The organism is Mesorhizobium sp. M0621, from assembly GCF_040320745.1.
Lineage (GTDB): Bacteria > Pseudomonadota > Alphaproteobacteria > Rhizobiales > Rhizobiaceae > Mesorhizobium.
The window spans coordinates 1-115343 of sequence record NZ_JAMYQF010000007.1 but is presented as its reverse complement, the minus strand read 5'-3'; the positions used below and the strand labels follow the sequence as shown (position 1 = coordinate 115343).

Here is a 115343-nt window from a genome sequence, read left to right as displayed (position 1 = left end):
CGCCGTAACGATGCGGCGGTGATACTGGGCGGTGTCGACCTCGCCGGCCTCCGAGAAGGCGTAGATGGCGACACGAATGCAGGGGCCCGATTGCAGCCAAAGGCTCTCGATCATCGGGATCAGCACGGCCGATCCACAGGAGCGGTAGATCTCGAAGTGAAAGCTCTGGTTGAGCGTCACCTCGCGATCGACGTCCTTCTTGTGTTTCAGCGCCCGCATCTCGTCCCACTCGCCGAGAATGGTTTCGATGGTCGCGATCTGGCGCGGCCCCATGCGGGCGGCGGCCAGCGCGATCGCCTCGCCCTCGATCAGGATGCGGGCTCGCAAGAGATCGTCGAGGCGTTCCAGAGTGATCGGCGGCACGCGCACCGAACGGTTGGGCAGCGCCTCCAGCGCCTTTTCCGTGATCAGCCGGCCGAGCGCCTCGCGCACCGGCATGGTCGAGGTGACCAGCGCATCGGCCAGGCCACGGATGGTCAGCACCTGACTTGGTTCGAACAGACCGCCGATCAAGGCGCGGCGCAATTCGGAATAGACACGATCCTGCACCGTTTCGCGGCCGACCGGCGCAAGCTGGGCCGCGATCGCCTCGTTGTTCTTTTCGATGGCAGCCTTCTGCATGGAATTCCGTTCTTGGCCGGTTTTCGGCTTGCGGATGAAATTAAACCCGAATAGCGTGATCAAAGCAAGTGTGATCACAAATCATAATCAGGAGACGGCAACGATCGTCTTCGGCCAGAGGGTTTGATGAGCGAGGCAACCAAACGGCAAGGGGAAACCCGCGCGCCGGTTCTGACGGCAAGGAATGTCGTCAGGCGGTTCGGCGGCCTTGTCGCCGTCAACGATGTCTCGTTCGACGTCAGAGCTGGAGAAATCCTCGGCCTGATCGGCCCCAACGGCGCCGGCAAGACAACGATGTTCGATCTGCTCGCCGGCAGCATATTGCCGACCAGCGGCGAGATCCTTCTCAATGGCACGCCTGTCTCGGGCGAAGCCGCACATCTGCGCATCGGCCGTGGTCTTGGCCGCACCTTCCAGATCCCGCGCCCGCTGCCCAACCTGACGCTGATCGAAAACATCATGCTGGCGGCACAGGGCCAGGCCGGCGAAAGGCTGCTCGCCAATTTCGTGACGCCATGGCGCGTCGCCGCGCAGGAAAGAGCCGCCAGGACAAAGGCGCTCGAACTGCTGGAACTGGTCACCCTCACCCATCTTGCGCATGAGCCGGCGCGCGTGCTTTCCGGCGGCCAGCGCAAGCTGCTCGAACTCGCCCGCGTCATGATGGCAGACCCTGCGATCATCCTGCTCGACGAGCCGGCGGCCGGCGTCAACGCAACGCTGCTCGAAGTCATCATCGACCGCATCCGCGACATCAATGCGCGCGGCATCACCTTCCTGCTGATCGAGCACAACATCGACATGGTGACGCGGCTCTGCCATCGCGTCCTCGTCATGGCGAGCGGCCAATTGCTCAGCGAAGGCACGGCCGAACAGGTCGCACGCGACCCGCGCGTCATCGAGGCCTATCTCGGAGGCACCGCATGAGCGAGACCGTCCTCGATGTCCGCGACCTCGAAGCCGGTTACGAGCCCGGCGTGCCGATCGTGCGTGGCGCCTCGATCACCGTCGGCAAGGGCGAGATTGTCGTCGTGCTCGGTCCCAACGGCGCCGGCAAGTCGAGCTTCATCAAGGCCATTGCCGGTCTCGTCCCGATCTCCGGCGGCACGGTGTTTCTGGACGGCAAGGACATCACTGCCGCCCCCGCCCACACCATGGTGCGGCTTGGCCTGGCCTTCGTGCCGCAGACCGAAAACATCTTCCCGCTGATGTCGGTCGAGGACAATCTGAAAGTCGCCTGCGGCATCCTCGAACGGCGCGAAATCCCCGGCCGCATCGAGGAGATGTATGCGGCGTTTCCCGATCTCATCCTCCAGCGTCGCACCGCCGCCGGCAACGTGTCGGGCGGACAACGGCAGATGCTGGCCGTCGCACGGGCGCTGATCGTCCACCCCAAGGTGCTGGTGCTCGACGAACCATCGGCCGGTCTGTCGCCGAAATTCGTCTCGATGGTGTTCGAGATGCTGGCCGGCATCCGCAAATCCGGCGTCACCATCCTGCTGGTCGAACAGAATGCCAAGGCAGCGCTCGCCATCGGCGACCGCGCCTATGTGCTGGTCGAAGGCAAGGACCGGCACGAGGGCGTCGCCGCCGAACTGTGGAACGATCCGGTCGTCGCCGAACTCTATCTTGGCCAGCGCCCCCGTAAGCCCGACATAGGAGGTGGGGCATGAGCCTGCAATTCATCGTCGACGGGCTGCTGACAGGTTCGATGATCGGCCTTGGCGCCATCGGCGTGACGCTCACCTATTCGATCCTGCGCTTCTCGAACTTCGCCCATGGCGACTTCATGGCCTGGGGCACCTATGCGACGCTGGCCGTCGTCAGCGCCATCGGCGCGATGGTCGGCAAGGTGGCACCCATTGCTCCCCTCTCCTTCGGCTGGCCGCTGATTGTCGCACTGGTCGTCGGCATGGCCTTCACCGCCCTGTTGGCGCTGCTGCTCGACAGAGTGCTGTTCGCGCGGCTGCGCTCACAAGGCCAGGCGATCATCGTGGTGATGGCGAGCTTCGGTGCCTCGATGGCGCTCCGGAGTCTGCTCGAATTCACCTTCAGCTCTCGGCCGACCTATTTCAGCCGGGCGATCCAGATCGCCATGCCGGTCGGATTCGGCATCCGCATCACGCCGGATCAGGTCGCGCTTTTGCTATTGACCGCCGTGATGGTGCTCGGCGTGCATCTGTTGATGACGCGCACGCAAACCGGCCGCTCGATGCAGGCCTTGAGCCAGAACGCGGCATTGGCCCGCATCGTCGGCATCGACGTCGCCGGCGTGGTGCGCGTCACCTGGGTCATCGGCGGGGCGCTCGCCTGCGTGGCCGGCGTGATGATCGGCATTCTGGTGCAAATCCGACCATTCATGGGCTTCGACATGCTGCTGCCGATGTTTGCCGCCGCCATTCTCGGCGGCATCGGCAGCATCCCCGGCGCCGTGCTCGGCGGCCTGATCATCGGGCTCGCCGAAGCCGGTGCCGTGCAGTTGATCGGCGCGGAATGGCGCGCCGCGGTCTCCTTCATCATCCTGATGGCGGTGCTGTTCGTGCGGCCGATCGGCCTGTTTGGTGTGAGGGAACGCTGATGGACCTGCTCGGCTACGGTGCCTTCTTCCTGACCACCGCGCTGATCTTCTCGCTGGTCACGCTGGGGCTCAATTTGCAGTGGGGCCTGACCGGCCTGTTCAATGTCGGCCTCGCCGGCTTCGTCGCCATCGGCGCTTACACCTCGGCGCTGCTGACCACACCGGACGATGCCGCGCGGCTGGGCGGCTTCGGCCTGCCGATCCTTGTCGGCTGGGCAGGCGCCATGGTCATCGGTGGCATCGCCGCGGCCCTCACCGGCATGGCGACGCTGCGGCTGCGGTCCGACTATCTGGCGATCACCACGTTTGGCGTCGCCGTCGTCGTGCAACTGGTCGCGCTCAACGCGCAGAAGCTGACCGGCGGTCCGTTCGGCATCGGCTTCATTCCGCGCCCCTTCGGCAGCCTTGCCGAGACGCCTCTTCTATTCAACCTGTCGAACCTCGCCATCGTCTCGGTGGTGACACTGATCGCCTATCTCGCTCTGGAGCATCTGTCGCGCAGCCCGTGGGGACGCGTGCTGAAGGCGCTGCGCGAGGATGAGCGGGCGGCGATCTCGCTTGGCAAAAGCGCACGTTTCTATCGCGTCCAGGCCTTTGCCGTCGGCGGCGCGATCATGGCGCTGGCCGGCGCGCTGCAAGCGCATTTCACCGGCTTCATCGCGCCGGACAATTACCTGCCGATCCTGACCTTCCAGGTCTGGGTGATGCTGATCGTCGGTGGCTCGGGCAGCAATCTCGGCGCCGTCATCGGCAGCATCCTGGTGTGGGCGATATGGGCCGGATCGGGCACGTTGACCAGCGTACTGTTCCCGCCGGAACAGCAGGCGCGCGCCGCCGCGCTGCAGATCGCCGCCATCGGTGTCATGCTCTGCGTCATCCTGCTGATCCGGCCCAACGGCCTGTTCGGCGACAGGCCGCGGCGGCCATGGTTCGGCAAGCGAGTGAAGATCGCTCAAGCCAAGAGCAGTTCCGGGTTATGAATGCAGTGATCAGGCAGGAGGCGCGTGGCGCTTCGCTCTGGCATGCGGTCAGCCGCAATCGCCGCGAGCGGCCGGCGCTGCAAGGCGGGCTCGATGTCGACCTAGCCATAGTCGGCGGCGGCTTTTCCGGCCTTTCAACCGCACTGCACGCCGCCGAGAAAGGATTTTCCGTCGCCGTTCTCGAAGCCGAATTCATCGCCTGGGGCGCGACCGGCAGGAATGCCGGCTTCGTCGTGCCGAACTTCGCCAAGATGGACCCGGTCGACATAATGGCCCACCTCGGACCTTCGCGCGGCGAAAGACTGATCGATTTCGCCGCCGGCAGCGCCGACCTGGTGTTTCGCCTGATCCGGCAGCATGGCATCGACTGCGACGCGGTGCAGAGCGGATGGATCCAGCCGGCACATTCGCCTGCCGCCTTCGACAAGGTCAAGTCACGTGCCGGGCAATGGGCACGGCGTGGCCGGCCGGCAGTCACATTGGACCGGCAGGATGTCGAGGCACTGACGGGCGTGCCAGGCTATGTCGGCGGCTGGATGGATCGTTCTGGCGGCGTGCTCAATCCGGTCGAATACGCGCGCGGGCTCGCCGATGCGGCGGAGAAAGCCGGCGCGAATATCTTCGAGCGGACGCGCGTCACCTCGGTTGATCGCATGGCCGATGATTGGATGCTGAAAACGTCTTCGGGATCGGTACGCGCCGCCAAGGTGTTGATCGCCACCAACGCCTATGGTTGGTCCCTCAATCCGTCATTGCAGCGAACCTATTTTCCGCTGAAAGTCTTCCAGATCGCGACAGCGCCACTGCCTCGTGATGTGCGCAGCCGGTTGCTTCCCGGTGAGCAAGGCGTCGGCGACACCAGGCGCAATCTCTTCACCTTCCGCTTCGACGCCGAAAACCGGCTGATCAGCGGCGGAATGCATATTCTTGGCGCCGGCGCCGATACGCGCGTGCCGCAGGCGATCTGGCGGCGGCTTGGGCGGCATCTCGGTCTGCCCGACTTGCCGCCACTTGCCTACAGCTGGTCGGGAATGGCTGCCGTCGAACCGGATTTCCTGCCACATCTGATCGACCTCGGTCCCGGCATGATCGCCGGGCGCGCCTGCAACGGCCGCGGCATTGCCATGACCACGGCGATGGGCAAGGTGCTGGCCGATTGGGCCGCTGGAACCGACGCCCGTGACTTGCCGCTGCCTTTCGGGCCGCCAGCACCAATCCCGTTCCATGCCTTGCTGCGGCATGCGCCCAACATGCTGCTCGGCTGGAGCATGCTGCGCGATCGGCTGGACAGGACGAGCTAGGCAGTCACTTCACCTTGCCAAGGTTTGCCGACAGAACCGCGGCCGCCGTGGCGATATCCTCTTCTATGAAAATCCGCACTGTGGGACCGCTGCGCTGCTCCAGTGCGGCGACGATCTTGCGATGCGCGTCATTCGACCGCGGGATGTAGCGGTCGGCCTGCATCAGCAGCTTGAGATAGGGCCCGACCCGACCCCAGAGATCGCGGATCATGTTCAAAAGGATCGGCGCGCCGGCGTGCTGGTAGATGGCGAAATGGAAGGCCTCGTTCAACGAGAGATAGGCCCTGGCGTCGCCGGCCTCGATGGCACGCTGCATACCGGCGAGCGTAGCCTGGATGTCGACCAGTCCGCTTTTGGTCATCCTGGTCGCCGCCATCTCGCCCGCCAGCCCCTCGACGGCGATGCGGATGCGAGTCAGTTCCTCGAAGGCAGGGGCGGACAGCAGCGGCACGATGACCGAGCGGTTGTTCTGCATCTCGAGCAGCCTAGAAACTTCGGCTGCGCGGCACATCGGAGCTTGTCCTTGCCGCGTAGCCATCCGGCCGCGGCCGATCTGGATAGGTCTATTACATCCAGGCAATCCTGACCGCGGCGTTGCCGCTGCCGTCAGGATACCTGGGTCACTGGCAGCCGCTCGCGCAACTCGTCGACAAGCACCCTCATGTTTTCGGAATAGTCGATGGGCACGACGACGAGGTGCACGCCGCCGCCGGCGAAGGCCTGCTCCAGCGTTGGCCGTAATTCAGCGATCTCGCCAACCCTGGTCCCCTTGGCGCCATAGGCCTCGGCATATTTCACGAAGTCGGGATTGCCGAAGGTCATGCCAAAATCCGGAAACTCGTCGACCGCCTGCTTCCAGCGGATCATGCCGTAGGCGTGATCCTCGAGCAGCAGGACGACGAGGTTAAGCTCGAGCCTGACGGCGGTTTCCATTTCCTGGCTGTTCATCATGAAGCCGCCGTCGCCGCAGATGGCCATGATACGGCGCTGTGGATAGAGCAGTGCCGCCATCATCGCCGACGGCAAGCCCGCGCCCATTGTGGCCAGCGCATTGTCGAGCAGCAGCGTGTTTGCCATGCGCGTCCGGTAGTTGCGCGCGAACCAGATCTTGTACATGCCATTGTCGAGGGAGAGGATGCCGTCCGCCGGCATCACGGCGCGCACGTCATGCACGATGCGCTGCGGCGTGAAGCGGTCTTCGGTGGCGCGCGCTGCGATCCGGCTCAAAATGCCTTCCCGCAGCGACAGCAGGGCCTGCGCATTGGGAATGTTGCCCTCGATGCGGTCGGCCAGTAGCGCCAGCGAAGGCCCGAGGTCGCCGACGATTTCGGCCTGTGGGAAATAGACCTGCTCGACATCGGCCGTTTGATAGCCGACATGAATCACCTTCGGCCCCTTCGCCCCCATGATGAAGGGCGGCTTCTCGACCGTGTCGTGACCGATGGTGATGATCAGATCGGCCTGCTCGATGGCCTCGTGCACATAGTCGCGCTCCGAAAGGGCTGCTGTTCCCATATAGAGCTCGGTGCCGCCGGGCACGGTGCCCTTGCCCATCTGCGTGGTGAAATAGGGAATTTGCGTGCGCAGCACGAACTGCGCGAGATCGGAGGTCAAGCGCGGCCGCGACGCCGCCGCGCCGAACATCAACAGCGGACGCCTGGCTTCCATGATCATACGGGCGGCGCGATCAAGCGCGCCCGGGCTGGCCAGCGGCAGTTCGACCGGGTGCGTCGGCACCAGTGCGATCGGCTCGCACTCCGCCGCTGCAATGTCTTCCGGCAACTCCAGATGCACGGGCCCCGGTCGCTCTTCCTGGGCAACACGGAAAGCTTCGCGCACCAGCGACGGGATCATCTTCGGCGAGACGATCTGGCGCGACAGCTTGGTCAGCGGCTTCATCGCCGCGACTATGTCGACGATCTGAAAGCGCGCCTGCCGGGATGACAGGATGCCCTTCTGACCGGTGATCATGATCATCGGCATCGCGCCGAGCAGCGCATAGGCCGAACCGGTCGAAAGATTGAGCGCGCCCGGGCCAAGCGTGGTGATGCACACACCTGGCTTGCCGGTGAGCCTGCCATAGGTGGCGGCCATGAAGGCGGCCGCCTGCTCGTGGCGGGTCAGGATCAGCTGGATCGAGGAGCGGCGGATGGATTCGACGATATCGAGATTTTCTTCGCCCGGAATGCCGAAAATCCGTTCGACCCCTTCGTTCTCAAGGGCCGCGACGAACAGATCTGAACCTTTGGTCATAAACCGTCCCTCCCACAATGCGCTCATTCAGTCAGCCACTTTCATATGGCACTGGAACACGACGCCTCAAAGGCCCCATGCGTGCACTCTTTTACCGGCTTTGCAGAAGAAATCCGAATTGATGAACTGATCGTCGACCGTGCCAAGGGCAGGGAATATCGGCGCAATCTCAACCGAGAGGCGGACGCTACGGTTAGGCCATCGACTTCGGCAAGGCGGCCGCCAGCGCATCGACGGCAAGCCGCACCTTCAGCGGCAGATGCGGCGTCTGCAGCCAAAGGGCGTGGCAGTCGTAGAGATATCGCGGCTGGTCCGGCAGCAGCGCGACCAGCGCGCCGGCCTGAATGCGGGCTCGGACCAGCCAGGAGGGCAGCCAGGCTAGCCCCATGCCCTCGACAGCCGCGTCGGCGATGGCATCGAGATCGTCGAGCCGCAGCCGGCCTGTTGGCATGATCTCTTGCGTGGGTTGCCCCTCGCCCGCAAACAGCCACGGCTGAACGATCTGGCCAAGCCGACGGTAGACAATCGCCTGATGGTCGGCGAGATCGTCGATGTGCCGCGGTTCGCCGTGGCATTGGAGATAAGACGGCGCTGCGCAGACGACCATGCCCTGGCGCGCGACGCGGCGCGCGATCACGCCGGCCTTGTCGTCAAGGGTACCAGTTCGGATGGCAAGGTCGTAGCCATCCTCGGCAAGATCGGCGAAGCGGTCGCCGAGCGACAGGTCGAGTTCCAGCATCGGATATTGCCGCGCCAACCCTAGCAGCACGGGCGTCACGCAGTGGCGGCCGAAATGCGCCGGCATGGTGACACGCAGTTTTCCACGTGGCTCCGAAAACTGGTCGGCGGCGAGCGCATCAGCGGCGTCGGCCTCGGCCAGTACCACCCGGCAGCGTTCATAGTAGGCGCGCCCGAAGTCGGTCAGGCTCTGCCGGCGCGTGGTCCGGTTGAGCAGGCGCACCCCCAGGCGTTCCTCAAGAAACCGGACATGTTTCCCAACCATCGGTCCAGACAGATCTAGTGCGACCGACGCGGCCGCGAACGAACCGAGGTCGACCGCCTTGACGAACACGGCCATGCTCTCAAGCCGATCCATATTCGGAACTCCTGGTTTCTACTGTTCCTCTTTGCAGCCATTTATCCTCGGCAAGCTTGGCTGCATAGCTCATTCGGTTCAGATAATTTGGAGTCTCCCGAATGGTACGTGTGGTTCGCTTTCACCAGCATGGTGGTCCCGAGGTTCTGCGCATCGAGGATGTCGAATTGCCCCGACCGGGTCCGGACGAAGTCCAAATCCGCGTCAAGGCGCTCGGCCTCAATCGCGCCGAGGCACTGCTGCGCGCGGGTGCCTATATCGAGATGCCGACGCTGCCTTCCGGGCTTGGCCTCGAAGCGGCGGGTATTATCGAGGCCGCGGGCGAAGGCGTGAACGACTTCGCGTCGGGGGACGCGGTCAGTGTCATCCCGCCGCAATCGATGATCCGCTGGCCGGCCTATGGCGAGTTGATCACCTATCCTGCAGGGCTCATCGTCAAGCACCCGCCATCGCTCGACTGGCAGACGGCGGCGGCGGTCTGGATGCAGTATCTCACCGCCTATGGCGCGCTGATCGATATCGCCCGGCTTGGCGGTGGAGATGCCGTTGTCATCACGGCCGCCTCAAGCAGCGTCGGACTTGCCGCAATCCAGATCGCCAACAGGATCGGCGCGACGGCGATCGCGGTGACGCGAACATTGGCCAAGAAGCAGGCTCTCCTCGACGCCGGTGCGGCGCATGTCGTGGTCCTGGCTGAGGAAGATATCACCACACGGCTGAATGAAATCACCGGATCGCAAGGTGTGCGTGTGGTATTGGACGCCATCGGTGGTCCGATCTTCGAGCCACTGACGGCCGCGATGTCAAAGGGCGGCATTCTCATCGAATATGGTGGCCTGAGCCGCGAGCCGACCCCGTTCCCGCTGCCTGCGGTGCTGGCCAAGACGCTGACGCTGCGCGGTTACCTTGTCCATGAGATCACCGGCAACCCGGCCAAACTGGAGGCAGCCAAGGCGTTCATCCTTGAAGGACTAGAAACCGGGACTCTAAAGCCGATTATCGACCGGACCTTCGCGTTCGACCAGATCGTCGAGGCGCACCGCTACCTGGAGTCGAACGAGCAATTCGGCAAGATCGTGGTGACGATCTGAGATCGTGGTGACGATCTGAGATCGTGGTGACGGTTTGAGCAGAGTTGGCGAACAAATCACCTTTGCTGAGAAGATCGCCCTTGAAGGCGCGGCTCTGCATTCCTAATTGTCCCGTGCGGGCCGGGCCCCTCTGACTCTCGCTGTTGGCGATTGTGATGTCGGACCGCTTTAATGGGCCCGTTTCCATTCTTTTCGGTCAAGCGGGCTCAATCTTTTTCGGTTTGGAGCCCCACATGACATCTTCCCTCCTTGGTATGACTTGCCCCTCCTGCCGCGTCGCGCTCGTGATGAGCGAACGCCAGGGTATCGAGATCGATTACTGTCCGCAGTGCCGCGGCGTCTGGCTTGATCGAGGCGAACTCGACAAGATCATCGAGCGTTCCGGCAGGGAAGCGGCGCCTGCGCCGCAGTCGGCAGCCTTCTCCCAACCGCGACACGACGATTATTCCCGCTCGCAGGGCCACCGCTATCCGAAGCGGAAGAAATCATTCTTCGAAGAGTTGTTCGATTGACCGCATGACGCCCGATACCCGGGCCGGCGTCTGCTGAAAATTTCCGAAACCCGCATCGATAAAGGTCCATCCCGATGATTTCCCGCACAAGCCGATTTGCAGCTCTCTTTGCAGGACTCTTCCTCGCATTCTCCATGGTCGCGATGGATCATGCCGAGGCCCGTCGCGGCGGCAGTTTCGGCAGTCGCGGCATGCGTACGTTCCAATCGGCACCCCCGACCAGAACCGCGCCAGCGCCGACCGCTCCGGTCGAGCGTTCGATGACGCCCAACACCGGTGTGAACAGCGCGGCCCGGCAGCCGCAGGCCGGCTTGCAGCGGCCCGGCTTCATGAGCGGCTTCGGTGGAACGATGATGCGCGGCCTGCTGCTCGGCGGCCTGATCGGCCTGCTCGTGGGCCAAGGCTTCGGCGGCCTGGCGGGCATGTTCGGTTTCCTGCTTCAGGCGCTGCTCATCGGTGGCGCAATCATGCTGGCTATCAGGTTCTTCCGGTCGCAATCGGCGCGCAGTCCCGCCCAGGCGCTCGCCGGTGCCGGCAATGCCCAAGGTTCCAATGCCCAGGCTTCGAGGTTTGAGAATCGCGCTACGGCACAGCAGCAGACTGCAAGCTCCTTCACAATCCCCGGCTTTGGCGGCGGTTCGGGCGGAGGCTCTCCGGCCGCCGCCTCTGAGGAGATCACGCTGGCCCAGACCGACCTCAACGCATTCCAGCAGCTGTTGACCGATGTCCAGGAAGCATTCGGGCGCGAAGACCATGCCGCCCTGCGCCGGGCGGTGACACCCGAGATGGTGTCCTATCTGTCCGAAGAGTTGGCCGACAATGCCCAGAAAGGTCTCAGGAACGAGGTAACGGACATCACTTTGCTGCAGGCCGACATCGCGGAAAGCTGGCGCGAGGATGACCGCGACTACGCCACGGCTGCGTTGCGCTACGAGTCTCGCGACGTGACGCGGGAACGGGTCAGCGGCAAGGTCGTCGAGGGCGACGATAATCATCCGACAGAGACGACCGAGTTGTGGACATTCGTGCGTGAGAATGGCTCGAACTGGAAGCTCTCGGCAATCCAACAGGCTTGAGCCCAGCCGGTTTTCCCGCAGCTCGGATGCAGTTGGAGTTGCGGTCGTTCAGCGCACGATCTTGACGCACATCGGCGTGCCGATCTCGATGGCCCGCCCGGTGTCGGTCAGCGTGCCGCTGTCGGCGTCGCGGGCGAAGATCGAGATGCGGTCGGCATTCTGGTTGGCCGAGAACAGATGGCCGCCTGACGGCGTCAGCGCCAGATTGCGCGGCGTCGCACCGCCGCAGGGGACATAGCCGACGAGGCTCAGCGAACCGGTCTGCTGGTCGACTGCCATGATGACGACGCTGTCATGGCCACGGTTGGAGCCGTAGACAAAACGGCCATCCGGCGAAATCTGGATATCGGCGCAATGATTGCTGTCACGCGCTTCGGCCGGCACCGCCGGCTGGGCATCGATGAACGACAACTTGCCGTTGGCTTCGTCCAATGACATCGACACGATTGTCGAATCCAGTTCGTTCATGACGAAGACGAAACGCCCGTTGGGGTGCAGTGCGAGATGGCGCGGGCCGGCGCCCTGCGGCAAGGCGGACTCGGCGAGCTTGGCAAGATTGCCGTCGTGCTCGATTCGGTAGGACACCAGACGGTCGATGCCAAGGTCGGCGACGATGGCCGTGCCACCGGCAACGGTTTCGGTGACGCTGTGGGCATGCGAGCGTTCCTGCCGCGCCGGATTCGGGCCCGTGCCCTTGTGCGAGACGCTGGCCAGTGGCGCCGACAGCGCGCCGTCCTTGTCGAATCCATAGACAGCCACGGCGCGATCCGGACCACCCTCGCCCATGCCGTAATTGGCAACCAGCAGCTTCGTCCCATCGCGGGTGATGGTGTTGTGGGCAGTGATGCTGCCAAGGGATGGCTGCTTGTTCAGGTAACTCAGCGTGCTCGAAGCACGATCGAATCTGTAGGCGGAGACGGTCCCCTCGCGCCAGGTGAATACTTCCGAATTGGCATAGACGCGTGAACCGTCCGGCGTCACCGACAGGAATGTCGGATTGTCGACGTCGTTGGTCTCGGCCAGTTTTCGCGTTTCGAACGTCGCTTCGTCGAAGCTGTAGACGCCGAGACCAATGCCGCGCGCGCCCTGAAAATATGGCGCCTCACGGTTCAGGCTGCCGACAAAGACCAGACAATCCTCGCGCATGTTTTCCTCCCCTGCCCGCCGCCGCTTCGGCGCGCGGAAGCTGCCAAAATTTCGCCTGTTCACGCTTGCAACGCAACCCCATATGTGAAAATACTATTTACAAAAGAAGATTGACGGGAGGAGACGTCGTGCATACAGGCGCCTTGACGCGTGTTCAAATGGTTGCACGGAACCTCCGGCAGGACTGGCGGAGCCAGCCATGAACGATTTCGCGCATACGGTCGGCGTCGCCTCGACGCATCCCAAGGACATGCCCGAAGAGCATGCCGCGCTGCCGGTGTGGAACGCCGAAAACTGGTTCTATGAGGACTGGCCGGTCGGCCAGAAAATCCGCTCGTTGCGCCGCACCATGGCGGAAGGCGAGAGCCATCTGTTCAACACACTGGTGCTCGACATCCACCCTTATGTGCAGGACCAGATGTTTGCCGAGAACGAAGGCATTTTCGGCAAGCGGCTGATCGCCGGTGCCTTTGTCTTCTCTGCTGGGCTGGGGCTGGTCGCGACCAATTGCGTCAACGCCTTTTCCTATGGCTACGACAGACTGCGTTTCATAAAGCCTGTCTTCATCGGCGACACGATCTATTCGATCCGCTCCAACCTCGACAAGAAGCCCCGCTACAAGGAAATGGGGCTGATACGCGCCAGCTACGAGGTGTTCAAGGGCGAAGGCGAGCTCGTTCTCTATTGCGAGCATCTGCAGACGGTGAAGTACCGCAACCCTGCCGACTTCGTCGGCAAGACGGAGAAATAACGATGCCGGCAGCAGCCGAATTGCCGCTCGCCGGTCTCGTCGTCGTCGACATGAGCCAGTTCCTGTCCGGGCCCTACTGCTCGCTCAGGCTGCTCGATCTCGGCGCGCGCGTCATCAAGATCGAGCGTCCGGATGGCGGCGACCTGTCGCGCCGGCTCTATCTCAGCGACACCGAGATCGGCGGCGATTCCACGATCTTCCATGCCATCAACCGGGCCAAGGAAAGTCTTGCCATCGACCTCAAGAACGGGGCCGACCTCAAGGCGCTGCGCACCCTTCTGGCCAAGGCCGACGTGCTGATCCAGAATTTCCGGCCGGGCGTCATCGAACGGCTCAGCTTGGACTACGAGGCGGTCCGCAAGATCAATCCACGGCTGGTCTATGCCTCGATCAGCGGCTATGGCGAGGACGGCCCTTGGGTCAAACGGCCCGGCCAGGACCTGCTGGCGCAGGCGCGTTCCGGGGTGATGTGGCTGAACGGCGACGAAGACCAGGGGCCGGTGCCGTTCGGGCTCGCCATTGGCGACATGCTGGCCGGTGCTGCCTGCGCGCAAGGCATCCTGGCGGCACTGGTGCGGCGCGGCATCACCGGCCAGGGCAGCCATATCGAGACCAGTCTGCTGGAAGCGCTGGTCGACTTCCAGTTCGAGGTGCTGACCACGCATCTCAACGACGGCCGGCGTTTGCCACGCCGCTCCAGCTTCCGCAGTGCACATGCCTATCTGTCGGCGCCCTATGGCGTCTACCCGGCCAAGGACGGTTATCTCGCCATCGCCATGACGCCGATCCCCAAGCTTGCCGATCTGCTGTCGCTCAACGAACTGGCGCCCTATCGCGACAAGCCGGCATCATGGTTCACCGCACGCGACGACATCAAGGCGATCATAGCGCAGAGGATCGCCACCAAGACCATCGACGAATGGCTTGATATCCTCGAGCCCGCCGACATCTGGTGCGCCAAGGTGCTGACATGGCCGGAGATGCTGGCAAGCGAGGGCTTCCAGTCGCTCGACATGCTGCAGACGGTGACGCGCGAGGACGATGTCTCCATCCTCACCACCAGTTCGCCGCTCCGGGTCGATGGTATCAGAGCCAAGGTCGATCAGGCGGCACCGCGCATCGGCGAGCACAGCGCGGCAATCCGCGAGGAGTTCGGCCTGTGAGCGTGCCTGCACTCAAGGGCATGACCTGGAGCCATCCGCGCGGCTATGATCCGATGGTCGCTTGCTCATCCCTGTGGAAGCAGAAGACCGGCATCACCATCGAATGGGACAAGCGCTCGCTGCAGGATTTCGAATCCTTCCCGGTCGAGGATCTGGCGCGCGCCTATGACCTTATCGTCATCGACCATCCGCATGTCGGCCAGATCACCGCCGAGCGCTGTCTCGAGCCACTGGATGTCGCCGGTCGCGAGACAGAGCGCGCAGCACTTGTCTCGGGCAGCGTCGGCCAGTCCTATCCGAGCTACAACTGGCAGGGGCGGCAATGGGCGTTTCCGATCGATGCGGCGGCCCAAGTCCAGGCATGGCGGCCGGACGCGATCGATGCGCCGCCGGCCGGCTGGAGCGATGTGCTCGATCTAGCCCGGCAAGGCCGTGTGCTGTTGCCGCTGCGCCCGCCCCACGTGCTGATGGTGTTCTACACGCTTGCCGGCAATCTCGGTCATGCCTGCACAACCGATCCGTCCCACGATCTGATCGACATCGAGACCGGCAGCCAAGTTTTCGAGGCGATGCGCGAGATTGCGGCGCTGGTCGAGCCGGCCTGTTTCGAGATGGATCCGATTGCGGTCTCGGAGCGCATGGCAGAGGCCGATTCCAGGATCGTCTGCGCGCCGCTGATCTATGGCTACGTCTCCTATGCGGCGACTGGCTTTCGTCAGAACCGGCTGGCTTTCGCGGACATTCCGGTGGTCGGTTCGAATGGCCCCATCGGCTCGGCACTCGGCGGCACCGGCATAGCCGTATCAGCCTTTTCCAAGGCCAGAGACGCTGCGATCGACTTCGCTTACTGGGTCGCCGGCGGCGACGTCCAGCGCGGTCCCTATGCCGCCGCCGGTGGCCAGCCCGGCCATGCCACAGCCTGGGAGGACCAGGCCGTCAATGAAGCGACCGGCAATTTCTATCGGGATACGCGCGTGACGCTGGAAGGCGCATGGGTACGGCCGCGCCATGACGGCTACATGACGTTCCAGCAAGCAGCATCCGATCGCATCCTTTCCGGCATGACCCATGGGCACAAGGCCGCCCAGGTCGTTGCCGATCTCAATCGCCTGTTTCGGGAAAGTTCCCCCACGCAGGTGTCCGGCGCTGCCGGTGGAGGAGCCTGAACGAAACCGAACGGAGGAGAACAAGATGACAGCAATGATCCGTGGCCTGCTGGCCGCAACCGCCCTAGCCTCGCTTGCCACGACCGCCGCCTTTGCCCAGGATGTGCAAGGCGTCGTCGGCGCACTGCCGACCGAACTCAAGGCGCAATATGACGGCGCGCCGCAGAAGGTGCTGCCTTCGGCCTGGGATAATTTCACCGCGCCGCCGAAGCCGTGGAAGTGGTGCCATTCGGAATCCTACCAGGGCAACCCGTGGCGGGTCACGGTGACCAAGGAGCTGAAACGCCTCGTCGACGGGCTGATCGCCGACGGCACCGTATCCAGCTTCGAAGTGTCGGATTCCAACAACGACGCCAGCCAGCAGATCAACCAGATCCGCGCCTTCATCGACAAGAAGTGCTCGATCATCACCTCGATCCCGGGCTCGGCGACGGCGCTCGATGATGCCATCGACGCTGCAGCCAAAGCCGGCATTCCGTTCATCACCGCAGCCGGTTCGGTGACCAGCCCGAATGCGATCAATGTCGATTCCAACTATGCGCGCTGGGGCTATGACATGATGACGGCGATCGGCAAGGCGCAGCCGGACGGCGCCAGCATCCTGCTGGTCGAAGGCATTGCCGGCCACCCGATCGTGGTGCAGGAGCGCCAGGGCGCAGACAAGGCGCTGGCCGAAAATCCGAAGCTGAAGATCTCGCGCAACGTCAACGGTAACTGGACGGCCAACGTCACCAAGACCGTGGTGTTGCAGGCGATCGCCACCAACCCGGCGCCGATCGATGCGGTGTGGACGACCGGCAGCGAAAGCCGCGTCGTTGCCGAAGCCTTCGCAGAGGCAGGCCGGCCGGCGCCCTTGATCACCGGCTCGATCACCGGCGATGCATTGGGCTACTGGAAAGCCAACCCCGACAAATACCGCTTCGAAGGCCATGCGGTTCTGCCGCACTGGACCGCCGAGACGCTGTTCCGCGTCGGCGAGCGCATGCTCGACGGGCAGAAGCCGAAGCTGAACACGCTGCTGATCCCGATCCCGCCGGTCCACAGCGCCGATCTCGGCCAATGGTACAAGGACTGCATGACGACGGATGCCGTCTCGATTTTCCCGATCCCGCCGACGGATCCGATGCCGGAAGAATGGCTCGACGCCTATTTCTCGAACCCGGCGCCGACCAAGGGCTGGGATTATTCGAAGGTGCCCGATGCCTGTGCAAAGTGACGCCTGCGCGAAGTGAACGCCTGCTAGTATCCCAACAGGCCGACTCCTTTCGGTGAGCCGGCCTGCCAGCATTGAAACGCGACATGCTTGAAGTCAAAAACATATCCAAACGCTATGGCGAGACGGTCGCGCTTTCGGACGCGTCGATCACGTTCCGGGCTGGGACCATCCACACCATTCTGGGCGAGAACGGTTCGGGCAAAAGCACGATGGTCAAGCTGTTGTCGGGCATCGTCCAGCCAGACAGCGGCACGATCCTTCTGCACGGCAAACCGTTTTCAGGCGCCAGCCCATCCGCTTTCCAGGCGCAGGGTTTCGCCACGGTGTTCCAGGAGGTTCTGATCGCACCGGACCGCAGCGTAGCCGACAACATCCTGCTCGGCCTCGACGGGTTCGTCCGGCGCGTCGTGCCGCGCAATGAGCGCCGCGACAGGGCAGCAGCCGCGCTCAAACGCTTCGCGGTCACCGACGTCCCTCTCGACAAACCAGCCGGCCTGCTGCCGTTAGCCGCGCAGCAACTTGTCGTCCTTGCTCGCGCAATCGTGCGCAATCCAAAGATCCTGATCCTCGACGAGGTCACAGCCGCGCTCGACTTCGCCGACCGCGAGTCCGTTTTTTCGCTGATGCGCGCGCTTGCCGGCGAGGGTTGCCTGATCTTGTTCATCACCCATCGCATGGACGAGGTGATGTCGCTTTCGGATCGCATCTCGATCCTGCGCGGCGGCAGCGTCGTGCGCACCGAAGAGCGCGGCGCCTCGACGCCGGCGGAACTTCTCAGGGCGATGGCGCCCCGCACGGCGGCGGAGCTGGCACATGGCTGACCGCGCTGCCCTCACAGTTCGCGATCTCGTCATCGCGCCCGGCGCCAGTCCGATCACGCAGGCGATTGCCCCAGGCGAGATCGTCGGCCTTGCCGGTCTTGATGGCCATGGCCAGGAGTTATTCCTCAAGATGCTCGCCGGCCTGGAGCCGCCGCATGGCGGATCGATCGTGCTGAACCAGCCCGGTGAACCTCGCAAGATCACCGGATTCCGCAAGGCCGTCTCCAGCGGCATTGCCTATCTGCCGCGCGACCGGCGTGCGAACGGCATTTTCCCGACGCAATCGGTGCTCGACAATTTCTCCGTCTCGACGCTGTCGCGCGATACACGTCTCGGCCTGATCAGCCCGGCGGCGCGCAAGGTGCGCTACGACATCTACCGCGAGAAACTGTCGATCATGGCGCCCCGGCCCGATGCGCCGATCACCACTCTGTCGGGCGGCAACCAGCAGAAAGTGCTGCTGGCTCGAGCGCTGGCGCTGGAGCCAGCCTTCCTGCTTCTCAACGACCCGACGCGCGGTGTCGACGTGGCGACGCGGCATGTTCTCTACGACGTCTTTCGCGGGCTGGCCGCCGACGGCATGGGGCTCGTTATCCTGTCCAGCGAAATCGAGGAAATTCTTCTCCTGTGCCAGCGCGTGCTGGTGTTCCGCGAGAATGAAGTCGCGGCCGAAATCGCCGGCGAGGCGCTGACCACCGGCAGCGTGATATCAGCCATGTTCGGACGTGCGGCATGAGCCTTGTTGCGCGCCTCCTGTCTCTTGGGCGAAACGTCGGCTTCGCGGTCGTGCTGCTGATTCTGTTGCTTGTGGTCAATCTCATCCTCAGTCCGGGGCGGTTCCAGCCGGGATCCTGGGGTGCGCTGATCGGCTTGGCGGCGCCCTTGATCGGTGCCGCGATCGCGTCCACGCCTGTCATCCTCGCTGGTCGTGGCGGCATCGACATCTCGGTCGGGCCGCTGATGGGCTTCGTCAATGCTTTTGCGATCCAGGTGCTGTTCCTCGGCGCTGGCATCTCATCGCCCCTGGTGCTTGTACCGGCGGTGCTGTTCGTCGGCGCCTTGGTTGGTGCTGCGAACGGCTTCCTGGCGACGATCGTACGCATCCAGCCGATCGTCGCCACGCTCGGCACCTATCTGATCCTCACCGGCGTGACGCTGACCATCCTGCCCGCACCGATCGGCCCCGCGCCGGCCTGGCTCAAGGCACTGTCCGGTCCGCTGTCGATGCTGCCGCTGGCGTTGATGTTCATTGCCTGGTGGCTGGTGCGGCGCACCCCCTACTACGACCAGTTGATGGCGGTCGGCAGCGACGACCGTGCCGCCTACACAGCCGGCGTCGATGTCACGCGCGTGCGCTTCCTCGCCTATGTCATGACCGGCATCTTCAGCGGATGCGCCGGGCTGATGCTGACCGCGCTGATCGGCTCGGCGGACCCGAATATCGGGCCGACCTACACGCTGATCGCCATCGCCGCCGTCGCGCTCGGTGGCGTCAGCCTGGCCGGCGGGCGCGGCGGCGTTGCCGGTGCCGCCATCGGCGCCATCGATATCTTCCTGCTGCAAAGCGTGCTGACGACATTCAACGTCTCGACCTTCGTGCTGCAGATTGCCTACGGCGCCATACTGGTACTGGCGGTGATGCTGACAGCAGCGCAGGAACGTCTTGCCATGAAGGGGCGCTGACATGGTTTTCCGACGAAACCTGTTCGCCACAACCAATGCCCGCGTCGTCGGCGCCTTCTGTGTCGCCGCCCTTCTGCACCTTGCCGGTACGGTTCTCATTCCCGGCTACTCGGCGCCGTTTGCGATACGTGCCATGCTGGTGCTCGCGTCGCTGCTTGCCGTCGCCTCGATCGGGCAGACACTGGTGGTCATCATGGGCGGCATCGACCTGTCGATCCCCTTCGTCATCGGCTTTGCCAATGTCGTGGCGGCGCAGCTCTACGGCGATGGCTGGAATTTTGTCGTGGTTTGCGGCCTCGTCGGAGTGCTGGCGATCGTCATTGGCGGGCTGAACGGACTGATCTCGCGCAGTCTCGACATCCAGCCGCTCATCGTCACGCTCGGCATCGGCATGGTTGTGCAAGGGCTGGTGTTGTTGTGGACGGCCGGATTCCCGTCAGGCTCCGCGCCGCAAGCGGTTTCCAGCTTCGTGTCGATTGGCGGATCGGCCGGACCGCTGTCGGTGCCGTGGCTGGTGCCGAGCCTGGTCGTTCTGGCGGCGCTCGTCGTGCTGGTGCTGGAGCGGACGCCCTATGGGCGGCGGCTCTATGCGCTCGGCAGCAATCCAGGTGCGGCACCGCTGGCGCTGATCGATCCGGTGCGCATGTGGGTGATCACCTATGCGGCAAGCGCCTTCTTCGCCGCCGTGGCGGGCGTGCTGCTGCTCGGCTTCACCGGCTCGGCCTATGGCGATGTCGGCCAGCCCTATCTGTTCCAGACCATCGCAGCGGTGGTCGTCGGGGGCGCCGCATTGGTCGGCGGCCGCGGGAGCTATCTCGGCACGATCGCCGGCGTGTTGGTGCTGACCGAAATCAACACGCTGCTGATCGGCCTCGGCTTCCAGCCTTCGGCGGTGCAGGCAGCACTTGGCCTCATCATCGTGCTGTTAGTCTCCCTCTATGGCCGCGAGCGGCACGTCTCGACGACGATCTGAGGAGACTTGTAGCAGAATCCGGTTATTCGAGCCGCCACAGCTTGCGGGCATTCGCGGACAGCAGCCTGTCGCGTTCATCGACGCTGCAACCGGCAAGCAGCGCATGGGTCGCCGCCACCCAGGTCGACAGGCCGCCGCCAAGCGTGCAGACCGGCCAGTCGCTGCCCCAGACGACACGGTCCCAACCGAACGCACCGATTGTGTGCTCGACGTAGGGGCGTAGTGTCTCGACCGTCCAGCTGCCGGGATCGGCATAGGCGACGACGCCGGAAATCTTGGCCATGACATTCGGGCGCCGCGCGATCTCACTCATATGTTCACGCCATGGATGCTCGGCTCCGCCCTTGATATCGGGCACGCCGCAATGGTCAAGGACAAACGTCACATCGGGCGCCAGGTCGGCCAACGCGATTGCTTTTGGGATCTGGTGCGGCAGCACGACGAGATCGAAGGTCAGGCCGGTGCCGCCGAGCCGCTTGATGTTGCTCCGAAACAGCGCGCCCTCCGAAAGCTCGTCGGGCATCACATGCAGCACGCGGCGGAAGCCCTTGACGAAAGGGGTTCCCCGTTGGCGCTCGAGATAGGCTGGAAAATCCGCCTCTTCGGGCCGGCAGGATGCGATCACTCCGGCCAGCATGCTGCCGGGTAGTCGCGACAGCCTTTCGACACGAGCGGTCTCGGCCTCGATATCGGCCGCATCGACATCGACCTCCATATGCAGCACCCGCTCGACGCCGACGCGATGAGCCTCCGTGGCATATTCCTCGTAGGAGAAATCGCGATTGAGCGCCGGCTCTCCGGCAAGCCAGGGATAGCGCAGGGCCGAGCGATCGATAAGATGCAGATGGGTGTCGATGATCATGGCGTGCTTCCTCCTCGTGGCTGTTTCAGATCATCTCACGGAGGAATTCTTCATTCAAATAAGAATTCACGCCGATGAGCCGACCGCTGATCCGGCGAGGTGCGATAGCTTTTCACACGTTGCCAGCAACAGTTCGATCGTCCTAGTGATGTCGGGCGCGGAAGGCGCGTTGACTACGGTGATGTAGGGAATCGACAGCGCGGCGATCGCCTTGCCATCGGAACTGCGTACCGGAGCGGACAGGTTGAAGACGCCGGCGGTCTGCATCGAAGCCATCATCTCGTATCCGCGGTCGCGGATCTGGTCGAGACGGGTGAAGAACTCGGCCGATTGCGCTGTCTTGTCGGTGCTGCGGACGTGTTCCGATATCATCATCTGCCGCTCTTCCGGTGAACGGAAGGCCAGCAAGACATGCCCCGACCCCGTGTCGAACAGGCTGATGTGGGAACCGACCCGGATCGAAATCCCCCAGTAGTTCGGCGCCTCCTGCTGACCGATGACGACGGCAGAACCGCGATCAAAAACAACGAGTTGGTTAGCCTGCTGCGAAGTCTCGGCCAGTTCGCGCATCAGCGGCGTCGCATAGGAGACCAGCCGCCGGACGGGAGCGTGCAATTGCGCCAGACCGAACAGCTTGAGCGTCAGCGAATAGCGGTCGCCGTCGAGGCGCGTGACGTAGCCGCGCCGCACCAGCCGGTCGAGCATGCGATAGAATTCATTGGGACTGCGGTCGAGTTTCTTGGCGATTTCGGCCTGCGTCAGGCCACCGTCGACGCCCGCCAGCAGTTCGAGGATGTCGAGCCCCTTGTCGAGCGCCGGCGCGCGATAGCGCTCGTCTTCGCTGTCGTCCATGGCTCATCCCTCCAGTGAATTTCACCCTTCATATACGCAGGAACGTGCTCGTCGGAAACAAATTTCGCCTTGACGTATCTGTGAATGTTTTGTTTGTATATGAATGTAGCACTTCTTGTCATCAGATGAGTTGCGGTCGCCGCGGAGGCGGCACCAAGGGAGGATACCAATGAACAGACTGCTTTCCGGTGTGTGCGCCGGTGCATTATTGCTTGCGTCAGGCGCAGGCATCGCCCTTGCCGGCGACCTGCCCGGCAAGTTCGATGGCGTGACCGTCGACGTGAAGCTGATCGGTGGCCAGCAATATGAAAAGCTCTACGAGCGCATTCCCGAATGGGAGAAGGCGACCGGCGCCAAGGTCAACATCCTGACCAAGAAGAACGGCTTCGACATCGACAAGGAACTCAAGTCCGACATCGCTTCGGGCAGCACCAACTGGTGCGTCGGCTGGAACCATTCGTCGTTCGCGCCGCAATATACGAGCCTGTACACAGACCTTAGCAAATTGCTGCCCAAGGCAGAGATCGACGCCTTCGTGCCTTCGACAATCACGTCGGCGACCATCGACGGCAAGCTGGAGATGCTGCCGCGCGCGCAGTTCGACGTTTCGGCGCTCTACTACCAGAAGAGCCTCTACGAGAACGCCGACAACAAGACCAAGTTCAAGGCGAAATACGGCTATGACCTGGTGCCGCCGGACACCTGGAAGGAAGTCACCGACCAGGCCGAATTCTTCGCCAACCCGCCCAATTTCTACGGCACCCAGTTCGCCGGCAAGGAAGAGGCGATCAACGGCCGCTTCTATGAGATGGTCGTCGCCGAGGGCGGCGAGTACCTCGACAAGGACGGCAAGCCGGTCTTCAACTCCGAGGCCGGCATCCGGGCGCTCGACTGGTTTGTCAACCTCTACAAGGCGAAGGCGGTGCCGGCAGGAACCACCAACTACCTGTGGGACGATCTCGGCCAGGGTTTTGCTTCGGGCACCGTCGCCATCAATCTCGACTGGCCGGGCTGGGCCGGCTTCTTCAATGATCCGAAATCGTCGAAGGTCGCCGGCAATGTCGGCGTCAAGGTCGCGCCGAAGGGGTCTTCCGGCAAGCGCACCGGCTGGTCCGGGTTCCATGGCTTCTCGGTGACCGAGAACTGCCCGAACAAGGAGGCCGCGGCCTCGCTGGTGTGGTGGCTGACCAACGAGGACAGCCAGAAGCTGGAAGCGGCGGCAGGTCCGCTGCCGACCCGCACGGCCGTGTGGGACTGGGACCTGAAGCAGGCCGAAAACGATCCTTACAAGAAGGAGGTTCTCACCGCCTTCCAGGAAGAGGCCAAGCACGCTTTTGCCGTGCCGCAGACGCCTGAATGGATCGAGATTTCGAACGCCGTCTATCCCGAACTGCAGGCGGCGATCCTCGGCGACAAGACGTCCAAGCAGGCACTGGATGAAGCCGCCGCCAAGGCGACGCAAATCCTCCAGGACGCCGGCAAGCTCTAGTAGCGGTTCCCAGGGCTGCCTCCCCCATTAGAAAATGGGGGAGGCGATCGCGTTTCGCTGCACGCCAGCGGTTTACGCTGATCCTTCGCCCCCGGGCCCGCGCAGCGCCGTCCAATGCAAACACCTCAAGGATTCTGATGAAGGGCTTCAAGCCATCCGCGCCATTCCTGCTGCTGCTTCCGGCCATGATCGTGCTGGCGGCGGTTGTCGTCGTGCCGCTGCTGTTGTCGCTCTACTCCAGCTTCACGCCGTTCCGCCTGACGCGGCCCGAGACATTCTACGTCTTCATCGGCTTCAGGAACTATCTTTCGATCCTGTCCAACGCCGATTTCTGGTGGGCCTTCGGCCGCACGGTGCTGCTGCTGACCATCGCGCTCAATCTCGAAATGCTGCTCGGCCTCGGCCTCGCCATGCTGGTCGAGAAGGCAACGCGCGGCCAACGCATCCTGCGCACGCTGATGATGTTCCCGATGATGTTTTCGCCGATCCTCGTCGGCTTCCAGTTCAAGTTCATGTTCAACGACAATATCGGTCTGGTGAACAATGCCCTGCAGTCGCTCGGCATCACGCAGGACGCAATACCATGGCTGATCGAAGGCCATCTCGCCTTCATCGCCATTTCGATCGCCGAAATCTGGTCGTCGACGGCGATCTTCGCCATCCTGATCCTCGCCGGACTGCTCGCCATGCCCAAGGAGCCGATCGAGGCGGCGCGGGTCGACGGCTGCACGCCATGGCAGACTTTCCGCTATGTGACGTGGCCGTTCGTCATGCCGTTCGCCTACATCGCCATGACCATCCGCTCGCTCGACGTCGCGCGCGCCTATGACATCGTCAAAATCATGACCGATGGCGGACCGGCGGGCCGCACCGAGCTGTTGTGGACACTGGTGGCACGCACCGCCTACAGCGACGGGCGCATGGGCATGGCCAACGCCATGGCCTATTTCTCGATCCTGCTGTCGATTGCCTTCACCGTCTATTTCTTCAACAAGCTCGCCGCGGCGCGCACGCAAATCGGTGCTGAGTGGTGAAGATGGACGAGAACTCTTCCGCCCGCCTCAAGCGCCGGCTGCTGGGCGTCGTCTATCGCATCGGCCTGTTCCTGGCGATGCTGACCATCTGCCTGCCGGGCCTATGGATCGTCCTCTCGTCGCTGCGGCCGGCGGTCGAGATCATGGCCAAGCCGCCGGTGTGGATTCCGCAGGAGATTTCGGTCGACGCCTATGTCGCGATGTTCTCAGGCATCGGCAAGGGCGGCATTCCTGTCATCGAATATTTCCGCAACTCGCTGATCATCTCGGTGACCTCGACGGTCATTGCAGTGGCCATCGGCATGGCCGGCGGCTATGCCTTCGCGCGCTACCGCTTCCGCGGCAAGTCCAGCGTCTTCCTCGGCCTGATGCTGACCCGCACCGTGCCGGGCATCGCGCTGTCGCTGCCGCTGTTCTTCCTCTATGTGCGGCTCGGCATCATCGACACCCATTTCGGGCTGATCCTTGCCTATGTCGCGCTCAACGTGCCGTTCACGATCTGGCTAATCGACGGCTTCTTCCGCCAGGTGCCCAAGGACCTCGCGGAGGCAGCACAGATCGATGGCTGCACGCGCTGGCAGGCCTTCTGGCAGGTCGAGTTCCCGCTCGCAGGGCCAGGCATTGCATCCGCCGCCATCTTTGCCTTCCTGACCTGCTGGAACGAATTCGCGCTGGCCTCGCAGCTGACCCGCTCGGTCAGCGCCAAGACACTGCCGGTCGGCCTGCTCGACTACACGGCCGAGTTCACCATCGACTGGCGCGGCATGTGCGCGCTCGCCGTGGTGATGATCATTCCGGCGCTCACCCTCACCTACATCGTCCAGAAACACCTTGTCGGCGGCCTGACCTCCGGCGCGGTGAAAGGCTGATCCAATGGCAACCGTTACCCTCACGAAGCTCACCAAGCGCTACGGCAATATCGGGATCGTACATGGCATCGATCTCGAGATCGCCGACCGCGAATTCATCGCGCTGGTCGGCCCCTCCGGCTGCGGCAAGTCGACGACGCTGCGCATGATCGCCGGACTGGAAGAGATCAGCGCCGGCTCGATCGAGATCGGCGGGCGCATCGTCAACGACCTGCCGCCACGCTCGCGCAACATCTCGATGGTGTTCCAGTCCTATGCGCTCTACCCGCATATGACGGTGCGTGAGAATCTCGGCTTCTCCCTGAAGATCGCCGGTGCTGCCAAGGAAGACATGGACCGCCGCGTCGCCGAGGCCTCGGCCATCCTCGGCCTCGACGCGTTGCTCGATCGTCGCCCCTCGCAACTCTCCGGCGGCCAGCGCCAGCGCGTCGCCATGGGCCGCGCCATCGTGCGCGACCCCGATGTCTTCCTGTTCGACGAGCCGCTTTCCAACCTCGACGCCAAGCTGCGCACGCAGATGCGCACCGAGATCAAGAAGCTGCACGCCAAGGTGCAATCGACGGTGATCTATGTCACCCATGACCAGGTCGAGGCGATGACGCTTGCCGATCGTATCGTCATCATGCGCGACGGCCATATCGAACAGGTCGGCACGCCCGACGAGGTCTTCCGGCGGCCGGCGACACGCTTCGTCGCCGGCTTCATCGGCTCGCCGCCGATGAACCTGCATGAAGCCACGATCGATGACGGCCAGATGGTTTTCGCCAGCGGCGAAAAGCTGCCGCTGCCCGGCCAGTTCAAGGCCAATGTCGCGACCGGCGACAAGGTCGTGTTCGGGCTGCGGCCGGACGACATCTATCCGACCGGGCATGGTATCAGCTCCGGCGGTGCGGCCGATGTCCACCAGATCGAACTGCCTATCACGGTCACCGAACCGCTCGGCAACGAGACACTGGTGTTCGTCGAATTCAACCGCGAAGACTGGGTTTCGCGGATGCTGAACCCGAGACCACTGCGGCCGGGCGAGCGGGTCGCCATGAGCCTCGACATGTCGCAGGCGCATCTGTTTGCCACTGAGACCGGAAAGACATTGCGGAGCTGATCGGCATGGCCAGAATCGAGAAAGTCGAACTGCGAATGGTGGACCTTGTGCCCAAGGTCAAGCGCACGGACGCGATCCAGAGCTTTGTCAGCCAGGAAACGCCGATCGTCACCATCACCGATTCCGACGGCGCTGTCGGCACCGGCTACAGCTACACGATCGGCACCGGCGGCTCGTCGGTGATGCGGCTTCTCTCCGATCATCTGGCGCCGCGGCTGATCGGCCGCGACCCCGACATGATCGAGGCGATCTGGCACGACCTCGAATTCGCCACGCATGCCACCACGATCGGTGCCATCACCGCAATCGCGATCGCGGCGATCGATACCGCGCTGTGGGACCTGCGGGCAAAAAAGCAGAATCTGCCACTATGGAAACTTGCCGGCGGCGCCAAGGATCGTTGTCCGCTCTACACCACCGAAGGCGGCTGGCTGCACATCGAGACGCAGGCTGTGGTCGATGATGCGCTGGCCGCCAAGGCCAAGGGATTTCGCGGTTCGAAGGTGAAGATCGGCAGGCCGCATGGATCAGAGGATCTTGCCCGCCTGTCGGCGGTGCGCAAGGCGGTCGGCGATGGCTACGAGATCATGACCGATGCCAATCAAGGGTTCTCGGTCGACGAGGCGATCCGGCGCGCCGCGAGATTGCGCGAACTCGACCTCGCCTGGATCGAGGAGCCGCTGCCGGCCGACGACATTGATGGGCATATGCGATTGTCGAACTCGACGCCGACGCCGATTGCCATTGGCGAGTCGCTGTATTCCATCCGCCATTTCCGCGAATACATGCAGAAGGGCGCCTGTTCGATCGTGCAGGTCGATGTCGGCCGCATCGGCGGTATCACGCCCTGGCTCAAGATCGCGCACGCGGCGGAGGCCTTCGACATTCCGGTCTGCCCGCATTTTCTGATGGAACTGCATGTCAGCCTGACCTGCGCTGTTCAGAACGGCCGATATGTCGAGTACATTCCGCAACTCGACCAGTTGACCGGCAAGCATATGCGCATCGAAGATGGCCAGGCGCTGGCACCCGACGAGCCAGGCATCGGCATCGATTGGGACTGGGACGCGGTCAAGGCCATGAGCATCGCCGAATTCACCATGGCGATCACGAAGTAGAGGAACGAACATGCAGCGGATGGGGATGGTTCTGGGGCTAAGGCCTGAAAAGGTCGAGGAGTATGTCCGCCTGCACGCCGCCGTCTGGCCCGACGTGCTGACCATGATCTCGGCCTGCAACATCAAGAACTATTCGATCTACTTGAAGCGGCCGGAGAACCTGCTGTTCAGCACGTTCGAGTACCATGGCACCGACTACGAAGCCGACATGGCCAAGATGGCGGCCGACCCGAAGACACAGGAATGGTGGGCGGTCTGCATGCCATGCCAGGAGCCGCTGGCGACGCGCAAGAACGGCGAATGGTGGGCAGAGATGGACGAGGTCTTCCATTATGACTGAAGGCGGTTTCGACCCTGCCTTGCTCGTTCAGTCCTGGCCCAAACCTTCGACACCCCGGCCGATCGTCACCTTCGGCGCCGGATCGATCGTCGGCGACGCACATTTCCCGGCCTACAGGAAAGCCGGCTTTCCTGTCGCCGGCCTCTACGATCCCGACCACGCCAGGGCTGAAAAGCTGGCCAGCCAATGGGGTGTGACCGCCTTTCGCTCGGCGGAGGAAGCGGCCGCTGTCGAGGGTGCGATCTTCGACCTCGCCACGCCGCCCTCACGTCATGCCGATGTGCTGAAATTCTTGCCCGATGGCGCGGTGGCACTGATCCAGAAGCCGATGGGCAGCAACCTCACTGAAGCAACCGCAATCCTTGAGATCTGCCGCGCCAAAAAGCTCCATGCGGCAGTGAACTTCCAGCTACGCTTCGCGCCCATGATGCTGGCGCTCAAGGACGCCATCGCCAAGGGCTGGCTCGGCGAGGTCGTCGACTTCGACGCCTGGCTGGCGCTGGCGACACCGTGGGAACTTTGGGAATTCCTGCTCAAGGCGCCGCGCGTCGAGATCGCCATGCATTCGATCCACTATCTCGACCTGATCCGGCAGTTGCTCGGCGACCCCAGAGGAGTCCACGCCAAGACACTCGGCCATCCCAACCATAAGGTGGCGCAGACGCGCACCAGCGCTATTCTCGACTATGGCGACACCGTGCGCTGCGCGCTGTCGATCAATCACGACCACAAATTCGGACGCCGGCACCAGGCCTGCGAGTTCCGCATCTGCGGCACCGAGGGCGCTGCCTATCTCAAGCTCGGTCTCAACCTCGATTATCCCACAGGTGAGCCGGATGTGCTGGAGATCTACCCCAAGGGCGGAACGGACTGGATCTCCGTGCCCTTGGCCGGCGAGTGGTTTCCCGATGCCTTCGTCGGTCGCATGGCCAATGTCCAGCGTTTCGCGGCCAGAGAAGATGCTACGCTGATCAGTCCGGTCGAGGATGCCTGGAGCACGATGGCGCTGGTCGAGGCCGCCTATCAGTCGAGTGCGGCACCGGCGACGCCGATCGCGGAAAGACCCTGATGGAACAGATCCAGTATTTCGAGGATTATGAGATCGGCTCGTCGCGCCTCACCAGCGGCCGTACCATCACCGAGACCGATTTCATCGTCCATGCCGGCCACACCGGCGATTTCTTCCCGCATCACATGGATGCCGAGTTCATGAAGACGACGCCGTTCGGCCAGCGCATTGCGCATGGCACGCTGGTGTTTTCCGTCGGCATCGGCCTGACGGCAACCATCGTCAACCCGGTCGCCTTTTCCTATGGCTATGACCGGCTGCGCTTCATCAAGCCGGTGTTTATCGGCGACACGATCCGCACGCGCACCACCATCGCGGCCAAGGAAGACGATCCCAAGCGGCCAGGTTCAGGACGAGTGATCGAACGCTGCGAAGTGATCAACCAACGCGGCGAAGTCGTGCTGGCCGCCGACCACATCTACATCGTCGAACGCAGGCCCGCGCAGGGCTGAGACTCGCCACTGTCTATGAGACGGTGGCCCAACCGGCATGAGAATCCGAGCCACGCCTCAACCTAGGATTTTCGCGACAGGCCATCTTCCCTGATTGCGCTGACCAGCGTCTCGCTTCCTTCGCGAAGATGCTGCCTCAGGATGACTATGGCCTTGTCGCTATTGCGCCGCCGGCAGGCAGCCAGCAGGTCGCGGTGCTCCGTCTGCGAGCGGTTGCGATAGTCCAGGTTCGACAAAAGGATGCGGACGTAACGATCGGCCGCATTGTGGTGCGCCTCGATCAGGCCGAGCAATCGATTGTTGCCGCAGGCGTCGTAGAGAGCCAGATGAAAGCCCCTGTTCAGCGCGCCCCATCGGCCGACATTGCGCTCCGCGTCGATCTGGTCGAGCACCTGTTCCGCCTCATCGAGCTTCACGCCGGATAGGCTGGGTACTGAGAGCCGGAGCGCCTCGCTTTCGAGCAGTTCGCGCAGCGCGTAGATTTCGCTGATCTCGGCGCTGTCCATCCGGGCAACCTGCGCGCCCTTTGTCGGGTGGATGGAAACAATGCCCTCGGCCTCCAGCTGGCGAAGGGCATCACGAATGGGCATCCGGCTGAAGCCGAACTGCTCGGCCAGTTCGTCCTGGCGCAGCGGAGTGCCCGCCTTTATGGTTCCATTGGCAATGGTCTCGCGCAGGACATTCGCGATCTGCTCGGCCACGGTCCGCGGCCCCTGTATCAAGCTTTCCGCAAATCCTCGCAACCGATGCTCCCGTTTCACACAGCAGCGAGCCTAACGGAAAACCCGCGTTGTGGATATAAGTATGCCCGTATACTCATCGCTTTCGCCCGAATGCCGGAAAGGCGCTCGGTGTGGCAAGAGCAGCCGGTCTCCCACTACAGGCACAGTCCGATGCCTGTGATGTGAAGCGATTGTCCGAAGTACGGCCAAGCCGGATCGCCCAGCCTTCAGCCAGTCTGCGGCAGATCAAGCGCGGAGCGCACCCGGCCGACACCACGCTTGTAGAGCATCGCGCCTTGAGCAGGGGCGAGCAGATCGTCATGCGGCGTGAAGTCCACGATGCGCTTGTTGAAGGCGATCTCCCCGCACCCGGGAGCCAGGCAGTCGAGTTTTCCTTTCGGACATGAACTGAACTTGCAGAGCCGGCCCAGGTAATTGTCGCTGCCGGGTTCGATCAGAAAAACATCCAACTGGTGATCGGCAACGCTGATCCCTGTTCCCTTCTCAAAGGCTTCGCGCAGGGCAAGCGCCGCGGCGCGGCGCAGTTCGCCGAGGCGTTCCTGCGAGTCGAGCCAGAGTGCCAGATCGAGATCGCTGCATTCATGCCAGACCTCGATCCGTTCGCGCCGGAATTCGCTGAAGCGCGGCACCTCTTTCCAAAGCGGCTTCGCGACGGAGCCGATAACGGCCACCGCCCCCACCTCGCGGAAGCGCGTCCACGCATCGGTGACGACATCAGCCGCCGCGCGGAACTGCCGCTGGCGTTCCAGCATGTAGCGATTTTGCTCGTCAATCGCCGCGCGCCGCATGTCAGGCCAATAATTTCATGAAATTGCGCTTGCGGCCGAAGCGGTCCTTCACATCCGCCAGATACGCGGCATGTTCGGATGCCATGCGCAGGCCGGCCATACGGCCGATCAAGGCTGCCGCTTCCGCATAGGCATCGTTGCCACCAAACTGGGCCAGCTGGTTGACGCGTTCCGCGTAGATCTCCAGGGCCTCACGCGGATGCGTGACTTCGCTGGCCTGCGCGAGCTTTTCCTTCAGCCCCTCGGAAGCGCCATGTGCGCGGGTGTTCACCCACGCCAAATCAAACTGCTTCTCCTCAATCAGGATGCTGATAAGCAGATCGGCCGGATAATGCCAAGCGGACGGCTTCTCGCGCGCCAGTCTGGATTGGAGACGCTCGATCGCGCGATCGCGCGCCTCCTTGCCACCCGACTTGCACAGCCGTTGATACAGGTTCAGGCTCGGCGCCTTCTCGAATGCGCGCCACAGATGCGCTTCAGCGTCTGCATCGCGACCGGCTGCGGTCAGCAGGTCGACTGCAAAGAAAACGAGCTGCTCGTCAGGTCGGTCATCCTCGAACATCCACAGGCCATCCTCGGCCCAGCGCAAAGCCTCTTCCGCACGACCTTGCGAGAGGCAGAATTTGGCGATTTGCAGATAGGTTTGCTGTGAGGACAGATGCTTGGCGCGAAGCGCGATGCGCGCCTCCACGTCGCCATCGCGTTCGGCAAAGAAGTCGAGGATTTCCTGGAGCCTGAAATGGTCCCCGGACAGTATGTGACCCGCCCGGTTCCTGCTGGCGGTCGCGGGCAACTCATCCCAGGCCTCGGTGGCAAGGCGACGGTATTCAGCCAATCCTTCCTCGCCGAGGATGTCGCCATAGCGCCCGGCCGCGCCAGCAAAGGTGTCGTAGTCACCGTTCATCTCGCGTGCGAAAAGGTCACGCGCCAGGGACAAGGGTTCGCAAGGCGCCTCCAAGGCAGCGTTGCAGTGAATTTCGCATGCCCGGTCGAGAAGTGGGGCGCAATGGCCATCGGAATCGTCCATGCCCTCGATAGCAGCCTCGATCCGATCGATGGCTCGCATAGCGAGCCGCATGACGATGGCCGCATGCTTGCTCGAGACCGAGGCGATCACATCGAGCGCCTCGTCCACGCCTTGGGCCCAGTTGGACGCCTCGCGGTAGTCTATGAAGCCATTCGTGGCGGTTGCGCCGTCGACCATCTCGCCGAGACGCGCCTCGAGAGTCCTCTCGTCACCATGTGTAGCGAGCGCGGCCATTTCGAGCTTACGCAACAGGATCGGGTCGCGCTCGGCAAAATCCATGATCATCTCGACGAGCGTCGCGATGTCCTTGCTCTCCAGATGTTGGCGAATGCCCGCGAAGACGTCGAGGCTTTCCGCTTCAGCGTCGCTGACTACCGCATTTGCCGCCAGCGCTGTTGCCACCAAATGCTTGCAATGACCCCAATCCGCGAAGGCGCGGCAGGAACACGTGCCGTCGACCGACTCTGCACGCCCCATCAGCTCAACGCGATAGTCCTCCGTGCCGGCAACCTGCGCCAGCACGCGCTTCGACCCGACGGTCAGCAGTCGCACCAGCCCGTCACGCCAGTAGGCCTCGCCGCGCGAGTACACCTTGCTGCCGACAAGGTCGCGCAGGGCATCGACATCGAAACGGGGTCGACTGTTCTTGCGGTTCATAGTGGCGGCTGGAGCCTCGAGTCAGCCGAGATGAGACGCAGGGCCTCGTCCAGCGTAACGGTCGCGTGCAGCCGCCACCATGCTCCGGTGTGCCTGTGCCACATGAGGTCGAACCGGGTCTCGGCGAGATGCTCCTCCACATGGTCGAGCCGGGCGAAGGGAGCGTTGAATTCTTCACCGTCATCCGAACGGTAGCGCGCGGAGAAACCGTATTTGCTTCCTCGCCACTTGCCGAAAATGTCTAGCGGATGGTCGAGCCGATTCAGCCGGCCGTGGATGAACCGTGGCTTCAGAACATCGGCGATGAAACGCTCGCAACCGGCGGCGATGGCCAGCTTCTCGTCGGCCGAAAGTTTCTTGACCCACACCATCGCGTTCCCGCTATCGCCGCCAAGAGCGCTGTGGTGCTGCCCTCAGCCATACGGCTATCGCCGTTTATGATAATCGACCGATCCGGTGAGGCAATCCTTTTGAGGCAAGATGCCTCCGAATTTGCGGGAACTGCCCGATGGTCTCTTCGCATTGGGCGGCTGCGGATCTTTCAGCCAACTCCTCTCACGCCAGCCATTCTCTCACCGCCGGGCGAGCGAGAACCGCGCGCATCCGCTCTTCGGCGTCGGCAACAGCCAGCGCCATCGGCGCGCGGGTCGGGCCGCAATCGACGCCGATGACGCGGAAGGCCGCTTTCATGCCCGGCAGGACGCCGGTTTCCAGCAGCACCTCGACGAAGTCCTGCGACACCATCTGCAGCATTTTCGCCCGTGCCAGATCGCCGGCGCGGATCGCCTGGTCGATCGCCACGTACAGTCTGCCGAGCAGATTGTACGTGGTGCCGATGCCGCCATCGGTGCCGAGCATGCCGGCGGCGGCATAGATCTCGTCGAAGCCGTAGTAGAACAGTTTTTGCGGCTGCCGCTTGCGCAGCAATGAATATTTGAACAGGTCGGTGGAGGTGAATTTGATGCCGACGACATTGCCGAGATCGAGCAGCCGGACCAGGAGGTTGAGCGGCAATGGCCGGCCGGTGCGCAGGGGGATTTCGTAGACGATCAGCGGGAGATCCGTCGCCGCCGCCAGCGCCTGGTAGTAGCCAAAGACCTCTTCATCGGAGAATGGATAGGAATGCGGTGGCAGAGCCGACAGCGCGTGATAGCCGAGCTTTTGCGCCTGCCGTGCCAGGCGGATGGAATCGCGCAGGTTCGGCATGCCGACATGGGCGATCAGCCTGGTGCCGGTGCTTGCAGCACTGGCGAACACCACCTCTTGCTGAACCAGCAATTCGTCCACCGTCAGCAGGCCGGATTCGCCGCTGCTGCCGCCGACATAGAGCCCGGCCAGGCCTTGGCGCAGGACATAGTCGTTGATGTTGCGCTGGCGCTGTGGATCGAACTCGCCGGCATCGCTCAGTCCGGTCATCAGGGCGGCATACATGCCCGCCAATTCCTTGGTCATCTTTGGGATCCTCAGTAGATTCAGAGATTTCATTGGGTTCCATCTCGACAGATCGGGATGGAGGTTTTTGTTTGACGATGATCTTTTCCGAAAACCGGATTCCACTTTTCGGGATCATGGTCCATCGCCGGCATGGTGGCAGGCGACAAGATGCTGGCCAGAGATGAGCGAGCCGAAATCGCGCACCTCCGGCGTTACCCGCGTGCAAATGTCGCTCGCCATCGGACAGCGCGGGTGAAAATGGCAACCGGGCGGCGGCTTCGATGGATCGGGCACCGCACCGCCCAGCACGATGCGCCGGTGTGTTCCGCCGGCCTTGGGGTCCGGCACCGGGATCGCCGACAGCAGCGCGCGTGTATAGGAATGCAGCGGGCTGCCGAACACCCCTGCTGTGGTGCCGATCTCGACGATCCGGCCCAGATACATCACCGCAACGCGGTCGCTGAGATAGCGGATCATCGACAAATCATGGCCGATGAACAGATAAGTCAGCCCGAGGCGCGCCTTGAGGTCGTCCAACAGATTGACGATCTGCGCCTGGATGGAGACGTCGAGCGCCGAGATCGGCTCGTCGGCAATAATGAATTTTGGATTGGCCGCCAGAGCGCGGGCAATGCCGACACGCTGGCGCTGGCCACCGGAGAGCTCGAACGGGTAGCGATCGCGCAGCGCTTCCCGCAGGCCGACCAGCGCCAGCAATTCACTGACGCGGGTGTCGCGCGTCGCGCGGGTGCCGATCTTCTGGGCGCGCAGCCCCTCGCCGATGATGCGCCCGACGGTCATGCGCGGATTGAGCGAGCCGAACGGGTTCTGGAAAACCATCTGCATGTCGCGGCGGCGCTGCTTGAGCTGCTCGCCTGTCGCGCCTGCATAGTCCCTGCCCTCGAAGACGACACTGCCGGCGCTAGGACGCTCCAGGCCAAGCACGGCACGGCCGGTCGTCGACTTGCCGCAGCCGCTTTCACCGACCAGCGCCAGTGTCTCGCCGCGCAGCACCTCGAAGCTGACGCCATCGACCGCATGCACCGCGCCGACCTGCCGCCTGAGTACGCCGCGCCGGATAGGGAAATGCACCTTGAGATCGGAGACGACAAGCAGTGGTTCCTGCTTGGGCGCTGCCGGAGCCGCGCCAGATGCGGCCGTCGGCGCACGTGGCAATCGCTCTACCTGTCGCCAGCGCCAGCATGCGGTGGTGTGGCCGGCGCCGACCATTTCCAGTGGCGGTTTCTGCTCGCGGCAGCGCGCCTCGGCATAATCGCAGCGCGGCGCGAAGGCGCAGAAGGTGGGCGGCAGGGTGACGTTGGGCGGCGCGCCCTTGATCGGCACCAGCCTTGTGTTTGCCGCCGTCAGCGATGGAATCGAGTTCAACAGGCCGATCGTGTAGGGATGCGTCGTCGCCGAAAACAGTTCATCGACCGGCGCGCATTCGACGATCGAGCCCGCATACATCACCGCGACGCGGTCGACGAAACCGGCGACCAGGCTGAGATCATGGCTGATCCAGATGATCGCCATGCCGAGCTGTTTTTGCAGGCGGGCGACCAGCTCGACGATCTGCGCCTGGATGGTGACGTCGAGGGCCGTCGTCGGCTCGTCGGCGATCAGGATCGACGGCTTGCAGACCAGCGCCATGGCGATGCCGATGCGCTGCAATTGCCCGCCGGAGAACTGATGTGGAAAGGCACGCATGCGCTGGGGCGCGTTGGCGATGCCGACCAGCGCTAGCATGTCGAGCGCCTGGCGCTCGGCCTGCGGCTGACTCAGGCCCTGGTGCTCTCGCAGCGCCTCGGTCAGCTGCAGGCCGATGGTCAGCACCGGGTTCAGCGACGACATCGGATCCTGGAAGATCATGGCGATGTCGCGGCCGCGGATCTGGCGCAATTCACTGTCTGATATGGCCAGGAGATCGCGGCCTCGAAACAACGCACGGCCGGAGGTGACCCGGCCGGGAGGCTTGCGGATCAGCCCCATCAACGTCTGCACGGTGACCGACTTGCCGGAGCCGCTTTCGCCGACGATGGCCAGCGACTCGCCTTCGGCAAGATCGAAGGAGACGTCGTTGACGGCATAGACGGAGCTGCCTTTGGGGCCGAATTCGACGCTTAGCTCTTGCACGGAAAGCACAGCTTGCTGCCCGATCCCCTTTGCTGCCCTGCCAACGGCAAGTGTGTCGGTGCCTGTCATTTGGCGCCCCCACCCATGATGTGCTGCGGGTCGAGCGCGTCACGCAGGCCGTCGCCGACGAAGTTGATGCTGAGCACGGCCATCGCGATCATCGCGCCGGGCGGGATCCACATCCAGGGCTGGCTTTCCAGGATCGACAGCGTACGGGCATCACGCAGCATGTTGCCCCAACTGGCCGCTGGCGCCTGCGCACCGAGGCCGAGGAAGGACAGCGAGGCCTCGAGCAGGATGACGGTGGCGACGTCGAGCGTGATCGCCACCAGGATCGGGCTCAGCACGTTGGGCAATATGTGTTCGAGGATGATGACCGACGGCGAGGCGCCGAGCGAGCGCGCGGCGAGGACGAATTCCTGGTTGCGCAGCGTCAGTATCTCGCCGCGCGTCAGCCGGGCGATGGACGGCCAGCTGAGCAGGCCGATAACCACCATGGTGTTGAAGATGCTGGGGCCAATCACGGCGACGAAAGCGATGATGATGACTAGGCGCGGAAAGGTCAGCACCATGTCGATTAGGCCCATCAGCAAGAGATCGACCTTGCCGCCGAAATAGCCGGCAACGCAGCCGATGAAGATGCCTATTGCCGCCGAGATCGCGACGGCGACGAAGCCGACCGTCAGCGAGATGCGGCCTCCATAGAGTATGCGGGCAAAGATGTCGCGGCCGGTGCCGTCGGTACCGAGCCAATGCATGCCGCCGGGCGGCTGGTTGCGGCCGCGCAGGTCGATGTCGTTAGGGCCATAATGCGCGATCAGCGGCGCCAGCACGCAAGCGAGCACGATGACGGCGAGCATGATCAGGCCAAGCGTCGCCAGACGGTGGTTGAGGGAGCGGCGCGCCGCCTCTCCCCACAGGCCGCGCGAGGCGCCGGCGGCAATCGTCATGTCGGCGGCGGTGACGTCAGTCATAGCTCACCCTGGGGTCGAGCACGCTGTAGACAAGGTCGGTCGCAAGGTTAGCCAGCATGACGATGATGGCGGTGATCAGCACATAGCCCATGATCACAGGGCTATCCCTGTTGACCACCGCGTCGATGAACATCAGGCCGATGCCCGGCCACTGGAAGATCGTCTCGATCACCACCGAGCCGCCGAACAGCGTCGGCAAAGTGAGGCCGAAGACGGTGACCAGCGGGATCAACGCGTTGCGCAGGCCGTGGCGCAGCGTGATCGTGCTTGGCCGCAGGCCCTTGGCCTTGGCGGTGCGCATATAGTCCTGGTTCAGCACTTCGAGCATGCCGGCGCGGGCATAGCGCATGAAGATCGCGGCGCGGAACAAAGCGAGCGCGGCGGCCGGCAGGATCAGATGCCTGAGATTGTCGACGAGCGAGAAGCTGTCGCCTGCCGTCGAAATGCCCGACGACGGCAGCCAGCGCAATTCCAGCGCAAAGACATAGACGAGCAGCAACCCCATGAAGAAATCCGGGATCGATACGCCGACGAAGCCGCCCAGCGTCAGCGAATAGTCGGTCAACTTGTATTGCCTGAGCGCCGAGATCACCCCCAGCGTGGTGCCGATCATAAAGGCGACGAGCAATGCCACGCCCATCAGTTCCAGCGTCATCGGCAGGCGCTCGGCGATGATCTCGCCGACGCTGCGGCCATTGACGAAGGAGCGGCCGAGATTGCCGTGCAGGATCTGGCCGATCCAGTTGAGGTATTGGACGTAGAGCGGCTGGTCGAGGCCGAGCTCGCCGCGCCGCATCGCGATCAGCGCCTCGCTCGACGGCGCCTCCGCCGTGATCATCGCCAGCACGGCATCGCCCGGCATGGCGTGCGCAATGGCGAAGACGATGACAGTGACGCCGAACAGCACCGGGATGCTGAGCAGCAGCTTGCGCAAGAGATAGCTGAGCACCGGCTTCTCCTATCGCTGAAGGCGGCTGTTGAGGCGGTGGGTCACGAGGTTTCCAGAGCCTCATGACAAACCGATGAGGATGTCTACGCAGCGGCCTATTTGGCCACTTCCGACTTCTCGACTTCGTTGTAGACCGGGTGGTTGAAGATCACGAGCGGCTGCTCCTTGAAGTGCTGCGCCAAACCGACGATGCGGTTGTTGAAAGCCAGCGGCCGCACCTCGTTCCATAGCCAGGCCTTGGGCAGCTCCTGGTTGAGGATGCGTGAGGCTTCTTGGTAACTTTCGGCACGCACGGCTCGGTCGGCCGATTCCAGCCCCTTGTTGAACAGTCCATCGACCTTGGGATTGCAATAGCCCATGCTGAGTGGCTTTGCGCCGCAGACGACGACCGGCGAGCCGAGCGAGGGATCGAGCCCCATGCCATTGGCGAAAAAGCCCATCTGGAAGCTGCCGTCGGCATAGGTCTGGTTGATTGCCGCCGGATCGAGCAGGCGCGGCTGGATGTTGACGCCGACGGCGGCCAGATAGCTCTGGATGGCGGTGACGGTGTCGACATTCATCTGGTCGGAATAGTAGTAGATGAAATCGACCGGCTGGCTGCCGTCCCAGCCCGCTTCGGTGAGCAATTGCTTGGCCTTGTCGGGATTGTAGTCGTAGGGCTCGAGGTCCTTGGCGCGCGCCCAGTCTTGCGGAAAGAGTGTGTTCGACAGTTCGCCGGCGCCCTGCTTGACCGTATCGATGATGGCTTTGCGGTCGATGGCGTAGAGCATCGCCTGGCGCACCCGCGCGTCGGCAAAGCGCTTGTTCTCCAGGTTGAACTGCAGATAGGTCGGCAGGCCGGCGGAGAATTTCGGCAGCACCGTCAGATAGTCGAGCTTTTGCAGCCGGGCGAGTTCGGAGATCGGCACGCCGCCGCCCTCATAAGACATGGCGTCGACCTCCTGCGTCTCGAGTGCGGCGATGATCGGCGGCACGTCCTTGTAGATCTGGTAGATGATGCGCTCGAGTTTCGGCGCGCCCAGGAAATAGTCGGGGTTGCGGTCGACCTCGACATACTGGTCGCTCTCGTATTTCTTCCAGATGAACGGTCCAGTGCCGACGCGGTTGATCCAGAAGGCGTTGCCCTTGACGTCCTGCGGCGCGACCTTGCCCAGTATGTGTTCCGGGAAGATGCTGATGGCGATAAGCTGCAACTCCACCCAAAGCGGCTTGGCGCTGTCGAGTTCGACCTGGACGGTCGTGTCGTCAAGCGCCTTGACCCCGGCAAGCGAGGAGGCCGAGCCATCTTGGAACGCCTTGTACCCGGCCACGGCCGAGAGTTTCTGCGCCCATGGCGAGTTGACTTTCGGGTTGGCGTAGAGGTTGAGGCTGAACACCACGTCCTTGGCGGTGAAGGGCGTTCCGTCATGCCATTTGACGGCGTGGCGCAGGCTGAAGACATAGGTCTTGCCGCCATCCGGCGTCTTCCAGCTTTCGGCCAGCATCGGCTGCACGCCATCGCCCGTCCATTTGATGTGGACCAGTCCCTGCAGCACGGTCTCGTCGAGGCGGTGGCCGCAGGTGGTATGCAGCGTTCCCATCTCGATACAGCCGGTGCGCATGGCGGAACGGAACGTGCCGCCGCCCTCGGCTTTGGCGATCACTGCGGCAAACATCAGCGCCAGCGCCGGTACAAGAGTCATCAGCAATCGTCTCATGGAATTCTCCTCCCATTGCTTTCCGCCGGCCGAAATCGGGGCGATGCCCCTGCTCCAGGCCTGCTCCCGCGTCAGACCCTCGCCTGTCGCGCCGACCGCCGCGCCATTGGCCGGCGGCCGCCTCCTCCAACCCTTCGGTTCCGCAAGTCCTCGCTTGCGGCGACTGGTCTAATAGCTTAAAAGGTAGACCATGCACAATATGCCGGTTCGAAAAAAATTGTCCGATGAAGTCCGCCTCCGCCTGGAGGAGATGATCCGCGACGAGGTCTATCCGGTCGGCGCCTCGCTGCCGTCCGAGCGCGACCTGATGTCGATGTTCGATGTCGGGCGCCCCTCGGTACGCGAGGCGCTGTTTGCGCTGGAGAAAATGGGGTTGGTGCGCATCAACAGCGGCGAGCGGCCGAAGGTGACGCGGCCGACGTCAAAGAACATGCTGGAGCAACTGACGGGCACGGCGCATCTGTTGATGGACCAGCCCGACGGCATCGGCCATTTCGAGCAGCTGCGGCTGTTCCTCGAAGTCTCGATCGCGCGCCATGCCGCCGAGGTGGCAACGCGCGAACAGGCCGAGGCTCTTGCGGCGGCACTTGCCGAGAACGAACGCGCCATCCCGCGCGCCCGCGCCTTCGCTGTCACCGATGTCGCGTTTCACCGGGTGCTGACCGCGATTCCCGGCAACCCGATCTTCCTCGCCGCGCACGAAGCGCTGGTGGAATGGCTAATCAACCAGCGCATCCACATGGCCAACACCGAAGTGGAAAACCGCAGGAGCTTTGCCGGCCATAAAGCCGTGTTCGAGGCCATCGAGCGGCACGACCCGGAAGCGGCCGGGCGGGCAATGCGCGAGCACCTGGAAAACGCCCGCCGCAAGTTCAATTCGGGCCTGGCGAAACCGGACTAGACGAGCCCGTCCTCACGCTCGACCAGTTGCGGCCGTCAGCCGCCGAAGCGCGGCTCCGCGACGCCCTTGATGCCAAGACCGGTGGTGGCGAACAGGCTGCCGCCAACGAGCACCACCAGCAGATGTTTGCGGCGTTGCGCAACCGGGATGCCGAGGCGGTCAGGGCTGCGGTCCGTGCCGATATCGACGCGGCATTCGACGTGCTGGTCGATCTTCTGAAGTAGCTTTCGGCCCCAGGCTCCGACGACCGATCACATCTCTTCAGGACAAATGCGCGGCGGCGTCATTGCGGACGCTTGCCTATTTGGTATGCTGGTATAATGTGTACCTGACATAGCGTGTCTCCGGAGGTAGCGCTGTGCAAGCCAAGCCGATCGTGTTTTTGGGAGGAAATACCATGAGATTTGTAACTGTGGCGGCGCTCGCCAGCGCTGCAATGGTGGGTGTTGCCGTGGTGCCGGCAATGGCATCTGCGGATGCGCCGGTCATCGCGCTCGCCAACGCCTATTACGGGAACACCTGGCGGCACCAGATGGTGGAAGCGTTCGAAGCCTCTGCCAAGGAAGCCAAGGCCGCCGGTCAGATCGCCGACTATATCGTCATGAACGGCGATGGTTCGGTGGCGCAGCAAAACAGCCAGATCGCCGAACTGATCCTGAAGAAGGTCGACGTGCTCGCTGTCGACGCCGCCTCGGAAACAGCGATCAATGGCATCATCGAGAAAGCCTGCAAAGCCGGCATCATCGTCATCTCTTTCGATTCGGTGGCCTCGGCGCCCTGCAACTACCAGCTCAATTTCGACTTCAAGGGCTACAAGGCGACCCAGGCCGAGGCCGTCTTCAAGATGCTCGGCGGCAAGGGCAACATCCTGCAAGTGCGCGGCGTGAAGGGCTCGGCGCCCGACAACGACATGTTCAACGCGCAGCAGTCGGTGCTGGCGAAGTATCCCGACATCAAGGTGGTCGCGACCGTCTATGGCCAAGCGACCGCCTCGGTGGCGCAGGCGGCGATCGCCAATGTGCTGCCTAGCCTGCCGCATGTCGACGCCGTGCTCGGCCAGGGCGGCAGCGACGATGTCGGCATCGCGCAGGCCTTCGTCCAGTATGGTGGCGACTACGCCGGCAAGATGCCGATCATCGAGGGTGGCGGCGGCACTGACTTCGTCAAATGGTGGGCCGAGGAGAATGCCAAGAACGGCTACCAGACGGTGTCCATGAACACCACGCCGGGCATCGGCGGTGCTGCCTTCTGGCTCGGCCTGTCGCTGCTGAAGGGCGCCCAAGCGCCCAAACTGATGATCATGCCGGTGGCAACGGTCGATGCCGGCAATCTCAAGGAATACGCCAAGCTGCCGGGCGGCCAGATCATCAGCCCCAGCTATTCGCTGGACTGGGTCAAGCAGAACCTGCTGAGCAAGTAACGCGACCTGTCGATCGGGCGCCGCTGGTTGGCCGCGCCCGATCTTCGTCTGTGAAAACCGGAGGATGAATGTCCCATCTTGCCGTTGCCGATCCGGAAAGCGCGGCGGTGCCGATCGTTCCTATCCGGCAAAGCGTTGTCTCGCTCACCGGGATCACCAAGAGCTTTGGACCGACGCTCGCCAACGCAGGCATCGACCTCTGCGTCACTGCTGGCGACGTGATCGGGCTGGTCGGCGGCAACGGCGCCGGCAAATCGACACTGATGCGTATCCTGTGCGGCGCGATGTGGCCGACGCTGGGCGCGATTTCCCTTGCCAACGAACAGGTAAACTTCGCCGACTACGGCACCGCGGAAGCGCAGCGGCAAGGTATCCGCATGGTGCATCAGGAGCTTTCGCTCTGCGCCAACCTGTCGGTCGCCGAGAATTTCTTTCTGGAGACACCTCAGGATGCGGCGACCCGACCGGGGTGGAGAACGGTTTACAGGGCTCGGGCTCGAGCCGCGCTCGACGCCGTCTTTCCCGGCAACGGCATCGATGCCGACACCGAGGTCGGCCACCTCTCTATCGCCGAACGGCAGATGGTGGAGATCGCGCGCGCCACAGCTATACCCGGCGTCAGGCTGATCGTGCTCGACGAACCGACCTCGTCGCTCGATCTCGACCGCTCGAAACAGCTGCGCGCCTTTATTCGCGAGCGGGCGAAGGCCGGGCTTGCCTTCATCTTCATCAGCCACAAGCTGCAGGAGATCATCGACATCGCCACCGAGATCGTGGTGCTGCGCAACGGCCGCACGGCATGGCAGGGCCGTGTCGCGGACGCCTCGATCGGCAGGCTGGTGCAGTTGATGGGCGGCGATGCCAATCCTGTCCACCAGCACGCCGTCTCCGCCGCCTCCGCCCAGGACGTTCTGGTGCGGCTCTACGGCCCACTGACGGCTGAACTCGGCCGCGACATCGAGATCGTGCGCGGCGAAATCGTCGGGCTGGCCGGTCTCGAGGGCAACGGGCAGAGGGAGCTGCTGCATGCGATCTTCGGCCCCGGCAGCAAGCAAAGCTCGGCGGTCACAAGACATGCGCAGGCCAGCTTCATTGCCGGCGACCGGCAGAAGGAAGGCGTGTTCCCGCTGTGGAGCGTGCTCTCGAACATCAGCATCGGCGCGCTGGCCCGCCGCCCGGCGCTGGGTCTGATTTCCGATCGCGCCAACCGCGACATAGCCGCCGGTGCCGCCAGCAAGCTGCGGTTGGACGACAGCCGATTCCAGTCCAACATCACCGAACTCAGCGGCGGCAATCAGCAAAAGGCGCTGGTCGCCCGGGCGTTGGTCGCCGACACCCCGATCATCCTGCTCGACGACCCGACGCGCGGCGTTGACATCGCCACCAAGCAGGATTTCTACCGGCTGTGCAACGAGATTGCGCGCAGCGGGCGCGCACTGGTCTGGCATACAACCGAGGATGCTGAACTGCTGGCCTGCGATCGCGTGCTTGTCTTTGCCGGCGGACGAATCGTTCGGGAACTCACCGGCGACGCGATCACGGAATCGGCTGTTGTCGGCGCGTCCTTCACCCAGCCGGCGGACGGGCTCGCCGCTCTCCGACACAAAGATGCGCCGGCGACGAGGCTTGGCCGCAGGCTGGTGGATGCGACGCCCTTCATCGGGCTCGCCGCCGTGCTGGCCGTGATGATCTCGGCCAATCCCGCCGTCGCCTCGATCTTCGGCCTCGATCTGCTGCTGATGCCGGCGCTGTCGCTGGTGCTGGTTACGGCGGCACAGATGTTCATCATCGGCGGCAGCGAGATAGACCTCGGCGTCGGCGCCTTCGCCGGCCTCGTCAGCGTGCTCAGCGCCACGCTGCTCTACGAGCAGCCATGGCTCGGCGCCCTGGCACTGGTGGGAGCGCTGGCCGCCTATGCCGGGCTTGGCGGGGTGATCCAGGCGCGCAAGATCCCGGCCATCGTCGTTACGCTCGGCGCCGCCTTCATCTGGGTTGGACTGGGCTATGCGCTGCAGCCGACGCCCGGCGGCGCCAGCCCGGAATGGCTCTCGGCGCTCTTCAACTGGTCGCTCGGCTTCGTGCCCACCTCCATCATCCTCATCGCGGCCGTCGCGCTGATCGTCTTCGTCATCGACCGGTTGCCGCTCGGGGTGGTGCTGCGCGGCTTCGGCAACAATCCAACCGCGATGATCCGCTCGGGATGGTCGCCGACGCGCTATGCGCTGGTTCGCTATCTCATCGCCGGGTTGTTTGCGGGTGCGGCCGGCCTGTCGCTGACGGCGATCAACACGGCGAGCGACATCAACTCCGGCAATTCGTTCACGCTGCTCAGCGTCGCCGCCGTGGTGATGGGCGGCTGCTCGCTGCTGGGCGGCATCATCTCGCCGGTCGGCGCCGTTGCCGGGGCGGTGACGCTGTCATTGATCGGTGCACTGCTCGGCACGCTGAACGTCAGCAGCGATTTCAACGCCGCGACGCAAGGCCTGATCCTGATCGCCCTTTTGACGCTTCGCAGCCTGACCGCCGACCGCAGGAGCGAACAATGAGCGCCCTGACCGCCTTCAGCCTCTGGGCGCAGAGAAACCGCTGGATCTGGGCGGCGATCGGCGTGCTGCTTCTGTGGCTTGTGCTATCGATCGTCACCAACCGCTTCAGCCTGTCCAGCCTGTCGGGCATTATCTTGTCGGCGTCCTTCTTGACGATCGTCGGCATCGGCCAGATGTTCGTGGTGACGACCGGGCGCGGCAATATCGACCTGTCGGTTGCCTCGGTGATCACGCTCAGCGCCTTCGTCGCGCTGCTCACCATCAAGGGCCAGGATGCCAATCTCGCCATCGGCGTTGCCGCCGCGATCCTGCTCGGCCTTGCCGTCGGCGCACTCAATTCGCTGCTTGTCGTGGGGCTCGGCATCCCGGCCATTATCGCCACGCTGGCGACCGGCTATGTGCTGGCCACCGCGACGCTGCTGTCGAACCGGGCGATCTCGGGTTTCAGTGTCAGCCCGGCACTGAAATATCTGGCATCGGGCCGCATTTCCGGCGTGCCGATCATGGCCGTCATTGCCATAGTTGGCGTGGCGGCAACCTCCTTCGTGCTGCGCTATACGGTGTTCGGCCAGCTGTTGTCGGCGGTCGGCCAGAACCGCACCGCCGCGCGGCTCGCCGCCATCAGGACCGGCCCGGTGATCGCATCGGCCTTCATCATCTCGTCGGTGCTGGCGTCCCTCAACGGGCTGCTGCTCGGCGCCTATATCGGCGGCGCCTTTCTTGAAATGGGCCAGCCCTACCTCTTGCAGTCGATCGCTGCGGTGGTGCTAGGCGGAACGCTGATCTTCGGCGGCTCGGCAACCGCCGTCGGCACCCTGTTCGCCAGCATCCTGCTGATCCTGATTGTCACCACCATGCAGATAATCGGCCTGCCTCCGGGCGCCCAGGATATCGTGCAGGGCATCGTCGTCATCTTCGTGCTTGCGCTTGCCGGACGACAGGCGATGACGCGGCGAGCGCCGGCCGAGCCGACAGGCGGCGACGGCGACGCGGCAGTGCCGGCGGGAAAGCAACAGTCATGACCTGCACCGCATTCGCCATTATCGGATTGCCAAAATCTGGTAGTGTGATTATACCAGTTGATAAGTCACCGACGGGCGACGCCGTCGGCTGAGATCAGGAGTAATGACCAGATGACAACGATTGCGCTGTTCGGTGCCGGCGGAAAAATGGGCTACCGCCTGTCGACCAATTTCCGCGGATCGCCCTACACGATACGCCATGTCGAGGTCAGCGAGGCCGGTCGCGAGCGACTGAAGACCGGACTGGGTTTCGATACGGTCAGCGCCGACGAGGCGCTCAAGGGCGCCGATGTCGTGATCCTGGCCGTTCCGGACACGCATATCGGCAAGGTGGCGACCAGCATCGAGAGCAAGCTGGCACCGGGCACGATGGTGGTGGTGCTCGACGCGGCGGCACCTTTCGCCGGCCATCTGCCGAACCGGCCGGACCTTACCTATTTTGTCACCCACCCCTGCCATCCGCCGATCTTCAACGACGAGACCGACATGGCGGCCAAGAAGGACTATTTCGGCGGCGTCAAGGCCAAGCAGCACATGGTCAGTGCCCTGATGCAGGGACCGGAAGAGGACTATGCCAAGGGCGAGGCAATCGCAAAAATCATCTGGGCGCCGGTCATGCGCTCGCACCGCGTCACCGTCGAACAAATGGCGTTGCTGGAGCCTGGCCTCTCGGAGACGGTGTGCGCCTCGCTGTTGGTGGTCATGAAGGAAGCCGTCGACGAGGTCGTGGCACGCGGCGTCGACAAGCAGGCCGCGCTCGATTTCCTGCTCGGCCATATGAACGTGCTCGGCGCCGTCATCTTCGGCGAGACCAAGGGCGTGTTCTCGGACGCCTGCAACAAGGCGATCGAATTCGGCAAGCCGGTGCTGATGCGTGACGACTGGAAGCGCGTGTTCGAGCCGGAAGAGATCGCCGCCAGCATTCAGCGCATCACCTGAGACGCAGGTCCATCTTCTCATCGGTTAGGGAGAAGGTACGCGCACGCAAACCCGCCATCAGGCACATATCACCTGAATTAGTGATTGACTCATCATACCAGTTGGCTTAGCTGTTCATGGCTCGGATCGACAAGGTTTCGCAGGGAGTACGAAGCCTGGGCGAGTGGAGGATGGCTGGGGAGCAACGATCCGCCGAGGGGAGCCGGCAAACGGCTCTTTAGCCCGAAAGCGATCCGCCGCCCGCGCTGCCGACAGAAGCCTTGGTTGACCAAGGTAATTTTTCAAACGGGAGGACTTCATGAAACTTACACGCAGAATGACGCTTGCGGCTTTCGCCGGCATGCTGGCGCTTGGCACGGCAGTTCCCGCCTACGCGGCGGATCTCATCGCCATCATCACGCCTTCGCACGACAATCCGTTCTTCAAGGCGGAAGCCGTCGGTGCCGAAGCCAAGGCCAAGGAACTCGGCTATGAGGCGCTAGTGCTCGTCCATGACGACGATGCCAACAAGCAATCCGAGCTGATCGACACCGCGATCGGCCGCGGCGCCAAGGCGATCATCCTCGACAATGCCGGCGCCGACGCCACCGTCGCCGCCGTGCAGAAGGCCAAGGACGCAGGCATTCCGTCCTTCCTGATCGACCGCGAGATCAACGCCACCGGTGTCGCCGTGGCGCAGATCGTCTCCAACAACTACCAGGGCGCCCAACTCGGCGCGCAGGAATTCATCAAGCTGATGGGCGAGAAGGGCAATTTCGTCGAGCTGGTCGGCAAGGAATCCGACACCAATGCCGGCATTCGTTCCAAGGGTTATCACGACGTCATCGACGACTATCCGGATCTGAAGATGGTCGCCCAGCAGTCGGCCAACTGGAGCCAGACGGAAGCCTATTCCAAGATGGAATCGATCCTGCAGGCCAACCCTGACATCAAGGGTGTCATCTCCGGCAACGATACGATGGCGATGGGCGCCTATGCGGCACTTGCCGCGGCGAACCGCAAGGATGTCATCGTCGTCGGCTTCGACGGATCGAACGACGTGCGTGACTCCATCACCTCCGGCGGCATCAAGGCAACCGTGCTGCAGCCCGCCTTCGCGCAGGCGCAGATGGCGGTCGAGCAAGCCAACGACTTCATCAAGAACAAGAAGTCGCCGGCCAAGGAAAAGCAGCTGATGGACTGCGTTCTGGTCAATGGCGACAATGCCGCCAAGCTGGAAACCTTCGCGCTGACCAACTGAGCCAGCGTGATTTGAATAGCGAGGGGCGAATTCCGGTTCGCCCCTCGCCGCCATTTTCCGTGGGCCGACCACGATGCTGAACAACAGGCCGCCATGCTGAACAACAAGCCGAACTGGCCGATCCTTGCCTTGATGGTCTGCCTGACCGCTTGCAAGATCTTGCCGACAAAATCGGCAGACGGCGGCAATGCTCCCGTCTTCAATCCGGACAAGACGGTCGAAGAGATATGGGCGGCAAAGGTCGTGCCTTATCTCCAGCAGAAAGCCGGACCGTTTCCAGAAGTTCACACCCTGGCGACAACCCATGCCGCAGCGGCCGGAGCCAAATACGGTAATCCGAACAAGCAGGCGAACGCGCCGTGGACTTTCGCAGTTCGCCTGGAAGGCAAGATCGTCGCGGCGAATACGCAGTCGCGTGCGGCGACGGTCGACATCGATGTCGACGGCGACGGCAAGGCCGATGCGCGAGTGCAGATCGGACCAGCGGTGCGCGGCACCGCACTGCGCGACAGCCTGGACTTCATCCAGTTCAACGACTTCACCAACCAGATCGACTTCGCCCAGTTCGGCAAGGCGTTCAACAGCTATGCCGACAAGACGGTGCTGTCCAAGCTGCCGCGCGAAGCGCTGGAAGGCCGCACCGCCAAGGTGCTCGGCGCCTATACGCTGGGCAGCGGCCAGGACCTGCCGCTGGTGACGCCGGCGGAGGCCGAGATCGGACCGAGGCCATGAGCGCGGCCGTGGAGCGCGAAATCATCCTGAAGCTGGAGGATGTCTCCAAAGTCTATTCCGGCACCGTTGCGGTCAAGCGCGCCAATTTCGAAGTGCGCAAGGGCGCGGTCAACGTGCTGGTCGGCGAAAACGGCGCCGGCAAGTCGACGCTGATGAAGATCATCGCCGGTGTCGAACAGCCGACTGCAGGCCGCATACTGCTGGAGGGCGAAGAGGTGTCCTTCTCGTCGTCCGGCGATGCGGTGAACCGCGGCATCGGCATGGTGTTCCAGGAACTCAACCTGTTCGGCAACATGAGCGTCGCCGAGAACATTTTCGCCACCCGCGAAATCACCAACCGGTTCGGCAAGATCGATCGCAAAGAACAAGAAAACCGCGCGGCGGAATTTCTGGAACGCCTGCAAGCCGGTATACGGCCCGACATGCTGGTCGAGGATCTGCGCATCGGCCAGCAGCAGTTGGTCGAAATCGCCAAGGCGGTCTCGCTCGACGCACGCATTCTGATCATGGACGAGCCGACCTCGGCGCTGAGTGCGGCGGAGGTCGACATCCTGTTCAAGGTGATCGCCGACCTCAAGGCGCGCGGCGTGGCCATCGTCTACATCTCGCACCGGCTGGAAGAGCTGATCCGCATCGGCGACTACATCACCGTGCTGCGCGACGGCCACATCACCGGCCAGGAGGAGATGAAGAACGTCGACACGCGATGGATCGTGCGGCAGATGATCGGCTCCGACGCCAAGGACTTCGCCAAGGCGGACGATCATGTTCCCGGGGAAGAAATATTCCGCGCCGAGGGCATCTGCCTGCCGCGCGCCACCGGCGGGCTTGCCGTCGACCATGTCTCGTTGTCGCTGCGTGCCGGCGAGATCCTCGGCATCTACGGCCTGATGGGCGCCGGACGCAGCGAATTGTTCGACTGCATCATGGGCCGCCACGGCCATTCGACAGGCGCGATCTTCATTGACGGCAAACAGGTCAGGGAGCGCGACACGACGCGACGCATCCGGCGCGGGCTGGCGCTGATCCCCGAGGACCGCCAGCGCGAAGGGCTGGTGTCGATCCTCTCGGTCGCCAGCAACCTGACGCTGGCCAGCCTGTCGCGATTTACCCGCCTGTTCCATATCCGTGGCGCCGAGGAAAAGCAGGCGGTGACACAGATGGTGCGGGAACTGGCGATCAAGGTCGCCGACCCGGTGCAGGAGGTTTCGTCGCTGTCGGGCGGCAACCAGCAGAAGGTGGTGATCGGCAAGGCGCTGCTCACCGGACCCAAGGTGCTGTTGATGGACGAGCCCAGCCGCGGCATCGATGTCGGCGCCAAGGCCGACGTCTTCCGCACCATGCGCAAACTGTCCCGCGACGGCTTGGGGATTCTTTTTGCGACCTCCGATCTCGACGAGGTGATGGCATTGTCCGACCGCATCGCGGTGATGAGCAACGGAAAACTGACCGGCATATTCGATCGCGCAGAGGCGACGGAGGCGGTACTCGTCGCTGCCTCGGCGCTTGGCCACGGACCGGTTCGACAGATGGAGAGCACCGCGCATGACTGACATCCCAGCCAAGGCGGCCGCTCCCTCCGCTTCCAGCGGCTCGGTGCTGTTGACATTGATGAAGCTCAGGACCTTCATCGCGCTGATCGCCGTCCTGATCTTCTTCTCGATCGCGGCGCCGAATTTCCTGTCGACCGCCAATCTGATCCTGATGTCGAAGCACGTGGCGCTGAACGCGTTCCTGGCGATGGGCATGACCTTCGTCATCATCACCGGCGGCATCGACCTTTCGGTCGGCTCGATCGTCGGCCTGTGCGGCATGATGGCCGGCTATCTCGTGCTCAACGGCATCGACCTGCAGATCGGCTACACCATCTATTTCAACGTCTTCGAGATCGCGCTGATTACGCTGGCGGTCGGCATCCTGATTGGCGCGGTCAACGGATTGCTGATCACCAGGCTGAACGTCGCGCCGTTCATCGCCACGCTGGGTGTGCTCTATGTCGCGCGCGGCCTGGCGCTCTTGTCGTCCGACGGCCGCACCTTCCCCAACCTCGTCGGCAAGCCGGAACTGGGCACCACCGGCTTCGGTTTCCTCGGCGCCGGCCGGCTGCTCGGCCTGCCGGTGGCAATCTGGATCCTGATCGTCGTTGCACTGGGAGCCGCCTATCTCGCCAAATACACGCCGCTCGGCCGCCACATCTTCGCCGTTGGCGGCAATGAACGGGCGTCGCGGATTTCGGGCGTACGTGTCAACATGGTGAAGATGTTCGTCTACATGTTCTCGGGTTTCTGCGCGGCGATCGTCGGCCTGATCATCTCATCCGAGCTGATGGCTTCGCATCCGGCGACAGGCGAAAGTTTCGAGCTCAATGCCATTGCGGCGGCGGTGCTCGGCGGCACCTCGATGTCGGGCGGCCGCGGCACGATCGGCGGCACCATCGTCGGCGCTTTCGTTATCGGCATACTTTCGGACGGGTTGGTGATGATGGGTGTGAGTTCGTTCTGGCAAATGGTGATCAAGGGCCTCGTCATCATCGTCGCCGTCGTCGTCGACCAGGCGCAGCGACGGCTGCAGAGCCGCGTGACGCTGATGCAGATGGCGAAGGCGGGCTGATCATGGCGGAGTTGCGAGGAGCACTGATCGGGTGTGGCTTCTTTGCCGTCAACCAGATGCATGCCTGGCGCGACGTAGCCGGCGGCTCGATCGTCGCCATCTGCGACCGCGATCCGGAACGGCTCAAGATCGTCGGCGACCAGTTCGGTATTGCGAAGCGCTATACCGATGCGGCGGAACTTTTCGCCGGCGAAAGCCTCGACTTCGTCGATATCGCCACCACCGCGCCCAGCCATCGTCCGCTTGTCGAAATGGCGGCCGCCCATCGCGTTCCGGTGATCTGCCAAAAGCCGTTTGCCCCGACGCTCGCCGACGCCAAGGCGATGGTGAAGGCCTGCGCTGAGGCCGGCGTGCCTTTGATGGTGCATGAGAATTTTCGCTGGCAGTCGCCGATCCAGGCGGTACGCGCCGTGCTCGACAGCGGCGAGATCGGCACGCCCTTTTTCGGGCGCATCTCCTTCCGCTCCGCCTATGACGTGTTTTCCGGCCAGCCCTATCTGGCAACCGGAAAGCGCTTCATCATCGAGGATCTCGGTATCCATATCCTCGATATCGCCCGTTTTCTGCTGGGCGACGTGTCGGCCATCACCACGCGAACGGTGCGCATCAACCCCAGCATATCAGGCGAGGACGTGGCGACGATGCTGATGGATCACAACAGCGGTGCCACCTCGGTAGTCGATTGCAGCTACGCGACGAAGCTCGCCACGGAGCCGTTTCCCGAAACGCTGATCGAGATCGACGGCAGCGACGGCACGATCCGGCTGGCGCAGGGTTACCGGCTCACCGTCACCGGCAAGAGCGGCACGGCCGTCACCGACGTTTCGCCGCCGCTGCTACCGTGGGCGTCGCGGCCCTGGCACAACATCCAGGAGAGCGTCGTTGCCATCCAGCAGCACTGGGTAGACTGCCTGGCAAAGGGAACCGAACCGGCGACCTCGGGCGCCGATAACCTCAAAACGTTTGCGCTGGTCGAGGCCGCCTATGCCGGTGCTGCGAGCCGGCAACCGGTGCAGCTCGACGCCTTGCTGAAATGACCACCGACGCCTTACTGCTTTATGGTACGCCTGCGGTAGAAGCCGAGCCGGTCAGGCTCAGCGCCGGCGCGCTCAGCGCGGACTTCGTCAACGGCAATCTGCGCACCATCCGCCATGGCGGCACCGAAGTGCTCCGCGCTATCGCCTACATCGTGCGCGACCGCGACTGGGGCACTTACGAGCCGACGCTGACGGACCTTGTCATCGACCAGAATGTAGACACTTTCTCGGTCAGCTATTCGGCAAGTTGCACCGGGCCGGACGGAAGCCGGCTCCGCTTCCGCGCCACGATCGAAGGTTCCGCCGAGGGTCGCCTGACGTTCGATGTGAGCGCCCTACCCGAGAGCGATTTCGAGACCAATCGCTGCGGCTTCTGCATCCTGCACCCGATCGCCCGGCTGGCCGGCAGCCAGGTCACGGTCGAGCACACGGACGGCCACGTGGTCGCGACAAGGCTCCCCGAACTGATCGACCCCTGGCAGCCTTTCAAGAATATCCGCGCCATCATCCATCAGGTTCGGCCTGGTGTCACCGCCGAATGCCGGATGGATGGCGACACTTTCGAAATGGAGGACCAGCGTAACTGGTCGGACGCATCCTACAAGACCTATGTGCGGCCGCTGGCGCTGCCTTGGCCCTATGTGCTGCCTGCCGGCCAACCCCTGCGCCAGACGATCAGCCTGCGCATTGCTGGTGAAGGCACAGCGCCGGCTGCCGCTGTGGCCAGCGAACCGGTCCGCGTCGAACTCGGCGAAGCCGGATCGAGGCTGCCCGATATCGGCGTGGTCATTTATCCCGAGGATGTCGAGACGGCGCTGGCGAATCTCTCCACGCTGACGACACTCGGCCCCCAACAGTTGCTGTTTCACTACGATCCGACGCGCGGCCACGGGCTCGACGCTTTGCGCGCTTTCGCCCGGCTCGCAACTGCCTATCCAGCTGAGGCGACCCTCGAATGCGTCGCTGCCTGCGCCGGCGACCTCGACGCCGAGCTGTCAGGCGTCGCCGCCCTGGTGCGCCGGGCCGGGCTCAACCTCTCGGCCATTGCCGTGTCGCCTTCGGTCGACCGGCAGTCGACGCCACCGGGTAGCGCATGGCCTGAGTGCCCGCCTCTCGAAGAGGTCTATGCCGCAGCGCGGCGCGCCTTTCCCGATATCCGCGCCGGCGGCGGCATGTTCAGCTATTTCACCGAGCTCAACCGCAAGCGCGTGCCGGCGGACCAGCTCGATTTCGTCACCCATTGCACCTGCCCGATCGTGCATGCCGCCGACGATCTCAGCATCATGCAATCGCTGGAGGCGCTGCCTTTCATCACCCAATCGGTGCGGTCGATCTTCGGGGCGAAGCCATACCGGATCGGACCGTCTACGATTGCCATGCGCCAGAACCCCTATGGCGGCGCGACCAAGCCCAATCCCGGGGGACAGCGCATCGCCATGGCCGACAGCGACCCGCGCCATGCTGGCCTGTTCGCAGCAGCATGGACGATCGGCTATGCCGCACGCGTCGCGCCCGCCGGACTGGAGATGCTGACGCTTTCCAGCTTCACCGGCCCGTTCGGCGTGTTGGCGTCATCCGGGGAACCCGTCGCGGAAGGATCACCCCGGCCGATTTTCCAGGCGATCAAGGGACTTTGCGAACTGGCCGGCCTTGCGCATGTGGCTGCGAGGACGAGCGATGAGACCAAGGTGCTGGCGTTGGCCGGTCGCTCCGCCACGGGCGAGACTGTCGCGTGGCTGGCGAACCTGACGGCGGACGACGTGCCGGTCGACATTTCAGCTTTTGGCCGAGACCATCTCGTGACGACGCCTTACGCGATCACCCGGATCGGCTGATTCGGCGAGATCATTTTTCGGAATTCATCACGTAGAGGGCACGCGAGCGCTCGAGATGCTTGATCATCGCCTTCTCGGCGCCGTCGGCATCCTTCTTCTCGATGCGGCCGATGATCTCTTCATGCTCGGTCAGCGTGAAGCTTTCCTTGCCGGTCCAGATCAGCATTTCGGTGTGGTATTCTTTCAGCCAGCCCAGCATCGCCTCACTGACGGCGACATAGATCGGGTTGCCGGAGATCGCGGCGATCTGGGTATGGAATTTCATATCGGCGGAAATGAAGGCCTCGGAGTCGCCACGGAAGCCGCGCTGTTCGGCAATGGTGGCCCGCAGCAGCTGCACATCCTCGGCGGTGGCCTTTTCGGCGGCTTCCCTGACCATGCCGCGCTCGAAAAAGATGCGCGCGGTCTTCAGGTGCTCCAGCGTGTCTTTCGATGACGACAGGATGATCTTGGCGGCGCCATCGACCTGTTTGATGATCGACTTGGCGGTCAGCTGCAGCACCTTGGCGCGTTCGCCATGCGATATCGCGACGAGGCCCATATTGCTCAACGCCTGCATCGCCTCGCGGATCGCCGGCCTGCCGACCTCGAAGCGCTCCATCAGTTCGCGCTCCGACGGCATGTCGTCGCCCGGCATCAATTCGCCGCTGGTGATCAGGCGCTTCAGCCGCAAGAAGACCTCGTCGGAAAGCTTGCGCCGGACAATCGGTTCCGAACGGTTCATCGTCGCGAATCACTCCCTTGACCCGGCCCTATCTAACACTGCCGCCACATTTCCCGGAAATTGCCGTCTGTCGACCTGCCTTGAAACTTCCAGCCGGATATGCCTTGCAATACTTATGTACTCATTATACCAGATTTAGAGCACCGGTGAACCTTTTTCGAACGCCTCGGCCAGACCATGATCACCCTCACCTATCGCATCGAAACGCCTGGAAGCATCGAAGCGCTGGCGGCCAAGATCGCCAGCGACCAGTCGACCGGAACCTTCGTTGCGCTGCCTGGCGAGACCGAGGAGTTGAAGGCCCGCGTGGCGGCACGCGTGCTGGCGATCCGGCCTCTGCCTGACGCCGAGCGGCCGTCGCTTCCCGACGCTGGCAACGGGCCGTTCAAGCGTGCCGACGTCGACATCGCCTTTCCGTTCGACGCCATCGGCACCGACCTTTCGGCGCTGATGACAATTGCCATCGGTGGCACCTATTCGATCAAGGGCCTCACAGGCATCCGCGTCGTCGACATGAAGCTGCCGGAAGACTATCGGGGCGCGCATCCCGGCCCACAGTTCGGTGTTGCCGGCAGCCGTCGGCTGACCAGTGTGACGGACCGCCCGATCATCGGCACGATCGTCAAGCCGGCGCTCGGCCTGCGGCCGCACGAGACGGCGGCAATGGTGGCGGAACTGATCGCCGCCGGCGTCGATTTCATCAAGGATGATGAAAAGCTGATGAGCCCGGCCTATTCGCCGCTGTCGGAACGGGTGAAGTCAATCATGCCGCTGATCCTCGACAACGAGCAGAAGACCGGCAAGAAGGTGATGTATGCCTTCGGTATTTCGCACGCCGACCCGGACGAGTTGATGCGCAACCATGATATGGTGGCGAAGGCTGGCGGCAATTGCGCTGTCATCAACATCAATTCGATCGGGCTCAGTGGCATGGCGTTCCTGAGAAAACGCTCCAGCGTGGTGTTGCACGCCCATCGCAATGGCTGGGACATCCTCACCCGTCACCCGGGCCTCGGCATGGACTTCAAGGTCTGGCAGCAGTTCTGGCGACTGCTCGGCGTCGATCAATTCCAGATCAACGGCATCGCCTCGAAGTACTGGGAACCGGATGACTCTTTCGTCGAATCCTTCAAGGCCGTGACAACACCGATCTTTTCACCTGAGGACTGTGCCTTGCCGGTGGCGGGCTCCGGACAGTGGGGCGGCCAGGCGCCCGAGACGTATGCGCGGACGGGACGGACGGTCGATCTTCTCTATCTCTGCGGCGGCGGTATCGTCAGCCATCCGGACGGGCCGGGCGCCGGCGTGCGCGCCGTGCAGCAAGCCTGGCAGGCGGCGGTCGACGGCATTCCGCTTGCCGACTTCGCCCTGAACCACCCTGAACTGGCGCGGTCGATCGAAAAATTCGGCGACGGCAAGGCAGCCTGAAGCCATGCAGGACCTGCTTCTCAGCTATTATGGCGACGACCTGACCGGCTCGACCGATGTCATGGAGGCGCTCGAGCTTGGTGGCGTGCCGACCGTGCTGTTCATGCGCCAGCCGGACGAGGCCTTGCTTGCGCGATTTGCGCAGTGCCGGGCGATCGGCCTGGCCGGCACCAGCCGCAGCGAGACGCCGCAGTGGATGGACACGCATCTGCGCGAAGCCTTCGGCTGGCTGAAGACGTTGAAAGCCGCAATCTGCCACTACAAGGTCTGTTCCACCTTCGATTCCAGTCCGACGATCGGCAGCATCGGCCGGGCCATTGAAATCGGCCGCTCGGTGTTCGCGCAAGACAGCGTGCCGCTGCTGATCGGCGCGCCGCAACTCAGACGCTACACCGCCTTCGGCCATTTGTTCGCCGCCTATCGCGATCAATATTTCCGCATCGATCGCCACCCCGTGATGAGCCGTCACCCGACGACGCCGATGGATGAGTCCGATCTGCTGATCCATTTGTCGCGGCAGACTGCGCTGAGCTCCGGGCTGATCGACCTTGCGACGCTGCAGTCCGCGTCGCGATCGGCCGCGTTCGATCGCCTGACCGCAAACGGCACCGCAATCGTGCTTGTCGATGTCGACAATCTGGAGACGCAAGCCTTGGCCGGCAACGAGCTGTGGCGCGTTCGCAAGCCGGGCGGTTCTTTTGTCGTTGGCTCGTCTGGGGTCGAGTATGCGTTGTTGGCCGAATGGGCTTCGAATGGCATCGTCAGCGCCGGACAAGGCTTCACGCCGCCGGGCGCTGCCGACCGGGTCGCCGTGGTTTCGGGAAGCTGCTCGCCGACCACCGAACGGCAGATTCGGCATGCCCTGGCCGACGGTTTCGACGGCATCGAGGTCGATCCGGTCGAACTGGTTTCCGAGGCGTCGCAGCAGGCGATCGCGCGTGCGACGGAAAATGGGCTTGCCGGTCTGCAAGCGGGGCGCAGCGTCATCCTCTACACCGCGCTTGGCCCCACTGCCGACAGGGGCGCCGAAATCGATCGGCAGGAAGGCGCCCGCCACAGGCTTGGCCGCGGCCTCGGAGAAATCCTTCGCAGCCTTACGATCGAACAGAGCCTGCGGCGCGTGGTCGTTGCCGGCGGCGACACGTCGAGCCATGCACTCGGCGAGATGGGTGTCGATGCCCTGACAATCCGCATGCCGCTGCCCGCTTCGCCAGGTTCGCCGCTCTGCGTTGCCCATTCGCGCGTCAAGGCGATCGATGGGCTGGAGGTTGCGCTCAAGGGCGGTCAGGTCGGAACCGATCGCTATTTCTCAGCCATCCGTGACGGCCTCGGCGGTTGAAGCGGCCAACGCTGGGTTCAGGTATCGCTGCGCGAGAATGCTTCGACACGCGAAATACGCCTTGCCGGGTGGAAATCTCGGTAACGCCCGATAGTATCTGCGAAAATACGGAAATCGGGAGGATGCCGGTGCAGACCAAGAAGATCATCAACGACGGCAACCGCGCCGTCGACGAAATGCTGGAAGGCATTCTCGCCGCGCATCCCCGCCATCTCAAAGGCGTGGACGGCAGTCCACGCTCGATCATCGCCCGCGACGGGCCGCGCCAGGGCAAGGTAGGCCTCGTCATTGGTGGCGGCTCGGGTCATGAGCCGAGCTTCCTCGGCTTCGTCGGCAAAGGATTGGCCGACGCGGCGGCCATCGGCAACGTCTTTGCCTCGCCGCCGCCCGACCCGATCCTAGAATGCGCCAAGGCAGTCAGCGGCGGCGCTGGAGTGCTCTTCATGTACGGCAACTATGCCGGCGACGTGATGAATTTCGACATGGCCGCCGAGATGGCGGCCATGGACGACATCGAGGTGCGAACGGTGCTGAGCACCGACGACGTCGCCTCGGCACCGCGTGACCAGCGGCATAAGAGGCGTGGCGTCGCCGGCAATTTCTTCATCTTCAAGGCCGCCGGCGCTGCCTGCGACCGGATGCTGTCGTTCGACGAATGCGAGCGTATCGCTGGGAAGGCCAACGACCACACCTTCACCATGGGCGTGGCGCTGTCGCCCTGCTCTCTGCCACAGACCCGCCGGCCAAATTTCGAGATCGGGCCGGACGAGATGGAGATCGGCATGGGCATCCACGGCGAACCCGGCATCGCGCGCGAAAAGCTGAAAAGAGCCGACGAGATCACCGACGAGATGCTGGACAGGATTCTCGATGAAATGGCGCCGGTGCGCGGCGACAAGGTCGCGGTGCTCGTCAATTCGCTGGGCTCGACGCCGCTGATGGAACTCTACATCATGAACCGGCGCGTGAAGCAGAGGCTCGACGAGATCGGCGTGTCCATTCACGCAAGCTGGGTTGGCAATTACTGCACCTCGCTCGAAATGGCCGGGGCCTCGATCACTCTGCATCGGCTGGACGGCGAGTTGCAGACGATGCTGGACCACCCTTGTGATTGCGCCATGTTTCGCGCCGGCTGAACCTGCTCCTCGTCAAGGGACAATAGCATGACAACAATCGACACAGCCCGCCTTGCCGGTATGTTCGCAGCGATCGCAACCAACATGTCAGCCGACAGAGACCGGCTGTGCGCGCTTGACGGGGTTATCGGCGACGCCGACCACGGCATCGCGATGGAGCTTGGATTCTCCGCGGCCCGCGATGCGGTCGCCGCGCTGGACACCGGGGCGACCGATCCGACCACTTTGCTGAACACGGCGGCAAAGTCATTCCTGAACGCGGTCGGCGCCTCCTCGGGCCCGCTCTATGCCACCGCGTTCATGCGCGGCGCGGCGGCCGTCAAGGGCAAGACGACACTTGGCGATGCGGACGTAGTCGCGCTGTTCCAGGCCATGGCCAAAGGCATCCAGGATCGTGGCAAGGCCGAGCCGGGCGAAAAGACGATGATCGACGCATGGTCGCCGGCAGCGCAAGCGGCGGGCGAAGCGCTGGCTTCCGGCAAGGATCTGGCGGGCAGTCTCGAGGCCGCCGCGCAGGCGGCGAAGGCAGGCGCGGAAGCGACCAAGGCAATGGTCGCGACCAAGGGCCGGGCCTCCCGCCTCGGCGAGCGCTCGCTTGGCCATATGGACCCCGGCGCCGCGTCCGCCGTGACCGTGATCGAGGCGATGCGGGTCGCCTTGACCAGTTAACTCAACAGAAGGTCCCTCGCGTCAGCGCTTGGCGTCGAGCTTGTCGACGGCCTGCACGTTTGCGGCGGAGGGGCCGTTCGGATCGAACTCCGAGGCCAGCCATGCGTCGGCGATCGATTTCGCCAGTTCGGGACCGATGACGCGGGCACCCATGGTGATGATCTGGGCGTTGTTGGACTTGGCGGCGCGCTCCGCGGAATAGGTGTCATGGGTCAACGCGGCGCGAATGCCCGGCACTTTGTTGGCGGAGATGCTGACGCCGATGCCGGTACCGCAAAACAGGATGGCTCGGTCGTAGTTGCCGTCGAGAATTTCGTGGCCGACCGCGGCGGCAATATCGGCGTAGAATCCGGCCTGGCTGAGATCGACGACCTGCAGCTCCGGCTTGGTGGCGAGATGCTTGGCGATGACATCGAGCAGCGGCTTGCCGGCGCTGTCGGCTCCAAGTGCGATCTTCATGGTGATGAACTCCTTTGCTTTCGTGTCGTAACAGTCAGCGCGCGATAGCGGCCGACGCCTTTTTCAGAATGTCGATGTAGCCTTCCGCTTGCCACGCCGAGCGGCCGATGAACAGGCCATCGATATGCGGCTGGCCGATCAGTTCGGCTGCGTTGCCGGGATTGACGCTGCCGCCGTAAAGCACAGGTGGAGCAATCGGCAACCGGTCGGCGGCAATTTTCTTGATCAGCGCCTGCTGCCTGTCGGCATAGTCGGCGCTGGCGGGAATGCCCTTCTCGCCGATCGCCCAGACCGGCTCGTAGGCAAAGAGGATTTCTGCCTTCAGCTGATCGCCGCTCAGCTCTTGCAGCGCGCCGAGAACCTGTGCCGTCAACACCGCCTCGGCGCGGCCGGATTCGCGTTCAGCCAGCGTCTCGCCGACGCAGATCAGCGGCACGAAGCCGTGCCTGACTGCCGCCGCCGTTTTCAATCCCACGGTCGCATCCGTTTCGCCGAAATGCTCGCGGCGCTCGCTGTGGCCCAATTCGATCACATCCAGCCCGCAATCTTTCAACATCACTGGCGAAACTTCCCCCGTCCAGGCGCCGGCGTCGGCCCAATGCATGTTCTGAGCGCCGACCTTTACGCGGGCGTTGGCCAGCGCCGCCTTGACCTGGCGCGCTGCGGTGAACGGCGGAATGACGAAGGGCTGTATCGCCTCGTCGAAACCAGGCACGAAGGCCGCCAGCGCATCGGCGAACTGCAACGCCTCGGCAAGCGTCTTGTTCATCTTCCAGCTCGTGCCGACCCAATATGGGGTCATTTTTTTCTCCTTCAACGCGTGTTTTCCTGGCCACCAGTGCCGGCGTCGAGCCGACATATTCGCTCAGACTCGAGGCTTGAGGCTGTCGCGGCCACTGTCGATGTAAGGCGCCCAGAAATCCACCGACTCGCGGATCATCTCGATAACCTGATGGTCGACTGGTTCTCTCTCCCTGAAGGAAAGTTCAAGGCAAATTTCGTTGTCGGTTCCGCCGCCCTGCCGAACCGCATCCAGCAGTTTTTGCGGCACTATGCGGCCATCCTTGTTGTAGGCGGCCGTGAACGGCCAGTGCCCGCCCTTGTTCATGGACGACTGCTTGATATGGATGATCGGCGATTGCAATGGAAACGCTTTCGCCCAGGCATAGGGATCGGTGTCGGCAGGGTTGGGCGAGGTCACATCGCCATGGTCGATATCTACCATCATCTTCATCGGTATAGGCAGCTTCGCCGCATCGATGGCGCTCTGCAGCGTGACGCAGCTTTCGATCGTGTGGCCGAACTCGCGGCCCACCGACATCGGCTCCCAGAACAGATAGGTCAGGCCCGCCGCCTTGGCGTGTTCGGCCACCTCGCGCCAGCATTCGAGCGCGACGTCGAGCAGCACCGCCCGCCGTTGCGGATCGTCAAAATCCTTGTAGGTGAAAATGGCGAACTGCGTGCCCATGCCCGACGCGCCGAGTTCGGCGGAAATGTCGGCGAACGTCTTGAACCAGTCAACATAGTAGCGCCGGACATCGGCGTCCGGATGGCCGAAATGATTGAGACGGCCATAGGGTCCGGTCATGCCGGAGGTGATCCGGACGCCAGTCCTCGCCAATGCACTGTTGAACAGGCGCAGGAATTTAGCAATCGTCGCCGCCGGCCAGCCCGGATTGACGAATTCATGTGTCAGCTGCACGTCACGGATACCGATGCCATAGGCAATCGCGTCGATCAGATCGTCTGGATCGGCGAAGCGATTGACCAGTGGATTGGTGTTGAGGGAAAGCGTGAAGGCCATCAGTCTGCCGCCGCCATGATGTTACCGAACCAGTCTTCGAAAATCTTGCGCTCGGCTGCATTGATATGCAGGCCATGTTTGGTGCGGCGCTCCAGTATATCGGCTGGTGTACCTGCCCATTCGGTTTCGACCAGGAACTTTGCTTCCCGTTCATAGAAATCGGGACCGAAGCGGTGGCCGAGATCCGCTTCGTTATGCACGCCGGCCAGCAATTGCCTGGCGCGGGTGCCATAGGTTCGAGCGTAGTGCTTCACCAGCGACGGGCTGAGCCATGAAAACTCGGAATGCAGATCACTCCGGAACTGCTCGAAGTCAGCATTGGGAATGTCGCCCCCGGGCAAGGGAATTTTGGCCGTCCAGGCCTTCTCCATCGTCGGAAAGAACGGCTGGATCTTTTCCAGCGCATGTTCGGAGAGCTTGCGGAAGGTGGTGATCTTGCCGCCGAACACCGAAAGCAGTGGCGCGTTGCCATTGGAGGCGTCGAGTTCGAAAATATAGTCGCGCGTCACCGCGCTTGGATTGTCGGCATTGTCGTCATAGAGCGGACGCACCCCGGAGAAGCTGTAGACCACGTCTTGTGGCGTCAGTTGCCGCTTGAAATAGCGATTGACCACCTTGATCAGGTAATCGACTTCGCTTGCCTCGGCTGCCACTTCCTCGGGCCTGCCTTCGTAGGGAATGTCGGTCGTGCCGATCAGCGCAAGATCGTTCTCGTAGGGATTGACGAAGATCACCCGCTTGTCGTTGTTCTGGATCAGATAGGCCTGCCGTCCCTCCCAGAATTTGGGCACGACGATATGGCTGCCTTTCACAAGACGAACGTTGCGTGTGGAATTCTGGCCGGCGACGCGGCTGACAATGTCGTTGACCCATGGCCCTGCCGCATTGATCAGTGCGCGCGCCCAGACTTTCGTGACCGCACCCGTGCGGCCATCCTGTATGTCGATCGACCACAGGCCATTTTCGCGTCGTGCCGCAATGCATGCAGTGCGCGTGAGCACCCTTGCGCCGAGCTGCCCGGCGTCCAGTGCGTTGAGCAACACCAGGCGCGCGTCGTCGACCCAACAGTCGGAATATTCGAAGCCGCGCTTGAATTCGTCCTTGATCGGCGCGCCTTCCGGCGATGTTCTCAGATCGAGCGTCCTGGTTCCCGGCAGCCGCTTGCGGCCGCCAAGATGGTCGTAGAGAAACAGTCCGAGCCGGACCAGCCAGGCTGGCCTGTCTTGCGGGCTGTGCGGAAGAACGAAGCGCATCGGCCAGATGATGTGCGGCGCCGCCTCGAGCAGCACCTCGCGTTCGATCAGCGCTTCGCGAACCAGCCGGAATTCATAATATTCGAGATAGCGCAGGCCGCCATGCACCAGCTTGCCGGAGCGCGAGCTGGTGCCTTGCGCGAGATCGTCCTTTTCGCACAGGATGACGGATAGTCCGCGACCGGCCGCATCTCGCGCTATGCCGGCTCCGTTGACGCCGCCGCCGATCACGAAGAGATCGACGACATCTGTTATATTGCTCAAGATCTTGCTCCTGTGCGGTGCGCCATGCCCTTCCACACCGGCCGAAGCGCCCGGTGCGCTGCAACGAAGGAAGGGAAGAGCGCATCGTAGGTTTGCGACAGCGCCTCGTCATAGGCATCGCAGTCGCCGAGAAGCGGCGTCACCCACTCGGCAGTGCAGTCTTCCATCGAGCCGTAGACGCCGAGGCCAACCGCGGCCATCATCGCGGCACCTGCAGCGCCGGCTTCCTGGCGGCTGCTGGTGCGCACTTGCGACCGTGTCGCCGCCGCGATGATGCGGCGCAAGGACGGGCTGCGCGCGGCGCCGCCCGACAGCCGGATCTCGCTCGGCACGGTGCCCATCGCCTGGTAGCAATCGCGGGCGGCGAAGGCCAATCCTTCGAGGACGGCGCGCGCCAGATCGCCGAAGCCGTGCTTGACCGAAAGGCCGATGAACCCCGCGCGTGCATCGGGGTCGACGAATGGCCCTCTTTCACCTGCCAACGATATGTAAGGCTGGTAAATCAGCGATCCAGGCTCGGATGCTTCCACCCAGACATCGAGTGCCTTCAGCAACTCATCATGAGAAGGTTTGCCGCCACCCGTGGCGAGCACGTCGCGCGCAAGGCCAAGCAGCCAGTCGATGTTGAGTGTAGCCGCCATGTTGGACTGCAATTGTGCAAAGCCGCCTGGAATAGGCATGGCGATGGTGTAGCCGGAGCCATCATCGTTCAGCACGACATCGTCGGGAGTGGCTGCGAAGCGCGTGTGTATGCCGGTCGAGCCGATGACCGTGCAGCCGACATTGCCTGAGGGATCGTAGAGGCCGGCTCCGAGAGCTGTCATGACCATATCCACGTAACCCAGCACCACCGGCGTGCCTTCGAGCAGGCCGGTCTCTGTCGCCGCCGATCGCGACAGCGGATGATGGTCGGTGGTGCCTTCCAGCATGGGAGGCAACAGGCCGGCGATGCGTCGTCAGATCCAGGATGTCGAGGGCTTCGTTGGAATAGGTGCGCGAGCGAAAATCGCCGAAGGTGAAGGTTCCTTCGGAGGGGTCGGTGGCGCGTTCGCCCGTCATCTTGAAGTAGAGCCAATCCTTGCAATGCAGTGCGGTCGCCGCCCGCTCCAGCATCTCTGGATTGTTCCTTTTCATGAAGGCAAGCTGGGCACCCTGCTGGCATGAGTTGAGCCCCGTGCCGGTCAGCTCGAACCGCCTGCGATCCCGGGGATCGGCGCGCATCTCATCCACCAAATGTCCGGCGCGCGCGTCGAGCCACAGCCATGCGCGCGAGACCGGCAAGCCTTCGCCATCGATCAGCCAGGTTCCGTCGCCCTGCCCGGTGATCGCAACCGCCGCGGCTCGTTGCGCGAGGTCAGGGATTTTGGCCGCGAGATCGCGAACGGTCCGCGCCATGTCGCGCCAGGTCTGATCGAGGTCCTGCTCGGCGCCGCCGCCTTCCAGCGTGACGAAGCTGTTGGGCACTGATGTCATCGCGAGCTGTCGGCCGGACAGATCGAAAGCGACCGATTTGATCACCGACGTTCCCGCGTCGATGCCGATCAGCAGGTCTTTCATGCCACGAATTCCGGTTGGTTAAGAAGGCAGTTCACGAGGGCCATCTCGTAGAAGAGGCAGGGAGTGTCCGCAAGGACACCCCCTGTGCAGGTTTTACTCAGACAGCACGAACGGTGCCGTGTACTTGTCGACATTGTCCTTGGTGATGAGAAGGCAATCGAACAGCTGCTTCTCGGTTGCCGCACCGGTGGCGCCCGTCTTGATGAACGAGTCCGCCTGCTGCACGGCCTTGGCCGAGAAGATGGCGACCGGCTGGAGCACGGTGTACTGCAGTTCACCGGACTTGATGGCCGCAACCGCGTCCGGAGAACCGTCGAAGCCGCCGACCTTGATGCCAGCCAGCTTGCCGGCTTCCTTCAGCGCGGCAACCGCACCGAGAGCCATTTCGTCATTGCCGCTGATCACGGCGATGATGTCGGGATTGGCCTGCAGCATGCTCTGCATCTTGTCGTGGCCCTGGGTGCGATCCCAGTTGGCGACCTGCGAAGCAGCCTTTTCGAGATCCGGATACTGGCTCAGCACAGTCGCGTAGCCGTTCGAGCGCGTCGCGGCGTTGTTGTCCGACGGGGCGCCGAGCAGTTCGACATATTTGCCCTTTTCACCGACCGCCTGCACCCACTGCTGGGCACCGAGAGCAGCGCCCTGCGCGTTGTTGGAAACGAGCTGCCCTTTGGCCAGGCCTTCCTGGTTGATCTCGGCATTGACGAGGAAGACCGGGATGTTGGCGGCTATCGCCTTCTTCACCGCGCCGACAGAACCGTCGGCATTGGCCGGATCGAGAATGATGGCCACCGACTTGTTGGTGATGGCGGTGTCGATCAAGTTGCTTTCCGTGTTGGTGTCGCCCTTGTGGGCGCCGACATTGGCCGTATAGCCGAGCTTCTCGGCTTCGGCCTTGGCGACGTTGCCCTCGGTCAGCCAGTAGGGGTTGGCCGGATCGTTGACGATGATCGAGATCAGGCCCGCGGCCGACGCGGCGGCCGTGAACCCGACGACCATCGCGGCGGCAAGCAGACTTTTCAGCATGGTTTTCATGTACATTCCTCCAATGATTACGCGGTGTTGCTGCCAGTTCACCTGGCAGTCTTCCCTTGGGCAGGATTGGCCGCTTCGGCCTTCCCCCGTTTCTGAGAAGTCGGTTGGCCACCTGTCGCGCTTGGGAGCTTGCTGCGGCGGCGATACTGAACGGCATTGAGGAGCACGGCGAGTACGATGACGGCGCCGGTGAACACTGTCTGCCAGTAGGATGAGATGCCGATGATCACCAGACCATCGGACAGGAAGCCTATGACGAAGGCCCCGAGCAAGGTTCCGCGGATGTTGCCGCGCCCGCCGGTCAGTGCCGCGCCGCCGATGACGACGGCCGCGATGGCCGTCAGTTCGTAGGTGGTGCCGGCGGTCGGTCCCGCCGAGGTCAGCTGCGAGGACAAGATCAGGCCGGCAATGGCGGCACAGATGCCTGAAAGCACATAGACCGAAATCTGCACGGTCTTGACCGGAACACCGGATAGTTCCGCCGCGCGCTCATTGCCGCCCGAGGCATAGAGCCAACGCCCGAAGGCGGTGCGGTTCAAGACGATGCTGCCGATAAGCGCGATGACCACCAAGACCACCACGCCGGTCGGCACGCCGAACAGGCGGTTGAAGCCAAGCGCATCGAAGCCGGTGTTTCCCAGCTCCGGTTTACCACCGAGATTGTTATAGGTCAGGCCGCTGGTCATCAGCAGCGCCAGGCCGCGTGCCATGTACATGACGCCGAGCGTCGCGACGAAGGCCGGAACCTTGAAGCGCGCGATGAGCACGCCGTTGATCAGCCCGACGACGGCGCCCAGCATGCAGGCCAGCACCGCAACCACCCAGACTGGCGGGTAGAGAACGACGCCCAGCCAGGTCAGCGTCACGCCTTGCATCAGGAACCCGGCAACGACACCGGCCAAGCCCAGCGTCGATCCCACCGAAAGGTCGATGCCGCCATTGAGGATGACGAGCAGCATGCCGATTGCGAGGATTCCGAAGATGGCGACATGCGAAGCCATGGTGAGGAAGTTCGCCACCGAGAGGTAGTAGGGCGACAGGAACGAAAAGACGACGATGATGACGATCAGGGCAAAGAAGGCCCGTCCCTCGAGCAGCAGCTTGGCGAGATCGAAGCCTTCGCTCGCGCTTGGACTGGACTGTTTTCTGGCCTGGCTGACATCGGTCATGGTCTGGGCTCCGAAATTCCTGGTGATCAGGCGACCACGGCTTCGCCGGAGGCGGCCATGATCTGCTCTTTGGTGGCGTTAGCGCCGAATTCGGCTGAAATCCTGCCGCGGCGCATGACGACGATGCGGTGGGCTATGCTGAGGCACTCGTTGACCTCCGAGGTCGAGAAGACGACGGCAAGGCCCTGCGCGGCACGCTCGCTCAGCAAGCGGAAGACTTCGGCCTTGGCGCCGACATCGATACCGCGGCTCGGCTCGTCGAGGAGGATGACCTTGGGGTTGGTCGTCAGCATCTTGCCGATGACGACCTTCTGCTGATTGCCGCCCGACAGCGATCCGATCATGGCGTTGCCGCCCGCGGTCTTGATGGTCACCTTGCGGATCGAATCCTCGATCAGCCCACGCTCCCTGGTGCGGGACAGAAACAGCCCCTTGGCGAACGCTTCGATGCTGGCAAGCGAGAGATTGCGACCGACGGTCATGGTCTGCACCAGCCCATCGCGCTGGCGGTCCTCGGGGACCAACACAAGACCCTTGGCGATGCGCTGGGCGATGCTCAGCCCCGAGACGTCCTCGCCCTCCAGAAGCGCGCGGCCGCCCGCCATCGGTACCCGTCCGGCGACGGCTTCCAGCAATTCCGTGCGCCCGGCGCCCATCAGCCCGTAAATGCAGACGATCTCGCCGGCTCTGACATCCAGCGACAGGTGATCGACGACGGAATAACCGGAGCCAGAAGTGTCGACGACGCTGACATCCTCGATCGACAGGGCGACCTCGCCGAACGCATGACCGGTCGGCGGCGAGCCGAGATCGAAGTTCTCGCCGACCATGTTTCGCACGATCCATTCGAGGTCGATATCCCTGGCTTCGGCCGTCGCCGTGATCGCGCCGTCGCGCAGGACGACGGCGTAGTCGGTGATCTGCAGGGCTTCTTCGAGGTGATGTGAAATGTAGACGATGGAGACGCCGCGGCTGGTCAAATCGCGGATCACCTTGAACAGCACCTCCACCTCTGTGGCGCTAAGCGCCGAGGTCGGTTCGTCCATGATCAGGATGCGGGAATCGACCGACAGTGCCCGCGCGATCTCGACGATCTGCTGCTGCCCGAGGCGCAGATCCTCGACCAGGGTCATTGGGTCGATGTCCTCTTCGAGATCGGCCATCAGCGCGCGCGCCTGACGCGATTCCTCGGCGAAATCGAGGCCGGTCCTGGTGCGCAGTTCTCGGCCCATGAAGATGTTGTCGCGAACGCTCAGATTCGGCGCCAGGCTGAGTTCCTGGTGGATGATCGAGATGCCGCGATCGCGCGCGTCCGAGGACGAGGAAAAACTGACGAGATTGCCGTCGAGCACGATGTCGCCGGATGTCGGTGTGACGACGCCAGACAGGATCTTCATCAGCGTCGACTTGCCGGCACCATTCTCTCCGAACAGCGTGGTGACCTTGCCGCGATGGATGTCGAAATTGACGCCCTTGAGGGCGTGGACGCCGCCATACGACATGACGATGTTGCGCGCCGAAAGCACGGCGTCGCCATTCGCGGGTCCGTTGCCGGCAGCCGGTCTCATTTGACGTCCAGCCTCACCGGAGTGACCAGCCAGCTCTTCGGATTGACCAGCTTGAAGGCGCCGACCACCGATATGGTCTTGCCGGTCAAGGCACTGGTGTCGATCTTGGCCAGGACTTCCTTCTTCATCTCGTTGTTCAGCGCCGAGCCGGCGTCCTGGTATTCGATCTGGTTGGTGAACTGTCCGAATGTGATCTTGCCGGTGGCGTCGCGCAGCTCCGTGCCGTTGATAGCCGGTCCCGTCTGGACGCGGATCATCAGCGTGTCGGGCAACCCATCGACGGCAACCTTGTAGATGCCCGATTTTCCTTCACCGACAACGCCGCTGAACTTGACCGAGATGACCGGCCCGACACCCGCGGGCACGCCGTATTCCTTTTCGGCCGTCGCCCTGTCCTTGGCGATCGCCGTCGCCACTGTCACGGCGTCGGCGGCACGGCCCTCGACATCGGCCTGCACCTTGGGAAATTCCGACTTGCCATAGTCTGCTGCGGAAAACACGGCGCTGCGAACGTCGCCTGCGGACCCGATCCTGACCACCTTGGTGTCGAGCGCCATGGCGCCGAGCAGGACGACAATTGCCGCGCCGGCAAGTGCCCGACGCAGGACGGGCGAGGCCTGACGGGTCGATGCGGTTGCAGCCTTCGCACTCATGACGCAACCGCCTGCAAGGCAGATCTGCCGTTGTCACGCATTTGACGATCCTCCGTTCACATGGCGCTTTGCACCATTGGATTGGTTCTTTTCGACAAGAGCGCGCGCAGTGCTTTCATCGGTGATCAGGCCGCTCAGATAACGGCTTTCGAGCACCGCCCTGATCGCCCGCACCTTCACCTTGCCGCCGGCGACGGCAACGATCCTGCGGCCTTTCAACTGGTCCCGCGGGAGCGCCAGAATTCTTTCCGACAGCGCCGTATCGACCGGGCGTCCCTTGTCGTCGAAAAAGTGGGCGAGTAACTCGCCGACGCCGCCATCGCGTTTGACCTCATCGATTTCGGAATGTTCGATCATGTCGGTAGCGACCAGCGAGGCTTCCCGCTCGGCGGTTCCTATGCCGACGAACATCAGGTCGGACCGGCTTGCCAGTTCGAAGACATCGCTGATACCGCGCTGGCCAAGCAGCACCTCACGGTCCTCGGCGGTGTTGGCGACGAAAGGCACCGGCATCACATAGGCCTGCGCGCCGGTCCGCTCGGCCAGCCGATGCATGACGTCGTGCGGGTTGGCCGCGAATTTACGCGTCACGCCGCCAAGCAGCGAGACGAAACGGATATGGGCGGCGGCGGTGCGCGTCAGATACTCGACGCTTGCAGCAAGGGTCCGGCCATGGCCGACGCCGATCAGCATGTCCTCGCCGCGATCGATCTCGCGCTTCAAAAACTGCGCGCCGGCGATGCCGAGCGCCTTCAGCGGCAGTTCGTCCTGATCGAGATCGGGAACGACCTCGCAGTAATCGAGCCCGTAGGCATCGATCAGCTGCTGCTCGAGGTCGATGCATTCGCCGACGTCGCCGTCGATGATCACCCTGACAAGGCCATCCTGGGTGGCCCGGGTGATAAGCCGGTGCGCCTTGAGGCTGGTCAGGCCAAGCCGCTTGGCCACTTGGGCCTGCGTGAGACCCCCGGCATAGTGAAGCCAGGCCGCTCGCGTGGCGAGGCTGGATTCATGGTCGCGGCTAGCGGTTCCGCCGGATTTCAAGCCATCTCCTCCCCAGGATGATATTATTATCTTTGTGTGCAAAAATTTTCACATCCCTGCATCGCTGTCAATCCCTCGCCGGATTTGGCCTACGGGAATTCTGTGTGGCCCTATTAGGAGGTCTGCATATTGGGTGATCATAATGATGTGTTATTTTAACGTCAATCGATGTTATCGAACTTCAATACCATCGAGACAGCAACCGGTATTTGCTGCCGATCTTCAAACTAAATATCTGTTTTCAATCATTTATGTCCGGCGGCACATAAATCCCAATCAGGCTGTGTCACGCTGTGTTGCACACGCGACGTAGCCATGGGCAAACCGATAGGATTGCCTTGAGAAAAGCCATCGGCATTGCCCGATGACGCGATCAGTCCAACCGCATCAGGTTCCGGCCCTCGAGTTCCACAACTGCGGCCTCGATTTCCTGCGCAATGCGCTCAGCACTCCAGTCAAGAGCCCGCGCGGCGATCGACGCGATCTCCTGCAAGTCCCGGCCGGTCAGGGAACCGGCAATCGCCAGGGTGCTGCGGCGCATGACGATATCAGCCAGATGTTCGACGAATTCGTTGCGGACGATGTAGTCGATTTCCGACCGGCTGTAGCTTTCTGAATCCGGCAGTCGACCCTCATCATCCGGCCCATGCCTGGCGATCTGCGTAGCTCTGGTGCCATATCGCGACAGCAGCTGATCGAGGCGCCGTTCCTCGATGCCCGTTTCCGATCGCGCCCGGGCCAGCCAGTCTGCGCGTGCCGAAGCATCGGGCGGAAAATCCCTGCCGCCGCCAATCGGCATGGCTTGCGTCGTCACCTTGCGGCTGCGCTTCAGGCGCCCAAGCACCGTATCGGCGACTTCCTCGGCGAAGCCACGGAAGGTCGTCCATTTGCCGCCGATTAGCGAGATAACCGCGAAAGGCCTGTTCCGGTCCGGCTCGGCGACCGGCGCCGAGTGATCGCGGCTGATCAGCCCAGGTACCGATGCATCGGAGGCCGGCAGCGGCCGGATACCGCTATAGGCATAGACGATCTGCTCGCGCTCGAACGCCATTCCCGGCAGCAGCGTCCGCACGCTATTGAGCAGGTACTCGACTTCCTCGGGCTCGCAGCGCACCTCGTCGGGATTGTCGGCCTTGATGTCGGTGGAGCCGACCAGCGCCAGGCCGAGATAGTCATAGACAAGGCAGATGCGGCCGTCGTCGGCCTCGAAATAGAGCATGCGCCCGGCCAGGCTTTTGACCAGTTCGTCATGCTTCAGCAGGATGTGCGAGCCCTTGGTGCCGCCGATCATCTTCGACGGCGCACCAAGCAAGTCGTTGACGTCATCGATCCAGGGACCGGCGGCATTGACCACCAGCTTGGGCCGCACCGAAAATGCCGCGCCGTTTTCCGGCTGGAAGGTGAGCACGCCATCGGCCGAAGCCATCAGCGCCGTGTAGTTCGCGCTGGCCGAGGCCGCATTTGCCCGCAGTCCATCGAGGATCAGCTCGAGCACTAGCCTTTCAGGGTGGCTTATCTTGGCGTCGTAGTAGGTGCCGGTGGCGACGATCGAAGGATTGAGCGCCGGCATCCCGCTGAGCGCCTGGCGCCGCCCGACCATGCGGTGGCGCGGCATGACCTGGTTTCGCGAGCCATAGAAATCATAGATCATCAGGCCGATCTTGATCAGGATGGCGCCGCGGCTGCGCGGCGCGCTGGTCGAGCCGAACAGCGTTCGCAGCGCCGCCAGCATGCCCTTGCTCCAGGAAAAGATCGGGATGACGGTCGGCAGCGGGCTGACATAGTGCGGCGCGTTTTTCAAAAGCAAATTGCGTTCGAGCGTCGACTGCGCCACGAGACCGAATTCGCCGGTCTCGAGATATTTCAGGCCGCCGTGAATGAGCCGCGATGGCGCGGCACTGGTGCCCGAACCGAAGTCCGCCTTGTCGACGATCAGGCAGTTGACGCCCTGCGCGCACAGGTCGCGAAACAGGCCTGCCCCGTTGATGCCGGCGCCGAGAATGACGACGTCGACCTGGCCGATCCCCGCCATGGCGACCAGACGCCCGGCAGGTTTTTCCGTACGTGTTCCTTCAGCTGGGCTCATGGTGCTTTCGTCTTGACGACGCGCAGCTTGACGCCGGCCCGTTCGAGGGCTTGCGCCCGCGCATCGCCCAGGCCTTCGGTTACCAGCACGACGTCGAAGCTGGTCAGATCGTCGAAGACATGCAGCGCGATCCTGTCGAACTTGGCATGGTCGATCAGAAGGATACGCTTGACCGATGCGGCCATCATCGCCTGCTTGACCCGCACGACATTGGGGTCCTGAATGAAGGCGGTGGTTCCGGTGATGGCCGAAGCCGAACAGATCAGCACATTGGCGCGCAGCTGCGCCACGGCGTTCTCGCAGACGATGCCGATATAGGCATTGTAGGTGGCGTGGTACTGGCCGCCGAGGCAGATGAAATCGATGTCATCGACATTGGTCAGCAGCGACGCCGTCGCCACGGAGTTGGTGATGACGGTCAGCGGCTTGACGTCGAGCAGCAGCGTGGCGACGGCGTTTGCCGTCGAGGAATCGTCCAGCATGACCACCTGGCCGGCTTCGACATAATCCAGTGCTGCCCGCGCCAGCGCATCCTTCTCGGCCCGGTTGACCGTCACCCGGTAGCGGAAGGCGCTTTCGTAAAGGCCGGACGGCTGAACCGTCACCGCACCGTGCAGCTTGCGCAGCACGCCCTGCTGCGCCAGCCGGTCGATGTGCCGGTGGATGGTCATGCGCGATACGCCGAAATGCTCGACCAGATCGTCTATGCGCACTTGGCCGAGCTTGATCACATAGTCTGCGATCTCTTCGCGTCGTTCGTCGGCCTTGATCATGCGGTCCCCCCAGTGTCTTGCCGCGCCAGCTTCTCGATCTCCGGCCAATGCGGTTCGAGCGCAGCGGCTACGCGGCCATAGAGGGAAAAGCGCTCGTTGAACACAGCACTGGAGGCCGGCACTGGCTCGTATTGGCGCGCCGTCATACCGACCTGCCTGGCACCTTGTTGCGGCGTCGCGAATATGCCGACCGCGGCACCCGCGCAAAGAGCAGCGCCAAAAGCCGCGGCCTCATCGGTCGAGGTGATGGTGACCGGGGCATTCAGCACATCGGCAAACATCTGGACGAAGGCCGGATTGCGCGAACCACCGCCGGTCAGGCGGATCTCGCTGATAGCAAAGCCCTCGCGCAAGGCTTCGACATGAGAGCGATGATTGAAAGCAATGCCCTCCAGAACCGCCTTCAGCATATCGCCGCGATTGTGCCAGCCATGAAGGCCGACAAAGCTGCCGCTGGCGACATCGCCAAAGGGGGAGCCGAACAGATAGGGGTGAAACAGGATGGTCGACCTCTTCTTCAACGCCGCGTCGATCTCGCCTGCCAGAAACTCATGGATCGAGCCACCATCGACCGATGCCTTTTCCTGCTCCGAACGGCAGAATGTGTCGAGAAACCAGTCGTAGTTAGCGGTCGAGGCCGGCGAGATCGCCATGTTGTTCCAGCGGCCCGCGTCGATGGCGTTGCGACAGAACCAACGCGGGTCGATGCGCGGTTCCAAAGAGACAACTTCGTTGATGGAATAGGTCCCGGCGACGATGGCGAGCACGCCCTCCTCATGGCCGCCCATGCCAAGCGCGGAGGCGGTCACGTCATGCAGTCCGCATGCAAACGGTGTTCCCTTGGCAAGGCCGGTCATGTCGGCGGCCTCGGCGGTGACCTGGCCGACGATTTCGGCCGAATGCGCCACCGGCGGTAGCGCGTCAAACAGATCGTCCAGTCCGAAGATGCGCGTCGCTTCCGGCGCGAAGGCTTGCGTGCGGAAATCCGTGAATGAGGTGCTGGCCTCCGTGCGGTCGGTGCCGATCGTGCCCGACAGGCAAAAGCGCAGCCAGTCCTTGCAGGCCAGTATATGCCCGATGCGCCCGTAGCGGTCTGGCTCGTTCTTCCTGATCCAGGCCAGCAGCGCCGATGGCGCCGAGACGTGCGGCGCCTGGCCGGTGCGCGCCAACGCATCTTCGAAGACCCCGTCCGCCGACCATTGTTCGACAATCTCGCCGGCGCGGCTGTCGAGCGATAGGATCCCGGGCCTCACTGGGCGACGATCCTTGTCGAGCAGGTAAAGACCGTCGCCATGCGCGGTCGCCGCAACCGCCTTGATGTCGTCGGCAGGCCGGCCGCACAATGCGATCGCCTCGCGGATTGCGTCGGCGGTCGCTTGCCAGAGGCCGGCCATGTCGCGCTCCACCCAGCGCGGATGCGGCATCGATTGCGCAACCCGCCGGCGCGCCACCGACAATTGTGTGCCATCGGCATCGAAGATCACCGCCTTGGTAACAGTGAGACCGTTATCGATTCCGAGCAGACAGGGCATGGTCACCGCCTCTTTCAGCGACTGGCGATGCGCACTGCAAGGCAATCCTGCAGGCTGGGGCAAGGATGACAGACATAGCGACGATCGACGAGCAACGGTGATACAAAAGCGATGGCACCCAACGGATCAAATGAACCATATCTAGATGTTAATTTAACGTCAACATCTGAGATAGTTCAGCATGCGTCCGTAAAGTCGAGCACCACGAGCGATGCAGGGGTCCGAAAATCCCTGATTTATCTGTGTTTTTTTGCTATGAAAACATCCCAATTTGATCGTTCATTCAGCCTGCGAACACCATAGAACCGAAAGATGAGATCGGCGAATACGGCGGGATCCACCTTCGCCGTCAGCTCGGCCGTCGGGTACTTGAATGTCTCGAAGAACAGGAAGCGCATGCGGACATTGCGCAGATCGACGCCGGTAGCCGTGTTTTTTTGGAGGGCGATCAATGCGGCAAGGGCAATCGGCAAAAGCAACGCGCTACCGTGCCGGACCTGTTCTAGGCTTTTGATTTCACTGGGAATTTTGCCAACACTGGCAACTCATCTATCGCCTGCTATGGACGTCGAGCGTCCTTCTATCGACCGGCCAAGGTCAAATCGATCTCGGTAATGTGCCAGCGGCCGAGATTGGCGGTGTAGAGTTTGTTACCCTTGAAGGCGATATTGGTGGGGTGCGCGAGCGTCGTCGCGGCCGAATCCTCGATCAATGTCTCGAGTCCCCGGTCCTTGCGCCAGCGGTAGATCCGGCTGGGCTCATAGCATGAAATGAACAGCGAGCCGTCCGGAGCGAAGGCTAGACCATCCGGGACGTTGTGCACACCCTCGATGACGACCTGTTTGGGTCCAGCCGCACCGTCGGCAAGGATCGGCACGTAGCTGACACACGACGTATTGCTTTCCACCACATAAAGCCCGCTTCCCTCTGGCGCCATGGCCATGCCATTAGCGAAGGACATCGCCTCCTGGCACCACAGACGGCCCTCACCCGTCTTGAGATCGTAGCGGAAGATGCCGGAGCGATTGTCCTCGCCGACGCTGTCCGATACGTAGAGCCAGCCCCTCGCCTCGTCGACGATGGGATAATTCGGCACGCGGATGCCGGACGACGCGAAGCGTTCCATGCGCGCTGTCGCGGCATCCCAGCGAAAAATCGCGGCGTGCCTGAGGTCGCAGGCAAAGCAGTTCCCCGCGCTGTCGAAAGCAATGCCGAGCAGGAAGCCATCCGTGCCGCCCATGCGTTCGACCGAGCCTCCGTCGGCGGCCAGCCGCAGAAGGTCGCCGGTTTCGGTGCCGCACCAGATCGACCCGTCACGGTGGACGGCCACGCCCTCCGGGTGCGCGACGCGAGGGCTGGTGAAGATGCCATCGAAGAAAACGCGCGCGGCGGACATGTCGAGCAATGGCTTTGCCATGAAGCGCTCCTCAGCTTACGACTGCGATCTCTGTGCGGCGATGCAGCGATCGACCATCGCGCGGTCGGCGGCGAGGATCTCGGCGATCAGCGCACCGCGTTCCTTGGCGCTGACAAATTCGAGGCGACGCAGGCCAAGCGGATCGATGCGATTGCGCAGCACAGCGAGCGTATCGCTGGAAGGCAAGGGGACCTCCCGGCAATCGGCGTCGAAGGTCACCGCAAACCCGGTGGCGTCGCGGACCTGCTGGCGCGTGACACCTGGCATGGTCTCGAGGACGATCAATTCCCGGGATATCCGGTCGAGCCGGAAGACGCAGAGATCGGTGAACACCAGCGCCTGGCCGGTGCGATAGCCCATCGGCTCTCGCTCTGCCGGGGTCAGCAGTCCGCGGGCGGAACTCGCGATCTCCACCTCATCCACCAGCGACTGGACCGAATGACGAGGAATGTAGAGCAAATAGTCGCGGTGCATGTTGGCGACATCGGCCATGCCGCCTTGCCCTGGCAACCGTATCAGGCCGCCGCTCGATTTGCGCAGCGCGATGGTGTTGACGCGGCCGCGTCGGTCGACCTGCGCCGCGCCGACGATCTCATGTGTTACAGCGCCTGCCTGATAGTAGGTCGAGTAGGTGTCGTCGCCGCCGGCATGCGTCACCGCCGTCTCGCAATCCAGGCTTTCGATCAGCGACAGGATCATCGGGCTCGGCGCGGTGTCGAGGTGGCCGCAACTCATCGTCGCGATGATCATGTCCGGCGCGTGCGTCGCCTTTGCCAGCCGGTAGGCGACATTGGCCAGCGGCGAGACGGCACCCGCGCTGGCAAAGCTTTCATTGTCGAGCTCGGCGGCGATCCGAGCGGCGATGATCTCGTCGACGGATGCTTTCTCCTCACCATGTGCGAGCGCCGGCATTGCGAGGGCCGTTTTGGCGCGAACCTTCGCGGCCTTTTGCAGCGGCTTCGGCACGCCATCAGAGGGCAGCCGCAGACTGTCCGCCAAGGGCGTTTCCCTGGCCGCCAATGCCTGCGACAGCGCCTGATAATCGGTGACATAGAATGGCAGGCACGAGGCCGGGTAGGCACCGCCCGGCATAAGCGCTATGGCCGAAACCTGATTGCGGGTCAGCACGCTCTGGCGCCCGTCCTGCCGCAGCGCCCCGACCGGGACGACCTCCTCGACCGTGACCAGCACCTTGCGCGCCGCGCCCGCCATTGCGAAGTCCAGTGCGCGCGGGCCAAGGATCTGCACATTGCCGCTTTCGTCCGCGCGCTGTGCGTGGACGACGAACGTGTCAAGACGCAGTGGCGGGATAAATCCCATATCTGTTCCGGCGATCGGATCGGCCATGGCGCTCGCACCCGGCAAACGCGACAGCATGTCCGAACCATCCGGAAGCTGGAACGGCATGGACGGCAGATTCTGCTGTGCCGCCCGCAGCGCCTGGATCATGGCCAGTGCCGTCCAATCGCGAACCGGTATCGCTCCGCTTTCGGCGGCGGCACGGAACCTCGGCGGCAGGCCGAAAATATCGAGACTGGAGAAGCAGAGGTCGATTTCCGCCACCGCATCCGCTTCGAGCAGCAGCTCGAGCGGCAACCCGCCCGCCCAGCAAACGTAGTGCAAATTCTTGACGCCCAGCTGGGCAATCGCGTGCAGCAATGCGATCGGCAGCCGAGCGAAATGGTGACCGCCGACGCCAAGCGAGTCGCCTTGGCCGACCATCGCGGCCAGCCCTTCGACATCAGTGAAGCGCGGCCGGTTCGACTTGACCAGGGACATTGCGGCACGATCATTCACAGCGCGGACGCCTCGATGCGGTAGCGGGTCACGAATGGCTTTTCGGTTGAGAATTCCAGTGCCGTCGCAATGCCGGATTGGGCGATGGGGTTGTCAGCCAGCGCGGTCGCTGGGCCGAGCCCGAAGGGTGAGCAGATCGGCTCGATACCAATGGCGACATGGCGCCCATTCCACGGTGCTGCCTTGCGGCCGCGGTTGGAGTACCAGAGCAGAAGGCTCGGAAAATGCTCCTTCTGCCAGGAGAGTTTTACCCGATAGCCGTCCGCGTGGTTGGCGAGCGCAGCCGCGCCATCGAGCCCCTCTATCTGCAGCAATTCCTCGGTGTCGGCGGCCAGAGGCAATCGCGAGGCGTCGACAACACCGCCTGTGCGCGCCGGCACACTGATCAGTTCGGAAAACGTTTTATTCCTGGCAAACAGTGCAGCACCCGGTTCAACATCGTGAGGATAGGTACGGCCTTCATCGAAGCCTCCGAGTTCCAGCGTAGCGGCGCCTGTCTTGAAAGGCAGCCGGAATACTGGATGCAGGCCGATCGGCAAGCGGCAGGCTCGGCGGACGGTGATCTTGAATTCAATGTCGATTGCCGGTGCCGATTGATTGGGCGTAATCGTCCGTTCGACACGCTCGACAGGACTCCCCTCGGGATAGTCCAGTACCAGCGACAGCGATCCGCTCTCGCTGTCGCGCCAGGTCCAGTCATGGTTGGAGCTGTGGCCGTGGACTTCTTCGTCCAGCCCCGGCGGCCCCATAACCCGCGCCCAAGTCTCGGGCCACCCTTCGGCGGGCACCGAATAGCCGAAGGGCACGCAGGGCCATTCGCCGCGCAGCTTGCGCAGGATGCCCGGCAGCGCAGCCGCCCCCGGCTCGCTCGACCACGGCGCGATGTGCATCGGCGAGACCTGCCGACCGTCCGCCAAAATGAAAGTCACCGGCGCGAGCATCGCGCCGAGCCGCTGGACAGTCAGCGCGCCATGCGCCCAGCCCAGTCCGCGATAGTCGTCGCCGGTCTTCACGGTGCAGCCTTCTTTGTCGTGCTCCTGTCGGCGAACTCCTTGACCCGCTGCTGGCCGATCTCGCTGCGATAGAGATCGCCCAATATGTCGCGCTCCATGGCAAGGCCTTCGGCCAGATCGCCCGACACGGCATGCACTGTCAGCGCCTTCAGTCCTTCGATCGCGGCGGCCGGCTCGGCGGCAATCACCTCAGCCAATTCCAGCGCGCGCGGCATCAGCCTGTCGACATCGACGACCTCGTTGACCAGGCCGGCAGCGACGAATTCGGAGGCCGGCACGATGGCACCGGTCATCAGCAGAAGGTTGGCGCGGTTGCGGCCGAGCTTGGCGACGCTGCGTTGCGTGCCGCCGCCGCCGGGAACCAGCCCGAGCTTGATCTCCGGCAGACCGAGCTTTGCGAACTGGTTGGCGATCACGATGTCGCAGCACAGCACCAGCTCCATGCCGCCGCCCAGGGCAAAGCCGTTGACCGCCGCGATCACCGGTTTGCGGTTGTTCTCGATCGCCGCGTACATGCGCATGCCTGCTGCCTGGAACGTGTCGAATTCGGCGGCGGTCTGCGCGGCATATTCCTTGATATCGGCGCCGGCCATGAAGCCACGACCTTCGCCGGTCACCACGATCGCCCCTACCCCCGCGTCGCCGGACAGCGCCTCAAAGGCGTCGGTGATCTCACCCTGCATTATCCGGTTCATGGCGTTGAGCTGGTCGGCGCGGCGGAAGGTGACGACCGCGACGCGGCCCAAAGCTTCGACCGTGAGTGTCTGGTAGACGCGCATTGTCAGGCCGCGTCCACGGTCATGTCGCCGCACGCCTCCAATGCTGCAATCTCCTCCTTCGAAAGGCCGAACTCGGCCAGGATCTCGCGGCCATGCTGGCCGACCAACGGCGCCGGCCGTTCGATGGTCGCGGGCGTCTCGCTCATCTTGACCGCAGGCGCCACCACCCGCACCTTGCCGCCGCGCGGATGATCATAGCTGGTGATCATGCCCATGTGCTTGACCTGAGGGTCTTCGGCCGCACGACGGATATCCTTCACCTCGGCGCACCAGATGTCGGCTGCCAGCAGCCGCGCCAGCAGATCCTGCGTGGCGAATTTCTTCGTCTCCGCATTGACCTTCTCGAACACCTCGTCGCGCTTATCGAACAAGGTCTTGAGGTCGTCATAAACGGCAAGCTGCGGCGCCTCCAGCACCTCGTACAGCGTCTTGAACGGGCTCATGGCGATCGAAATGTAGCCGCCGTCCTTCGCCTCGTAGATGCCGAACGGCGCCTGCATGCCGGGATGGCCGATGCCGGAATTGGGCCGCACGAAATCCTCGCCGAGATTGAGCACGGCTACATATTCCTGATTGAGATGCGCCAGCAGGCCGGCCAGCAGATTGACCTCGATCTTCTGGCCTTTGCCGGACTTCTCGCGATAATAAAGCGCCGACAGGATGCCGTAGACCATGTTCATGGCGCCGATCTGGTCGGCGAGCCCGGCGCCGGCCGGAACCGGCGCCTGATCGCCGCGGCCAGTGTTGGCAATCAACCCAGCTAGCCCTTGGATCAGCATGTCCTGGCCGGGGCGCTCGACATAGGGGCCCTCCTCGCCATAGCCCGAACCCGAGCAGTAGATGATGCGCGGATTGATGGCCTTGAAGTCCTCGTAGCCATAGCCGAGCTTGGCCAGCACGCCAGGGCGAAAATTCTGCACCACGACGTCGGCGGTCTTGGCCATCTCCATGAGGATGGCGTGCACCTTGCGGCTCTTCAGGTTGAGCGCGATCGAGCGCTTGTTGCGGTTCCAGGCGAGGAAATTCGGGCTCTCGGAACCGCCCACCCATTTGGCGAAGAAGGTCATGCCACGGAACATGTCGCCGGCGCCGGCACGCTCGACCTTGACGACGTCGGCGCCCATGTCGCCGAGCAGCTGCGTGGCGAACGGCCCCTGCAGCAAATGGCTGAAATCGAGGATGCGGACGCCTTCGAGGGCCTTGTTCATTTCAAATCTCGTTTCGTGTTTTCAAAGCAGTTCGGGAACATAGCGCGGTGCGGCGGTCAGTCCGCCATCCACACGCAAATCGGTGCCGGTGGTGAAGCCCGCGGCATCGGAGGCGAGATAGACGGCGGCTTCGGCCACTTCGGAAGGTTCGCCTATGCGGCCGAGCGGATGCATCTTGACCCACGCCTTGGCCAAGTTGCCGCCGATCTCCTTGATCAGTCTGTCGTTCATCGGCGTGTTGATGGTGCCCGGCGAGATCGAATTGACGCGGATGTTCAGGGGGCCGAACTCGACTGCCATTTGGCGCGTCATCGCCATCACCGCGCCCTTGGCGCCGGCATAGGCGGTCCAGCCATCAAGCCCGATGTGCCCCTGTGCGGAGGCCATGTTGATGATCGAGCCGGATTTCTGCGCGATCATGTGCGGCAGCGCGTATTTGCAGCCGCGAAACACACTGGTCAGGTTGACTGATATCAGCCGGTGCCACTGCTCATCGGTCATCTCGTGCACCGGCATGCCGCCAATGGCGATGGCGGCATTGTTGACCAAGATGTCGAGATGCCCGGTCTTCTTGACGGCGCTGTCGATGAGGCCGGCGATGTCGGCCCCTTGAGAGACGTCGCAATGCAAATAATCGGCCTGACGGCCGGCGGCGCGAAGTGCGGTCGCGAATTCCTCGCCCACGCCGTCGGCTATGTCGCCGAGGAAAACATGCGCGCCTTCGCGCGCCATCGCTTCAGCGATCGCGTGCCCGATGCCGTCGGCAGCACCGGTGATGACGGCGGTTTTCCCTTCGAGACGAGCCATGTCAGCCTCCATTCGCGCGCCGGCGTTTCGCCTCGTCGAAGGCGACCGCGGCGATGATGATCATGCCGGTGATGACCAGCTGCCATTCGGTCGGCAGGCCGAGCCCGCGCAGGCCGTTGGACAGGAACTGCAGGATCAGCACGCCCAGAGCCATGCCAGTCAGGCTGCCGATGCCGCCGGCAAGACTGACCCCACCGAGAACCGTCGCGGCGACGACCTGGAACTCGAAATTGAGCCCCGCCGTATGCTGCGCCGAGCCGACGCGCGCGGCAAGAATAATGCCCGCGACCGTCGCCAGCAGTGAGCTGATGATGAAGCAGATGAACTTGACGCGCCGCACATCATAGCCAGCCAGCCGCGCCACCTCCTGATTGCCGCCGACAGCATAGATCTGCCGCCCGAACGGCCGATGCTGCATCATGTAGGCGAAGGCGGCGAGCAGGATGATGGCGATGACAGCCGAATAGGGGATGGTGTTGAACAGGCGGCCATCCGACAGAGCGATAAAGCTGTCGAGGCTGGCATCGTCCGGGATGGCGCGCTGGCCGGTATAGAGATAGACACCGCCGCGCATGATAAACATCGTGCCCAAAGTCACGATCAGCGAGTTGATGCCGGCATAAGCGGTGAGATAGCCGTTCACCACGCCGATGATCAGCCCGAACAGCAGCGCGCCACTGATGCCGAGCCACAGCGAGTTGGTGTCGTTCATGATGATGATCAGCGGTAGGACAATGGTCGCCAGCAGCGAGCCGATCGAGATGTCGACCTCGCCGGAAATGAACACGATGGCACAGCCAATGCCGGCGATCAGCGGCAGCGACGCCTGGCCAAGCACGTTGGTCAAATTGCGCACGGAGAAGAAATTCTCGACCGTGAAAGAAAAGAACGCCAGAACCAGGATGAGGCAGACGAGCAGCGCCAGTTCCTGTCGGGCAACGAGCCGCACCAGCATGGATGGCTGGGCCTTTGCGGAAGCCGTGGCTGCAAAGCTCATCTCATGCTCCCTTCGAGGTGGGGCTGATCGCTTGATGTCATCATCTTACCCGATCGCCGCATTGAGGATCTTCTCCTGTGTGGCTTCCTCGCGCGACATGATCACGGTCAGGCGGCCTTCGCACATCACCGCGATCCGATCCGCAAGACCGAGCAGTTCCGGCATCTCGGACGTCATCATGACCACCGCCAGGCCCTCGCCGGCGAGCCGGTCGATCAGCGCGAAGATTTCCGACTTGGCGCCGACGTCGATGCCGCGCGTCGGCTCGTCGACGACGATCACTTTCAGGCCCCGCATCAGCCAACGCGCGATCAGCACCTTCTGCTGATTGCCGCCCGACAGGTTCTTCACCTGCTGGAACAGGCTGGGCGTCTTGATGCGGAAACGGTCGACATAGTCCTGCACCGCCTTGTGTTCCTTCGCCTTGTCGACGAACCCCAGGCGGGCGAAAGCACCGAGCGAGGCCAGGCTTGCATTCTGGTAGACAGGCAGTTCGCCCATCAGCCCTTCGCTCTTGCGGTCCTCGGTGAGCAGACCGATGCCAAGCTTGACGCCGGTGCGCGTGTCATGCGGCACGAGCCGGCTGCCGTCGACGGTGATCGTGCCCGCAGTGATCGGGTCATAGCCGACGATCGCCTTGGCGAGTTCGGTGCGGCCAGCGCCCATCAATCCAAAGAAGCCGAGCACCTCGCCAGCTCGTGCCTCGAAGGAGACGTCGGTCAGCTTCTTCGCCGTGGTGAGGTTCTCCACCGACAGCGCGACCTTGCTGCCCGCCGCGCCACGCTGGCGGGGAAACAGATTGTCGATGCGCCGGCCGATCATGTCCTGGATCAGCGTGTCGTTGGTGTGCTCGCCGATCGGCCTGGTCGAGATGTGGCGCCCATCACGCAGCACGGTCACCGTGTCGGCGATCTCGAACACCTCGTCGAGCTTGTGGCTGACATAGACCACCGCGATGCCAAGGCTGGCCAGCCGGCGGATGACTGTGAACAGCAGCGAAACCTCGTTGGGCGTCAGCGAGGACGTCGGTTCGTCCATCACCACGACGCGGGCTTCATGGGCGAGCGCACGGGCGATCTCGACCATCTGCTGCTGGCTGACCGGCAGCGATCCCGTGCGTGCCGCCGGATCGACATTGAAGCCGATGCGGTGGAATAGCGCAGCTGAATCGGCACGAATCTTCTTCCAGTCGATCGAGCCGGCTCTGCCGGTCGGATAGCCTTCCAGGAAGATGTTCTCGGCAACGGTGAATTCGGAGATCAGCGCGATCTCCTGAAACACGACCTTGATGCCTTCCTTCAAGCTGTCGCGCGGCGACTTGATGTCGACCTCGTGGCCGCGCAGGCGGATGGTGCCGGCATCCTTGCCGTAGACACCAGCCATGATCTTGATCAGCGTCGACTTGCCGGCGCCATTCTCGCCCATCAAGGCGTGGATCTTGCCGGGCTCCAGGCTGAAGTCGACATTGTCGAGCGCCACGACGCCGGGGAAGCGCTTGTCGATGCCGCGCAGTTCGAGCGCCGGCACGCTGGTGTCGATGGCCGCGCCTTCGCCAGGATGAAGGAAATCAACGGACATTGGCTTTGTTCCGGATGATGTCGAGATAGGTTGCGAGGATGATGACGATGCCCGGCACCACCATCTGCAGGTCCTGGTTCCAGCCGAGAATGATGATGCCGTTGTCGATCACCTTCAGCACCAGTACGCCGAGCAAGGTGCCGAAGAGCGATCCACGGCCGCCGAGCAGGCTGGTGCCGCCGAGGATCACGGCAGCGATGACCGTCAGTTCGAAGCCGCGGCCGGCGGTCGGCTGGCCGGCATTCATCAGCGACGACAGGATCATGCCGGCAACGCCGACGCAGAGCCCGGTGAGAACGAAGGCAAACAGCTTGAGGCGCTCGGACCGAAGTCCGGACAGGCGCACCGCCTTTTCATTGGCGCCAACCGCATAGAGGTAGCGGCCGAGCGTGGTGAAACGCAGCGTTACATAGGCAACCACGAAGATCAGCGCCGCCAGAATGACGGGAACCGGCACCGCGCCGACGTAGCCGGCGCCGAGATCGGTGAAGCTTGCGAGCTGATTGTGGTTCTGCACCGCCTCGCGCGTGAACAGATAGACGCCGCCTTGCAGCATCATCATCGTGCCGATGGTAGCGATCAGCGAGTTGACGCGCAGCCTGGTGACGACCAGCCCATTGAACAGGCCGACCCCGCCGGCAAAGGCAAGGGCCGCCAGCAAGCCGAGCGTGAGGCTATGGGTAGAATTGAGCACCGCCATACCGATGCAGCCGACGAAGGCGAGTGAAGCGCCGACCGACAGATCGACCTCGGCGGTGATGATGAGCATGGTCATGCCCGAGGCAACGATCAGCACCAGCGCGCATTGGCGCAGAATGGCGATGATGTTGGCCTCCGAATAGAATTGCGGCGCCGCGATCGAGATGGCAATGCACAGCACCGCCAGGATGACACCCAGCACAAGCTGGCTGCTGCCCAGCAGCTGTCCGCCGACTAAGCGCTTCGGCGCGGAGGCGTGTGTAAGCTCGCTCATCTCAATCCATTCAGGCCGCTATGGTTCAGGCGCCCTTCCCGCAACGCGGGAAGGGCAAAGTCAGCCGGCTTTATTTCTTCAGGTCGGCGGAGGTCTTCATGCACTTTGCCGGCGGCTGCAGTGCGTTGACGGCATCCCATTTGATGGTGCGGGTGGTGCCGTCGTAATCATAGAACTTCTTCCAGTCCTCGCCGTTCATCGGCGCGGTCGGGCTGACGATATGCTCCGGCACTTCCTCATTGTTGAAGAGCTTGACCGCAGCATCGATTGCCGTGAAGCCTTCCTTTTCCGGGAACATTGCGGCCTCGATGCGATACGACGGCTCGTTCTGCATCGCGTTGATGAAGGCAAGCCCCTCGCCCCCGGTGCCGACGGTCAACAGGCCATCCTGCGACTTGCCGGCCGCCTTCCAGGCCTGCAGGCCGCCCAGCGACGACGAGTCGTTGATGCCGTAGATGATGTTGATGTCGGCGTTCTTGGCGAGTGCCGCCGAAGACACTTCGAGCGCGCGGTCGGGATTGCCGCCGCCGTCAAGGTCGTGGACCATGACCGCGTCAGGGATGACGGTCTTCAGCCCGTCCATGAAGCCGTGCGAGCGCAGCACCGTGGCGGAAAGCAGCGGCAGGCCGACATTCATCACCTTGGCAACGCCGCTGAGCTTTTCCTTGGCATATTTGCCGGCCTCGACGCCGGAGAAATAGCCGGTGTCATAGTCGCAGATGGCGACCATCGTCGTCATGCCCTTGACCGGATTGCCCTCGAGCACCACCGGAATGTTGGCGGCTTTGGCCTGACGCAGCAGCGGCACCACACCTTCTTCATTCACCGGCGTGATGATCAGCACATCGACGCCTTTGGCGATGAAGTCTTCGGCTGCAGCGACCTGCTTGGATATGTCGAGATTGGCGTCCTGTACCTCGACCTCGATGCCGAGTTCCTTCCCATGAGCCTTCATGCCCTTGATGACGTTCTGGTACCATTCATGGGTGGCGTAATTGGTGACGTAGCCGATGCGCTTGGGCATGTTCTCGGCATGGGCAGCCGCGCCCATGGCCAGCGCGGCCGCGGATGCAAACAGGATTGACTTGGACCAGTGCATTTTCTTCTCCCAGGTTTATCGCTTTTGTTAATCGCTGAACGGGTAGTCCCGCCGTTCCGGGTCGGCACGTAACGAAGAGTTGGATTCCCCCCAACCGAGCTCCGCCGATATCTTCTCAGCGGCTGCGCGAGTGCGTTCGAAGACGGTCTGCCGGTCGAACCGTGCCGCCTTCTGCGGCAGCAGCGGGACCGTGAGTGCGGCGATGACGGCGCCGGTGTGATCGCGCACCGGCATGGAGATGTTGGTGCAGGCTTCGACGGCCAACGAGGCACGCATCTCGTAGCCGAGCCTGGCCACCTCGTTCAGCCGTGCCTCGATTTCGGCCCGCGTGCCCTGTCCTTCGCCGGCGGTCACGATGCGATCGACAATGCGGTCGCGCTCGGCCCGGTTCGAATGGGCGAGCAAGACCGCGCCTGAACTGGTTTCGAGGATCGGGAAATGCGACCCCAAGGCAACCGAGTAGCGCATCGGCAGCGGTGAATCGATCTGCAGCACCACCAGCGCGTTCTGGCCTTCGCGCACCACGAGGTGGCAACTCTGATCGGCATTGGCGGTCAGTTCGCGCATCACCGGCAGCGCGCATTCGACCAGCCGGTTTACCGGCGGGTGCATGTGCGCCAGTTCGAACAGCTTCAGCGACAGGCGGAAGCGGTCCGACTGCGTGCGAAAGATGTAGCCGCGCTTTTCCAGCAGGAGCAGGATGCGGTAGATTTCGTGAATGGAGCGTCCGAGGCCGGCCGCGATCTCGGTCTGGGTCAGCGTTTCAGCGCTGGCGGCCATGAACTCCAGGACGTCGAGCGCCTTGTCTACCGCCGGCACACGATAGCCGTTGCGACCGCTTTCGCTGTCGTCGAGCGTCTCGGCAACATTAGCGGCCATCACGCAATGCTCCATTCCGGTTGCCTGGTTTCGCGGTAGAGGCGATTCACATGGTCGGCGAGTTCGGCCGCCGAAATGTCGCCGGCGATGGCCGCCGCCGCATGCGGCGCGCATTCGCGGAAGAAGGCGATGAAGCCAGGGTGCGTCGGACGCAGATAGGACGAGCTGATCGTCGCAAGCGTCGAGTTGAAGAAATTGCCGGAGAGATGATTGACCTCGACATCTTTCCAAGCCGCCAGCGATCCCGGCTGTCCGCCCGACTTTACATAGTCGCCGCGCTGGTATTCGGGCGAGCACAGGAACACCGCGTAGTCGATCGCGGCCTGCTTGTGTTTCGATTGGGCGCTGACGCCGATGCCGGCACCGCCGAGCAAGGCTCCGGCGGAATGCGGCGTCGGCACGTCGGCAAAGCGCAGACACGGCCTGTCACTCTTGGAGGTATAGTTCACATAACCGAACGCGAAAGGCACATAGACCACGTCGTCATACGCGATCATATGGTCATAGCAGCGGATCGGGTTCCATTTTGATGAGTTCGGATGCGACAGTGCCGCAAGCTCACGCAACTGAGTGATGGCCTGCTCGATCATCTCCCTGGCAATGAATTGCTCACCGTTCTCCTGTGGGCGGCCAAGCGTCAGAAGCATGCACATGGCATCCGTCGGGACCGAGGGCAGGCCAAGCCACTTGCCGTTCTTGCGGGCACGCTGACCAAGCTCGACCACCTCGTCATGTGTGCGCGGCACCGGCCCGTAACGCTCCAGGAGATCCGGGCGATAGGACGCGACCTGACAAGCGGCATCGACCGGCAACGCCCATTGGCGTCCGTTCCTTGCGTAGGAGCGCCAGGACGCACCGACCGAATCGCGTTCGAAGAAACGGATTTGTTCGGCCGACAGATAGGCGTCGAACGGCACCATCAGCTCATCCTTCGCGATGTCGCCGATGAAGGGATGATCGAACACGACCAGATCGTAAGTGCCGAGCACCGGACCGAGGGCACCCTCGCCGAATTCATAGAGGCTGCGGCGGTCCCATTCGATTTCAAGGCCTGGATTGCCAGCGCAATACGGCGCCACGCTGGCGTCGAGCGGACCCCAGCAACGTCGATGATCCCACGCAAGACCGCGCAGTCTTGTCATTTCAGGCAATTCCTCCCTGGAACCGAGCATGTCCGCCCGGCCCGCATTCGTAGCAGCTATTTTCACATAGACAAGTAACTTTTACATATGCAAACTGCGGGTTGTTTCCTGACAGCTTCAAGCCAGCCCGAACCGCTCGACGGCGCGCATGATGCCACGCAGCTCGGCGAGACCCTTAAGCCGACCGATCAGCGAATAGCCGGGATTGATCCTGGTCTTGCCGATATCGTCGGCGAGCAGGTGGCCGTGGTCCGGGCGCATCGGAATGCGCCAGTCAGCGCGGCCCTCGTTGCGGCGCCGCGCCTCTTCCTGCATCAGAGCGAGGATGACATGCGCCATGTCGGTGCCGCCCTCGAGATGCTCGGCTTCATAGAACGAGCCGTCATCTTCGATGGTGATGTTGCGCAGATGGACGAAATGGATGCGATCGGCGAATTCCTTGACCATGGCGACGATGTCGTTGTCGGCGCGCGTGCCGTAGGAGCCGGTGCAGAACGTCAGGCCGTTGGCCGGGCTGTCGACGGCGTTGAGGATAAAACGCGCATCCTCGGCGGTCGAAACGACGCGCGGCAGGCCATAGAGCGAGAAGGGCGGGTCGTCGGGATGGATGCACATGCGCACCCCCTCCTCTTCGGCCACCGGAATGATCTCGCGCAGGAACCAGGCAAGGTTGTCGCGCAGCTCCTTCGGTCCGATCGCGTCGTATTCCGCCAGGGCCTCACGAAAACTGTCCCTGTTGTAGCTGCGCTCCGTCGCCGGCAGGCCGGCGATCAGGTTGCGTTCGATCTGGTCGATCTTCTCCGCGCCCAATTCCTTCAGCCGCGCTTCCGCCTCGGCGATACGCGCCGGCGTATAGCTTGCCGCGCCGTTCCTGCGTTTCAGCACGAACAAATCGTACGCCGCGAAATCGACCGCGTCGAACCGCAGCGCATAGCCGGTGGTCGGCAGCCGATAGGCCAGGTCGGTGCGGGTCCAGTCGACCACGGGCATGAAATTGTAGCAGACCGTCGCAATGCCGGCCTTGGCAAGTGTGCGGATGCTGTCGCGATAGAAGCCAGCGTAGCGCTCGCGTTCCGGTGCGCCGATCTTGAAGGAATTGTGGACCGGGATGCTCTCGACAACCGACCAGGTCAGCCCTGCCGCCTCGATGATGCGCTTGCGCTCCAGAATGCGATCGAGCGGCCATGCGCGCCCGTCGTAGATATCATGCAGGGCTGTCACCACGCCTGTCGCGCCCGCCTGCTTGACATGATCGAGTGTTACCGGGTCGTTCGGTCCATACCAACGCCAGCACTGCTCCATGAAGCCTCCTCAATGTCAGGTGGGCGACATTATTGTTGGACCACAGACCTGTCAACACGCTCAATTCTTCTTGAATCGACCGATGGCGGGATCCTTTTTCGACCTTTCTCCGGACGCTGATTGATTTCCTATCCGTTTCAGCCTAGCCTTGGTCCAACAAATAAGAAGGAACAATGCCTTGGATCAAGAAGCGGCGGACGATGCGGCGGTCAGCAGTTCGGCCGTCGATCAGACTGTGCGGCAGATCCTCGACCTCATTCGCAACCGCGCCATGTCCGTCGGCGACGTGCTGCCCACCGAACGGGAGCTTGGCGAACTGTTCGGCGCCAGCCGCAACACGATACGCGAGGCACTGCGCACCATCCGCACCTATGGCCTGATCGATCCCAAGCCGCGTGTCGGCGCGGTGCTGGCCGATCGCCAGAATATCGCGATCCAGAACTTCTTCGCCGCGCAGATGGATATATCGAAGACCTCTTTCCACGACATCCAGGGGTTTCGCCGCATCATCGAAGTGAGCATCGGCGACCACATCGTTCTCAACGCCAGTGCCGCCGAACTCGACGCCCTGGACGAGGTCAACGGCCTGATCGAAACCAGCAAGGATGTGCAGGAGGCAGCACAGCGCGATTTCGATTTCCACCTGGCGCTGATGAAGCTCGCCGGCAACCGCATGCTGGTGCAGACCTATCAGTTCCTGTCGCCGGTCATCCTGCACATCATGACCGTCGGCAAATCCATCCGGCCGGTGCTGAGCGAAACACGCCACGCCCATGGCGAGATCATCGCGGCTTTGCGGGCGCGCGACCGCATCGCCTACAGCTACCTGATGAGCCGGCATCTCGATTTCGGCTTGCGCTTCGTCCCCGACGACCTCGAAAACGCCCGCACCTCGCCGGCGCTGACGGACCCTTCCAAGGATTTGCATCATGTCTGACTTTGAGAACAAGGTCGCGTTGATCACCGGCACGACCGGCATCGCGCTCGCCACCGCGAGGCGCCTGGCGCAGGGAGGTGCTGCGATCATCGCCTGCGGCATCGATGGGGCCGCCAATGCGGCCATGCGGGAAGGCCTCGTCGGAGCCGGAGCGAATGCGCTGGTGCAGACGGTTGACGTTTCCGTTTCCGACCAAGTTCGCGACGCGGTCGTGGCGGGCGTCAAGCGGTTTGGCGGCATCGACATCATCGTCAATTCCGCGGCGGTGCATCCCTACGGGACGGCGACGACGACCGACTGGGAAACCTGGAACCGGGCGATGGCGGTCAATGTCGGTTCGATCTATCTGACCGCCCATTTCGGCATCCCGGAAATGATCAAGCGCGGCGGTGGCGCCATCGTCAACGTCGCTTCGGTGCAGGGCTTCGCCTGCCAGCAGAACGTCGCCGCCTATGCCACGACCAAGGGCGCCATCCACACGCTGACGCGATCGCTGGCGCTCGACTATGCGCCGGCTGGCATCCGGGTCAATTCGGTCAGCCCAGGCTCGATCCGCACGCCTATCCTCGAGAAGGCCGCACGCGGCGAAAATGGCAGCGATGCCGATGTCGAAGAGGCCTACCGGCGCTTCGGCGCGGCCCATCCGCTTGGCCGCATCGGGGAACCGGAAGAGGTGGCCGAGCTGATCGCCTTCCTGTGCTCGTCGAAGGCCGGATTCTGCACTGGCGCGGACTACAGAATAGATGGCGGCCTGACCGCCGGCATCGGCGTGAAGTAAAGCCATGAAGATCGGTCTTGGCCTTTACCGGGAGTCGCTGACCCCTGACAATTTCCGCTTCGCCCGTCAGGCAGGCGCCACCCACATCGTTGCCCACCTCACCAACTATTTTCGCGGCCGCGATCCTTCGCTGTCCGCCGGCAGCGAAGCCGAGGGTTGGGGCGATTGCTCCAGCGATGAGCTTTGGGATTATGAGGATTTCGTCGGTCTGGTGAAGACCGTGCGCGACAACGGTCTGGAAATCGCCGCGATCGAGAATTTCTCGCCGCGTTTCTGGTCGGACGTGCTGCTCGGCGGTCCTGACAGGGCAAAACAGATCGAAGGGTTGAAGCGCCTTGTTCGCGATGCCGGACGTGCCGGTATTCCGTGTATCGGCTACAACTTCTCGATCGCCGGGGTCTGGGGCTGGTCGCGCGGCCCATTCGCTCGGGGCGAGGCGATGTCGGTGGGGCTCGATCTCGCTGCCATCGATCCCGATATGCCCCTCCCCGATGGCGTGGTATGGAACATGCGCTATCGCGCCGGGCGGCCCAATGCCGAAACGGTGAAGGTCAGCAGCGACGAGCTTTGGCAGCGGCTCGACGTCTTCCTTCGCGAGATCATACCGGTGGCCGAAGAAGCCGGCGTTGTGATGGCCGCGCACCCCGACGATCCGCCGGCTGAAGCGCTGCGTGGCGCCGCGCGGCTCGTCAACCGGCCGGAGAAATACGATCGGCTGATGGACATCGTCGACTCGCCGTCCAATGGGCTGGAGCTCTGCCTCGGCTCGCTGCAGGAGATGCCCGGCACCGACGATATCTACGGACACGTCAGGCGCTTCGCACGAAGCAAACGCATCGGCTACATTCACTTCCGCAATGTGCGCGGCAAGGTGCCTAACTATCATGAGACTTTCGTCGATGACGGCGACATCGACATGGCCGAGATCGTCCGCATCCTGCGCGATGAAAACTATGACGGAGTGATGATCCCCGACCATACGCCGGAGATGTCCTGCGATGCGCCCTGGCACGCCGGAAAGGCCTTTGCCTTGGGCTACATGCGTGCGCTCGTGCAGAATGCTGCGGCGCTGGGACCTTCTCGCACCGCCCAAGCCGCCAACATGCCGTACGGCAACGATCTGCGCCTCGGCGTCCGAGGTCCTGAATGGAACCCCGTGGCGCGAACCTCACCCTCGCTGGCCCAGTCCAGGATTCCATGAATGCTTATGACGATCCACCGGATGGGATCCGGTGCGCCCGCACGCCACGCGGCTAGTCGATCTCAGGACATGTAGACGCAGCCGAACAGCTCCGTCGACGCCGCTTCTCCGAGACCACCGCTCTTGGCCACCTCTGTGCCTTGTCATCACTGCTCCCGGAACGCCCGCTGTATCTGATCGGCCAGAGGCTTCACGAGATAGGACAGCATTGCGCGGCTGCCGGTCGAGAAGAACGCTTCGCCGGGCATGCGCGACGCCAAGGTGAGGCCTTTCAGCTTTTCCAGCTCCGTGCGCGGCAAGCTGGCGCGAACCGTGTAGAAGCCCGCGCCGCTTCGCTCGTCGATTCAGAGATCGGCGGAGATCTCGCTGACGCTGCCGCTCAGTTCCGACGTCACGCGCTGATTGAATGCCGAGAGCTTCAGGGCCACGTCCTCCCTCCGCCCTCTCATTGCGGGCGCGTTTCTCTTGCTGACGATGAGCTTCCGATCCGCGCCCAAGGCCTCTTTGAACTTAGACAAGCCGCCTCCGATTTGTCAGTGCATGAGGCCGGCCGTCAGATCGGCCACCCAAGTAGAACGCACTCAATCGGTCTCCATTGCGTAACGTGACCATGGGGCGGTCTCAGACGCCTCTCCGGCGCAAGCCACCGTGCGGGACCGGTTACATTTTGTGATTTGCACGATACCGTTAACGGGGCTCTGGTAGGCACAGGCCTTTCCGGCTTCAGGCACTTGGCGGAAAAGGGCGGGGCGGGGGTGAAAGGTGGCCAACCATGGCCCAGGCAAGCACCATTGTCTTAAGCGGCGAGTATGGCTACACCCAGTATAAAGCATCCGGTCTGGCCGCCGACACCACTATCGATGCCACCGACGCTTCATGGATCGTCGCCAATCAGGGAAGCCACACCAATCTCTATCCCTTCGCGGTGGTCAACCCCGGCGCCAACCTCCTGGCTTTTGGCGGCACGATCAACGGCACGGTCTCCCAAACCGGCGACTGGGAGAACATTTACGTCAACTCCGCCGCAGTCCGTATAAATTCAGCCCACAACTTTGTCATCGACGATTGGACGGTTACCCAGCCCTGGGACGGCATCCGTGTCGGCGGCACGGGCACCTTCGTCATCGAGGATAGCTATGTCGGCTACTCCCGCGACGACGCGGTCGAGGACGATGACGTCATCGGCGGCACGATCAAGGATTCCTTATTCGACCACGTGTTTTCCGGAGTGAGCCTTGGCGACGGTGACGTGGATGGGTCTGACAACACGGTCATCATGGATGGCATGCTTCTGGGCATGGGAGAGTACCTTCGCAAAGGCGAGATAACCCACGGTTCGCCGTTTAAACTCGACAAGGGGACAGGCTCTAACGATATCGTGCCCAGCCTGCACTTTATCGATTGTGTGGTGGCGATCACCGACGTGAACCACAACGGCATGGGGCGGCTGGAGCGAGCCTGGGACAAGACGGTCGAGTCGCACGGCAACTACTACCTCAACCTCTCTGACACGCCGCTGCCGTCCAGTTACCCAATGCCGCCCGCCGGCTGGACTGTCCTTCAAGGCCAGGCGGCCCGCGATTACTGGGCCAACGCCAAGGCGGTCTGGCATGCAGCCCATGACGGGACTGACCAGCCACCGTCACCTCCGACACCGCCGACCGACCCGGCCACGGGAACTACCGGGAACGACACCTTTTTCGGCACTGGCGCGGCCGATACCTATGATGCTTTGGCTGGCAACGACACATTGTGGGGCCGCGGTGGCAACGACGTGCTCAACGGTGGCGCCGGCAAGGACACCTTCGTGTTTGACACGGCCTATGGCCCGGGCAATGTCGCTACGCTCCCGGACTTCCACGCAGCGGACGACGCGCTCTATCTCGACAACGCCGTCTTCACCAGCCTCGGCCCCGGTTCCTTGTCCAGCCCGACGCAGGTGAACTCGTCGTATTTCGAGTTGCGCGAACACGCCACCAGCCACAACGATTACCTGCTCTACGACCGGACCACGGGCATTCTGTACTATGACCCCGATGGCTCGAAATCGACCGCTCAGGTGGAAATCGCCCACTTACAGGCCGGGGCGGCCCTGACCTTTCACGACGTGTACATCATTTGATCGCCCATGCGATCGCACAAGGCACTACGAAGCGCGGGCGCGTCGCCGCTGGTGTTTCAGTTGCGACTAACAGCGATCAAAAATAGCGACGGATCGGCGCCTTCATAGCGAGTGTTGCAGCAGCGTTCGGTGGCAAGCAGCGTGACGACGAGAAGGCCCTCGTTCTGACGCGTTGAAGTTTGGATCGCATCGGCCGGCGGTGGGCCTGCGCTGGACGTCGGCTAAGAAGTGTGGGCGAACCGCCTGTATGCTACTGCCCGCGCGCAACCATCCAAACAGATAATAACCGGGTGAGTGGGCCGATGATCACGCCAGCCCAGGTAGCGGCGCGCGCGCGGCGATCTTTGCATTCTTGACGGATCATATTTTGGACTTCAGAGCAACCAAGTGGCGTCAGTATCCAGCTGTTAAGCTGAGATGATCTTCTCCACATTGAGCTGTTGTCGTCCGCGTAGCCAATCGGCATATTGAGACGATCCGCCTTCCGGATCAGTCGCCGAGTTTTTATCTCTGCAATCTGTTCATAGTATATCAGCGTTTCCCAATAATGCCGGTATTCAGCCTTTTCACGCTGCGCAAGCGTACGAGCATTTGCGAGGTCGATGTCATAGGCGTGATCGAGGTTCCTGATGGTTCGCCGGTACGCCTTAATCTCCAACAACTCTTTGATTTCTAACAATATCGTCATACGACCTCCCCAAGCCCTCGTGTCCAAAAAAGAACGCTACGACCTAATATGACGTTCAGTCCATTCAACTACTTGGATGAGCTCAGAAGGCAAAAGAACTAGACGGCGAGTAGCATCAGGACGATCTGGTTCCGAAAGCTCCGGCTCGCCAAAAGCCGCCACAAGTAACAGCTGTTGCTGAAAGAGCGCGTTTCTCCCTTACGGGCCAACGACCGAACAATCCTGATATCAACGCTACACTGGGCACCACCGATAGGATTAATTGCGCATTTTCCAATATGCCCAGTAAAATTGACCGGTGCGGGTGCGTAGCGTAAGCCCGCTGCAGTGGCCGGTGCGGTCCTCACGTCCCCGGAGGGCTGCCCCCCGCACCGGCCATTTCCCTTATGCTCTAGGATGGCGGCGAGCGATCGGGGATCGATCTAAAGACTGACGCGCAACGAAGCCCACCTGATGCGGCCAACGGCATAGTCAGCCGCTTAGCAAGGGAGCCTGTGGAATCACCAAGGCACTACCCGGTCGCGCGGTTGAGATCAGAATTACGCCTGATGTCAGCTCGAAATGTAAGACCGATCAAATCCGGCCGTTTTGATAAGTCCCGCATGGTCATGCAACTCGACCACACCATTGCGGAATGACGCCAGTCCGTTTTCCCGCAAATCCTTCAACACGCGACTTACATGCACAGCCGAAAGTCCTAACGCGTCGGCCAGCTCGGCCTGGGTCAGCGGGCATTCAAAGCGGTCCGGATAACTCGTTGCCGATCGATGTACTCGGCAGCCCAGTTCGAGAAGAAAATGAGCCGTGCGTTCGACAGGTCCCCGCCTGCTAATTCCTGCCAGATGTTCCGCAACCCTTGCGTACCGCCTCGCCTCAGCCAGCAGGATAGCCTCGCAAATGGACTGCGGATAGCGAGAAAAACAAGTATGGACAGGGCCGGTCAATTCGATCGCTGTCACATCGGAGAGAGCAGTTACCGTCTCGCCCCCTTCTCCGCAGAACTCGATCAAGGCAATTTCGCGAGGAAGCGCAAAATCAACGATGAGGCGCGAGCCATTCCGCAATGTCTTGCCGAATGCCGCCCACCCCGCGGTCATAGCCAGGATGAAGGATTTAGCCTGATGCTCGCGCGCGATCGTTGTGTTCGCCGGATAGAGGCGGCGCACAGCTCCCGGCAGTACAGAGATTCCCCTCTCCCAACTCGCGTCAGCTAGAGTGGGTCGCCTTGCCAATTCAAGAGCCTGCCTTGATAAGCTCATTTTGTCTTGATTACCCCCAGTCCGCGATTGCCCCTCCGATCAATCTGAAGCTTCAAACCATCAACTACACAAAAAGTTCCGCCTATCTTTTCATCCGAATGGCGTCTCAGGCTACCGCCATGGGATACAACCTTACCACCTTGGGCGTATGTTCACATACAGCAGGCTCTTAATCCACCTACCGGATCGACTTCGGCAAGTTGCCGAGGGCCTGCCAGCAGCCAACGCCCGCGGTCGAACTTGTCCTTTGGCTGCACCCGGCGGGACCGTCACCGCTACTTTTACATCACCTTACTTGGTTGAAACCCTCGCCAAGCAGAGCTGCTCAACTTGAAAGCAGCCGCGTTCGACGCTCTTCTGAAAGCACGTCGGGTCCTGCTGATCGCGTTGATGCCGGAAGCGCGGATCCCACTGGCGGATCGCGCGGTTGCAACTCTTGCCAAGCCGGACCAGGGATCACCTGCGTCTCACTTTCGAGACTCTCCGTTGCACCTGCCGAAACGATTTGCTCCATTGTGCTGGCTGCCGGTTTTCGGCGCGAGCGAAGCCGCGAGAGACGCCTGGCGTTGTAAGTCTGCCGTCTTTCTTCGGCAACTTCGAGGTCATCGAGTGCCGAAATGACCGATGCAAGACGATCTTCGATTTGGCTAAGACGCTTCCGGGTGGAAAGCAGTGCAACTGAAACTAGTAAACTGTAGGCAAGTACGACGATGACTGCTCCTACGGGGGTTTCGATGTCGAACACAATCAAAGCGCCAGCTCCAATAAAAACGGCAGGGGCCCCATAGCCCAGCAACCTGTCTTTCTTCAGAAGAAGCATCAATGGCCAGGTTGCGGACAGAATCAGAATGGCTGCCGGCCTGTTGACCAACCAATCTAAAAGCCCCGGAACAATTTCGCTGAAAGTATCCATATCAACCTCAAGCCAGACGAGGCCGGCCGCTTTCTTGTCGTCAGGGAGTGCAGGCTCTCCTGCGCGCCCTGCGCGCTGCAGCGTCTTCGACCTCGCGGAAGCGCGATATATGTCCCGCCGACGTCCTAAAGGTCTGAAAGGCTTGTCGGGTAGACCAGATCGACCTTTAGCCGATTTACTACTCAATAATGGTAATGGCGGGGATATCCGCGAAGCTGTTATGTTTCCAGCTGACCGGCGGCGCGATCGGTCGGTGGGCAGAAGAGAGCGATCGCACATGCCGGATGGCGGGGCGCGAACCCCTAAATCTCGTGCGCCGTAGGCGCTTAACAGGCCACTGCCCGAACTATTTTGAAGTGAAGCACATTCAGCCAACGCTGGCGGGGTGGGATTTGTGCTGCTGTTTGCAAGGATTCGGAAATGGCAAGTCCAACTGACAATCCGATCATGACCCGAGAGTTACTTCCGCTCGACGTGAGGGAGATCCTTGATTTCTTTCTCCGGCGATGGAAGCTGGTAAGCAGCATTGCAGCCATGACCTTCGTCTCATTCGTGGTCGCCGCCTATGTCCTTCCTCCATCCTACACAGGGGCTGCACAAGTCTTACTCGATGCCCCGATCGACTATATGACTCCGCAAGATTATTCGAATTCCGATTTTGCCGACAATTCAACATTTATCGAAAGTCAGATTGTAGTTCTGAGATCCACCTCGCTCCTTCAGAAGGTCGTTGACAGTGAAAAGCTCACTGAAGACCCGAAGATCGGGTTGGGAGCATTGGAATGGCTAAAGGGTGCACTGGGAGTTTCACGCGTCGGAATGGCGGACGTCATTGAGATTTCAGTGACCGCTTACGATCCGGAAAAAGCAGCATCCCTGGCCAACGCAATTTCCCAGACCTACCTCGCTGATCGAGTAAGATCGCGCTACGAAGGAGCCAGGAAAGCATCCACATGGCTCAGTGAGCGGGCCGCATCACTGCGCGAGGAACTGAGCCGTTCGGAACAAGCTGTCCAGAAGTTTCGGATCGATCACAATTTGTTGGCGACACCAGCAGGCAGTCTGACTGACCAGCAGCTATCCGAATTGAATATCGCGTTGATTAACGCACGCGCCGAATTGTCCGAGAAGCAGGCCCAATTTTCTCAGGTTGACAAATTGCTGGCTAACGGCGGCGACATCCAGTCGATACCGGATGTATTGCAGTCGGTGGTAATCAGCGCACTTCGGGCTCAGGTCTCTGGAGTGACCCGGCGGGAAGCCGACCTTAAATTGAAATATGGCGAACGGCATCCGGATGTCATTTCGGCCCAAGCCGAGCGCCACGACATCGAGGAGCAGATTGCCGCCGAAGTCCAGCGTCTCATCGGCAATCTAAAGAATGAAGTCGACGCCGCAGAAGCCCGGGAGGCTTCTCTGAAACGGGCCTTGGATTCGGTGTCCAACCGATCCGAGACCGAAGGTCAGGTTGGCGTCCAGTTGCGCGATCTGGAGAGGATTGCCGCCGCGAACAAGGAGCTCTTTGAGACATTCCTTTCACGCGCCAAGCTCACCGAGGAGAAGTCCACCCTCCTCAACAGCGGCGTACGCGTGATAACCGATGCGGGTGTTCCGGGTTCGCCAAGCTTCCCGAACAGGCCTCTTTTTGCGGCCCTGGGACTCGTCCTGGGCCTCTTTGTCGGAGGCGCAGGTGCCGTACTTCGTGAGCTTTTCGCCGCCGGCTTCATGGCAAAGAAACAGATAGAGGACGAGCTGGCCGTTCCGGTTCTTGCGTCCATGCCAAGAATGTCGGGCTGGTCGAGAGACGCCCAGTCCCAAGCCCAGCCTGTGGCCTATCTCGAACGCAGACCACTATCCAGATATAGCGAGGCCGTGCGGCGGCTCCGCCTGGGCATTGATGGGACACCCGAACAGGCGCGTTTGCCGCGCATCATGCTGGTGACATCAGCGATGCCTGGCGAAGGAAAGACAACTCTGGTGTTGAGCCTGGCATGCTCCGCCGCGGCCGATGGCGAACGGGTTCTGGTCGTCGATGCGGACTTGCGGCTTTCGGCTGCCACGGCCTTCTTCGGCATGGCGGACAGGGTCGGGCTGGTTGACCTTCTGACTTTGCCGGTAAAGGCCGCAAACGCGATTCATCTGGACGAACGTTCGGGGATTTCCCTGCTCCCTGCCGGCGCAAGGACCCGGAACCCGCCTGCCCTTCTTGCTTCGGTGCGAATGCGCTCGGTCCTCGATGAGCTTCGCGGAAAATTCGACACGGTGATCATAGACGCACCACCTGTTGGACCTGCTGCCGATGCCTCGATCCTGGCGAGGTATGTCGACAAAGTCCTCTTTGTCGTGAGGTGGCGTGAAACCTCACGTGAGGCCGTTGCCGAAGGAATCCGACATCTTGGCGGTCGTTCCAAGATTGCCGGCATCGCCCTGACAATGGTGGACGAACCAAAACTGCCAAAATATGGCCGTTACACGTCACTCGAAAGCAGCGTCTCGGACAGTTACTATCTCAACTAAAGAAAGAGACATTTTGCTATGCTGAATTCTGACTTATACAATAGCAGCCCTCCAGAGCCTGCAGGAAAAACTCACCACGGCGAACCTGCGCGCTGGTGCGTGGTCCAGACGCACCAGCATTCCGAGAGCCTGGCAGAGCGGCACCTGCTATCGCAAAACTTTCGAACCTATCTGCCCAAGCGGAGACGAACTGTCCGGCACGCTCGCATTGTCAGAACCGTCTCCAGTGCGTATTTCGACTGCTATCTGTTCGTCTCGTTGGCTGTTCTCCAGCAGAGCTGGTATCCGATCAACTCAACCGTCGGCGTCCGAAAGCTTGTCATGAGCAAAGGAATGCCTATACCGGCACCATACGGCGTGGTTGAATCTTTGATATCAGCAACCGACGACGACGGAATTTTGCACCCGGACATTCTATTGATGCCCGGCCAAAGAATTAGGATCATAGACGGTCCATTTTCGGACCATCTTGGGATTCTTGATCATGTTGGAAGTGCTGGAGCTGTCAGAATTCTTCTTGATATTATGAATCGCTCAATTCCGATTACTATCGACAGGGATAAGCTTTCGATCGTTTCTTGAATTCAATTTGTGAATTTCACTTACTATTTCGTGGCACGAAAGATGCCGAAACCACCACCCGACAGGGAGTGATGAGTTGGCACTCAATTCACCCTCGCTGCGGCAGCTTGCAATAGGCGACATCCGAGCCTCGGCAATCAACTGCGGGAAACTCCTTGCAACCTTCACGCAAATCCAAACTGGGAAACCCCGCGGAGCTTCGGGATGGCCTGCAGCCGCAGCAGTATCGTCGCTGGGCCACAGAGGCCAAGGTAAGCATACTGGCGGAAGCGTTGGCGCCAGGGGCGAATGTTTCAGCGCCAGCCAGGGCGCTTGGCATGGGGCCGTCCGGCAGCCAGGCAGACGCAGGCCCATCTCAAACCGACGGAAGCGCCCCCTTCCAGCCTTCCGAAACGGCACCGGCTCTGCCGATTGCCACCCAACTGTTTCAATTATTCAACGAGAGCGGCCTGAAGTACGGAATAATTCAGGATGTCGCAGAGCTGCAAGACGGACTTGCTGGGCGGGACGATCTGGATGTCCTTTTGGACAAGCACGACTACCCGGCCTTCTGCTCGATCGTGAGCAAACTGCATGGGCGTCGTAGCGTGAGCCTGTCCTGCTATGACAACGTCTGCGCCGGCCGAGAGGACTGGTTCCTGCCTGACTTTTCGCGTGGTGGCTATCTCCATCTCGACATGCATATCGGGATCCGGGTCGGCTGGGAGTTTCGTAAGCGCTATCCGGTATTCGACTATGCGGCGATTACGCGATGGGAGTCGATGTGCGTCGACGGCGTAGCGGTCCCCCTCGTCTCTCCCGAAGACGAGATTCGAATAGCAATTGCACGCTTCGTCTTTAGGGCCTGGGGTCCGCCGTGGAGGCAATGGATCACCGTTGGGAATGGTTGGAAGGACCAATTTGCACGTCTGCCATTTCTGTCGGGCGAGCATGGCTTGCATGTCGTGGAATACACATTTGGCGGCGGGAGATCGGCGAGCTGCAGGTTCCTGCAAAGCACCGACAGTTTGCTCGCCCACCGTGGAGATCTTTATAGGCTGCGGCGTTCGATCCGGGAAATGTGTGGTTACACGGGAAGTTATGGAATCGCCGATGCCGTCATCCATCTGGTCCGCAAGACCTCCTATCTCGCCTTGAGGTGCCTTCACCGCTGGATGCCCGGCGCGTTTCCACCAAAGAGACGGCCTGCGGCTGGTGGATTTGTGGTGGCGCTAATAGGTCCTGATGGCATGGGGAAGAGCACTCAGGCTGATCGGCTGACACAGATATTTCGATGGAAATTCGGGTGTGCGCAAGCATATGTGGGAACCGGTGACGGCAATGGGTGGTGGCTTCGCAAGGCGTTACAGAGTCTGGTTTTCCCCCATAGACGCCGCCTTAAGTCCTTGGTCCAGGACGATGGCAACTATTCCTTCAGCCGAAATTGGTCGAAGGGAGGAGTTGTCGGTGCCGCGTTTGCATTGTGGGCAGTTTTGATAGCGTTAGAGCGATACGCTGTCGTGAAACGGACACATAGATGGGCGACGCGCGGCCTGATCGTCATTTGTGACAGGTGGCCCCAAGCGCTGCGCAGAGGATATCTGGACGGGCCAACCATCCCACCGCACCTGTTTTCCGTGCCAGGCTTGTCAGCGCTCGCCCGGCTCGAACAGAGGCTCTATCAGAAGATGGCGGAATGCCGGCCACACCTCACATTGCACCTCGTTTCAGATTTTGCCGTCTCCGAGCAGCGAAAGCCGGGAGAAATTAGGAAAGAAGCCTTCGACGCGCGGCTATCGCTGATGGCGGAGTTGCGAGCCAAGGATAAGAACATCCGAACCATTGATGCAAGCGCTGGCATCGAGGCGGTCGGTCGGGAACTGTTCAGGCATATCTGGCTGTCTTTGTGAGAGGCAGGGCGGGCGGCTCATCGGCCGGTATCCATCCCCAACAGACCCTGACGCGCGGCCTTCCGCCATCGCGAATCGACAGGTGTTCCCTGCCAGGCGTGGGAAAAGCCGCCGAACACTCGCGCTCGATGGCGGCGCGCCGCTAGAGCCCTGTTTCATCCCAGGATCGGCACGGGGCTCTGACTCGAACGAGTCAATATGGCTCTGTTTCGGGACGAGCACCTGTCCCACCCGGCTCTCAGCGCCACGCAATGACGGAGGTTGCCATGTCCGACACCGTACGCAGGACCGGCAGTTGCCTGTGCGGCGGCGTGCAGTTCTCGGTCCGCGGTCCGCCGCTCCGCATTGGTCTTTGCCATTGCAAGGATTGCCGCAAGGCCGGCGGCTCGACCTATTCGGCCTTTGCCATCTGGCCGCGCGAAGCCTTCGAGAAGACGGGCCTCGTCAGTTCCTATGGCACGCGCAGCTTCTGCCGGACTTGCGGCGGCCGCGTCGCCCGGGTCAACGACAAGGACGTTGAGGTGATGATCGGCAGCCTCGATGTCGTGCCGACCGATCTCGTACCCGAATATGAATTGTGGACCTCAAGACGCGAGACCTGGCTGCATGCCTTGCCCGGCACCGAACAGTTCGAGCGTGACCGGCCAGCGGCGAGCAGCGCAGAAGTGCCGGCGCCGAGGTCACTGTCGGACGTCGATGCGGCCGCGTGAAATTTGATTTTGCGCTCGATCTTCCACCCGGATGCGCCGCCCCGGATTTCATGTCCCCTGAGGTATTGGCAAATGAAGATCGTCCATGTGCTCACCCGACTTCTTCGGGGAGGTTCCGAAGAGAACACATTGGCCTGCTGTCTCGCACAAGCGAGGCACGGCCACGAAGTGAGTTTGGTTCACGGCGACGAGTACGACCCGAATTTGCGGGTGTCGGTTGCCGAAGCCGTTCGGGTTGTGACTCTGGAAAGGCTCATCAACTCGATTTCGCCGTCCCGTGACATTTCTGCATTTGGGCAACTCACTCGCCTTATGCGCGATTGGCGGCCTGACATCGTGCACACACATCAAAGCAAAGCTGGCATCGTGGGCCGCCTTGCCGCCAGGGAAGCCAATATTCCTTGCATCATACATGGCGTGCACATTTTGCCCTTCGTGCATGTAGGCAATGCGCAGAGGCTGATGTACCTGGCTGCCGAACGCCTGGCCGCGAAATTCACACAGGCTTTCATCGATGTCAGCCAGGCTATGCGCGACATTTGCATTGCCAATCATTTGGGCAGCGCCGAGCAACACCACGTCGTCCACTCCGGCTTCGATCTGACACGCTTCGCGAACGCGCAATGGCCTCAAGAGCCGCATCTGCTCCTGGGGACGGCTGTCGGAGAGCCTAAGCCCCCGGTGATCCTGATGCTGGCAGCACTGGAACCGAGAAAACGCCATGTAGAGTTCATTGAAGCATTTGGGCAGGTCGTCGACCGAATTCCGAACGTGCGACTGCTCTTGGCCGGTGAGGGGCCGGCGCGATCCGCTATTGAGTCGGCGATCGAACGATCCCCGTTCGCAAACAACATTCGCATGATCGGCTACCATAGCGAGCCTGAGCGACTGATCCGTCTCGCGGACGTGTGTGTGCTGACGTCGATGCGAGAAGGACTGCCTCGCGTCATGATGCAGTATCTGGCGGGCGGTCGAGCCAGTGTGGTCTCGCACCTGCCGGGAGTGGAAGAGGTCGTGAAGCACGGCGTGAATGGAATTGTGACGCCGGCAGAAGACGTTGGCGCGGCGGCGGCGGCGATCGCCGACCTTCTCCAAAATGAGCACTACCGCGCTCGACTGGCTGAGAGCGCGAAACTCACCGACCTGTCGTCCTGGGGGCTGGATGCCATGTGCGACAGGGTCGAGCTGATCTATCAATCCGCTCTCGAGTCAGCCCTTTCAGCAGGAAGGCCAAACGACGCGCGAATTCGCGACGGCCTCACCAAGCAAACCTTAGGACTGCACAGATTTTGATCCGTTTTGCTCCTTCGACGGAGCGCGGATTTCCAAAGCCTACTGCTCGAACCCAACGAACACCTTGCTGTCACGCTCCGGTCGACGAATGTCGGTTGGTCCTGACGGCGGGCAAGACAACCGGAGTACGACGATGCATTTGCATGCTGATCAGCAATTTCCGTCCAAGCCTTTTCGAATGAAGGATTGGGGCCGACGGCTTTTTCCCGGATTAGAACCTGCGGCCGGCCGCATGCTCGCAGTGATTGGTGGTCTCGCCATTGCCTTTGTTCTGCTCATCGCAGATGCATCCCGTGCGGACGGATATACGTTCGACACCGGTGACATCCTGCGGGTATCCGTGATTGGCGAGCAATCCTATCCGCTGGACGTCGTGGTCGATGACCGGGGCTCGATATCACTTCCCATGCTGGGCGATATTCAGGCGCGCGGCCTCACTACTGTTGCCCTTTCGCAGGCCATTCAGCGTGCATTACAGCAGCAGAAGCTCATTCTCGAGCCTTTCGTGAAGGTGGAGATCGGTCAGTACAGGCCATTCTTTATTTCCGGAACGGTGGCTCATCCAGGATCATACCCATTTCAACCCGGAATAACGGTTCGCCATGCGCTGGCCATAGCCGGTGGCTTTCGGGCTACCGCCGTCGGAAACATGGAGCCGGCCCTGCAAATAGCTGATCTGCGCAGCGCGCGCGCAGGTCTTGCGATCGAAGAATATCGTCTGAAGGTGCGGCTCGCCCGGCTCCAGGCGGAAAGCCGGCAGGACAAATCCTTCGTCGCTCCGCCGGATCCGCCAGTCGAGTTTGGCGGACACTTGATAGTCGACATCGTAGCGTCCGAACAAGCGCAGTTGGACGCCCGCCTTGCCGCATATCGGGACGACATTTCATTCCTTGAGGTCTCGTTGGATCGGGCCAGGAAGGAAGCGGATATGGTCGCTGCAGCGCGAAAGGAGCGGGAAAAGACCGCGAACATTCAACTTGAGGAACTGCAATCCGCCCGGTCACTGCGGGAAAAAGGTCTGGTAACCAATTCGAATGTCATGACGGCGGAACGAGCACACACCAGCTATCGCGCCGAACTTGCGCAGACCGAGTTGCAGCAGGAGCAGGCGCAGCAGGCGATGCTGACCTCGGAGAGTGAGCTGAGGAAAAAGAAGCAGAGTTATGAAATGGATCTGATCTCGCAAGCGCAGGACACGCAGGTCGAGCTGGGAAAGATTCAAAGTCAAATAAGGTACGTTGCCGACAAGCTTCTCTTTATCTTTACCTATGGCGAACAGAGGACGTTCGACGACTTGCAAGGCTCTGTGAAGATTTCGATTTTCAGGCGCGACCAGAAAGTCGCCCACGACATCATCGCCGACGAAAATACGGAAGTCCTGGCTGGCGATGTCATCGAGGTTTCGATTGTAGCCAATAAAGGGTTCTATGCACCGGACACTTCCGGAACAATGGGGACCCCAAATGCGGAGGGCCCGGCCCTCCAGCCAAGCATTGTCGGCCAATAGCACGAACATGCCCACTTCCTCGAGCAAGGCTTTGCTTCTGGGCCGCGATCGTCGCTTCGCAACGCGCCTGGGTTCGTTGTGCCTTGAACGGACCGACATAGTCCGGCCTTGGCACCTCAGGGTTTGACATGATCCTTGGGGCAGCACTGACAGTCGTGGCGAACCGCTTCCGCCGGACGAATTCCCATGCCAAAACGGAGCAGAGGCGGCTCAATCTCCTCCGTGCAACGGCGCGCCGCAAGACGACGGTGCGCTACGCCCCGCGTCACCGCTCCATCATCCGATCGCGCATTCCAGGAGCAATCCTCCTCCTCGCTCTTGCGCTTGCGGGAGCTGCATTCCTGCCGCGCCTCGTTGATCTCGGCAGGAACTGGCTGCCGCGACCGTGGACCGATCTCGTGCGGGACTGGGGCCATCTTGCCGATGTCTTGCTGCCCGGTCCGGACGCTCTTCTGGTTGGGCTGGCGATCGCGGCCCTGGGCTTGCTGCTCATGGCAGTCGCCCGCAAGGCAAGGCGAAGGGGCGGTTTGCCAAGCGCGCTCGCGAACGCCGGCGCCCAGCCCTCGGCAGGGAGCATCATCCGGCCGGCGCCCGGTTCGGAACTGGCCTATGCGTTGCGTTCCTGCAAGGCAGCATTCGCGGGCGTCGCGGTTTTTAGCGGCGTGAGCAACATCCTCATGCTGACCGGCGCGATGTTCATGTTGCAGGTCTACGATCGCGTACTGCCAAGCCGCAGCATTCCGACTCTCGTAGCCATGGCGATATTGGCCGGCGTTCTGTTTGTCGGGCAGGCGGTCGTCGATCTCGTACGCGGACGCATTATGACCCGGATCGGTGTTGAACTGGACGAAGCGGTCGGAGGACGCGTATTTACAGCCGTGTCCAGGCTGCCCTTGTACATCGGCCACCAGGGCGACGGGCTGCAGCCGCAGCGCGATCTCGACAACGTCCGCATATTTCTGTCGAGCCCGGGGCCTAGCACGCTTTTCGACTTTCCGTGGATGCCCTTTTATCTGGCAATCATATGGAGCCTCCATCCGACGCTCGGGATTACGGCGATTTGCGGTGCAATCGTGTTGGTGGCGCTGACGGCAGCGACCGAGGTCTTTACGCGCAAACCAATGGGCGCCGCAGTTTCGACGGGTGTGATGCGCAACGGCTTTGCCGAGGCCAGTCGCCGCAACGCGGAGGTCCTCGCGGCGATGGGAATGGGCAACCGCCTGCACGACCATTGGCGGGAGGCGAGCCGCGAATATCTCATGCAACAGCAGCATGTCAGCGATATCGTAGGCGGCTTTGGCAGCTTCGCCCGCGCCTTGCGGCTGATGCTCCAGTCGGCAATGCTTGGCATAGGGGCCTGGCTGGTGATCCAGGGTGAGGCTACGTCCGGGATCATCATCGCCGGCTCCATCCTTGCAGGCCGGGCGCTTGCGCCTGTCGATCTTGCCATCGCCCATTGGCGTACCTTCGTGGCCGCACGCCAGAGCTGGAGCAGGCTGAACCAGGTGCTCGCTCGATTGCCGCAAGACGCCCAGCCGATGGCACTTCCGGTTCCCGGTTCGAACTTGACGGTGGAGCGCATGACGATCGGTGCGCCGGGCGCGCAACGGATCATCGTGCGAGGTGTGGAATTCAGCCTGGACGCCGGCTCGGTGCTTGGCATCATCGGACCAAGTGGTTCCGGCAAATCCAGCTTGGCTCGTGGGCTGGTCGGCGCATGGCGACCGCTGGCGGGGCGTGTCAAGCTTGATGGCGCCGCGCTCGATCAGTGGTCGTCGGAGCGCCTTGGCCGCCATATAGGTTACCTTCCGCAGGACGTCGAACTGTTCGCGGGAACGGTTGCCGCCAACATCGCCCGATTCGATCCTGGATCGGACCCGAAGGCCATCGTCGCCGCCGCCCGCGCGGCGGGTGTCCATCAACTGATCATCAGCTTTCCCAATGGCTACGAGACGCAGATCGGAGAGGGCGGAACCGCGTTGTCAGCAGGGCAGCGCCAGCGCGTTGCCTTGGCACGCGCACTCTATCGAAATCCGTTCCTGGTCGTTCTCGACGAGCCCAACTCCAATCTCGACATGGAAGGCGAACGGGCGCTAGCCGAGGCGATCCTCGCAATCAAGGCACGCCGAGGCATCGTGGTGATCGTCGCGCACCGCCCGAACATTCTCACCACCGTGGATTTCGTGCTGATGATGAAAGAAGGGCAGATGCACATGTTTGGAACGAAGCAGTCCGTCCTGTCCAAGCTGTTTCCGATGTCACAGGTCAATACAGAGGGCCTGCAGCCGGTTTCAACCTCTCCTCGACTGCCGAATTGACGACGTGCGGCATAGGGGAAACGGGCAATGACGGCTCCTGTCTTGGACAGATCGCTTTCCAACCGGCGATCCATTCGCCGCAATCTGCTCGGTGGAATGACTGTCGTCGCACTGCTCCTCGGCGGAATGGGAGTCTGGGCCGGGACAGTGGACATTTCGGGAGCAGTTATTTCGCATGGCTGGGTTGTCGTCGAGAACAGCGAAAAGAAAGTGCAACACCCGACGGGCGGCGTGGTCGGCAAGATTTTCGTGAGCGATGGCGACCGTGTCCGGGCCGGGGATGTCTTGGTCCAGCTTAGCGACACCATCCCGCGTGCCACCCTGGCTTACGTGACAAAGAATCTGGATGAGCTCTATGCGCGAAAGTCCCGGCTCGAGGCCGAGCGTGACGGCAGCGGGCGGATGACACTTGCTCCGATACTTGCCACGCGAATGAGCGACCCGGAGATTGCCAACACGGTGGCCAGCGAACAACGGCTCTTCGAGCTTCGTCGAACCGAGGTTTTCGGCAACAAGGCACGCTTGCGAGAACGCATCGAGCAGCTCGGAAAGCAGATCGAAGGCAATTTGGCTCAGGAATCGGCAAAGAGCAAAGAGATCGAGCTGATCAACGACGAACTCGTCGACATCCGCAGCCTTGTCGAAAAGAAGCTCACACTCAAGTCGAAGCTGACGGAATATGAACGCGAGGCAACACGCATCGAGGGTGAAAGGTCACAGCTTGTGTCAAACATGGCGCAGGCAAAGGGTGCCATCGCCGAAGTCGAACTCCAGATCCTGCAGCTGGACAAGGAGTTCTCCAGCGAGACTGGGAGCGAACTGCGCGATGTCGACGCCAAGATCGCCGAATTCGAGGAACGAAAAGTAACCGCCGAGGACCAGCTGTCACGCATCGACATTCGCGCTCCCTCCAGCGGCGTGGTCCATCAATCCTCAGTCCATACTGTCGGCGGTGTGATCAATGCGGGGGAGCCGATTATGTTGATCGTTCCCGACACCGACACCCTCACGGTCGAGGTAAAGGCCGCTCCGCAGGATATCGATCAGATCTCGGTCGGCCAACGCGCACTTCTTCGCTTCACCGCCTTCAACGTCCGCACTACGCCCGAAACGGAGGGCACGGTGTCCATGATTGCGGCCGACGTAACGCGCGATCAGCATACCAATGAAGTCTACTACGCAGTTCGCATCACGCCCGATCCGAAGGATTCGAAGAAGCTTGGACCCATCTCGATCATTCCCGGCATGCCGGTGGAAGCATTCATACGGACTGGTGACCGCAAGGTGCTGTCGTACCTGATGAAGCCTTTGACGGACCAGATGATGCGTGCCTTCAGAGACCAATAGCCGAGCGGCGGAGCTTGTCGTGAGGATCAGCGCTATCCCGGCTAACCTTTAGCGACGGAGACTTGTCATGGCAGCAACAGAGCTGAAACGTCCCATTTTTCTGATCGGCAACTATCGGTCGGGGACCACAATTGCACAAAAATTGATCGGGCTGCATCCTGACATCGTTACCTGGTACGAGCCAAAAACATTGTGGCTATACGCCGATCCGGCGCGGCGTCATGACGAATTTGGCGAAACCGATGCGACCGAAAGGGTCGCACGTTACATTCGCGGCAGGTTCCTCGAATATCAGTCGCGGCACGGCGACCGACAGATCATGGAAAATACACCTGCCAATGTCTTGCGCGTGCCGTTTGTCCACGAAATTTTTCCGGAAGCCATATTTCTCTATATTACGAGAAATCCATTTTCGTACATAAGCTCGATGGAGCTTAAGTGGCAGAGAGCAAAATCTCTCAAAGGCTTAATACGACTTTTGAAGCTCACTCCAGTAACGCAAGTTCACTATTATGCAAAAGATATTATAAAACAAGTTGTCGCAAAAAGGGTATTGGGAAGGAAATACACATCGATCTATGGGCCGCGTTACAACGGGATAGAGCGGGATTTGAAGGAGAATGAAAAATTGACGGTAATCGCGCGCCAGTGGGCGCGCGGCAATCGAAAGGCTCGAGAAGATCTCGCCAAGCTGGGCGACGGTCGCGTGCTGTCTTTTCGCTACGAGGATTTGATACAGGATCCCGAGTTGGTCTTGCGCAGCATCTATGAACATTGCGGGCTGAACTGCACCGACGACATCGTCCGAAAGGCCAAGGAGATGATCGATCCCGGCCGCCAGCAGAAGTGGCTCCGCCTCGAAAAGAAGGATCTGACGGCGATCATACCGGAGGTCCGGGACGAGATGGAATTCTATCGCTACGAAATCCCCTCGCTCCTTCAATAGGTAAGGCGCGCTGGGCGCGGGCGGGCGGCACCGCAGCGGAGGTCCCTTCGTGACCATCGCGATCGTGACCTCATGCAGGCGCGGGCGTCGCCGAGCATCACCCAATGTAATCGTGTCGCTCGGCGAATCCGGGAAGGACGCAATGGCTGCCTGTTTGGGTCGGCCGAGGAGTGGAGAGAGGCGTGAGCAACAACCGGCGCGGGCTGGCAAAACAAAGTATCGTGGGCATGTTCTGGACGTCCCTGTCCATGGGTGCCCTCGCGGTCGCGGAGCTTGTCGCTCTTCTCATCCTGGCCCGGCTGCTCTCGCCCAATGAGTTTGGCCTTTACTCCGCAGCGCTGATCGTCATCAAGTTTTCGGCGATCTTCCAGGGACTTGGCATTACCCCCGCGATCGTCCAGCAACCCGTGCTGGAAGAGCGACATCTTCGGGTCGGGTTCACCTTGTCATGCCTCCTCGGCCTCGTTGTGTCCGCGTTGGTCTGGGCGATGGCACCGGCAATTGCCGGCCTGCTTCGGCTCGCCGATCTGACTCCGGTCGTTCGTGCCATCTGCTTCGTGTTCCTTTTCCAAGGCGCTTCCATGGTGGCATTGGCCGCGGCCCAGCGCGCGCTGCGATTCCGCTGGCTGGCGCTCGTCGATGCCTGCGCCTTCGCCACGGGCTACGTCGTTGCCGGTCCGGTCCTGGCTTGGCTTGGCTTGGGCATCTGGGCCCTTGTCGGCGCGCTCCTGATCCAGCAATTCATCCGCATGGTTGTGCTGCTCGCTGGCCAGCCACACCCGATGCGGCCTTTGCTGGAGCGGCGCGCGATCGGCGAACTGCTCTATTTCGGAAGCGGTTTCACCATCGCCCGGGTATTTAATTACCTCGCCACCCAGGCGGACAGGCTTGTTGTGGGCCGCTGGCTCGGCGCCGATGCGCTTGGCCTGTACGGCCTGTCGTCACAGCTGATGACGACGCCCGCGGTCATCGTCGGTCAGGTTCTTGATCGGGTGCTGTTCCCGACCATGGCGCTGGTACAGGAGCAGCCCGCGCGGCTTGCTCGTGCCTATCGCAGCGCAGTCGCGGGTTGCGCCCTGCTTGTCCTGCCGGTCAGTGTGGTCGTGGCGATCGTCGCGCCGGAGTTGGTTGTGGTCATTCTCGGGCGGGGATGGATAGGGGTTGTCGCCCCGCTCCAGATCCTGGCGTTCAGCATGCTGTTCCGCACGAGCTACAAGCTTAGCGATTCCGTCTCGCGCGCAACAGGGACGGTCTACGCTCGCGCCTGGCGCCAGGCGGTTTTCACCATCGGCGTCTTCGCCGGCTCCCTCGTAGGGCAACTCTGGGGCATAGAAGGCGTGGCGTACGGCGTCGGCGCGGCCTTCGGGATCAACTTCTTCCTCATGGCACAGTTGAGCCTTCGCGTGACCGGGATGACTTGGGGGGACTTCCTTGTGGCGCACCTGCCCGGCCTGACGCTCGCGGGCGTTGTCGGAACCGGCGTCTGGGCACTCGTTGGATGGCTGCGCGAGTTCCAACTATCTCCGCTGCCCCTGCTCATCGATACGGCATTGCTGGCATCTGCCGGGGGCTTGCTGCTGTGCTGGATCCTGCCGTCGCTGTTCCTTGGGCGGGACGGGCTATCATTGCTGCGTCTGCTTGCGGCGGTGGTGCCTGCCTGGCCCAGGATGCGGAAGGCAACTGACTGATCAAAAGTAGACTTCAGCGCTGCCCCCCGGCCATGGATTTCGGGCGACGGCTTTCATGTCAACGCTACCCATCGCCATGCTCGATCTGGGGTCGGAAGCGTCCCCGGTTGGCACATCGAGATCCCGATTTTAGCAGAGAAATGTGGAGAGGAGATACGACGTGGCAAAACTCGCTGGGCTTCCCTGGAATGACGCGAAACTCTTGCTGACGGACTCCGGCATCAATGACGACTGGCTGAATATTGACAATTGGACCCAGCCAATCGGAAGCGTAAGCGGCAACGAGAAGACTGGCGAGATCTCCGATCTGAGCGACGAAGCTGCTGCGGAAACCGGCAAGGGGAGTCACAGTCACGGATTGGATCGCGCCGCGAGCAGCCTCGATCTCATTTCCGCGCATGGGATCACTCCGACATCGGGGAGCGATGGCGGATTGAACCTCAGCGGAGTGGCCGAGGCGGCAACCGGAGTTGGCATTCATCTGGACAGCAGCTTTCTCGATTTGTGGCAGGACGCGACAACGGGCCATGCCGACAGCCATGTCACCTATCCCGCCACCACCCCTGAGCCAGTTGCTGACCTCGGCACGGTCTCGACGGGCGCCGCGGCCACCTCCAGCAGTCTCCTCGCCGCCGCCTCGAATGCAATCGACCCGATCTTCGAGACAAGGGTGGCGACCGCCGGCGACGATGTCGAGGAGAAGGGTTCGGGTTCGATCTCGACCAACATAAACGACCTGGAGCTGGGCTATGACAGCAGCACCCGACAGACGGTAGGCATCCGCTTCACCGGGATCGACATCCCGCAAGGCGCCATCATCACCGGCGCCTATATCCAGTTCCAGGCCAATGAGGTGAAGACCGGCGTGACCTCGCTGCTGATCAAGGGCGAAGATACCGACGACGCGAGCGCCTTCACCAGCGTCAGCTTCAACGTGTCCTCACGCGCGACGACGGACGCGTCCGCGGCCTGGACGCCGGACCCGTGGACCACGGTAGGCGAGCAAGGTCCGACCGAGCGCTCGCCGGACCTGTCGGCGATCGTGCAGGAGATCATCAACCGCTCGGGCTGGGCTGCGCTCAACGATATGGCATTTTTGATCACCGGCACCGGCACGCGCACAGCCGATTCCTACGAATACTCGCCGGCCAGCGCTCCGCTGCTGCACATTGAATATCTGCTGCCGGGATCAGGCAGCCCGGTGGCCTTCAACACCCCGGCCGACGCCAACGCCGCCGCCAACCAGATCGCCGAGCTTGCCGCAGCTGGTGCACCCACCGGGATCACCGCCTCGGCCACGGATCCCGATGCCGGCTCGACCGTCACCTACAGCATCAATGACTCGCGCTTCGCCATCAATGCCAGCAGCGGCGTCATCACGCGCTCGGCCAACGGCACGCTCGACTTCGAGACCCAGCCGTCGATCAATCTGACGGTGACGGCAACCTCGTCCGACGGAAGCACCGCCAATCAGTCCTTCACCCTCGCTGTCCTCAACAGCGCTGAGCCGGTCGCCTTCAACACCCCGGCCGACGCTAACGCCGCCGCCAACCAGATTGCCCAGAACGCCGCCGCCGGCACGGCGATCGGGATCACCGCCTCGGCGACGGATCCGGATGCCGGCTCGACGGTCACCTACAGCATCAACGACACGCGCTTCGCCATCAATTCCAGCAGCGGCGTCATCACGCGCTCGAGCACCGGCACGCTCAACGCCCAGTCCGAGCCGTCGGTCGCCCTCACCGTCACGGCCACCTCGGCCGACGGCAGTACCGATACCCACGCCTTCGCCGTCAGCATCACCGGCGCCAACCAGCTGCCGACGTCGGTGACCCTGGCACATACCATCCTGACGTCGCTGTGGTCGCCACCGAGCCCCGATCCTACGGATCTCGTCTATATTTCTCACCTCGGCACGCTGCTGGTTGCCGATAGTGAAGTTGACGAGATGTCCATTTTTACCGGCAAGAATCTCTACCAGATGAATCTGAGCGGCACCCTGGCGGGCACGCTCACGACGATCAATTTTTCCGATGAGCCGTCGGGGATCGCCTACAATCCCGCTAACCACCATCTCTTCTTCACGGACGACACTGGCACGAAGAGCGTATACGAACTCAACCCCGGACGAGACGGACTTTACAACACGTCCGACGACATCGTGACCTCATTCAAGACGGCCGCATTCGGCAGCACGGACCCGGAGGGGATTGCGTATGATACAAAACGTGGAGTCCTATATGTCGCCGACGGCACAACCCAGACGATTTACACCATCGCTGCGGGTCCGAACGGCAAATTCGATGGTCTCCCGAGCACGGGCGGCGACGACATAGTCACGAGTTTTTCTGCGCGTGCGCTGGGGACCCCTTCCGACGAAAGCATTGCTTACGATCCCGTCCATGATCTCCTTTATATCATCGCGTCGAAAAACTCGGTGGCAATGGTAACGCCTACCGGACAGTTATTGGGCACGCTCGATATCTCCGCGGCCCATGCACACAAACCGTCGGGAATGGCGCTGGCGCCAAGCAGCGACGATCCAAGCCACAGTATGAGCCTGTACATCACCGATCGCGGCGTCGACAATGACACCAATCCGACCGAGAACGATGGCAAGATCTATGAATTCCATATTAATGATTGGCTGCTCGCCTGATCCTGCACGGCGCGTGTTTCAGACCATCGGACCGCGTCATGCCCGGCCAAAACCGGCGAGCACAGAGCGCAGGTTGGTGCCGAGGCTTTCTTTCGTTTGAAAACCCCGAATCATTTTTTGTTGCTGATTTGAAGTTCGGACCCGTGAGCCGGTAGCCGCCGGCAAAGAAAAGCCCGGACCACTTGCGGCACTTTTGTGTGCCGCAAGTGG

Annotated in this window: 102 protein-coding genes and 3 pseudogenes (1 of these 105 running past the window's edge); 55 read left to right on the top strand and 50 right to left on the bottom strand. The window is 62.4% G+C overall.

The window, feature by feature from the left end; genetic code table 11:
• On the bottom strand, positions 1-621 hold the 5' portion of the coding sequence (locus NKI38_RS07425) for a GntR family transcriptional regulator (RefSeq protein ID WP_352656037.1). The gene continues 114 nt to the left of window position 1, outside the view; 621 of the gene's 735 nt are visible here — the first part of the coding sequence; it begins with the start codon at positions 619-621; its stop codon lies off the left edge, out of view.
• Positions 622-747: 126 nt separating this feature from the next.
• Between NKI38_RS07425 and NKI38_RS07420 the strand changes: the two genes are divergently transcribed.
• Genes NKI38_RS07420 through NKI38_RS07400 form a run of 5 tightly spaced genes read left to right on the top strand, consistent with a single transcriptional unit; the run spans position 748 to position 5477 of the window.
• A complete protein-coding gene (locus NKI38_RS07420; protein ID WP_352656035.1) occupies positions 748-1545 on the top strand; it encodes an ABC transporter ATP-binding protein in 798 nt (265 codons plus the stop codon).
• On the top strand, positions 1542-2291 hold the full coding sequence (locus NKI38_RS07415; RefSeq protein ID WP_352656033.1) for a branched-chain amino acid ABC transporter ATP-binding protein: 750 nt from the start codon (positions 1542-1544) through the stop codon (positions 2289-2291). The genes NKI38_RS07420 and NKI38_RS07415 overlap by 4 nt, the downstream gene beginning before the upstream one ends.
• Complete coding sequence (locus tag NKI38_RS07410) at positions 2288-3196, top strand: branched-chain amino acid ABC transporter permease (RefSeq protein WP_352656031.1); 909 nt, start codon at positions 2288-2290, stop codon at positions 3194-3196. The genes NKI38_RS07415 and NKI38_RS07410 overlap by 4 nt, the downstream gene beginning before the upstream one ends.
• Positions 3193-4176: a branched-chain amino acid ABC transporter permease gene (locus NKI38_RS07405; protein ID WP_352656147.1), complete on the top strand. Its 984-nt coding sequence runs from the start codon at positions 3193-3195 to the stop codon at positions 4174-4176. Before NKI38_RS07410 ends, NKI38_RS07405 begins: the two co-directional genes overlap by 4 nt.
• Positions 4173-5477 carry an NAD(P)/FAD-dependent oxidoreductase gene (locus NKI38_RS07400; RefSeq protein ID WP_352656029.1) on the top strand — a complete coding sequence of 435 codons (1305 nt, stop codon included), beginning with the start codon at positions 4173-4175 and terminating at the stop codon, positions 5475-5477. Before NKI38_RS07405 ends, NKI38_RS07400 begins: the two co-directional genes overlap by 4 nt.
• A gap of 4 nt (positions 5478-5481) precedes the next feature.
• On the opposite strand, the gene NKI38_RS07395 is transcribed toward NKI38_RS07400, so the two are convergent.
• The 3 genes from NKI38_RS07395 to NKI38_RS07385 form a co-directional block, all read right to left on the bottom strand.
• Positions 5482-5988, bottom strand: coding sequence for a GntR family transcriptional regulator (locus NKI38_RS07395; protein WP_352656027.1), 507 nt, complete (start codon positions 5986-5988; stop codon positions 5482-5484).
• A gap of 95 nt (positions 5989-6083) precedes the next feature.
• Positions 6084-7730 carry an acetolactate synthase large subunit gene (locus NKI38_RS07390; RefSeq protein WP_352656025.1) on the bottom strand — a complete coding sequence of 549 codons (1647 nt, stop codon included), beginning with the start codon at positions 7728-7730 and terminating at the stop codon, positions 6084-6086.
• Between the two features lie 193 nt (positions 7731-7923).
• A complete protein-coding gene (locus tag NKI38_RS07385) occupies positions 7924-8826 on the bottom strand; it encodes a LysR family transcriptional regulator (protein WP_352656023.1) in 903 nt (300 codons plus the stop codon).
• Between the two features lie 101 nt (positions 8827-8927).
• Between NKI38_RS07385 and NKI38_RS07380 the strand changes: the two genes are divergently transcribed.
• The 3 genes from NKI38_RS07380 to NKI38_RS07370 all read left to right on the top strand — a co-directional run bounded on the left by NKI38_RS07380 (position 8928) and on the right by NKI38_RS07370 (position 11505).
• Positions 8928-9917 (top strand): zinc-dependent alcohol dehydrogenase family protein, encoded by a 990-nt coding sequence (locus NKI38_RS07380; RefSeq protein ID WP_352656021.1) that lies wholly within the window; start codon positions 8928-8930, stop codon positions 9915-9917.
• Between the two features lie 233 nt (positions 9918-10150).
• Positions 10151-10429, top strand: a complete 279-nt coding sequence (locus NKI38_RS07375; protein WP_352656145.1) for a TFIIB-type zinc ribbon-containing protein — start codon at positions 10151-10153, stop codon at positions 10427-10429.
• A gap of 74 nt (positions 10430-10503) precedes the next feature.
• Positions 10504-11505: a Tim44 domain-containing protein gene (locus NKI38_RS07370; RefSeq protein WP_352656019.1), complete on the top strand. Its 1002-nt coding sequence runs from the start codon at positions 10504-10506 to the stop codon at positions 11503-11505.
• Positions 11506-11553: 48 nt separating this feature from the next.
• On the opposite strand, the gene NKI38_RS07365 is transcribed toward NKI38_RS07370, so the two are convergent.
• A complete protein-coding gene (locus NKI38_RS07365; protein WP_352656017.1) occupies positions 11554-12651 on the bottom strand; it encodes a lactonase family protein in 1098 nt (365 codons plus the stop codon).
• 199 nt (positions 12652-12850) lie between these two features.
• On the opposite strand from NKI38_RS07365, the gene NKI38_RS07360 reads away from it, so the two are divergent.
• The 8 genes from NKI38_RS07360 (at position 12851) to NKI38_RS07325 (ending at position 20424) form a co-directional block, all read left to right on the top strand.
• Positions 12851-13402: a MaoC family dehydratase gene (locus tag NKI38_RS07360; RefSeq protein WP_352656016.1), complete on the top strand. Its 552-nt coding sequence runs from the start codon at positions 12851-12853 to the stop codon at positions 13400-13402.
• Between the two features lie 2 nt (positions 13403-13404).
• Complete coding sequence (locus NKI38_RS07355) at positions 13405-14565, top strand: CaiB/BaiF CoA transferase family protein (protein ID WP_352656014.1); 1161 nt, start codon at positions 13405-13407, stop codon at positions 14563-14565.
• Complete coding sequence (locus NKI38_RS07350; RefSeq protein ID WP_352656012.1) at positions 14562-15731, top strand: extracellular solute-binding protein; 1170 nt, start codon at positions 14562-14564, stop codon at positions 15729-15731. Before NKI38_RS07355 ends, NKI38_RS07350 begins: the two co-directional genes overlap by 4 nt.
• 25 nt (positions 15732-15756) lie before the next feature.
• Complete coding sequence (locus NKI38_RS07345; protein WP_352656011.1) at positions 15757-16947, top strand: ABC transporter substrate-binding protein; 1191 nt, start codon at positions 15757-15759, stop codon at positions 16945-16947.
• An 83-nt stretch (positions 16948-17030) separates the two neighbouring features.
• On the top strand, positions 17031-17768 hold the full coding sequence (locus tag NKI38_RS07340) for an ATP-binding cassette domain-containing protein (RefSeq protein WP_352656009.1): 738 nt from the start codon (positions 17031-17033) through the stop codon (positions 17766-17768).
• A complete protein-coding gene (locus tag NKI38_RS07335) occupies positions 17761-18504 on the top strand; it encodes an ATP-binding cassette domain-containing protein (protein WP_352656007.1) in 744 nt (247 codons plus the stop codon). Before NKI38_RS07340 ends, NKI38_RS07335 begins: the two co-directional genes overlap by 8 nt.
• The gene (locus NKI38_RS07330) at positions 18501-19451 is read left to right on the top strand and encodes an ABC transporter permease (RefSeq protein ID WP_352656006.1); all 951 of its coding nucleotides are present in this window, start codon (positions 18501-18503) and stop codon (positions 19449-19451) included. Before NKI38_RS07335 ends, NKI38_RS07330 begins: the two co-directional genes overlap by 4 nt.
• A 1-nt stretch (position 19452) precedes the next feature.
• Complete coding sequence (locus tag NKI38_RS07325) at positions 19453-20424, top strand: ABC transporter permease (RefSeq protein ID WP_352656004.1); 972 nt, start codon at positions 19453-19455, stop codon at positions 20422-20424.
• A gap of 22 nt (positions 20425-20446) precedes the next feature.
• Here NKI38_RS07325 and NKI38_RS07320 read toward each other — a convergent pair whose 3' ends face one another.
• Positions 20447-21286 (bottom strand): amidohydrolase family protein, encoded by an 840-nt coding sequence (locus NKI38_RS07320; RefSeq protein WP_352656002.1) that lies wholly within the window; start codon positions 21284-21286, stop codon positions 20447-20449.
• A 66-nt stretch (positions 21287-21352) separates the two neighbouring features.
• Positions 21353-22138, bottom strand: coding sequence for an IclR family transcriptional regulator (locus NKI38_RS07315; RefSeq protein ID WP_352630363.1), 786 nt, complete (start codon positions 22136-22138; stop codon positions 21353-21355).
• Positions 22139-22307: 169 nt separating this feature from the next.
• Between NKI38_RS07315 and NKI38_RS07310 the strand changes: the two genes are divergently transcribed.
• From NKI38_RS07310 to NKI38_RS07275, 8 genes are all read left to right on the top strand, one after another.
• Positions 22308-23627, top strand: coding sequence for an ABC transporter substrate-binding protein (locus NKI38_RS07310; RefSeq protein WP_352656000.1), 1320 nt, complete (start codon positions 22308-22310; stop codon positions 23625-23627).
• Positions 23628-23764: 137 nt separating this feature from the next.
• Positions 23765-24661, top strand: a complete 897-nt coding sequence (locus NKI38_RS07305; RefSeq protein ID WP_352655998.1) for a carbohydrate ABC transporter permease — start codon at positions 23765-23767, stop codon at positions 24659-24661.
• A gap of 2 nt (positions 24662-24663) precedes the next feature.
• Positions 24664-25530, top strand: coding sequence for a carbohydrate ABC transporter permease (locus NKI38_RS07300; protein ID WP_352656143.1), 867 nt, complete (start codon positions 24664-24666; stop codon positions 25528-25530).
• A gap of 4 nt (positions 25531-25534) precedes the next feature.
• Positions 25535-26632, top strand: a complete 1098-nt coding sequence (locus tag NKI38_RS07295; protein ID WP_352655996.1) for an ABC transporter ATP-binding protein — start codon at positions 25535-25537, stop codon at positions 26630-26632.
• 5 nt (positions 26633-26637) lie between these two features.
• Complete coding sequence (locus NKI38_RS07290) at positions 26638-27750, top strand: mandelate racemase/muconate lactonizing enzyme family protein (RefSeq protein ID WP_352655994.1); 1113 nt, start codon at positions 26638-26640, stop codon at positions 27748-27750.
• A 10-nt stretch (positions 27751-27760) separates the two neighbouring features.
• Positions 27761-28090, top strand: a complete 330-nt coding sequence (locus NKI38_RS07285) for an L-rhamnose mutarotase (protein WP_352655992.1) — start codon at positions 27761-27763, stop codon at positions 28088-28090.
• Positions 28083-29159 (top strand): Gfo/Idh/MocA family protein, encoded by a 1077-nt coding sequence (locus tag NKI38_RS07280; protein WP_352655991.1) that lies wholly within the window; start codon positions 28083-28085, stop codon positions 29157-29159. Before NKI38_RS07285 ends, NKI38_RS07280 begins: the two co-directional genes overlap by 8 nt.
• Positions 29156-29611 (top strand): MaoC/PaaZ C-terminal domain-containing protein, encoded by a 456-nt coding sequence (locus NKI38_RS07275; RefSeq protein ID WP_352656141.1) that lies wholly within the window; start codon positions 29156-29158, stop codon positions 29609-29611. The genes NKI38_RS07280 and NKI38_RS07275 overlap by 4 nt, the downstream gene beginning before the upstream one ends.
• Positions 29612-29673: 62 nt before the next feature.
• On the opposite strand, the gene NKI38_RS07270 is transcribed toward NKI38_RS07275, so the two are convergent.
• From NKI38_RS07270 to NKI38_RS07230, 9 genes are all read right to left on the bottom strand, one after another.
• Complete coding sequence (locus NKI38_RS07270) at positions 29674-30312, bottom strand: GntR family transcriptional regulator (protein WP_352655989.1); 639 nt, start codon at positions 30310-30312, stop codon at positions 29674-29676.
• A 248-nt stretch (positions 30313-30560) separates the two neighbouring features.
• Positions 30561-31142, bottom strand: a complete 582-nt coding sequence (locus NKI38_RS07265; RefSeq protein WP_352655987.1) for a hypothetical protein — start codon at positions 31140-31142, stop codon at positions 30561-30563.
• A gap of 1 nt (position 31143) precedes the next feature.
• Complete coding sequence (locus NKI38_RS07260; RefSeq protein ID WP_352655985.1) at positions 31144-32826, bottom strand: SWIM zinc finger family protein; 1683 nt, start codon at positions 32824-32826, stop codon at positions 31144-31146.
• Positions 32823-33197 carry a DUF3024 domain-containing protein gene (locus NKI38_RS07255; RefSeq protein WP_352655983.1) on the bottom strand — a complete coding sequence of 125 codons (375 nt, stop codon included), beginning with the start codon at positions 33195-33197 and terminating at the stop codon, positions 32823-32825. Before NKI38_RS07255 ends, NKI38_RS07260 begins: the two co-directional genes overlap by 4 nt.
• Before the next feature lie 184 nt (positions 33198-33381).
• Positions 33382-34278: a dihydrodipicolinate synthase family protein gene (locus NKI38_RS07250; RefSeq protein ID WP_352655982.1), complete on the bottom strand. Its 897-nt coding sequence runs from the start codon at positions 34276-34278 to the stop codon at positions 33382-33384.
• A 114-nt stretch (positions 34279-34392) separates the two neighbouring features.
• Positions 34393-36462, bottom strand: a complete 2070-nt coding sequence (locus tag NKI38_RS07245) for an ABC transporter ATP-binding protein (protein WP_352655980.1) — start codon at positions 36460-36462, stop codon at positions 34393-34395.
• A complete protein-coding gene (gene opp4C / locus NKI38_RS07240; RefSeq protein ID WP_352655978.1) occupies positions 36459-37367 on the bottom strand; it encodes an oligopeptide ABC transporter permease in 909 nt (302 codons plus the stop codon). The genes NKI38_RS07245 and opp4C overlap by 4 nt, the downstream gene beginning before the upstream one ends.
• Complete coding sequence (locus tag NKI38_RS07235; protein ID WP_352655976.1) at positions 37360-38316, bottom strand: ABC transporter permease; 957 nt, start codon at positions 38314-38316, stop codon at positions 37360-37362. The genes opp4C and NKI38_RS07235 overlap by 8 nt, the downstream gene beginning before the upstream one ends.
• A gap of 95 nt (positions 38317-38411) precedes the next feature.
• Positions 38412-40013, bottom strand: coding sequence for an ABC transporter substrate-binding protein (locus NKI38_RS07230; protein ID WP_352655974.1), 1602 nt, complete (start codon positions 40011-40013; stop codon positions 38412-38414).
• A gap of 190 nt (positions 40014-40203) precedes the next feature.
• Here NKI38_RS07230 and nanR point away from each other — a divergent pair, with 190 nt between their 5' ends.
• The 12 genes from nanR to apnL all read left to right on the top strand — a co-directional run bounded on the left by nanR (position 40204) and on the right by apnL (position 54295).
• On the top strand, positions 40204-40914 hold the full coding sequence (gene nanR / locus NKI38_RS07225; RefSeq protein WP_352655973.1) for a transcriptional regulator NanR: 711 nt from the start codon (positions 40204-40206) through the stop codon (positions 40912-40914).
• A 26-nt stretch (positions 40915-40940) separates the two neighbouring features.
• Positions 40941-41138 (top strand): FCD domain-containing protein, encoded by a 198-nt coding sequence (locus NKI38_RS07220; protein ID WP_352655971.1) that lies wholly within the window; start codon positions 40941-40943, stop codon positions 41136-41138.
• A gap of 173 nt (positions 41139-41311) precedes the next feature.
• Positions 41312-42334, top strand: a complete 1023-nt coding sequence (locus NKI38_RS07215; protein ID WP_352655970.1) for an ABC transporter substrate-binding protein — start codon at positions 41312-41314, stop codon at positions 42332-42334.
• A 68-nt stretch (positions 42335-42402) separates the two neighbouring features.
• Positions 42403-44880 (top strand): ATP-binding cassette domain-containing protein, encoded by a 2478-nt coding sequence (locus NKI38_RS07210; RefSeq protein ID WP_352655968.1) that lies wholly within the window; start codon positions 42403-42405, stop codon positions 44878-44880.
• A complete protein-coding gene (locus NKI38_RS07205; protein WP_352655967.1) occupies positions 44877-45902 on the top strand; it encodes an ABC transporter permease in 1026 nt (341 codons plus the stop codon). Before NKI38_RS07210 ends, NKI38_RS07205 begins: the two co-directional genes overlap by 4 nt.
• A 111-nt stretch (positions 45903-46013) precedes the next feature.
• Complete coding sequence (locus NKI38_RS07200; protein ID WP_352655965.1) at positions 46014-46841, top strand: phosphogluconate dehydrogenase C-terminal domain-containing protein; 828 nt, start codon at positions 46014-46016, stop codon at positions 46839-46841.
• A gap of 298 nt (positions 46842-47139) precedes the next feature.
• Entirely contained in the window at positions 47140-48081 is a 942-nt protein-coding gene (locus tag NKI38_RS07195) for a D-ribose ABC transporter substrate-binding protein (protein ID WP_352655963.1), read from the top strand.
• 93 nt (positions 48082-48174) lie between these two features.
• On the top strand, positions 48175-48813 hold the full coding sequence (locus NKI38_RS07190; protein WP_352655961.1) for a DUF2291 family protein: 639 nt from the start codon (positions 48175-48177) through the stop codon (positions 48811-48813).
• Positions 48810-50366, top strand: a complete 1557-nt coding sequence (locus tag NKI38_RS07185) for a sugar ABC transporter ATP-binding protein (RefSeq protein ID WP_352655959.1) — start codon at positions 48810-48812, stop codon at positions 50364-50366. Before NKI38_RS07190 ends, NKI38_RS07185 begins: the two co-directional genes overlap by 4 nt.
• Positions 50359-51423, top strand: coding sequence for an ABC transporter permease (locus tag NKI38_RS07180; RefSeq protein WP_352655957.1), 1065 nt, complete (start codon positions 50359-50361; stop codon positions 51421-51423). Before NKI38_RS07185 ends, NKI38_RS07180 begins: the two co-directional genes overlap by 8 nt.
• A gap of 2 nt (positions 51424-51425) precedes the next feature.
• Complete coding sequence (locus tag NKI38_RS07175; RefSeq protein ID WP_352655955.1) at positions 51426-52460, top strand: Gfo/Idh/MocA family protein; 1035 nt, start codon at positions 51426-51428, stop codon at positions 52458-52460.
• Complete coding sequence (gene apnL / locus NKI38_RS07170) at positions 52457-54295, top strand: D-apionate lactonase (RefSeq protein ID WP_352655953.1); 1839 nt, start codon at positions 52457-52459, stop codon at positions 54293-54295. The genes NKI38_RS07175 and apnL overlap by 4 nt, the downstream gene beginning before the upstream one ends.
• Before the next feature lie 10 nt (positions 54296-54305).
• Here the strand turns inward: apnL and NKI38_RS07165 are convergent, their stop codons facing one another.
• Positions 54306-55019 carry a transcriptional regulator NanR gene (locus tag NKI38_RS07165; RefSeq protein ID WP_352655951.1) on the bottom strand — a complete coding sequence of 238 codons (714 nt, stop codon included), beginning with the start codon at positions 55017-55019 and terminating at the stop codon, positions 54306-54308.
• Positions 55020-55196: 177 nt separating this feature from the next.
• Between NKI38_RS07165 and oiaX the strand changes: the two genes are divergently transcribed.
• The 4 genes from oiaX to dhaL all read left to right on the top strand — a co-directional run bounded on the left by oiaX (position 55197) and on the right by dhaL (position 59591).
• Positions 55197-56447, top strand: a complete 1251-nt coding sequence (oiaX, locus tag NKI38_RS07160) for a 3-oxo-isoapionate-4-phosphate decarboxylase OiaX (protein ID WP_352655949.1) — start codon at positions 55197-55199, stop codon at positions 56445-56447.
• 4 nt (positions 56448-56451) lie between these two features.
• Positions 56452-57786, top strand: a complete 1335-nt coding sequence (locus NKI38_RS07155) for a four-carbon acid sugar kinase family protein (RefSeq protein WP_352655947.1) — start codon at positions 56452-56454, stop codon at positions 57784-57786.
• Between the two features lie 128 nt (positions 57787-57914).
• Positions 57915-58922 carry a dihydroxyacetone kinase subunit DhaK gene (locus tag NKI38_RS07150; protein ID WP_352656139.1) on the top strand — a complete coding sequence of 336 codons (1008 nt, stop codon included), beginning with the start codon at positions 57915-57917 and terminating at the stop codon, positions 58920-58922.
• Between the two features lie 27 nt (positions 58923-58949).
• Entirely contained in the window at positions 58950-59591 is a 642-nt protein-coding gene (dhaL, locus tag NKI38_RS07145) for a dihydroxyacetone kinase subunit DhaL (RefSeq protein WP_352655946.1), read from the top strand.
• 21 nt (positions 59592-59612) lie between these two features.
• Here dhaL and derI read toward each other — a convergent pair whose 3' ends face one another.
• The 27 genes and pseudogenes from derI to uxuA all read right to left on the bottom strand — a co-directional run bounded on the left by derI (position 59613) and on the right by uxuA (position 89779).
• Positions 59613-60050, bottom strand: a complete 438-nt coding sequence (derI, locus tag NKI38_RS07140) for a D-erythrulose-4-phosphate isomerase (protein ID WP_027036231.1) — start codon at positions 60048-60050, stop codon at positions 59613-59615.
• Positions 60051-60084: 34 nt separating this feature from the next.
• Positions 60085-60852, bottom strand: coding sequence for a triose-phosphate isomerase (locus tag NKI38_RS07135; RefSeq protein WP_352655944.1), 768 nt, complete (start codon positions 60850-60852; stop codon positions 60085-60087).
• 63 nt (positions 60853-60915) lie between these two features.
• On the bottom strand, positions 60916-61854 hold the full coding sequence (locus tag NKI38_RS07130; RefSeq protein ID WP_352655942.1) for a sugar phosphate isomerase/epimerase family protein: 939 nt from the start codon (positions 61852-61854) through the stop codon (positions 60916-60918).
• Complete coding sequence (locus tag NKI38_RS07125; protein WP_352655940.1) at positions 61854-63371, bottom strand: glycerol-3-phosphate dehydrogenase; 1518 nt, start codon at positions 63369-63371, stop codon at positions 61854-61856. Before NKI38_RS07125 ends, NKI38_RS07130 begins: the two co-directional genes overlap by 1 nt.
• Positions 63368-64928 (bottom strand): annotated as a pseudogene (locus tag NKI38_RS07120) (FGGY-family carbohydrate kinase). Before NKI38_RS07120 ends, NKI38_RS07125 begins: the two are co-directional and overlap by 4 nt.
• A gap of 93 nt (positions 64929-65021) precedes the next feature.
• On the bottom strand, positions 65022-65963 hold the full coding sequence (locus NKI38_RS07115; protein WP_013533072.1) for a D-ribose ABC transporter substrate-binding protein: 942 nt from the start codon (positions 65961-65963) through the stop codon (positions 65022-65024).
• Between the two features lie 38 nt (positions 65964-66001).
• Positions 66002-67132: an ABC transporter permease gene (locus tag NKI38_RS07110; RefSeq protein ID WP_352655938.1), complete on the bottom strand. Its 1131-nt coding sequence runs from the start codon at positions 67130-67132 to the stop codon at positions 66002-66004.
• Between the two features lie 26 nt (positions 67133-67158).
• Positions 67159-68700 (bottom strand): sugar ABC transporter ATP-binding protein, encoded by a 1542-nt coding sequence (locus NKI38_RS07105; protein ID WP_352655936.1) that lies wholly within the window; start codon positions 68698-68700, stop codon positions 67159-67161.
• Positions 68697-69353, bottom strand: a complete 657-nt coding sequence (locus NKI38_RS07100) for a DUF2291 family protein (RefSeq protein ID WP_352655934.1) — start codon at positions 69351-69353, stop codon at positions 68697-68699. The genes NKI38_RS07105 and NKI38_RS07100 overlap by 4 nt, the downstream gene beginning before the upstream one ends.
• Before the next feature lie 33 nt (positions 69354-69386).
• Positions 69387-70397, bottom strand: a complete 1011-nt coding sequence (locus NKI38_RS07095) for a sugar-binding transcriptional regulator (RefSeq protein WP_352655932.1) — start codon at positions 70395-70397, stop codon at positions 69387-69389.
• Between the two features lie 373 nt (positions 70398-70770).
• Positions 70771-72483 carry a glycerol-3-phosphate dehydrogenase/oxidase gene (locus tag NKI38_RS07090; RefSeq protein WP_502899261.1) on the bottom strand — a complete coding sequence of 571 codons (1713 nt, stop codon included), beginning with the start codon at positions 72481-72483 and terminating at the stop codon, positions 70771-70773.
• Positions 72480-73256, bottom strand: a complete 777-nt coding sequence (locus tag NKI38_RS07085) for a DeoR/GlpR family DNA-binding transcription regulator (protein ID WP_352655930.1) — start codon at positions 73254-73256, stop codon at positions 72480-72482. Before NKI38_RS07085 ends, NKI38_RS07090 begins: the two co-directional genes overlap by 4 nt.
• Entirely contained in the window at positions 73253-74788 is a 1536-nt protein-coding gene (locus NKI38_RS07080; protein ID WP_352655928.1) for an FGGY-family carbohydrate kinase, read from the bottom strand. The genes NKI38_RS07085 and NKI38_RS07080 overlap by 4 nt, the downstream gene beginning before the upstream one ends.
• Positions 74789-75024: 236 nt before the next feature.
• Positions 75025-75267 carry a hypothetical protein gene (locus tag NKI38_RS07075; RefSeq protein WP_352655926.1) on the bottom strand — a complete coding sequence of 81 codons (243 nt, stop codon included), beginning with the start codon at positions 75265-75267 and terminating at the stop codon, positions 75025-75027.
• A 101-nt stretch (positions 75268-75368) separates the two neighbouring features.
• Positions 75369-76205: an SMP-30/gluconolactonase/LRE family protein gene (locus NKI38_RS07070; RefSeq protein ID WP_352655924.1), complete on the bottom strand. Its 837-nt coding sequence runs from the start codon at positions 76203-76205 to the stop codon at positions 75369-75371.
• Positions 76206-76220: 15 nt separating this feature from the next.
• On the bottom strand, positions 76221-77984 hold the full coding sequence (locus NKI38_RS07065; RefSeq protein ID WP_352655922.1) for a CoA-transferase: 1764 nt from the start codon (positions 77982-77984) through the stop codon (positions 76221-76223).
• A 14-nt stretch (positions 77985-77998) separates the two neighbouring features.
• A complete protein-coding gene (locus tag NKI38_RS07060; RefSeq protein WP_352655920.1) occupies positions 77999-79015 on the bottom strand; it encodes an aldose epimerase family protein in 1017 nt (338 codons plus the stop codon).
• Entirely contained in the window at positions 79012-79794 is a 783-nt protein-coding gene (locus tag NKI38_RS07055; RefSeq protein ID WP_352655918.1) for an enoyl-CoA hydratase/isomerase family protein, read from the bottom strand. The genes NKI38_RS07060 and NKI38_RS07055 overlap by 4 nt, the downstream gene beginning before the upstream one ends.
• Before the next feature lie 2 nt (positions 79795-79796).
• The gene (locus tag NKI38_RS07050; protein WP_352655916.1) at positions 79797-81002 is read right to left on the bottom strand and encodes a CaiB/BaiF CoA transferase family protein; all 1206 of its coding nucleotides are present in this window, start codon (positions 81000-81002) and stop codon (positions 79797-79799) included.
• 21 nt (positions 81003-81023) lie between these two features.
• Positions 81024-81809: an SDR family NAD(P)-dependent oxidoreductase gene (locus tag NKI38_RS07045; protein ID WP_352655914.1), complete on the bottom strand. Its 786-nt coding sequence runs from the start codon at positions 81807-81809 to the stop codon at positions 81024-81026.
• Between the two features lies 1 nt (position 81810).
• Positions 81811-82806: an ABC transporter permease gene (locus tag NKI38_RS07040; RefSeq protein WP_352655913.1), complete on the bottom strand. Its 996-nt coding sequence runs from the start codon at positions 82804-82806 to the stop codon at positions 81811-81813.
• 45 nt (positions 82807-82851) lie between these two features.
• Positions 82852-84384, bottom strand: a complete 1533-nt coding sequence (locus NKI38_RS07035) for a sugar ABC transporter ATP-binding protein (protein ID WP_352655911.1) — start codon at positions 84382-84384, stop codon at positions 82852-82854.
• Positions 84374-85357 carry an ABC transporter permease gene (locus NKI38_RS07030; protein ID WP_352655909.1) on the bottom strand — a complete coding sequence of 328 codons (984 nt, stop codon included), beginning with the start codon at positions 85355-85357 and terminating at the stop codon, positions 84374-84376. The genes NKI38_RS07035 and NKI38_RS07030 overlap by 11 nt, the downstream gene beginning before the upstream one ends.
• A gap of 70 nt (positions 85358-85427) precedes the next feature.
• Positions 85428-86456, bottom strand: coding sequence for a sugar ABC transporter substrate-binding protein (locus NKI38_RS07025; protein WP_352655907.1), 1029 nt, complete (start codon positions 86454-86456; stop codon positions 85428-85430).
• A 27-nt stretch (positions 86457-86483) separates the two neighbouring features.
• Positions 86484-87335, bottom strand: coding sequence for an IclR family transcriptional regulator (locus NKI38_RS07020; protein ID WP_352655905.1), 852 nt, complete (start codon positions 87333-87335; stop codon positions 86484-86486).
• The gene (locus NKI38_RS07015) at positions 87335-88477 is read right to left on the bottom strand and encodes an ABC transporter substrate-binding protein (protein WP_352655903.1); all 1143 of its coding nucleotides are present in this window, start codon (positions 88475-88477) and stop codon (positions 87335-87337) included. The genes NKI38_RS07020 and NKI38_RS07015 overlap by 1 nt, the downstream gene beginning before the upstream one ends.
• Positions 88478-88594: 117 nt before the next feature.
• Complete coding sequence (uxuA, locus tag NKI38_RS07010; RefSeq protein WP_352655901.1) at positions 88595-89779, bottom strand: mannonate dehydratase; 1185 nt, start codon at positions 89777-89779, stop codon at positions 88595-88597.
• 178 nt (positions 89780-89957) lie between these two features.
• Between uxuA and NKI38_RS07005 the strand changes: the two genes are divergently transcribed.
• The 3 genes and pseudogenes from NKI38_RS07005 to NKI38_RS06995 all read left to right on the top strand — a co-directional run.
• Positions 89958-90716: a FadR/GntR family transcriptional regulator gene (locus NKI38_RS07005; RefSeq protein ID WP_352655900.1), complete on the top strand. Its 759-nt coding sequence runs from the start codon at positions 89958-89960 to the stop codon at positions 90714-90716.
• Positions 90709-91494, top strand: a complete 786-nt coding sequence (locus tag NKI38_RS07000) for an SDR family NAD(P)-dependent oxidoreductase (protein WP_352655898.1) — start codon at positions 90709-90711, stop codon at positions 91492-91494. Before NKI38_RS07005 ends, NKI38_RS07000 begins: the two co-directional genes overlap by 8 nt.
• A 4-nt stretch (positions 91495-91498) precedes the next feature.
• Positions 91499-92488: pseudogene (locus NKI38_RS06995) on the top strand (mannonate dehydratase); the annotation flags it as partial.
• A 93-nt stretch (positions 92489-92581) separates the two neighbouring features.
• Here NKI38_RS06995 and NKI38_RS06990 read toward each other — a convergent pair.
• From NKI38_RS06990 to NKI38_RS06980, 3 genes and pseudogenes are all read right to left on the bottom strand, one after another.
• Positions 92582-92787, bottom strand: a pseudogene (locus NKI38_RS06990) (LysR family transcriptional regulator); the annotation flags it as partial.
• Between the two features lie 54 nt (positions 92788-92841).
• On the bottom strand, positions 92842-92994 hold the full coding sequence (locus tag NKI38_RS06985; protein ID WP_352655896.1) for a hypothetical protein: 153 nt from the start codon (positions 92992-92994) through the stop codon (positions 92842-92844).
• A gap of 45 nt (positions 92995-93039) precedes the next feature.
• Positions 93040-93213, bottom strand: a complete 174-nt coding sequence (locus tag NKI38_RS06980) for a hypothetical protein (protein WP_352655894.1) — start codon at positions 93211-93213, stop codon at positions 93040-93042.
• A 254-nt stretch (positions 93214-93467) separates the two neighbouring features.
• Between NKI38_RS06980 and NKI38_RS06975 the strand changes: the two genes are divergently transcribed.
• Positions 93468-94817 carry a calcium-binding protein gene (locus tag NKI38_RS06975; RefSeq protein WP_352655892.1) on the top strand — a complete coding sequence of 450 codons (1350 nt, stop codon included), beginning with the start codon at positions 93468-93470 and terminating at the stop codon, positions 94815-94817.
• A gap of 250 nt (positions 94818-95067) precedes the next feature.
• On the opposite strand, the gene NKI38_RS06970 is transcribed toward NKI38_RS06975, so the two are convergent.
• The 3 genes from NKI38_RS06970 to NKI38_RS06960 form a co-directional block, all read right to left on the bottom strand.
• On the bottom strand, positions 95068-95505 hold the full coding sequence (locus tag NKI38_RS06970) for a hypothetical protein (protein ID WP_352655890.1): 438 nt from the start codon (positions 95503-95505) through the stop codon (positions 95068-95070).
• A 551-nt stretch (positions 95506-96056) separates the two neighbouring features.
• Complete coding sequence (locus NKI38_RS06965; protein ID WP_352655888.1) at positions 96057-96671, bottom strand: Crp/Fnr family transcriptional regulator; 615 nt, start codon at positions 96669-96671, stop codon at positions 96057-96059.
• Between the two features lie 418 nt (positions 96672-97089).
• On the bottom strand, positions 97090-97677 hold the full coding sequence (locus NKI38_RS06960; RefSeq protein WP_352655886.1) for a hypothetical protein: 588 nt from the start codon (positions 97675-97677) through the stop codon (positions 97090-97092).
• 420 nt (positions 97678-98097) lie between these two features.
• Between NKI38_RS06960 and NKI38_RS06955 the strand changes: the two genes are divergently transcribed.
• The 11 genes from NKI38_RS06955 to NKI38_RS06905 all read left to right on the top strand — a co-directional run bounded on the left by NKI38_RS06955 (position 98098) and on the right by NKI38_RS06905 (position 115133).
• Positions 98098-100194 carry a GumC family protein gene (locus NKI38_RS06955; protein WP_352655885.1) on the top strand — a complete coding sequence of 699 codons (2097 nt, stop codon included), beginning with the start codon at positions 98098-98100 and terminating at the stop codon, positions 100192-100194.
• Positions 100195-100212: 18 nt separating this feature from the next.
• Entirely contained in the window at positions 100213-100776 is a 564-nt protein-coding gene (gene nusG / locus NKI38_RS06950; protein WP_352655884.1) for a transcription termination/antitermination protein NusG, read from the top strand.
• A 155-nt stretch (positions 100777-100931) separates the two neighbouring features.
• Positions 100932-102665 (top strand): hypothetical protein, encoded by a 1734-nt coding sequence (locus tag NKI38_RS06945; RefSeq protein ID WP_352655882.1) that lies wholly within the window; start codon positions 100932-100934, stop codon positions 102663-102665.
• Positions 102666-102931: 266 nt separating this feature from the next.
• Positions 102932-103375 (top strand): GFA family protein, encoded by a 444-nt coding sequence (locus NKI38_RS06940; RefSeq protein ID WP_352655880.1) that lies wholly within the window; start codon positions 102932-102934, stop codon positions 103373-103375.
• 72 nt (positions 103376-103447) lie between these two features.
• Positions 103448-104668: a glycosyltransferase family 4 protein gene (locus tag NKI38_RS06935; protein WP_352655878.1), complete on the top strand. Its 1221-nt coding sequence runs from the start codon at positions 103448-103450 to the stop codon at positions 104666-104668.
• A gap of 133 nt (positions 104669-104801) precedes the next feature.
• Positions 104802-106175 (top strand): polysaccharide biosynthesis/export family protein, encoded by a 1374-nt coding sequence (locus NKI38_RS06930; protein ID WP_352655876.1) that lies wholly within the window; start codon positions 104802-104804, stop codon positions 106173-106175.
• Positions 106176-106753: 578 nt separating this feature from the next.
• Positions 106754-108493: a type I secretion system permease/ATPase gene (locus NKI38_RS06925; RefSeq protein ID WP_502899266.1), complete on the top strand. Its 1740-nt coding sequence runs from the start codon at positions 106754-106756 to the stop codon at positions 108491-108493.
• A gap of 27 nt (positions 108494-108520) precedes the next feature.
• Positions 108521-109840 (top strand): HlyD family type I secretion periplasmic adaptor subunit, encoded by a 1320-nt coding sequence (locus NKI38_RS06920; RefSeq protein WP_352655872.1) that lies wholly within the window; start codon positions 108521-108523, stop codon positions 109838-109840.
• A 67-nt stretch (positions 109841-109907) separates the two neighbouring features.
• Positions 109908-110786 (top strand): sulfotransferase family protein, encoded by an 879-nt coding sequence (locus NKI38_RS06915; protein ID WP_352655870.1) that lies wholly within the window; start codon positions 109908-109910, stop codon positions 110784-110786.
• Positions 110787-110968: 182 nt separating this feature from the next.
• Positions 110969-112474, top strand: coding sequence for a lipopolysaccharide biosynthesis protein (locus NKI38_RS06910; protein WP_352655868.1), 1506 nt, complete (start codon positions 110969-110971; stop codon positions 112472-112474).
• A gap of 160 nt (positions 112475-112634) precedes the next feature.
• Positions 112635-115133, top strand: coding sequence for an RTX toxin (locus NKI38_RS06905; protein ID WP_352655866.1), 2499 nt, complete (start codon positions 112635-112637; stop codon positions 115131-115133).
• The last annotated feature ends 210 nt before the right edge of the window (positions 115134-115343 follow it).

Excerpts from the sequence above, each read along its gene's own strand:
- NKI38_RS07420 (WP_352656035.1), top strand. The coding sequence starts at position 748 with ATGAGCGAGGCAACCAAACGGCAAGGGGAAACCCGCGCGCCGGTTCTG.
- NKI38_RS07415 (WP_352656033.1), top strand. The coding sequence starts at position 1,542 with ATGAGCGAGACCGTCCTCGATGTCCGCGACCTCGAAGCCGGTTACGAG.
- NKI38_RS07410 (WP_352656031.1), top strand. The coding sequence starts at position 2,288 with ATGAGCCTGCAATTCATCGTCGACGGGCTGCTGACAGGTTCGATGATC.
- NKI38_RS07400 (WP_352656029.1), top strand. The coding sequence starts at position 4,173 with ATGAATGCAGTGATCAGGCAGGAGGCGCGTGGCGCTTCGCTCTGGCAT.
- NKI38_RS07395 (WP_352656027.1), bottom strand. The coding sequence starts at position 5,988 with ATGTGCCGCGCAGCCGAAGTTTCTAGGCTGCTCGAGATGCAGAACAAC.
- NKI38_RS07390 (WP_352656025.1), bottom strand. The coding sequence starts at position 7,730 with ATGACCAAAGGTTCAGATCTGTTCGTCGCGGCCCTTGAGAACGAAGGG.
- NKI38_RS07385 (WP_352656023.1), bottom strand. The coding sequence starts at position 8,826 with ATGGATCGGCTTGAGAGCATGGCCGTGTTCGTCAAGGCGGTCGACCTC.
- NKI38_RS07380 (WP_352656021.1), top strand. The coding sequence starts at position 8,928 with ATGGTACGTGTGGTTCGCTTTCACCAGCATGGTGGTCCCGAGGTTCTG.
- NKI38_RS07375 (WP_352656145.1), top strand. The coding sequence starts at position 10,151 with ATGACATCTTCCCTCCTTGGTATGACTTGCCCCTCCTGCCGCGTCGCG.
- NKI38_RS07370 (WP_352656019.1), top strand. The coding sequence starts at position 10,504 with ATGATTTCCCGCACAAGCCGATTTGCAGCTCTCTTTGCAGGACTCTTC.
- NKI38_RS07365 (WP_352656017.1), bottom strand. The coding sequence starts at position 12,651 with ATGCGCGAGGATTGTCTGGTCTTTGTCGGCAGCCTGAACCGTGAGGCG.
- NKI38_RS07360 (WP_352656016.1), top strand. The coding sequence starts at position 12,851 with ATGAACGATTTCGCGCATACGGTCGGCGTCGCCTCGACGCATCCCAAG.
- NKI38_RS07355 (WP_352656014.1), top strand. The coding sequence starts at position 13,405 with ATGCCGGCAGCAGCCGAATTGCCGCTCGCCGGTCTCGTCGTCGTCGAC.
- NKI38_RS07345 (WP_352656011.1), top strand. The coding sequence starts at position 15,757 with ATGACAGCAATGATCCGTGGCCTGCTGGCCGCAACCGCCCTAGCCTCG.
- NKI38_RS07340 (WP_352656009.1), top strand. The coding sequence starts at position 17,031 with ATGCTTGAAGTCAAAAACATATCCAAACGCTATGGCGAGACGGTCGCG.
- NKI38_RS07335 (WP_352656007.1), top strand. The coding sequence starts at position 17,761 with ATGGCTGACCGCGCTGCCCTCACAGTTCGCGATCTCGTCATCGCGCCC.
- NKI38_RS07330 (WP_352656006.1), top strand. The coding sequence starts at position 18,501 with ATGAGCCTTGTTGCGCGCCTCCTGTCTCTTGGGCGAAACGTCGGCTTC.
- NKI38_RS07325 (WP_352656004.1), top strand. The coding sequence starts at position 19,453 with ATGGTTTTCCGACGAAACCTGTTCGCCACAACCAATGCCCGCGTCGTC.
- NKI38_RS07320 (WP_352656002.1), bottom strand. The coding sequence starts at position 21,286 with ATGATCATCGACACCCATCTGCATCTTATCGATCGCTCGGCCCTGCGC.
- NKI38_RS07315 (WP_352630363.1), bottom strand. The coding sequence starts at position 22,138 with ATGGACGACAGCGAAGACGAGCGCTATCGCGCGCCGGCGCTCGACAAG.
- NKI38_RS07310 (WP_352656000.1), top strand. The coding sequence starts at position 22,308 with ATGAACAGACTGCTTTCCGGTGTGTGCGCCGGTGCATTATTGCTTGCG.
- NKI38_RS07305 (WP_352655998.1), top strand. The coding sequence starts at position 23,765 with ATGAAGGGCTTCAAGCCATCCGCGCCATTCCTGCTGCTGCTTCCGGCC.
- NKI38_RS07300 (WP_352656143.1), top strand. The coding sequence starts at position 24,664 with ATGGACGAGAACTCTTCCGCCCGCCTCAAGCGCCGGCTGCTGGGCGTC.
- NKI38_RS07295 (WP_352655996.1), top strand. The coding sequence starts at position 25,535 with ATGGCAACCGTTACCCTCACGAAGCTCACCAAGCGCTACGGCAATATC.
- NKI38_RS07290 (WP_352655994.1), top strand. The coding sequence starts at position 26,638 with ATGGCCAGAATCGAGAAAGTCGAACTGCGAATGGTGGACCTTGTGCCC.
- NKI38_RS07285 (WP_352655992.1), top strand. The coding sequence starts at position 27,761 with ATGCAGCGGATGGGGATGGTTCTGGGGCTAAGGCCTGAAAAGGTCGAG.
- NKI38_RS07280 (WP_352655991.1), top strand. The coding sequence starts at position 28,083 with ATGACTGAAGGCGGTTTCGACCCTGCCTTGCTCGTTCAGTCCTGGCCC.
- NKI38_RS07265 (WP_352655987.1), bottom strand. The coding sequence starts at position 31,142 with ATGCGGCGCGCGGCGATTGACGAGCAAAATCGCTACATGCTGGAACGC.
- NKI38_RS07260 (WP_352655985.1), bottom strand. The coding sequence starts at position 32,826 with ATGAACCGCAAGAACAGTCGACCCCGTTTCGATGTCGATGCCCTGCGC.
- NKI38_RS07255 (WP_352655983.1), bottom strand. The coding sequence starts at position 33,197 with ATGGTGTGGGTCAAGAAACTTTCGGCCGACGAGAAGCTGGCCATCGCC.
- NKI38_RS07250 (WP_352655982.1), bottom strand. The coding sequence starts at position 34,278 with ATGACCAAGGAATTGGCGGGCATGTATGCCGCCCTGATGACCGGACTG.
- NKI38_RS07245 (WP_352655980.1), bottom strand. The coding sequence starts at position 36,462 with ATGACAGGCACCGACACACTTGCCGTTGGCAGGGCAGCAAAGGGGATC.
- opp4C (WP_352655978.1), bottom strand. The coding sequence starts at position 37,367 with ATGACTGACGTCACCGCCGCCGACATGACGATTGCCGCCGGCGCCTCG.
- NKI38_RS07230 (WP_352655974.1), bottom strand. The coding sequence starts at position 40,013 with ATGAGACGATTGCTGATGACTCTTGTACCGGCGCTGGCGCTGATGTTT.
- nanR (WP_352655973.1), top strand. The coding sequence starts at position 40,204 with ATGCACAATATGCCGGTTCGAAAAAAATTGTCCGATGAAGTCCGCCTC.
- NKI38_RS07215 (WP_352655970.1), top strand. The coding sequence starts at position 41,312 with ATGAGATTTGTAACTGTGGCGGCGCTCGCCAGCGCTGCAATGGTGGGT.
- NKI38_RS07210 (WP_352655968.1), top strand. The coding sequence starts at position 42,403 with ATGTCCCATCTTGCCGTTGCCGATCCGGAAAGCGCGGCGGTGCCGATC.
- NKI38_RS07205 (WP_352655967.1), top strand. The coding sequence starts at position 44,877 with ATGAGCGCCCTGACCGCCTTCAGCCTCTGGGCGCAGAGAAACCGCTGG.
- NKI38_RS07200 (WP_352655965.1), top strand. The coding sequence starts at position 46,014 with ATGACAACGATTGCGCTGTTCGGTGCCGGCGGAAAAATGGGCTACCGC.
- NKI38_RS07195 (WP_352655963.1), top strand. The coding sequence starts at position 47,140 with ATGAAACTTACACGCAGAATGACGCTTGCGGCTTTCGCCGGCATGCTG.
- NKI38_RS07190 (WP_352655961.1), top strand. The coding sequence starts at position 48,175 with ATGCTGAACAACAAGCCGAACTGGCCGATCCTTGCCTTGATGGTCTGC.
- NKI38_RS07185 (WP_352655959.1), top strand. The coding sequence starts at position 48,810 with ATGAGCGCGGCCGTGGAGCGCGAAATCATCCTGAAGCTGGAGGATGTC.
- NKI38_RS07180 (WP_352655957.1), top strand. The coding sequence starts at position 50,359 with ATGACTGACATCCCAGCCAAGGCGGCCGCTCCCTCCGCTTCCAGCGGC.
- NKI38_RS07175 (WP_352655955.1), top strand. The coding sequence starts at position 51,426 with ATGGCGGAGTTGCGAGGAGCACTGATCGGGTGTGGCTTCTTTGCCGTC.
- apnL (WP_352655953.1), top strand. The coding sequence starts at position 52,457 with ATGACCACCGACGCCTTACTGCTTTATGGTACGCCTGCGGTAGAAGCC.
- NKI38_RS07165 (WP_352655951.1), bottom strand. The coding sequence starts at position 55,019 with ATGAACCGTTCGGAACCGATTGTCCGGCGCAAGCTTTCCGACGAGGTC.
- oiaX (WP_352655949.1), top strand. The coding sequence starts at position 55,197 with ATGATCACCCTCACCTATCGCATCGAAACGCCTGGAAGCATCGAAGCG.
- NKI38_RS07155 (WP_352655947.1), top strand. The coding sequence starts at position 56,452 with ATGCAGGACCTGCTTCTCAGCTATTATGGCGACGACCTGACCGGCTCG.
- dhaL (WP_352655946.1), top strand. The coding sequence starts at position 58,950 with ATGACAACAATCGACACAGCCCGCCTTGCCGGTATGTTCGCAGCGATC.
- derI (WP_027036231.1), bottom strand. The coding sequence starts at position 60,050 with ATGAAGATCGCACTTGGAGCCGACAGCGCCGGCAAGCCGCTGCTCGAT.
- NKI38_RS07135 (WP_352655944.1), bottom strand. The coding sequence starts at position 60,852 with ATGACCCCATATTGGGTCGGCACGAGCTGGAAGATGAACAAGACGCTT.
- NKI38_RS07130 (WP_352655942.1), bottom strand. The coding sequence starts at position 61,854 with ATGGCCTTCACGCTTTCCCTCAACACCAATCCACTGGTCAATCGCTTC.
- NKI38_RS07115 (WP_013533072.1), bottom strand. The coding sequence starts at position 65,963 with ATGAAAACCATGCTGAAAAGTCTGCTTGCCGCCGCGATGGTCGTCGGG.
- NKI38_RS07110 (WP_352655938.1), bottom strand. The coding sequence starts at position 67,132 with ATGACCGATGTCAGCCAGGCCAGAAAACAGTCCAGTCCAAGCGCGAGC.
- NKI38_RS07105 (WP_352655936.1), bottom strand. The coding sequence starts at position 68,700 with ATGAGACCGGCTGCCGGCAACGGACCCGCGAATGGCGACGCCGTGCTT.
- NKI38_RS07100 (WP_352655934.1), bottom strand. The coding sequence starts at position 69,353 with ATGAGTGCGAAGGCTGCAACCGCATCGACCCGTCAGGCCTCGCCCGTC.
- NKI38_RS07090 (WP_502899261.1), bottom strand. The coding sequence starts at position 72,483 with ATGAGCCCAGCTGAAGGAACACGTACGGAAAAACCTGCCGGGCGTCTG.
- NKI38_RS07085 (WP_352655930.1), bottom strand. The coding sequence starts at position 73,256 with ATGATCAAGGCCGACGAACGACGCGAAGAGATCGCAGACTATGTGATC.
- NKI38_RS07080 (WP_352655928.1), bottom strand. The coding sequence starts at position 74,788 with ATGCCCTGTCTGCTCGGAATCGATAACGGTCTCACTGTTACCAAGGCG.
- NKI38_RS07070 (WP_352655924.1), bottom strand. The coding sequence starts at position 76,205 with ATGGCAAAGCCATTGCTCGACATGTCCGCCGCGCGCGTTTTCTTCGAT.
- NKI38_RS07065 (WP_352655922.1), bottom strand. The coding sequence starts at position 77,984 with ATGTCCCTGGTCAAGTCGAACCGGCCGCGCTTCACTGATGTCGAAGGG.
- NKI38_RS07055 (WP_352655918.1), bottom strand. The coding sequence starts at position 79,794 with ATGCGCGTCTACCAGACACTCACGGTCGAAGCTTTGGGCCGCGTCGCG.
- NKI38_RS07050 (WP_352655916.1), bottom strand. The coding sequence starts at position 81,002 with ATGAACAAGGCCCTCGAAGGCGTCCGCATCCTCGATTTCAGCCATTTG.
- NKI38_RS07045 (WP_352655914.1), bottom strand. The coding sequence starts at position 81,809 with ATGGCTCGTCTCGAAGGGAAAACCGCCGTCATCACCGGTGCTGCCGAC.
- NKI38_RS07040 (WP_352655913.1), bottom strand. The coding sequence starts at position 82,806 with ATGAGCTTTGCAGCCACGGCTTCCGCAAAGGCCCAGCCATCCATGCTG.
- NKI38_RS07035 (WP_352655911.1), bottom strand. The coding sequence starts at position 84,384 with ATGTCCGTTGATTTCCTTCATCCTGGCGAAGGCGCGGCCATCGACACC.
- NKI38_RS07030 (WP_352655909.1), bottom strand. The coding sequence starts at position 85,357 with ATGAGCGAGCTTACACACGCCTCCGCGCCGAAGCGCTTAGTCGGCGGA.
- NKI38_RS07025 (WP_352655907.1), bottom strand. The coding sequence starts at position 86,456 with ATGCACTGGTCCAAGTCAATCCTGTTTGCATCCGCGGCCGCGCTGGCC.
- NKI38_RS07020 (WP_352655905.1), bottom strand. The coding sequence starts at position 87,335 with ATGGCCGCTAATGTTGCCGAGACGCTCGACGACAGCGAAAGCGGTCGC.
- NKI38_RS07015 (WP_352655903.1), bottom strand. The coding sequence starts at position 88,477 with ATGACAAGACTGCGCGGTCTTGCGTGGGATCATCGACGTTGCTGGGGT.
- uxuA (WP_352655901.1), bottom strand. The coding sequence starts at position 89,779 with ATGGAGCAGTGCTGGCGTTGGTATGGACCGAACGACCCGGTAACACTC.
- NKI38_RS07000 (WP_352655898.1), top strand. The coding sequence starts at position 90,709 with ATGTCTGACTTTGAGAACAAGGTCGCGTTGATCACCGGCACGACCGGC.
- NKI38_RS06975 (WP_352655892.1), top strand. The coding sequence starts at position 93,468 with ATGGCCCAGGCAAGCACCATTGTCTTAAGCGGCGAGTATGGCTACACC.
- NKI38_RS06970 (WP_352655890.1), bottom strand. The coding sequence starts at position 95,505 with ATGACGATATTGTTAGAAATCAAAGAGTTGTTGGAGATTAAGGCGTAC.
- NKI38_RS06960 (WP_352655886.1), bottom strand. The coding sequence starts at position 97,677 with ATGGATACTTTCAGCGAAATTGTTCCGGGGCTTTTAGATTGGTTGGTC.
- NKI38_RS06955 (WP_352655885.1), top strand. The coding sequence starts at position 98,098 with ATGGCAAGTCCAACTGACAATCCGATCATGACCCGAGAGTTACTTCCG.
- nusG (WP_352655884.1), top strand. The coding sequence starts at position 100,213 with ATGCTGAATTCTGACTTATACAATAGCAGCCCTCCAGAGCCTGCAGGA.
- NKI38_RS06940 (WP_352655880.1), top strand. The coding sequence starts at position 102,932 with ATGTCCGACACCGTACGCAGGACCGGCAGTTGCCTGTGCGGCGGCGTG.
- NKI38_RS06935 (WP_352655878.1), top strand. The coding sequence starts at position 103,448 with ATGAAGATCGTCCATGTGCTCACCCGACTTCTTCGGGGAGGTTCCGAA.
- NKI38_RS06930 (WP_352655876.1), top strand. The coding sequence starts at position 104,802 with ATGCATTTGCATGCTGATCAGCAATTTCCGTCCAAGCCTTTTCGAATG.
- NKI38_RS06920 (WP_352655872.1), top strand. The coding sequence starts at position 108,521 with ATGACGGCTCCTGTCTTGGACAGATCGCTTTCCAACCGGCGATCCATT.
- NKI38_RS06915 (WP_352655870.1), top strand. The coding sequence starts at position 109,908 with ATGGCAGCAACAGAGCTGAAACGTCCCATTTTTCTGATCGGCAACTAT.